A 115,343-nucleotide genomic window follows, 5' to 3' on the forward strand; every position below is an offset into this window, starting at 1 on the left:
GATTTCTTCCAGGATGCCGCCGGCCGCACCGATATCCAGAACGATCGCGTCGTCGTTGAGGTCCGGGCGGCGGAAGCTGACTTCGGCAACGAACGTGGCCCCGTGGAGACCTTGCGCGGGGCCGAAGGCTTCGCGGGGAAGGCTGTGGGCGACCATGAAGTGGCGTCGGACGGTCAGGCTGAACATGTATTAATCCTCCGGGTTGGGGTATGCGACCACATGGCAGAAGCCGCCGGGCTGATCGAATAGTTTGGCGAGAGTGGCGGGCAGGTTCCGGAACTGGCATTCGCTGGTCAGGAACGTGTCGAACAGCGGATCTTTCAACTGGTTCGCCGCTTCCTGCAGGCGCTGTGCGTTGCTTCGCCGGTGCCTTCTTGGGAGGGCGACGGCGCCGACCTGGCTGGAGCGGATGTTGAGCCTGCGGGCGTGGAAGTCCTCACCGAGCGGGAGGGTGACTTCCTTGTCCGCGAACCAGGAGAGTTCGATGACGTCCGAGTCGTCGCCGGCCAGTTGGAGGCTCAGTTTGAGGCCTTCGTTGGACGCGGAGCAGTGGAAGACGATGTCGTTGTCGTCTTTCGCGTTGGCGGGGAGGGCAAAATCGATGCCGAGTGTTTGCGCGAGTTTTTGCTTCTCCGGGTCCGCGTCAACCATTTGCAGGCGACCGAGCGGGTACTTCCGCAGGAGTGTCGCCAGGACGCCGCCCACCAAACCACCACCGACGACGGCGACCCGGTCACCCAGGCGCGGCCCCGCTTCCCAAAGGGCGTTGATGGCGACTTCGACGATGCCTGTGAGAACGGCACGCTTGGCCGGGACATCCTCAGGAATGACGGTGAGGTTGCTGGTGGGCACAACGTAGAGGTCTTGGTGCGGGTGGAGGCTGAATACTGTTTTGCCGATCCATTCCTCCGGGCCTTGCTCTACCGTGCCGACGCTCAGGTAGCCGTACTTCACGGGGCCAGGGAAGTCGCCTTCCTGGTGCGGTGCCTGCATCAGGTCAGCCACCCGTTCCGGGACGCGGCCTTCGTGGACCACGCGCTCGGTGCCCCGGCTTACGCCTGAGTAGAGGGTCCTGACGAGGGCTTCGCCTTCCTGGGGAGCTGCGATCGTTTCGGTGCGCATTTCACCGTCGCCCGTCTTGGTGACCCAATAGGCGTGGGCTTGGAGTCCTGGTTCGTGTTCCTGTTCACGCGAGATAGTCATGATGCTTATGAATCTATCGGTGTGGAGCTGCGGACGGAAGTTGGCGCGTATTCCCGGGCTCGCGTCCGGGCCGTTTTGGGGAACCGGGCCCAACTCCGGTACCCTATTTCAGTTGGTGACGTGTCCGAGCGGCCGAAGGTGCAACACTCGAAATGTTGTTTGGTGTAAAAGCCAACGTGGGTTCAAATCCCACCGTCACCGCCAATGAGAAAGGCCCTGCTTCCCTTTGTTTATGAGGGAGGCGGGGCCTTTTGCTTTGTCACAGCGAACAGGGCTTCCACCATCCGAGTGCGCTCATGTGTGCGACTGAAGCGAACATGACGACGGGTGCCGGCGCTGGAGCGGGAAACCGGACGGCAAAGCCGCCAGGGGCGAATCCAGACGGACCACGTCCCAGACAAGTACCTCCTTCGAGAGATCACGCTCGCCTGATCATCAGTCAAGGACCCAGAAGGACCCCGCGACTCATGGTCACGGGGTCCTTCTGTTGGCTGCCGCACGCGCCTCGCGCGATTGCCGCCGTCAGGTGTGATCACCTCCGGTTCCAAAACCACTTCAATTTTGCTCGGCCGGAAGGATGATCCGGACTGTTGCCTCTGGCCATCGCTTCTTTCCCTATTCTGTGCTGCGGCAGTGAACCCGAAATTATCCCGCCAAGCCGTAGTCTCGCGCTGACGGAATCCCGTTCCCCAAATCCTTCATCACGACGCGCGAGAACCAACCCAGATCGAACTCGAACACGCTGCCTTCCGTGAACGACGACGCAATCTTCTCTTCGTTTTCGAAAGTTACTCCTTGGGACACCGAGATGCTTCCGCAATCAGAAGTCTGCACTAAAACACCGGCAGTAGATGCCGACCCCCTTGAACCGCCTGAACTCGTACGCGGCTCAGCCGAAACCACCTCGCATCGGATACTTTCTACGGCAATCGAGTCCCATACTGGAATGAGGAGAACGAAGATACCCGCGAGGAGTATGAGGACTCCTGCTACCTTCCAGAGCCTCTGAAATTTCCGCCTGGGAGCCTCGCCTTTAGAAGGTCTATTTTTCTTGGACATCGCCCTCCTGTCACACCGATGCATGTAACTGGATGGTGCAAGGTTAGGTGCATCTGGCTGTTCCGAAGATTGCACCGGAACGCATCGATCTGGCGCCGTTCACGCAGTGATGAGTATGCCGTCGCTCGTCAGCGGGGGTCGAAGCGCCGGCCTTCTGCCTTGGAAGGCATAAGCGCCAGAATCAAAACAGCCAGTCCGCCGACCATCGGAACAATCCCAACGAACGCAAGCGGACCCGGAAGATTTGCATCATGCAAACGCCGCCAAAGCAACGACAGCTGCGGCACCACAATGGCCAGCCCCAGAACGACGACGAGAATGAAACCTGCCACCATGAGGCCTCCCGTCGGGGCGTTCACAATACCAGGAGCGGCCTCGTAGAACACTTCTTTCCCGGTGGCTGGATCGAAACCCATGGATTGCACCTTAGGGTTCTGCTGAGCCCAGGCAGTGCTGGCCACGAACCCGATGGTCATCATGAGGTACGGGACCACCATCACCAGAAAAACGAAAAGCTGACTCCACCAGAACTCACTCCGCGAGGCGCGACCAGCGAACTTCGCATACTTGGCAAAGAACCGCTTCACCGACTTACCAAACGACGCTCCATATAGAGGACCAGCCAGCTCGCCCGAACCTGTAACCTCCGCTACGCCTCCGCCTGCAGGATCAACAGTCTTCATATCCATCTGTCTTCATGTCCTTCCCAGAAACTATCAATAGAAACCAACATACAACTATCTTCCAAACGCAAACGTTCTGCGCCCAATAATCTCATCCGTAGAAGACAATTTGAATGAGCAGAACGAATAACCACTGGTCTGAAGTGGAAACCTCACGCATCTTAAGAACTGCCCGGGTGCACCGGTTAGGCACGCCTTGACTCGAGCTATCTCAGCATTGCGTCAGTCGTCAAGACAAGCCTCCCGACCCTCAAAACTGAAGAGCAGCAGCGTGCTACTCATCTAAAATATCCACTCTCACCCAGCACTATCACGGCTAGAAATGCCTGGAAGGAAATACACACCAGAATGGTAGCCGGGCCCGAAATAGAAACCAGCGCACGCGCCTGGCCACGAGTAGGATGGGTCCCCAATAGCCGTTCAGAAATCCAAAACATGAGTATACCCAGTGCGCACAATAGTAGAAGTAGGACTGCGGGAATCGATCCGCCGTGATAGGCCACTTCGGCACTCAACGGAGCATTCATGAAAACGAATGTAGTAATACCAAGGCTCACCAAGATGCCAAATAGACACATGAGGTCCAGGTAACTACTTGTCTTCTTCTCCAATCGAACGTTTCCTTCCATTAGACCTCCCCGCCGACCCTCCTTTTGGCACCTCAAGCCATTTAGGGCCCCCAAACACAAGTACGGTCACCAGCTGCGCGCTAACGCTCTTCTCCGGCAGTCAGTGTCAGTCCAGCCAATAGACCAAGAGGACAGCCCGTCCACAGCGCCCCCCCAGTCAAGCCAATCACAGGGATAAAATTAGAAAGAGCGGCGAAGGCTAAACTGCCTAAGATGATGGTGGCCCCAAACGCTAACGTGGCGGCAAAGTTGGATTTCCAATACGTCACACATCCAACGCCAAGGGCAGTAGCAATAACGACAAGAGCGTTAGCAATCCATACGGAAATACCATACTCTTCAGTCCTATTGACGCACAGAACCAGCATGAGAATTCCCGGTATAACGACGCCGTTCCAGTAATACTTCGTTGCTCACAAACCGGTTGTTCGGCTCACCGCCACCTAGCTCCGGGCTGTTGCCTCGGACTTGTAGTTTTTTCGTATCCGCCTAGGCAGGCATTGAAAAAGCGTTAGCGCACCAGCCGATAGTCTCGCGCTGTGGGTATACCATTCCTGATGTCTTTAGTTACGACTCGTGAAAACCATCCGAGATCAAACTCGTAGCTACTACCAGCCCTGAAGGATGCGGCTACCTCGTCTTGTGAGTCGAAAGTCACCCCCTTTGATATGTAGATTCTCCCGCAGTCAGCTGTCTCAACAAGAACGCCTGCCGTTGTGGCCGATCCTCTGGAACCACCCGAGCTCGACTCCGACTTGGCAGAAACGACTTTGCATTGCAGACTCTCCACAGCAAACGAATCCAACACGGGCATCAGCATATAAAAAACAGTAACGGCGAGAAGTACAATACCCGGCCACTTCCAATACCACTTCAGTTTTGGCCTATCAGCATTCCGTGCCGAGCTGTTACCGTTGGTCTCGCTCATGTCATTTCCTTCTCCGGTCACCAGCCACTAGCCCGTCGTCCACTCAATGGACCGCTAGCGCCATTTGTAAACCCCTGAACCACGCCGTTCCATCGATCCTGATCCGTTGCATCGCCCGGCTGCAACTCCGTGTTGACAAGACCCACGGCAGACCCTCCAAAGCGATTAACCAACTGCTCAGTCCATATTGAGCCCCAGTTCGAGGGAGCACCAGCATGGCCGCCTGTAGATACTGGCCCCGTCCAGTTAGGGAAGCGGGCGGCAACGTCATCTGCCCAAGCCGTTCCGAGCTTACTGAAAATTGCAGAACCTCCCGCAGCAGTCACAAAACCGGTACCCGCCGTTGCGAGGTACCCTCCGATCGTCTGATCTTGTTTATCGTCAAGGGCATAAGTCAGCATATTGCTTCCGGACCCGCCTACACCGGCGGACAATGAGCTCCGGACTGTGGTGCTTCCAAGCACAGTGTTGGTCCTCATCACGAGAGACGACGTTGAGCCCATGGATGTCGCCACACGGGTTGCGTTCGCAGCACGGGCCAGAAGACCGCCCGCGGCACCGCCGAACCCACCGCCGACAGCGCCAATGGCGGCGTCTTGCCACACCTTTCCCATGTCGACTTTTCCGGAAGAAGCCTTCTGCACAATCACTGAAGCTCCGCCCGATGTCAGTGCGCCCGCAGCCGCTCCGACGAGGGCCATTCCAACGGGTCCACCGACTCCGGTGAACATCAGCCCCACCCCCACAGCGATCGCGGCCCCGGCGGCGACGTATTCCCAGTTATCTTTCCACCAGTCTCCTGCTGCGGCGAGGGCGCCGCGGGAGGAGCCGTCGTAGGCTTTCAGGTCCGCGTCGGTCAGGGGTCGCAGGCCGGTGGGGTCGGTGGTGTTGAGGGGGTTGTTCCCGGCGTAGGCGTAGGGGTTCCCGTCCCAACCGGCGCCGAGGACGGGGGCGAGGGGGTCGGTGGAAAGGAATCCCCGGGTGGCCGGGTCATACGCCCTGGCGCCGAGCCATTCCAGTCCGGCGATGCCGATCCCGCCACCGGCGGTCAGGGCGATCCCGGCGGGCAACACACCACCCAACGCGGCACCGTTTGTTGTGGGGCTACCGGGGGTGGGGTTGGTGGGGGTGCCGAGGACGGCCCAGGGGTCGTGTTGGTCGGTGGGGCGGGCGGCACGCCACCCTGGCGCGGTGAAAGCGTCGCCGATGCCGGTGACACCGCCGGGCAGGGACAACACCTGGGTCGTCTCTATACCGGCGAGAGTCGGGACGGGCGCTGCGGTGTCCCACCACAACCGGGTGTCGTCCACGGCTGCGAGTTCACCGAGCGCGTCCACGTGCAACCGGTGCCGGGATACCACTGCCCCGTCACGGTTCTTTTCGAGGGTGCCGGTGAGGTAGCCGGTGGGGCCCCACGCGTATTCGGTCCAGGACCCGTCCGGCCCGATCACCCGGACCCGGCGACCCAACCCGTCATGCACGTACTCAGTGACAGAACCGTCAGGTTCCGTGACGGACTGTAGCTGGCCTGCGGCGTCGTACTCAAACGTGCGGGCCCCGGCGGGGGTGGTTTCGCGGACCAGCCGGCCCCCGGCGTCGTACTCCCACCCCACCACCGAACCCGGCACCGCAGAAGTGGTTCCTGTTTCGGTGGTGGTGGCGGTGGTGAGTTGCCCGGCGGTGTCGTACCCGTACCGGGTGGTGACCCCGCCCCGGGACAGGGCAGTGATCCTTCCGCCGTCCTCACGCCCGATCAGGGTCACATCCGCAGACCCCGAGTCATCGGTGGTGGTGCGGGTGTGCTCGACCAGTGCCCCGTCCCGGTACACCCATTCCTGGGTGTAGTTCCCGGCGGTCGCCGAAACGATGCGCCCGGAGGGGTCGTGGGTGAAGGTGGCGTCCCCTAGCAACGGATTCGAAACCTTCACAACCCTACCGGCGGGGTCGCGGGTGTAGCGGGCGGTCCCGGCACCGGTAGTGAAACCGGTCCGGTTCCCGTCCCCGTCGTACTCCCACGTCAGTGTCTGGTCACCGGTGGACTTTCGGGTGAGGAGGCCGCGGCGGTCGAAGCACAGTTCGTGTTCGACCGCGTACCCGGCCCCGCCGGTGTGGTCGGTGATGACCACCTTGCGGGCGGGAAGGTCTCGTTCGATGGCGGCGATCAGTGTCCCGTCCACCGAGGTGGTCGCTTCCCGTCCGGCCGTGTCATAGGTCCAGGTGGTCGTGTGCCCGTCCGGGTCCGTTTGGGAGATCTGCCGCCCGGCCGGGTCATACCTGGCCGTCGTGACACGGCCGAGCGGGTCCGTGACCGTCTCGACCTGGTCCGTGGCCGTGTACGTGCGGGTGGTCACCCCACCGGTGGGGTCCGTGATCTTCGTGAGGCGGCCGCGGGTGTCGTACTCGAACCGGGTCCTGCCACCCACCCCGTTCGTCGTGGCCACCAGTTCCCCGGCGGTGTTGTAGGTGAAGCGGCGGGTCCCGTACCAGGGATCCTGGGAGAAACTCAACCGCCCGCACTTGTCATACCCGTACCGGGCCGTACCCTCCCCGGGGGTGTGCCTGGCGGCCAACCGGCCGCAGGCGTCGTAGGCGAACGTTTCGACCTCCCCGCCCGGCAATGTCCTCGCCGTGAGCCGCTGGTCCGGGTCGTAAGAGAGCTGCGTGAGGGCCCCGGCCGGGTCAATGCTCTTCCACGGCCGGCCGCAGGAGTCGTACTCGTACCGGGTCACGGCCCCGGTCGGGGAGGTGATCGAGGTGATCTTCCCCGCCGCGTCACGGCCCAGGACCGTCAACCCGCCCTCACCATCAACCAACTCGACCGGGTTCCCCGCCGCGTCATAAGACACCAGCTCCGCGGACCCGTCCACGGACTCAACCCGGGTCGGGCGGCCGTACTCATCAAAACTGAACGCGGTGGTGCTGAAGGCCTCGGTCAGCGACGCGGTCCCGGCCCTCCGGTCCGTGACCGCCCCGGTCCGGACCCCGGTCGGATCGACCACAGCACTCAGGGCACCGACCGTGTCGTACTCCCGCACCCAGTCATGCCCGGCAGGGTCCGTGATCCCGGTGAGCCGGGAAAGGTTGTCATGAGTGAAGCCCCACGACGCCCCGTCCGGCAACACCGCCGCGGTGAGGTTCCCCAGCTCATCAACCACCCGCTCCACGACCCGGCCGAGCGGGTCCGTGGTGCGGGACAGTTCACCGTTGGGGGCATACTCAAACACCGTCCGGCCCCCATCCGGGGCAACCATTGCGGTGATCCGGCCCGCGGTGTCATGCTCGAAAGACCACACCGCCCCATCCGGATCCACCCGCCGCACCAACACCCCCGCAGCGTCATAACTGAACCGGGTCACCGCCCCCGACGGGCTCACCGCGCTGACCGGCCTCCCGGCCCGGTCCCGCACAATCCTCGCGGTGTCCCCTGCGGCGTTCCGGGTCGCGGTCAGGTCCCCGAACCCGTCGTACTCAAACCCAATAGTGACCCCGACCGGGTCCGTCACCCGTTCCAGCAGCCCGTCCCGCCATTCCAGCTCGGTCCGGCCACCCAACGGATCCACCACCACAGAGGGGTCCCGCGAGACTTCATCGGCGTACTCATACGTCACGGTCGCGCCGGACGCGGTGACCAAGGTGGTGATACGGTCCTGCCCGTCCCACCCGTAGCTCAGGTCCGCGCCTTCCGGGGTCACCGTGCGAATCTTCCGTCCGCGGGTGTCGTAACCGTGGACCGTGACCGCCCCGTCACGCTCAGTCAAAGACACCAGATTCGAATGCGCGTCATAGGACATGGACTGGCGCCGGTCCTCCGCGTCCAGCACCCCCACCAGACGGCCCTTGCCATCAGCAACCCAGGAGTTGGACCGGGACCCGTCCTCATCGGAGACCACCGTGACCCGGCCCGGTAAATACGCGAACCTCGTCCGCCGCCCATGCTGTGTGACCTGCAAAACCACCCGGCCGGCCTCGTCATACGTGTTCTCGGCCTCCACCACGCCCGCAGCAGACACCACCGAGGCGATAAGACCCTGGTCGTTCCACCGATACACCCTCGTACCGGTCTCCGTGCCCACACTGGTCAGCCGACCCTCGGCGTCGTACCCGTACTGGACCCGGCGCCCATCCGATGAACGGACCACCCCGACCAGCCCGTCGACGTAGTCGATCTCCACGAACCGGCCCCGCACATGCACCAACCGGCACACCACACCCGACCCACCGCCGTCGACCGCTGCCTCCGCATCCGGCGAAGCCGCTGCTTCGCGGTGGGCGGAGATGGTCCGGCCGGGTCCTGCCCCGGTCCCGAGCCACACCCCGCCGGTCGTGTAAGCCCACCAGGCGCCCTGGTTATCGGCCACGACCAACACCTCAGACACACCCGCAGGGATGGAGGTCAGCTCCGCCAACCACGGTTCCGTGACCGGCTCCCGGGTCAGCCAGTAGTTCTCCCCGACTGCACGGGCCCAGCCCGTACCCTCGCGGGGGAAGTCCACCGCCCGGCCGTCAGCAAGCACCCACCGGCACCGTTCATCGGAGAAGGCCAGGTGCTGGTCCAACACCGACACCCAACCCGGACCAAACACCCCCGGGGTCTCCAGGCCGGAGCCGAGGGAGTTATACATCCGGGTCACCGCCAGGTCAGCTCCCGCCCCAGCGAACCCCAAATCGGTTTCGGGTTCGATGAAGTTCCCCGTGGCCGTGTTCACCGGATCATTCGCATACCCGCTCGAGGGCATTGCCCCGGCCGCGGTGGGCGGGTCAATCACCAGGCCGGTCCGGGTCCCGGACACCCCGGCCGCGGCCAACGCCTCGTTCACCGCCGCGTCCGACAGGGTCGAGACCGCGCCCTCGCTGCCGGCGGCAGCGAACGCGTCCGCGACCACCACCGCCCACGCCGCGTCCGCCTCGTTCAACCGCAAATACTCCCGGAACGCCGTCACCACACCCGCAGCATCAATCCGGCCCCAGGAACACTGCCCCGCGAACGAAGACAACTCTCCCTCCAAGGACCCCGGAACCGAAGAAACACCCTCATCCAGGCCACGCGAACCCGCAGCGAACGAACGCAACGACTCCGGACGCGCCGAGGACACACCGCCCCCGTACCCGCCGCCCGGGCCCGGGGTGTCCCGGGACCCAGAACCCGGGGACTGAGAAGGGAACGACGGCGCGCTGCCGGGCTCCATGTTCGGCCGGGCTTCCTCACCCCAAAGGTTGTCCCAGCTCTCCTCGAACCAGTTCCGGTTGTTATGCCGACGCACCCACTCGTTGTTCTGCCGACGCCGGTCATCCTCGTCCCGCGCCGCCGAAATCATCGTCCCCACATACCCGGCCACCGTCCGCAACGCCGCGGCCAGGGACTCCGCGTCCCGTGACGCCGTGGCCGCATTGGCCGCGAACACCTCCGAAAAATGCCCCCGGAAATCCTCCCCCGCCCCTGTCACCAACGGGCCCCGCGAACCCGAGTGCTCCAAAACCCGCGACGCTGCGGACTCAAAAGCACCCTTCACCGACTCAGCAACCCCATACACAAACCGGCCACCATGACCAGCATCGGAATCAGGCAACAACGGCATCTCAACGAACTCGGTCACAACCACAGCCCCCCACAGAACAAGAACGCGAACACAACCAACAAACCCACCAAAACCACACCACACAGGCACGGCACCAAAACCAGCACCACCACCACACAGCGCAACGGCCGGGCAACCACGCCACGCATCAACGTGGCACGATCACCCGGCCCCCACACCAACGAACTACAAAATCAGGCCCCGCCACCAGCAGAGAAAATATCCTGCGAAATCTTCTGCAACTGACCCCGCAACTGCTCCAACTCCTCCTTGGCCTTATCCAACGCAGCCTTCGTCTCCGGCCACGTCGAACCACGGAACTCAGCAGCCAACGGACCATCCCACACATTCGGATCCGACAACACACGACCCTGCGCATCCAACGCCGAAATCTGATCCGTAAAACCACCAGTAATAATCGACTGCACCTGACCAATAGCAGCCTTGGCCTGCTCAGTAGACAACACACGCGACATAGAACTTCCCTCCCAATAAGAACAATCGCTTCACAACCAGACCCAAAGCCCGGCAACAGACGCCACCAAACTACCAACACCATCCAATAAATCCAACAACCAGACAAACAACCTGTGGAAACGAACAGGGCTGCGTAACCTGCAGTGATGCCCAGGGACACCGATTAGTCCATTCGTCAGCGCAACCCCGTATGATACTCAAGGCACCGTGAACGGAATGAGGGGGACGATCCATGCCCAGGCAGGCTAGTTTTAACCAGTACAACCCGGGGCGTCGCATCCCTCCGGGTCGCGCTCTTGGCATCGCATTGCTTGCCCTCGGAATGATCGCGACGACATCATGCACCCCGACGCCCAAGCCCGAGCCGGTAGAGAACCCCGTCAAGCTCCTGCAGAGCGTCCGCGTAGGCCTGTCCTCGGCCGCCGGAGTGCACACGGTAGAAGGCACCACCATCTCGGTCTCTGCGACGGGGGAATCCTCCGCGGAGAACGCCACTTATGACGCCGCCCAAGTGGTGGGCGAACTGCCGGTCCGTGTGAGCCTGCAATACCGCGCCGGAGAGAAGTCGGGCTCCGACCTCGCCGAGCTCAAGGGCCACACCGGTCCGGTGGAGATCAATCTGACGCTCGAGAACCTCACCGTCAAGCCACAGACCATCCAGTACGACGCCGCAGGCCAGGCCCGTTCCGACACCGCCCTGGTGGGCGCGCCACTGACCGTCGCCGCATCGACGAAACTGCCGGGCCTCCGGGCGGATGACGTCACTCCGGGCTCTGCCGATGGCACCACAGGAACCAACGGTGTCCTGAGCAGCACCGAGGATGGCGCCACCGTCGTCCAATGGGCCACGGTCCTCGCTCCCCCACGCTCCGGTGCCAGCACCACGCTGCGTCTCGCCGCGGACGTGAAAGACTTCCAGGTTCCCGAAATCGATGTGGCCGTGCAGCCGGGCCTGAACACGGACCTCAGTGCCAACGGAGTACTTGCCAGCGCGTTTTCCTCGGGTTCGGGTTCGGAGATGGAACTTCAACGGCGCACCATCTCGGTGGTATCGGACGTCAACACGGTCCTGGCGAAGGCCGGATCCACCATCACCGAGGTCCGTCGCAACCTGCAGGCAACGTCCCAAACCCTCGGAGCCAAGACAGCGGGCGAGCTCCGCGACAACTCACAGGCCCTGGCCGGGACAATGAAGGACCTGAAGCAGCAACTGAAGGTTCTGGGCTCGGACCTTGAGGCATCAACCAACGCCACCCAATCCACCACCATGTCCCAGCTGAAGCTGACGGTCTCTGCCGTGGACGCGATGCTTGGCGACACCTCCGCCACACCCCCGGTAGCCCCCATCACCGGGGACGGTTGCACCGCTGAAGTGGCCAAGGCAGCGCCCGCGGCCACGGTGTACTCCAGCGTCCTCACCATGTCTTCACAACTGGATGCCTACGCGAAGGTCAGCGCAAGTTGCCGGGACACGGTAGCCAGCGCCCTCAAAGCCACCATGGGTCCCGAAAACCCGAGCCAAGCGGAGTGCGCAGCACAGGGTTCCATGACGTGTTCACTCTACGGTTCGGCCGTGACTGTCACCGGTGCTCTTCTGGGCTTGGTGCAGAAGGGCGACGAACTGGTTTCCGGCCTTCAGCCGCAGGTCATTGAAGGCGCGATCAAAGACCAGGCGAGTTCCGCCGTCGCACTTGAAAAGGTGCGCGCCGACCTCGGTGCGATGCTTGACGGCTCCGGGACGTCCCAGGATTACAGCAAGGCACTCGCGGCGCTGGAGGCGGCGATCAAGTCGTCCACTGACTCTGCAACCGCGACCCGTAAAGCTGCCACAGCGGCCCAAAACAGCGTTGATACCCTCAGGCAAAAATTGCTCGCCATCGCCACACGTGCCAAAACGGCCAAGGGCGAACTGGGACAAGGATCGTGGCTGAATGGCTCCATGCTCCAGCAGAACCAAAAACTGGCTGATGAACTCTGCAAGCTGTCTGACAACGGCCTCATCCCCGGCAAGGGCAAGCTCTCTGCCAAGGACGTTGAGCGCCTGCGCTCCTACCTGACTTCGGTTCCCTGCGAACCCACCGATGCAAACGGCAATCCTTCACCCGAGCTGAACACGCCCCCCGGCTTCAAGGAACCCCTTGACGTCCGGCTGGAGGGCCAGTCAGCTGCCTGGGACGAAGTCCTTGCAGCCACCGATACCACCGCTGCTGACCAGGCGATTGGCCAGGCATTCACAGCCCTGGGGACCACTTTCGACGATGCCGATACCAAGCTCGAAGCCGTCAGGTCAGCAGTCAAGACGCTCGACGGCGCCGCAACCGGAAGCGTCAACGGCACCAAAAAGGGACTTGAGTCCCTGGACGCTGCCCTCGCCAAAGCGATCGACTCCTCCGGCTCCGTGACAACGGCGCTTGCGAAGTTGAAAGAGCAGCAGGACATGCTCGGCGACAAAATCAAAGAGTCACTCCGCGACGTTTCGGCTGAAACCGCCGCAGAGGTCTACAAAACCGTGGGCGAACAGGTGCGCCAGGTTGCCGAAATCGGGGACGCCAGCTCCGAGGCCGTCACGACCGCGTTCAACCGGTCCATTTCAGGGCTGAAGACCACCTCGGATGACGTTGTGAAGGATGCCGAGGGAACCGTCAACAAGCAGCGGGACGAGTTGTTGGGACAGAGCGGTGAACTCGCGGCCGCGGTGTCCAAGAGCACCCAGGCCTCCTTGGACAACATCGCCTCCAGCACGGCAGGCTCCACCCGGGACGTTGAAGGCGCCAGCGCCCTTCTGGCCTCCAGCCTCAACAAAGTGATGCTGGATCTTGGCGACCGCTCAGTGAACGGATCAGGTTTGCTCGGCTCCATGGCCACCAGCGCGGCGAAAGCGGACACCGCCGACTTCCAGTTGGCCTTGGCCTCCCAAAACGCAGAAGGCTACGCCAACATCCGTTCACGCGATGTCGCGGGCCTCCTGCTTCGGCAGGCACAGTTCAAAGCCTCTCTCACTGCCATGGACGAACTGCCACCGTTCAAACTCGAGGTTCCCGAAGGTGCGACCTCCCAGACCCTGTACACACTGAAGATCGGTGGCGCGGCATGAGCCCCCGGAACCGTCTCCTCGCCCTGATCGCTGCGGGAGTCGCCGTCGTGGTTGCTGCCGCCGTGGTCCTGACCCTGACGCTGAACCGCCCGGCGGAGGCGCCGCGGCCCGATCCTGTTGCCGCCACGGTTCCCGTGGCGCTGAAGGCTGACGGCCTGCCGTCAGACTTTTCGATCGGCGTCGTCATGACCTTCGGTCAGTCCGGTGAGCCCGGCACCGAATATAACCGCGCAGCACAGGGCGCGGTGGTTGCAGCTCAGCGTTTCGGCCAGAGTGGCGCGAAAGTCGCCCTCCCAACCCAGAATGACCGCGGCACGGAGGACGGCGCCCGCGCCGCCGTCCTCGCGTTGGCGGATCAGGGAGTATCCGGCGTCGTCGTGGCGGGCACAGGTCCGCAGGCCGTTGCGGCTGCAAAAGCGGCCGAGGAGCGGGGTGTCCCGGTGATCCTGCCGTACGCACAGCCGTCCGAACCGGGACAAACAACCTGGACCACCGCGCCGACAGCAGCCTCGGTGGAGGGCGCCCTCCAAAAAGCCCTGAACGGCAAGAACCGGGTGTTGTTGGTCAACGACGGCGGCGCGGTCCCCGCGTCCGTCGCCGTCGCCGACACACTGGCACTTGAGGGCTTCCCCGACGTGGCTGGCCTGGCCCAGGAAGCGGCGATCCGTACAGGCGACCAGCTCCGTCCGCCGTCGAAGGATGCGCCGGCAGGCGCTGAAGGCATCCGGACAGCCAACCCGGCAGACGCCGTCGTGGTGTCAGCGGCAACGCCGCAGCGTTTGGCGAAGCTGGTCCAGGCCCTGCAGTCACGTGATGTGTCAGTGCCGCTGGTGCTTCCCGACGGCGCCACCAGCCCCGCGTTCGCGTCCGTGCTTTCCGAGCTGGACGGCACAGCTTCCGGTCAGCTGATCGGCGTAGCTGCACCGACGGGCGACGCAATCGCCCTCCAGCAGGACGCGCAGGGACGCGGAATGTCCGCTTTCCTTTCCGGCATAAGGTTGGCCACAGGGAATCCGGAGATCAAGAACCTGACGGACGACAACCCGTTCTCTGCAGACGCCTGGGCCGCTGATGCGCGCAGCCATGACGCGATCGTGGCCCTGGTCCGGGCAGGTGCACTGGCCGGGAGCAAGGAACCGTCGAAGGTCGCAGCGTCGCTGAGCACCCTGTCCTTCGGTCCCGGGGAAGGCCTTGCCGGACCGGACCTGGACTTCACGCGATCGCAGGCGCTGGCCGCTGAAGCAACTCCGGTCTACGCCTCTCCCCAGGATCTGGGTCTTCGTCCGGCGGACGAGAAGGCGCCGCGGCTCGTCTGGGTACCGGCACCAGCCAACCCTTAACCAACCACTACAGGAGGAGCTCCCGGTGCGTGTGCTGATCGACCTGGACGATCGTCGATTCGAGTGCGAGGTTGCCCGTGCCGCGCCCGCCACCACGTTGTCCGACCTCGTGGAGGCCGCCGGCGGACCACGGGTTGCTCCTGATGAGCCGGTGTTTGTCAATGAATCAGAGGTGCGTGGTGCGACGCCACTGTCCGAGCTGATTCTGCTGGAAGGCAGTCGGATCTCCCGTGCGCCGTGGCCGGTGCCGCAGCGTGTCCGCGGTTGGACCCTGACGCTGGCCGGCGGTCAGCGGACGGGTGGCATGGTGGACGTTCCACGGAACCGGGACATGCTGATCGGCAGGTCGCCCCAGGCTGACCTCAGTCTCCCCACCGAAAGCGCGTCGTGGGATCACTTCCGGATCCACCGCGAAGAAGATGACGCGCTTCGGGTGCTGGATGGCGGCTCCACCAACGGCACATTGGTCAATGGGGAACCTGTAGGCGAGGACGGAGTCCTTGTCACGCAAACGGCCACCATTACGGCAGGCGGGACGGTCCTGCTCCTCCGCCCGGCGTTGGAAGAGACGCCCGCTCCCGCCCCCGGCAGCCTGCATAACCTGACGCCCGCATCAACGGCCCCGTTCAACAGGCCACCGCGCCCCGGGCGCGCCCCGGCCGGCGATCCGTTGGTTCCCCCGGCCCGCAAGGACGTACCGCCGGCGAATAAATTCAGTTACATCACTGTGCTGGCTCCGTTGGTCATGGCGGTCGCGATGGTCATGATCCTCAGGGACATGCGCTTCGCCATGTTTGCCATGCTTAGCCCGGTGATGGCGGTGGGCATGTGGTTTGAGCAGAAGCGCCGCCACGCCCGCGGCCTCAAGGAAGAGGCAGAGCGCTTCGATGGTGCCCTCAAGGAATTTGAGCAGCAGATCCGCAAAGCCGCAGAAGTGGAAACTGCACGACGCCACCGGATGGTCCCCGATCCTGCAACAGTGGTTCGGCGTCCGGCCCTTCCGGCCACGTCTCTGTGGCAGCGCCGTGCCGACTCGGATGACTTCCTGGCCTTGCATGCAGGTACGGGTGACGTGCCATGGAAGCCGGAAGTTGATCGGGCCGCGGGCTCGCGCCCGGACGAAAAGGTCAAGGAAACACTTTCGGCCGCGAGGCTGCTGGCCGCCCCTGTGCTGGTGGACCTGACCGACGCCGGCGTGGTGGGCATTGTTGGTTCACGGGATGGAGCACTGGCACTGGCCCGCTCCCTGGTGGCCCAGGCCGCGGTGCATGTTGGTCCGGCAGACCTGACGATAGGTGTGTTTTGCGACGCCGGACGGGCCGACGAATGGGAATGGGCCTCCTGGCTCCCGCACACACGCCAAACGGGCAGCAGCACCGGCGAGCGCTGGATGTCAGCGAATCGTGAAACCAGCCTTGCCATGTTGCGGACACTTAAGGATTCCGTGGAGGAACTGCCCACCCCGGCGCTCATGGTGGTACTGGATTCCGATGTGCTGACCGAGGGCAGGGATGCTCCGGCCCGTGCGTTGCTCGGCATGGGCCGCTCCGTTCCCGGCGGCCACGTCAACCCTCAGAAGCGCCCGCCCCGCGTGGCTGGAATCGTCATCGCGACGTCCGAGGAGCAACTGCCTGCCTCCTGCACCACCATCATCAGGGTAGGTGCCGACGCCGCAGCAAGGGTGGACCAGCCCGAGGACCTGACCCGCGTGGAGGACGTCATCCTGGCGGGCCTCGACCAGGAAGAGGCCCTGCGATGCGCTACCCGCCTGGCACATTTTGACGACCCCGAGCTCAGCGTCCCCGGCGCCTCCCTGCCCTCGTTGGTTCGGCTGCCCGGGCTCTTGGGCTACGAACGTCCCGACGCAGCCACGGTGCGCCGTTTATGGCAGGCACCCTCGGGCGTTTCCACACCTATCGGCACCGGGGAAAACGGGCCCCTGACCCTGGACCTCGTCAAAGACGGCCCGCACGGTCTGGTGGGCGGCACCACCGGCTCCGGCAAATCCGAATTCCTGCGCTCCCTTGTAGCCGGTCTCGCCGCCCGCAACGATCCAACCCGATTGAACTTCATCCTGGTCGACTTCAAGGGTGGCGCCGCTTTCAAAGCCTGCGAACGCCTCCCCCACACCATCGGAACCATTTCCAACCTGGATGAGCAACTCGCAGACCGGGCCCTGATCGCCTTGGAAGCGGAGATGGAGCGCCGCCAACGGGTTTTTGCGGAGGCAGGCGAGGGGATCGATAACCTCAGTGCCTACCTGGCGACGAACCCGGCCGAGCCGATGCCCCGCCTGCTGCTGGTAGTCGATGAGTTCGCGATGCTGGCCAAGGAATTCCCGGATGTGCTCACTGCGCTTGTCAGCATTGGCGCAGTGGGCCGCACCTTGGGCGTCCACATGATCCTGGCCACCCAGCGTCCGGCCGGTGTGGTGAGCGATGACATCCTCGCCAACACCAACCTCCGCGTGGCGTTGCGTGTCCAGAGCCGCGATGACTCCAACAACGTCATCGGAGTACCCGCCGCGTCCGCCATTGGCCGGGCACAGATGGGGCGCGCCTTCGTGAAGCTTGGCCAGGACGACATCACGCCCGTCCAGACCGCACTGGTCACCGGACAGGCGCAGCTCGACGGCGGTCCCGCCGTCGACGTCCGGGACATCCGGCAGTTCGGCGTCCCCGCGCCCGCACCGGCACTTGCCCGGTCCGCTGCCGCGGACGAGAACGACCTGGACCTCCTGATCGACGCCGTTGTCGAAGCGAACGCTGAGGCCGGCTACGCCCCTCCCCGCCAGGTCTGGCCGGAGGCATTGGGCGAACGCGTTGAGCTGGAAGGTTTCATGGCGGACACCGCTGCGGCAGAGACTGGAACCGTTGACCTTCCAAGGGTCGGGCAGGTGCAAGGGTCCAGCGTCCTGGTCACCCTTCTGGATGAGCCGGAGCTGCAGCGTCAGTCCGCGGCCGGGTGGGACATGTCCGTTGGGAATTTGATGCTGATGGGCGTTGCCGGCTCCGGTACCAGCACCACCCTCGCGTCCATCGCCCTTGCCCTTGCCAAGGACGCCGATCCGGCAGATCTTGACCTGATGATCCTGGACATGGGATCCGGGGACCTCGAATCACTGAAGCGCCTGCCCCACGCGGTGGCATATGTGGGAACCGGCGCCGGTGCCAAGGAGCAACAAGCGCGCTTCCTGCGGCACCTGAACACTGAATTGGAGAGCCGAAGGGCAGCGCCGGGTACGCATCGCCGGACCGTCGTGCTGATTGACGGCCTGGCATCCCTGCGCGATGAGTTCCAGGACTTTGAAGGGCAGCAGCTCCTGGGCCTGTTGTACCGGGCGTACGCGGACGGGCCGGCCCTCGGGTTGTCCTTTGCTGTGACCACTACCCGTGCCAAGGCCGTTCCCTCTGTCATGAACGAGGTCACCCTGCAGAAGTGGCTGTTCCGGCTCGCCGACAACTACGACTACTCCTCGCTGGGCGTCCGGGCGAAGAACGTTCCCGCGGCGCTCCCCGGACGGTGCGTGGACCCTCGTACGTCCTTGCAAATGCATGTTGCAACGCCCGAAATCGGCCTGGAGGCGGCCGTGGACCGTGTGCGGCAGATCTGGGGGGACGCACCCGCCAAGACCACGGCCATCAGGAGCCTGCCCACCGACGTCACCATGGCCGATCTGGGCGTGAAACCACAACTCGAAACTGAGCCTTGGCACATCCCGGTGGGAATCCGCGAAACGGACCTGGCCCCTGCCTTCCTGGAAATCTACGAGGGTGAGCATGCCCTGATCGCCGGACCGGCCCGTTCGGGAAAATCCACCCTGCTCCTCGCCTTGGCCGATGCTATCCGGGGCGCGGCCACCTCCCGGGGACCCGCGCAGGTCTGGGCTATCTGCGACCGCCGCTCACCGTTGGCCAGTGCTGATCTGGACCGTACAGCCGTGGGGACGGACGAGATTCCGGCGTTGCTGGCTTCCCTGCGGATCGAGCGCGCCCCCGTGTTTTTGTTGATCGACGACGCCGAGCGGTTCGAGGACACCGATCAGTCCATCGCGGGAATCGTGGCCTCCGGACTTCCGGGGCTCTGCATCATTGCTTCAGGTCGTGCCGCCGACCTCCGCGGACTGTACAGCCACTGGACCAAGTCCATCCGCAAGTCCCGGCTGGGCGTGCTTCTCCAGCCGGACGTCAATTACGACGGCGAACTGCTGGGTGCCACTCTTCCGCGAAAGGCGCCCGTAGCATTGAGCGCCGGACGCGGGTACTTAGGGGTGGGCGGGCAGATGTCGCTGATCCAGTCGATAAGCCCGGGCAGCTAGGGAGGGTACAGACATGCAGATGGCACAAACTGGTCAGGCGTTGGGAGCCTCCTACCGATTCGGAGAGCGGGTGGGCTCCGGCGCGGTGGGCGAGGTCTGGACGGTCACCTCCACGGACGGCCGGACCTTGGCAGCGAAGGTCCTGCGTCCCGAGCACGCCGATGACCCCTCCCTGGTGGAGCGGTTCGTCCGCGAGCGATCGGTGTTGCTCGGCCTGCAGGACTCCCACATCGTCACGGTCCGCGACATGGTGGTTGAAGGTGAACGGCTCGCCATCGTCATGGACTACGTCGCCGGCGGCTCGCTGCGCGACGTGGTTAGGGACGCCGGACCGCTGCCTCCCCAAAACGCCGTGAACGTCGCAGCCGAGATCTTCGATGCCCTGGCGTTTGCCCACTCGCGAGGTGTCACGCACCGGGATATCAAGCCTGACAATGTGCTTCTCACGAGGCCGTGGTCCGAGTGTGGGTCCGGGGATGTGCGGGTTTCCGACTTCGGTATATCCGACGTCGTGGGCGAGAAGATCCGTCAATCGACCGGCCTGATCGGCACACCCCAATACATGCCGCCCGAACTCATCAGCCAAGGCCGTTCCGGGCCCCTGGGCGATGTGTACTCCACGGGGGTTCTGCTTTACGAACTCCTCGCCGGCCGGACTCCCTTCGCCGGTCCTGGTACAGACTTCACCGTCGCCTACCGACACGTCTCGTCGCGGCCACCGCGGATTCCGGTGGAGGATGCCCTGTGGGGTGTCCTTGAGCGGTTGTTGGCCAAGGATCCTGACCAGCGCCCCACAGCCCACGAAGCCGCGGCGACCCTCCGGCGCCTGGCGCCCCGCCTTGCCGGAATCAAACCGATCCCCCGTGGGGAGGCACCCGAGGAATTCGACGACGTCGAACGTCACGCCACGGTGGTGCGTGGGGCATTTACCGATGACGATCTTGAAGCCTTGGCAACTGCGCCTCCCTCCAGCCTCGATGCCGCAACCCCGGAACTCGGCCAAGCGGGCAACGCCACGATCGTCCGGCCCATGCCACGCCGGGACGAGGTGCCGTCCACCGCCGTCGAACGGTCCGAAGCCCCTGACGCGACTCCTTTCTGGCGCACCCGCAAAGCGCTGCTTCTTGCAGGCGGTGCAGTCCTGTTGATCGTGGCGATGGTGGCTGGTTTCTTCCTCTTGTCCCCCACAGCCCAGCAGGCAGCACCTGCGGTTCAAGGCCAACAACTCTCCGCTCAGCTGCAGGACCCGGCGCTGCCAACCGGTCTCACCATTTCACGAAGCGCCACGTATGCACCGTCCTCCGGGCAGGTCCGTTTGACGGTGTCCTACTCGGCGCAGAAAGCACCCCTGTCCGGTGAATTCCTTGAGGTCATCCCGGGGCTGGCGGAGGATACCTGCCCGGCTGCCACGTGGGATGGTGCTGCAGTGAGCCGGAACCAAGCCTCCATCAGCGGCGTGGACGTAGAGTGCGGGTGGAAGCTTTCGGGCGTGGAGATCCCCGCAGGTGGATCCATCCAGGCAACCGCCAAGGTACCGGTGGCACCCTCGGACCAAAAGTCACTCGATGCGTGGCTGCGCTCAGGTTCCGAGGCAACCAAAGCCGCGACCCAGGATCCGGCCGTAAAGGGCACGGCTTACCCCGTGCAACGCCTCAAGGGCGTAGAGGTGCGCACGCCTGCCCGGGTTGTGACGCCGAGCCCGTTGAAAATCACCCTGGTTCCCGTATGGGCGGGCGGTGCCGACGAGTTGAACCCGCTCTATGTGAGTCCTTCGTCGGGCAAACCGTCCCAGATGCTCGCAGCAGTGACCGGTGGGGAGAAGGGCCTGCGATTCGCCGACGGCTGCGGCGGCGCGCTGGCCGTAGACAGTTCGGGGCTCACGGTCACAGCCCTGCAGATCACCCCGCAGTGCACCGTGCGGGCCAGTGTTGGGAACTTCACGGAGCTACAGTCAGCGCCGTTCGGCATTACGTCCCGGGAGAACGCCGGGGACTAGCTTGCACGTGAGGGGTTGGCCCTCAAGACTTTTAAGCCAACCAATGCCACGAGATCCAACCCCTCGCTACCATGGGAATGGAGGCAACCATGGCCAAGTCACCGCAACGAACAAGCAAAAGCACCGACTATGAATTCGTCACAGTCTGGCGGGTGGCGGGGACCCGCGAGGAAGTACTGGACGTGCTCGGCAACGCCGCGACGCTCAAACAATGGTGGCCCGCTGTCTACCTCAACGTGACGCCGTTGACTCCGGGTGGACCCGACGGCGTTGGGGCGTCTTACGATCTCCACACCAAGGGCTGGCTCCCCTACACGTTGCGTTGGCGGCTCACTGTTACTGAACCAGTCACAATCGACGGCTTCGCACTCACGGCCGCAGGAGACCTCAATGGCACCGGCCGCTGGACTTTCGAGGCCGACGGACCGGAAGTTGTGATCACCTACGACTGGCGGGTCAGCACGGCCAAGCCCCTTCTTCGCCGGCTCAGTTGGCTCCTCAAACCGGCTTTCTCGGCGAACCATCACTGGGCCATGGCGCGCGGCGAGGAGAGCCTGAAACTGGAGCTCCGCCGTCGGCGTTCCGGTTTGGCCACGGACATACCCGAACCTCCCCAACCCACGTTTGTTCGACGCGCGAGGGGTTAGTTCCCGCGACTTTCAGAGCCCCTAAAGCCGCGAGATCCAACCCTTCGGCACCGTTGTCCACATAGCAACCCATCCGGTTCCAAGGTGGTTCCGAACTCCCGATAGAATCAAGACGCTGACAACGCCGGCGATGAGAGAATATGGAGGGAGGACCCGTGCGCACATCGCAGACCCGGGCGCCCTTCCATGCATTCCGGTCGGGCATCATCTCCTTGGTGATTGTCCTGTTGGCAGCCGGAGCGCACGTCGCAGGTGGCGGAGAACTCCCCACGGCCCCGGTCCTGATCGCGCTTATCGCGCTGACAGCATTGGCCGCCACATTGGCCACGCGGTTCAAACTCAACGTCGTCACCCTGGTCACGCTTTTGGGCGCGGGCCAACTCGCGCTCCACGAGGCCTTCACGGCCCTCGGGCCGATCGTGGCGGCAGCACCAGGAACCAGCCACCACCTCGGCGCGGAAACCCCGCCCCCAGCTTTGGACATTGCATCAGCCCACGTCCATGAACTCAGCGGCACGTTTGGTGTCCTGATGCTGATGGCACACGTTGCTGCCGTCGTAGGCTCCGCGATCCTGCTGGCCAAGGGCGAGGATGCGCTTTGGCAGCTGGCCGCATGGTTGCGGCCACTGCTCGCGCTGCCCACCTTGGTGTTCAGGCCCGACGCCGGAGCGTCGCCGATCGCCGTCGGCGCGCCTGCCATATTCATTCCCCGCCCTTGGCGGAACCTCAGGCAAGACAGCAGACGCGGGCCGCCCGCCGTCGTCGCGCTTTCCTAGTTCCGCCCGGCACCAACGCTGCAAAGCGTGCACAAGCCTTGCATGGTGACGGGCCCCATACCCGTACCCCCGCGCCTTATACAGCGCACCCGAAAGGCAATCCCATGAAGACGTCCTCGCTCCGTCGTACCCTGTCCGCAACCGCCGTAGCCGGCGGAACCGCCGCCCTGATGATGGCTGGCCTCGCGGGAGCATCCGCACACGTTTCCGCCGATCCGAACAAGACCGCTGCCAACTCGTACGCGCTGGTGACGTTCGGCATTCCCCATGGCTGCGACACCTCCCCCACCACCAAGGTAACCATCAACCTGCCCCAGGAATTGACCGACGCCCAGCCCACTGTGAATCCCAACTGGACGGTCGAAAAGGTCAGCGAAACCCTCGCGGAGCCCAAGAAACTGGACGACGGCACCACCATCACCAAGCGCACAAGCCAGATTGTCTACACCGCCAAGACCCCCTTGGACCCACACCTGCGTGACGCCTTGGTTTTGTCAGTGAAGTTGCCGGATGCAGCAGGCAAGACGATCTACTTCCCCACGCTCCAGACCTGTGAGCAGGGGCAGACGGACTGGTCGGAAATCGCCAAAGAGGGCCAGGATGAGCACGAGCTCAAGGCTCCCGCGCCCTCTGTCACCATCACGGCCGCCGATGCCGCAGGAGACCACCACGCGGCACCCGCCGTCTCCACCGAACAAGCATCTGCAGTATCCGATGACGGTTCGCAGGCCCGCAGCTGGGCGGGCCTGATCGCAGGCATTGCCGGACTCGGCCTGGGCGGGGCTGCCTTCTTCCGCAGCCGTTCGGCGAAGCCGGCCGCGGTCAAGGCCGACACCAAGTAGTGCCCCCACGGGTTGGCGTCCGGAATATCACGATCCGGACGCCAATCCGTGCTCTTGGCCGTGGCTGAATTGACTCACGTGACGGCCAAAGCAAGGCTGGTGCCCATGTGGACTCAGCGCATCAAAACCGGACTTGTGACGACGACGGCAGCCGCATCATTGCTGCTCCTTGCGGCCTGTGGGCCCAGCCCCAGCCCCGCGGGATCCAGCAGCGCCCCGCCCACCAGCGCAACACCGTCGGCGTCGGCATCGTCCACGCCCTCCCAAACAGCGACGACGACGCCGTCGCCCTCGGCGACCGCCACATCCGCCGCACCCGCAGCTCCCGCGCTGTGCAAGGCAGCATCGCTCACTGCAACAACCGATGCAACCGGCGGCGGAGCAGCAGGCAGTGTCTACGAAAAACTGATCCTGACAAACTCCGGCGCTACTAACTGCGTCCTGGAGGGTTTTGCCGGTGTTTCCCTGACCGCAGACGCCAGCGGTGATCCGATCGGCGAGCCTGCGGCGCGTGAAACCACCACCCCCGTCACCAGGATTGAGCTGGCTCCGGGCAAGTCTGCGTGGGCAGAAATCCGTTACACACAGGCCGGCAATTACGGCGACTGCACCCGGGTTTCGGCGGCAGGATTCCGTATCTACCCGCCCAACGACACTGCGTCCTTGTTCGTGGCCGAACCGCACGATGCGTGCAGCAACGCTGGTATCAAGCTCCTGACGGTCACCGCATTCCAAGCAGTCTGATCATCTTCCGGCGGCTCCGGCTTATTCTGTCGGAGCCGTGGGGCATGATGGAGGAATGCAGGAGCCGCAGGCGTCGCAGGGCGCCATCAGCCGTTTCAGCCAAGCAACCAGGGAATGGTTCCTAGGCGCCTTTTCCGAGCCCACGCCCGCGCAGGATGGGGCTTGGAATGCGATCTCCTCCGGCTCCCACGCTTTGGTGGTGGCACCTACTGGCTCCGGCAAAACCCTCGCCGCCTTCCTGTGGGCGTTGGACCAGCTGCATGCCAAGCCGACGGATACGCTGCCTGGGCTCGAAACGGTTCCAGCCAACGGCAAAGGCCGCGCCAAGCGCCCCAAAACCAAGACCCGTGTCCTCTACATCTCACCGCTGAAGGCCTTGGGCGTCGACGTCGAGCGCAACCTCCGGGCCCCGTTGATCGGCATCACCCAGACCGCCAAGAGGCTGGGGCTTCCGGCGCCGCTGGTGACTGTCGGGGTCCGCTCCGGTGATACGACGGCGGCAGATCGCCGAACGCTGCTGACCAACCCGCCGGACATCCTGATCACGACTCCGGAATCCCTCTTCCTGATGCTGACGTCCCGGGCCAGGGAAACGCTCAGCGAAGTGGACACCATCATCATTGATGAGGTTCACGCTGTTGCCGGAACCAAGCGCGGTGCGCACTTGGCGGTATCGCTTGAACGGCTGGACGCGCTGCTGCCCAAGCCCGCACAGCGCATTGGCCTCTCTGCGACGGTCCAACCCCGCGAGTTGGTGGCACAGTTCCTTGCGGGTCAGGCGCCCGTGGAGATCGTGGCACCTCCGTCCAAGAAAAACTGGAACCTGACGGTCACAGTGCCTGTAGAGGACATGTCGGACCTGCAGGGTGCGGCAGGGGCGTTCGACTCAGGTCCGGCCTCGGGCCTTCAGCCGCAGGCCTCCATCTGGCCGCATGTGGAGGAACAGATCGTGGATCTGGTCCTGTCCAAACAGTCCACCATTGTCTTTGCCAATTCCCGCAGGCTCTCGGAGCGGCTAACGGCCAGGCTGAACGAAATTTACGCCGAGCGCCAGCTCATGGCAGTGGGAGGCGGAGCGTGGGCGGCACCGGACGACGCCCCCGCGGTGCCGGCATCCACAGCGACTCCCGCCCACATGATGGCGCAAGCAGGCAGCACCACCGGCGCGGACCCCGTCCTGGCCCGCGCACACCACGGCTCGGTATCCAAGGACCAGCGGGCCATGATCGAGGACGACCTCAAATCCGGGAGGCTGCGCTGCGTTGTGGCCACGTCGTCGTTGGAGCTTGGAATCGACATGGGCGCCGTGGACTTGGTCATCCAGGTGGAATCACCGCCCTCGGTGGCCAGCGGCCTCCAGCGTGTCGGCCGCGCCGGGCACCAGGTGGGCGAAATTTCGGAGGGCGTGCTCTTCCCCAAGCACCGCGCGGACCTCCTGCATACCAGCGTCACCGTGGAACGCATGCTCAGTGGCCAGATCGAGCGTTTGAGCATTCCGGCCAACCCCCTCGACATCCTCGCCCAGCAGACAGTTGCGGCCACCGCCCTGGGCAGCATCGACGTGGAGGACTGGTTCAGCACAGTGCGTCGGTCTGCGCCGTTCGCGAGCCTTCCCCGCTCCGCTTTCGAAGCAACGCTGGACCTGTTGGCTGGACGTTATCCCTCCGACGAATTTGCCGAACTCCGGCCGCGCATCATTTGGGACCGTCACGCCGGGACCATTGAGGGTAGGCCTGGCGCCCAGCGCCTTGCCGTTACTTCAGGTGGCACCATCCCGGACCGTGGGCTGTTCGGTGTGTACATCATCGGCACCGAGGTTGAGGGGTCCTCCTCCTCCGGCAGCGCGGACGGAAGTGAGCCCACTGCTTCGGCCCGTGCTGCGAAGGGCGGACGCCGCGTCGGGGAACTCGACGAAGAAATGGTTTATGAATCCCGGGTGGGCGACGTCTTCGCCCTGGGTGCCACCAGTTGGAAGATCGAGGACATCACCCACGATCGCGTACTGGTCTCGCCCGCTTTCGGACAGCCCGGCAAGCTGCCCTTTTGGAAGGGTGACTCGCTGGGCCGCCCCGTGGACCTGGGCCGCGCACTGGGCGCGTTCATCCGTGAACTTTCAGCTGCCGACCAGGCGCCCGCAATGGAACGCTGCCAGGCCAGCGGGCTGGATGCCTTCGCTGCCAGCAACCTCCTGCAGTACTTAAGGGAGCAAAAGGAAGCCACGGAAATCGTCCCCAGCGACCGTACGTTGGTGGTGGAACGCTTCCATGACGAACTTGGAGACTGGCGTGTTGTCCTCCATAGCCCGTTCGGGATGCCCGTTCATGCGCCGTGGGCACTCGCCGTGGGTCAACGCCTGCAGCAGCGGTACGGCCTGGATGGTTCGGCCATGGCAGCGGACGACGGCATTGTGCTGCGCGTCCCCATGATGGAGGACGAACCACCCGGGGCGGACCTGTTCCTGTTCGATCCCGACGAACTCGAGCAGATCGTCACCACCGAAGTGGGCGGCAGTGCCCTGTTCGCTTCCCGGTTCCGGGAATGCGCAGCCCGGGCTCTGCTGTTGCCGCGCCAGAACCCTGCCAAACGGCAACCGCTGTGGCAGCAGCGCCAGCGTTCTGCACAACTGCTGGATGTCGCCAAGAAATACCCTTCCTTCCCTATCGTGCTCGAAGCAGTCCGCGAGTGCCTGCAGGATGTTTACGATCTGCCCGCGCTCAAAGACATTGCGGCATCGGTGGAGCGCCGCGAGCTCAGGATCGTGGAAACGACCACGCAGCAGCCTTCCCCGTTCGCCAAGTCCCTCCTGTTTGGCTACGTGGCCCAGTTCCTTTACGAGGGCGATTCACCGCTCGCCGAACGGCGGGCCGCTGCCCTGGCACTGGACTCCACCCTCCTCAATGAGCTCCTAGGGCGGGTGGAACTCCGTGAACTCCTGGACGCGTCCGTCATTGACCGGACCGAGCTGGAGTTGCAACGGCTTCTGCCTGACAGGCGGGTTCGTGGCATGGAGGGCGTCGCTGATCTGTTGCGCCTGCTTGGCCCCCTCAGTGTCGAGGAAGTGGCGGAACGGCTTCAAGGACAGGAACAGCCCGAACCTTCCCTGCAGGCGGCTCTGGACCAGGCAACGGACCCCGAGGATCCTGACCACATCGAGGAAGCCCCCGCGGCAGCACCACATGGCACTGTTACTGATGCCGGCCATCACCTCGCTGCACTCCAGAAAGCTAATCGCGCGCTCAAGGTGACCATTGGCGGCGTCGAGCGCTTTGCTGCGGTGGAGGACGCTGCCCGGCTGCGTGACGCTATTGGCGTCCCGTTGCCCATGGGTGTACCCCTGGCGTTCATCGAGCCGGTCCACGATCCTCTGGGCGATCTCGTTTCACGGTATGCCCGCACCCACGGACCGTTTACTGCGGCCGAGGCTGCCACACGGCTGGGGCTGGGGGTTGCGGTCGTCAATGGCGCGCTGAAGCGATTGGCCGGCGATGGCCGCGTTGTGGAAGGCGAGTTCCGTCCGCATGCGGTGGCCGAACCGCAGGCCGTCGAAGCAACGGATCCCGAGCTCATGTCCGTCGATGCACCTCCCGCGAGCGAATGGTGTGATGCCGAGGTCCTGCGGAAACTGCGCCGGCGGTCACTGGCTGCGCTGCGCGCCGAAGTGGAACCAGTGGACACGGCCGCTTACGGGCGGTTCCTTCCCGAGTGGCAAAACGTGACCACCCCGGGCAAGTCCCGCAGCCAGGCGTTGCGCGGGCTGGATGGAATCATCACGGCAGTGGACCAGCTGTCCGGCGTGCCCATTCCGGCGTCGGCGTGGGAACCGTTGGTACTCGCGAGCCGGGTGGCGGATTACAAGCCTGCCATGCTGGACGAACTGATGGCCGCCGGGGAGCTCCTCTGGTCCGGAGCCGGGTCCCTGCCCGGTAACGACGGCTGGATCAGCCTCCACGTTGCCGACTCCGCGGAGCTGACCCTCAATCCTTCTCCCGATTTCGAACCGGGGGATGCCCAACAGCGCCTCCTTGAGCACTTCAGCGCGGGCGGCGGCTACTTCTTCCGGCAACTCACGGACGTCGCTGGTGGCATGGATACGGTGCTCAGCGATGACGCCGTGGTGACCGCGCTGTGGGACCTTGTCTGGGCCGGGCGGGTAACTGGAGATACATTCGCCCCCGTCCGTGCCATGATTGCCGGCGGGAAAACAGCCCACCGCCAGGTCGCCAAGGCGCCGAGGGCGCGGGCACCACGCATGAGCAGGCTCGGCCGTTCCCACGGGACGGGACTGCTGGGATCTCCAGGCCTCACCGGGGGCCGCTACGGTTCGGTGACGGGCGGCATTGCGCCCGCGCCGCCTTCCGCGGTCGGCCGCTGGTCCGCGTTGCCTGCGCCGGAGCTGGACCCCACCATCCATGCCCGGGGCACGGCTGAGCTGCTGCTGGACAGGTACGGCGTCGTAACCCGCGGTTCGGTGATGGCTGAGAACATCCTGGGCGGCTTTGGGCTCATGTACAAAGTCCTTGCACGGCTTGAGGAAGCCGGGCGATGCCGCCGAGGCTACTTCATCGAGCATCTGGGGGCTGCCCAGTTCGCGGTCCCCGCCACCGTGGACCGCCTGCGCTCGTTCACAGAAGATGCCCGCATTTCCAAGGCGGAACCGTCCGCGCTGGCACTTGCCGCCACGGATCCAGCCAACCCCTACGGTGCCGCGCTCCCCTGGCCGGCGCTGTCCGTCGACGCCGGGTCCGGCCACCGCCCGGGGCGAAAAGCCGGGGCGCTGGTGGTCATGGTCGACGGCGCGCTGGTCCTTTACGTGGAACGCGGCGGTAAGACGCTGCTCACTTTCAGCCAGGACGAGGGAGTGCTGACGGTTGCCGCCCAGGCGTTGGTGGACGTGGTGCGGCGGGGAGCAGTGGACAAACTCTTCATGGAGAAGGTCAATGGCCACGATCTCCTGGAAACACCCATCGCAGTTGCCCTGGCGGCGGCAGGCGCATACTCAACTCCGAAGGGACTGCGGATCCGTGCCTGAAGGCGATTCCATTTGGCGGGCCGCGTCACGGTTGAACGAAGCTTTGGCCGGGCATGTCATCACGGCGTCGGACTTCCGTGTGCCGCGCTTCGCCACCCTCAACCTGTCGGGTTGGACCATGAAGGAAGTGGTCCCCCGGGGCAAGCACCTGCTCATGCGTCTCGTTGGGCCCGCTGACGAGGCGCCCGGTGCCAGCAGGAAGCCCCGGGAACTGACCATCCATTCCCACCTCAAGATGGAGGGCAACTGGATGATCTACCCACCGGGTGGTCGTTGGACCAAGCCCGGCCACACGGCACGGTGCGTCCTGCGCACGGCCGAGGCTGACGCGGTGGGGTTCTCGCTGGGCATCCTGGAAGTTGTGCCGACGGCGGAGGAAGAAAAGATCGTCGGACACCTCGGCCCGGATCTCCTTGGTCCCGATTGGGACGAAGAAGAAGCACTCCGCAGGCTCCGCGCCGAACCGGAGGTCACAGTAGGTTTTGCTTTGTTGGACCAGAGGAAGCTTGCAGGCATCGGCAACATTTACCGCTGCGAAGCGTGCTTCCTCTCCGGCATCCACCCCGCACTGCCGGTGGGTGAAGTGCCCGACCTCGCCAAAACGGTGAACGACGCCAAACGTCTTTTGGGTGAAAACCTTGGACCTGGCCGCCGGACGACCTTGGGACCGCGCGCCATGCGGCCCGGCTACTGGGTTTACGGCAGGGAACGCCAGCCTTGCAGGCGTTGCGGCACCACGGTTCGACGCGGCCTCCTGGCAGGCCCCGACGGAACAGAGGAACGGGACATCTACTTCTGTCCACGCTGCCAGCCCGCGCCGTAGCCAGCCCGCCGTTGCCAGCCCAGCCCCTGAGACCGCGGCCCGGCCGGACACCGTATCTCCGTGCCGGCCGGGCGCATCGGTAACCGCCGCGACGACGACGCACTACGCGCAAGGCCCCGCCGACTACTCCAGGAAGCTCCCCAGCCGCCCCAGCAATAGTCGCCGGACCCGCGCTGCCTGCGCGCCGCCGTCGGACGTTTTTCTACACCGTCCGCCACCATTTCTGGTTGGCCGAACCGGCGCAATCCCATAATTGCAAGCGTGAACCATTCGTAGCAGACCAGTCCGCGACGTCAACGCATTTGTTGGCCTGTGGGTTCACCAAATCCCCCGCGGAGTTGAGGACGAACTGCTGCGCCGCGCTTCCGTTGCAGGCAGTCAGCTGGATCTGGGCGCCGTTGGCCGTGGAGCCCCACGCCACGTCCATGCACTTGCCCAACGTCCGAACGGTCCCGTTGCCCGCAAAAGTCCATTGTTCTGACGCGGCAGTGTCGCAGTCCCACAACTGGAGTGAGGAACCGTCGATGGCCTGGCGTCCGGCGACGTCGATGCATTTGCCCGCATAACCCTGGATCCGGACACTGGGCGCGGCGGACGGTGGCGCCGAAGCGGGTGCGAGGTCGTAAACGCGGACGTAGTCCACCAGCATGGTTTGCGGGAGCGCCGTCTCCGGATCCGGCGCTCCGGGCCACGTGCCGCCGACGGCGAGGTTGAGCAGAAGGAAGAAATTGTGGTCGAAAGCCCAGGGCCCCGGAACGCTGGCCTTGGTCTTATGTGAGTAGGCAATGCCGTCGATGTACCAGGTGATGGAATCCGGCCCCCAGTCCACGGTGAAGGTGTGGAACGCGTCTCCCAAAGCTTGGCCGTGGGGCAGGGTGTAGCTGGCGTTGACCGAGTTGGCGCCCGAATAGCCTGGACCGTGGATGCTGCCCCAAGTGGTTCCGGGTTCCTTGCCGACGTTTTCCATGACGTCGAGCTCGCCGCTGTTGGGCCAGCCATCCGTGAAGACGTTGTCGCCCAGCATCCAAAACGCGGGCCACATTCCTTGTCCTTTAGGCAGCTTCATCCGTGCTTCAAAGCGTCCTTGGTTGCGGCTGAACTTACCAGCGGTCAATAGCCGGGCCGAGGTGTACTGGCACGGTCCGTAGTGGCAGGTGTAATTGTCCGGGTTTTCGCGGCGAGCAGTGATGGCCATGTTTCCGTTCCCGTCCATGGCGGCGTTGCGGGTGCTGTCCGTGTAGTACTGCAGTTCGCTGTTGCCCCATCCGGACCCTCCCGTGTCGTGGAGCCATTTGCTGTTGTCCGGGGCGGTGCCGGCGGGACCGTTGAACTCGTCGCTCCACACCAGCGCACCAGGGGCCGGCATGCCGGCGGCCGCCAGCGCCGGAGGCTCAGGAGCGATGAGTGTCGCCATGAGCGTAAATCCGACGATGACCATCACCATGGGTGTGAGTCGTCGCTTCATGACAGCAACTCTGACTGCCTTGCCATTCGGCGCGCAAGGCCTTGGTGTGGGGACACGCCAAATGTCACCCCCAGGAAATAATCAACGCGAAAGTACTTATCAATCCCGTAACGGCAACGAAATGCAGCCGGGAGAAAGTGGAAAGAGGAACCATCGGCTTGGCCCAACAAGTCCATGGCTTAGGGAAATTCCGTTCGCAACTGAATTCCTTCCTCTGAGCATCGACGATGCATGCTCCAGGCGCGTCAGCCGTGTCCTCCCAACTTCGCCTTCAGGGCGTAGGGACAGCCTGCCGCGCCTTTGCCTTTTCCCCAGCAGTTACCCGGAGGCTAAACATGGGCATTCACAAGCAGATATTGGTAAGGATCCTTGCGGTCCTCGTGGTTTCCTTTGGATTGATCTACATCAGTTGGCGCTGGTCAGGAACCGTTGCATGGGACGCGTGGTGGATCTCCCTGCCGCTCGTGGCCGCGGAAACGTACAGCCTGGGCGAGTCAACGCTGTACGCCGTCACCATGTGGAATGCACGACGGCGGCCACCGCCCCCGCCTGCCCTGCCGGGCCGGACCGTGGACGTTTTCATCGCCACCTACAACGAGCCGCTTGAGCTTGTCCTCAAGACGGCGATTGCGGCCAGGGACATGGACTACCCGCACGAAACGTGGATCCTGGACGACGGGAACCGCAGCGGGTTTGCGAGCGCAGCCCGGCAGATCGGCGTCGGATACATTACCCGTGGTCCCGAGTGGGACGGTCGGCAGCGGTTCGCCAAGGCAGGCAATGTCAACAACGCATTGTCCATGACCACGGGCGAGTTCGTGGCCATCCTGGACGCGGACCAGGTCCCCGAAGCACGGTTCCTGGACCGGGTCCTGGGCTACTTCGATGCTGAGGAAGTGGCGTTCGTCCAGACGCCGCAACATTTCTGGAATGTTCCGGACCGGGACCCCCTGGGCAGCCAGGCCGAACTGTTCTACGGCCCCATCCAGCAGGGCAAGGACGGTTGGGACGCAGCGTTTTTCTGCGGTTCGAATGCTGTCCTGCGCAGGGAAGCCCTCATGGCCCTGGGCCTGACGCGCTACACCCGGACCGCCACCGAGCACACCTGGAGCGCTTTGCGCAGGGGCCGGTCCCGGCTGCAGGACCTGCACGGGGAACTCGGCCGTCGCCATCCAGCCGCCATGCCGGTGGTGGAGCAGGCCATGGCAGCGGTTACCCGTGCCGAACAGCAGCTTCGCCGCGGCGACGTCTTGGCTGAGATCACGTTCGAGCTCCGGGTTTCCTTCCACGCCGCAGCGTTGGCTGTTCCGGAAGCCATGGAGGACGTCGTGCCGGAACTCGACGCAGTCCTGGAGTCGGTGGATGTTGCCCATACCGACCAGGCGTTGGCCATCCATCCGATGGACACCACCACCATCACGGAGGACATGGCTACGGCCATGCACCTTCACGCCATGGGCTGGGGCAGCGTTTACCACCACGAGGTCCTGGTGCACGGGTTGGCCCCGGAGGATGTGTCCACCATGCTGTCCCAGCGCCACCGCTGGGCAGCCGGGACCATGCAGGTGTTTTTCAACGACAATCCGCTGTTCCTGCGGGGGCTCACCCTGGCCCAGCGCCTCATGTATTTGGGCACCATGACCAGTTACCTGAACGGTTTTGCCGCACTGAGCTACATCGCGGCGCCGGTGGTGTTCCTGGTGGCCGGCACGTACCCGCTCACTGCGAGTCCGGTGGTGTTCTTCTGCCTGTTCCTGCCGTTCTTCCTTTCCTGCCAGCTCCTGTTCCAGGTGGCAGGCAACGGGTCCAAGGGATTGTGGCGCGGCCAGCAGTGGTCGTTCGCGCTCTTTCCAACATGGATCGCGGCGACCTGTTCCGGTGCTGCCGCGGTCTTCCTGGGCAAGCACCTGACGTTCTCCGTGACGGCCAAAAGCAAGCAGGCGGCAGGACGCGGCTTCCAGCACGTCCGGCTTCAACTGGTGGCGATGGCCGTCCTGCTGGTCTCGTCGGGCATCGGCATAGCGCGCGCAGCTACCGGCGAGGCGCCCCTGTACCCCACGCTCATCACCCTCGCTTGGGTGGCATTGGACCTTGCCTTGCTCAGCGTGGTCATCGGCGCCGCCAGGTACCGGGGCCCTGGAGAGGAACAGGTGGATCCCATGCCCACACCCGATGAACTCCCCAGCGTCCTCAATCCGGCGACGCTCACCCCTCCGCCTGCCAGGCGCTGATCCACACATCCCCATAACGCCGTTCCAACCCCCAGCCAGGAGCGACCATCATGTCCACACTTTCCCGTGTTTCAAACACCATGCCCACGTCCCTTTCCTGCATTGACCTGACCGTCACCGGCGCCTTGGACGCAGCAACCGTCCTGGGCATTCGCCAGGAATCCGCAAAGGCCGCAACTGACGGGCCCATCCTGGTCCTGCTGGATGTGGCGGCGGTGACGACCGTCGGCGCTTCCGGCGTCGTTGGCCTCCTGGAGGTGTTGCACCTCCTGCGCGCCCGCGGCGGAGACCTGCGTCTTTTCGGCAGCTCCGCGGCCTTGGAAATTACCCGGCTCCAGGCTCATCTGGGGCAAGTCACCCGCATATATGGAACCCGGGAGGAAGCCGTCGACGGCGGCCTGGGACCAGGGCGCGCACGCCACCTGGCGCCCGGGTTCCGATGGCACAGGCTCTTCCCAAGACGGCGTCGCACCCTGGGGTGGAGCTGACATGGCCCGCGCCACCGCGGTAGCGCCCAGGCCACCACGGCTGAAGCCCACTCCCCCTGCCTTTACCGGCCACCCGGACCGCAAACGCAGGAGAGCCAGCCTGGTTGTTCCCCTGCTGGTGACCTCACTGGTGGCTACCGGCCTGGGTTTCGCTTCCAAGGAGGTGGTCCCCATTGTCCAGGCGTTGTCTCTGTGCAAGGCCGGAGATGCGGCATCGATTATCCCCAAAGATGGCGTTCTACTGGGGGTCAACCTGGATTGGAACACCGAAACCCTTGCCGAGCACCGGGCCAATCTGGGGCATGATCCCGCAGTTGTGGTGCAGTTCTCCGACATTCCCTACGACGACCAAACGTGGGCGCACACCACCAACGCCGTGACGCAGGTCCGGGCGGCGGGTGGGGTGCTGCTCCTGACCTTGGAGCCGCACGGCGGCCTGGCGACGATGAGTGACGAGGTGATCGCCAAGTTGGCCACCGACTTACGCGCCATCAACGATCAGGGGACGCCCGTCGTCGTACGTTTTGCGCATGAGATGAACGGCTCCTGGTATTCGTGGGGCCAGCAGCCCACCCGCTACGTGGAGGTTTTCCGCAAGGTGGCGGCCGCGGTGCACGCGCAGGCGCCGGGCACGTCCATGATGTGGGCGCCAAATTATGGGGGCGGCTATCCGTTTACCGGTGGCCAGTACGCGGCCCGTCCGGGCACCCCGGACTTCGCCGCGCTTGATACTGACCATGACGGCACCCTCACCATGGCCGATGACACGTATGCCCCCTACTATCCGGGGGATGACGCGGTGGACTGGGTGGGAGTCTCGCTGTACCACTGGGGCAACCAGCGCCCGTGGGGAAACAACGACATTGCTGAACCGGGCAAGTTCCTGGCCATGCTCACCGGAACCTACAGCGGCACGGCGGGCGACGACAGTTCCGTGCCGGATTTCTACCAGGTGTACGGCGTGGACCATGACCGGCCCGTGGCTGTCCCGGAGACCGCTGCGATCTTTACCCCTGCGCGCGGCGGGGCATCGGAGTTGGACGTCAAACGTGCTTGGTGGCGCCAGGTCTTCTCCGCCGAAACGCACCAAAAGTATCCGCAGTTGAAGATGATCAATTGGTTCGAGTGGAAGAAGTACGAGATCGAGATTAACGACGACGTCGACTGGCGGAGCGCCGGGTCCCCCACCATCCGCGACGCACTGACCCAGGACCTGCCGGACTGGTTGCGGTACGGCGAGGACGTGCCGGCGTGCCGCTAGGCTGCGGGCGCGGCTTCCGTGGTGGCTGTTTCCCTGCCAGGATCCGAACCCGGCGCCGGGACGGGCTCGGGCACCATGAACCGGGGAAGCAACACTTGGACGATCGGCCCGATGGCTAAGGCGTAGACCACGGTACCCACGCCCACGGACCCGCCCAGCAGGAGGCCTACAGCCAGGACAGTCACTTCGATGCCGGTGCGGACCAGGCGCACCGACCAGCCGGTACGGCGAACCAGCCCGGTCATCAGGCCATCACGGGCACCGGGACCCAATCGTGCACCGATGTAGCAGGCAGAGGCGATGCCGTTCAGGATCACGGCTCCGGCCAGCATGGCAATTTGCCCGCCCAGGTGTGAGACCGCCGGGATGAGCCAGAGCCCCAGATCAGCGAACAGGCCCACCAAAACGGCGTTGGCAACGGTACCAATCCCGGGCATCTGCCGCAGCGGGATCCAGAGGAGGAGGACAATAAAGCTGACCGCGATGACCACCACGCCAATGCTGAAACCGGTCTTGGTGGCCACGCCCTGGTGGAATACATCCCAGGGGTCCAAGCCAAGGCCGGCACGGATGAACACGGCCAGGGAGATGCCGTACATTGCGAGGCCGATCAGGAGTTGAGTGAGTCTTCGGGTCATCATGGAATCCATCGTCGCCGAAAACTGGCCTTGTATTCCATAGCCAGTTTGCAATACTGGTCTTATGTCCGGCTCTTTGAACCCCACCGCACTCGTTCGGCTCCTCGGCTCCTGGAACTCCGGTTCCCTGCCCGCCTACCGCGAGCTGGCCGACGTCGTGCGCTTGCTGGTGATGGACGGGCGCATACCGCTGGACGTAGCGCTGCCCAGCGAGCGGGCCCTGGCCCAGACCCTTGACCTGAGCCGGACCACCGTCACGGCCGCGTACTCCAACCTCCGCGAACAGGGCTTCCTCACCTCGGGCCAGGGCAGCCGGGCCCGGACGTGCATCCCCCACCGGACCGTACCCGTGAGTGCGCCCGGCCTCGCCGTGCCGGATGGCCTCCTGGACCTCGCCTACGCGTCCCTGCCGGCTGCCGGGGAAGTGGTGCATCGGGCGTTCGCGGACGCCTTGACCGAACTGCCCGCCCTCCTGCCCGGCTTTGGGTACGACGCCGTGGGGGTCCGGGCACTCCGCGAAGCCATTGCGGACAAGTACACCGCCGACGGAGTGCCCACCACGCCGGGCCAGATCCTCGTCACTTCCGGCGCCCAGCACGCCCTCAACATCGTGCTTCGCACCCTGGCCGGCAAGCAGGACCGGGTGTTGGTGGAGCACCCCACCTACCCCAACGCCCTGGACGCCATCCGGGCCGCCGGCTGCAAACCGCTTCCCGTCGCATTGCCCTCGGGGACCTCACCAGCCTGGGACATCGACGCCATGGTGTCCACCATGAACCAGCAACGGCCCGCGATGGCGTACCTGGTCCCGGATTTCCACAATCCGACGGGCCGCATCATGTCCGATCTGCAGCGTCGGCGCCTGGTGCGGGCTGCAGCGGCGTCGGGGACAGTCCTGGTGGTGGACGAAACGCTCCGGGGATTAAACCTCGACGGCGTCCGCACCGCGCCGATGTCCGCTTTCGGTCCGGCCGTGGTGTCCATTGGGTCGCTGAGCAAGTCCCATTGGGCGGGCCTCAGGACGGGGTGGATCCGCGCCGACGAGGGCCTGATTTCCCGTTTCGTGGCAACGAGGACCGTCATGGATCTGGGCGGTCCTGTTGTGGAGCAATTGGCGGCGGCCCGGCTGGTGCGGTCCTTCGCCGAGCCCCTGGATGCCAGGTTGGAGGAACTGCGGCACAACCGGGAATCACTCCTCGGGTTGCTGGCTGAACACCTGCCGGCCTGGGAAGTGGAGCAGCCGCGGGGCGGACTCACCGTTTGGTGCCGCCTCCCCAGCCCCTGCAGCACGGCGCTGACGATCCTTGCCCCGGACTTTGGGGTTCGCTTGGCAGCGGGTCCCAGGTTCGGGATGGGCGGAGCCTTTGAACACTTCCTTCGCGTGCCGTACACGTTGCCGCCTGAGCAGCTGGATGTCGCCGTCCTGGCCCTGCGCGGAGCCCAGGACAAGCTGGACTCCTCGCCCCACCTCCGCCGGTCCCTCAAGTCGGAGCGCCCAGCGGCGGCGGCAGTGGCCTAGCCTTCTGTTTGGGCGGCCCCCGCTTGGGCAGCCCCCGCGCCCATGCGCTGCTTGGCTGTGTTGCTGCCGGGGCCTACGGGGATGTGCGAGGTAGCTTTGGCCAGGCCGAACCGTGGCATGCCGTTGTAGACCACTTCAATGCCTGACGCCGGAACCTGGTAGGTCTCATGCCACACCCCCACGTCGCCGCTGCCGGACATTTCCTTCATGAACTTCCGCCACGGAGCAAGGTGCGGAGACTCCCGGTCGGCAGCAAAACGCCGCAGGTGCTCGGGGCTTTCCCAATAGCTGAGCAGCATGGTGGTCCTCCCGAGCCACTGTTCCGTGCTGAGCAAGCCCGCCTCGGGATTCGCGGCCAGGTGCTGCAGCATGGCGGTCATGGCTGACGCCACCCTGGCAACACGGCCCACCTTCCACCACCTGTTGGCGCGCATCCCGATCAGGAACACCGTGACTGTATCGCGCCCTACGTCAGCGGTGAATCGGCCGGGGAAGATTTCCTGTGCCATGTGAATTCCTTCGCTTGGGGAACCCACTGTCAGATTCCTGTTCTCACAACATCGTTTAATAACGTCGTTATGAAACAATGTTATGAAACACTTGAGGGCATGGCAAGACCTATCGTTCATGATCTCCAGGTCCGGCAACGATTATTGGCGGTCACCGCAGAACTCGTGGACCGCCAAGGCCCGGCCCGCGTGACCCTCCGGGACGTCGCCGCCGCAGCAGACACGTCAACCACCGCGATCTACTCGCTCTTCGGCGGAAAAGCCCAACTGCTGACGGCCGCCGTCGACGACGGTTTCCGCACCTTCGGGGAGTCCCAACGCGAAGCCGCCCACGGCGGTCTTTTGGCGCTCGGCAGGGCCTACCGCGTTTGGGCCCTTGAGCACCCGGCCCTTTACCGGCTCATGTTCGGTGGCGCGCTGGCCGCCTATGTGGAGTGCAAGCCGACGCCGGATGTCGCCTCGGATTCGATGCTGCCCCTGGTAGAGGCGGTCGCCGAGGCGCAGGCCGCAGGGAGGCTCCGTGCGGAAGACCCCATAGTGGTAGCGATGGGGATCTGGGGACAGGTCCATGGGCTGGTCAGCCTGGAGCTGGCCCAGATGAACGACCCCGCCACCGACTGGCCCGGAATTTACGAAGCCGCCCTCGCGTCCGTAGCCCGCGCCTGGGCCCCCTAGCCAATCCTTTAGGCGTATACCTTTTCCAGGAAACCGCCCCAAGCCTTGGCCGTCAGTTCGGAATCCCCGGAACCGCTGAAGTCGTGCACAGTCATGCCGACGGGAGCACCAAAGGCGTTCCGGCCGAAGAAGCGATACATGGCATCCGCGGTCCGCAGGCCCAGGAAGTTCTGGTTGGCGAAGTCCACCTCGCCGCTCAACCGGCCAACGCCGTCGACCTCAACATCAAAGCGCGACCCGGCGGCAGCACTTTCCACCCCGAGCGCCTTCTTCAGCTGCACAAAGCCGTCGGGAGCCTGCGAAGTCGCGGGGCCCTGGATGTCCGTGAACACCACCGGCCGCCCGTCGAAGTGCTGGAGGTACTGGCCCAGGGTGTGCAGGTAGAACTCGGTGTGCTTGCTGGCGCCGTCGTACTGCTCATCCCAGTTGTCCGCGAAAATGCCACTGTGGACGTAGTGCAGCTTGGCGCGCCCACCCTCGAGGGGTTCGAGGACGTGCTCCAACTGGTTGAACCAGCCGTCCGGGCCGTCCATCCGCGACACGAGATGCGTGGGGTATTCCTCCACCGTTTTCACGGCGGGCCACTGATCGGTGGGGAACATCCAGGCAGCGGTGTCTGCAGTAACGGCGTTCCACACGCGTTCAGGCGTGCCGGGCAGCTCGGTGTCCGCCACGATTTCGAATTCCCGGTTCTCAGTCATTGCCTTGGTCCTTTTCTGCTGTGTGCCCGGAGGCTGCTTGTTCCGTTGAGGGGGTCTTGAGTGCTGGATGGAGGACAACGACGAGCCGGTGCTTGCGTCCGCCACCCGCCGGGGTGACAGAACCGCCGTCGTGGTATTTATCGACGAGCCGCGTCACCGCCACGCCGAGCTCCTCCGCGAATGCCGCGCGATCGGCGGCCGAGCGGAAAGTAATCTCGCCGTCGATGGCGAAGCTGGCCAGCTTCTTCCTGGCCACGGCAGCGCCGGAGATGAGCTTTCCCATTTCCTGAACGGTGCGCGCGGCAAGCGAGAGCAGCCAGAAGGCCGAGAACCTGTCAGCGAAACGCCGTGGATCCGGCGCCACGGAGGCCAGTGCGGCCGGCGAAATGACGTAGGAGGCGGCGGTGGCGCACAACACGCGCTCGGTGACATTGCCTTTGCGGCGCTCCTCCACCAACTCCACCAACCCGTGCCGCTCGAGGGCTTTGAGGTGGTAGTTGATCTTCTGCCTCGGTAATCCAACCCTGCCGGCAAGCTGCGTGGCCGACGCCGGCTCGGCGAGCTCCTGAAGGATGCGCGTACGGATTGGGTCCAGTGACGCTTCCGCCGCGGCCGGGTCTTCGATCACTTCGATGTCCAACATGCTTCAATTATGTTTACCGACAACTTTTATTGTCAAGAACCTTTTTCTGTTCGGTGTTGTGAGGCCCGCTCTGCGCCCATTCGGGCCACCCAGGCACGCAGAGCGGGCCCCACAACGCGATCCCGGTAGAATTGTCCAGTGATGCAATCCCCCCTCCCCGTGCGCGACGGCGTCAACGCAACCCGCCTGCGCCTCCCGGACGACGGGCCCTGGGAGACTGCAATGGACTACATGATGCATCGCTGGGGACACATCGACCCCCAAGGCATCGAGGACCGATTCGACGCCGGCGAAATCGTGGGCGAAGGCGGCGTCCCCCTCGATCGCAGCACCAGGCTCGAGGACCACACGTTCATCTGGTATTACCGCACGCTCCCCCCGGAGACCCGGATTCCAGTGGAAATCACCATCCTCCACCAGGACGAACACATCCTCGTGGTCGACAAACCGCACTTCCTGCCCACCACCCCGGGCGGTACCTACATCCAGGAATCGGCACTGGTCCGCCTCCGCAACCAGCTGGACCTCCCGGACCTCATCCCCATGCACCGCCTGGACCGCATGACCGCCGGGCTCCTGCTGCTCTCCACCAACCCGGAGACACGGGGAAAGTACCAGGTCCTCTTCGAGAAGCGCCAGGTCCAGAAGGAATACGAGTGCGTGTCTGCCGCGACACCCGCCCCCGGTTTTCCCGCCGTCGAGTTCCCCGCAGTAGTCCGCAACCGCATGACCAAGTCCCGCAGCTACCTCCTCGCCGAAGTCATCGACGGCGAACCAAACGCAGAAACGCGGATCGAAAAAACAAGGACGTTCGACGCCGGCACCCACCAGCGCGCGCTGTACCGGCTGGAACCCCACACCGGGAAGACCCACCAACTGCGCGTGCACATGGCCTCGCTCGGACTCGGAATCGTCAACGACGCCTTCTACCCGGACCTGCTGGACAAAGCCCCGGACGACTACGCGAAGCCACTTCAACTACTGGCCCGCGGCATCACTTTCGTGGACCCCATCAGCAAGAAGCCCGTGGAATACCGAAGCCGGTTGGAGCTCAGCGAAGCCCACGCCTGAACGGGGCACTACTCCCCCGGCGTCAAATGGTCGAACACCAGGTTGGTTTGCGTGTTGGCGATGGCCGGATCCGATGCGAGGTGGACAGCAATGAAGTCCCGCAACTCCGTCGGCGTCCCGCAGGCCACATGCACCAGAAAGTCCTGGTCGCCGGCCAGAAGGAACACACTCTGGACGTTCGGCAGCGACTTGAGCCGCTGCGCGATGGCCAGCATCTTGTTGCGGGCCTGCGGGTTCACCCGGATGGAGATCAGCGCGTAGACCAGCAAGCCCAACGCCTCAAGATCCACGGATGCATGGAAACCCCGGATGACTCCGGCATCCTTGAGCGCCCGGACCCTGCCCAGGCACGTTGAGGGCGCGATCCCCGCCTTGGACGCGAGCACGTTGTTGGGAATCCTGGCGTCGGCCATGAGTTCCCGAAGGATCAGACGGTCTGTGTCATCGAGCCGAACGGGATTCGGAACGGCGCCCGCCGTTCGGTTCACGGTTGAATCCGACACGAAATAGCCCCTGTTCTTTTTGTGATTCTTCAGAATCCTTGGCAGGACATTGGACTGGATTCTATCTTGAATCGATTTGCAGAATCGACGAGGAGGTCGTGATGGGCAGTTTCGACAAGATCCAAGAACGTGAAGGCGGGCTCAAAAAGCAGCTCACCTCACGGCAGATGACCATGATCGCCTTGGGCGGCGCAATCGGCACCGGGTTGTTCCTGGGCAGCAAATTCGCCATAGGCTTGGCCGGCCCCAGCGTCATCATCAGCTACGCCATCGGCGGGCTGATCGCCCTGCTCCTGATGGGCAGCCTGTCAGAGATGACGGTGGCACACCCCACGTCCGGTTCGTTCGGTGCCTTCGCCGAGCATTACGTCAGTCCACTGGCCGGGTTCCTGGTCAAGTACATGTACTGGTCCTGCATCGTGCTGGCTGTGGGGACCGAGGTCACTGCGGTGGGTGAATACATGAAGCTCTGGTTCCCGGACGTCCCGTCCCTGCTGTGGGTGGTCTTCTTCTCTGCCGTACTCATCGGCGTGAACACCATGAACGTGAAGGTGTTCGGCGCCTTGGAATACTGGTTCTCCAGCATCAAGGTCTTCGCGATCATCGCTTTCATAGTGCTCGGCGCATACATTGTCTTCGGGGCCAGAACCAATGGCACCGGCCTGCAGAACTACTCGGCCGACGGCGGATTCTTCCCCAACGGTTTGTCCGGTACCTGGTTCGCCGTGATCGTCTCCATCTTCAGCTACCTCAGCATCGAAATGATCGCCATCGCCGCCGGGGAGGCCAAGGATCCCGCCACAGCAGTGAAGAAGGCCTTCCGCACCACTATCGTCCGGCTCCTGCTGTTCTACATCGTTACCCTGGCACTGATCCTGGCCATCGCGCCGGTCAGCCAGATCCTGTCGGGCGGCAGCCCCTTCGTGACCGTGATGCAGAACCTTGGCGTCCCTTTCGCTGACAGCTTGCTCACGTTTGTGGTGATCATCGCTGCGCTTTCAGCCATGAACAGCCAGCTCTACATCTCCACCCGGATGATCTTCAGCCTCTCCCGCAGCGGCGACGCACCCGCCATCTTCGGCAGGCTGCGCGGTAACGGTGCCCCAGTGAATGCCCTGATCCTCTCAACCACTGGTATTGCGATCGCCACCGTGGTCTACGCCATGTTCCCCGAGACTGCCTTCACGTTCATGATGGCGATCTCCATGTTCGGCGCAATGTTCACCTGGTTCATGATCTTCGTGACCCACTGGTTCTTCCGCAGGAGCATGAAACGCACGGGCACAACACTCTCCTACAAGACACGCTTCTACCCGGCGGGAACCATCCTGGGCGCGGTCCTCATGTTCGCCATAGCCGTCAGCACCTTGGGAACAGAAGCATTCAACATGACCCTGATCTTTGGCATCCCGTCCCTGGCCCTTGTGACGGTTCTGTACTTCATGGTGCAGCGACGCAAACGTCAGGTCCAGGGACCAGGCGAGGCTTCAAATGCGGCCCGGAAGACCGCCGTCGTCTCTTCTGAGAACAGCACGAATTCCACCAACTCCAGCGGGCTGCCTGACGCGGCACCCGCTGACGGCGACGACCAGAAGGACCTGACGGCGTCGAACGCGACTTCGGCGACCTGACGGGCATCCCAACCATAAATTCCGGCGCTGATCGCAGGAAAGGCAACCGACCGGGCACCCAGTCCCGTCGCCACCTTCAGGCTTTCGCTGAAGCACGATGCGAGCAGCGCCGGATCCGTCTGCCCGGCATGCCGGTTGGGCCCCACAGTGTGGACCACCCAACGGGCCGGAAGGCGGAAACCCGGAGTTGCGACAGCCGCGCCCACAGGCAAACCATCGGGCAATTCCGAACGCCTAAGCCTCCGGCACGCCTCAAGAAGTTCCGGCCCGGCAGCCCCGTGGATGGCACCGTCCACTCCCCCTCCACCAAACAGGGACGAGTTGGCGGCGTTGACGATAACGTCCACGGGGCGCGTCGTGATGTCGCCATGCAGGATGTCGATTCGCATGGCGCCAGTCTCGCCCAGAGCGGCAGCGGCAGCAAGTGCGGTACCTTGTGGCCATGGACATCACCGCCCCTGAGACGTGGGGATCCGCGATCTACCTGTGGATCGTACCCATCGTGGTGGGCGACGCCATTTTTCCACCGATCCCGTCCGAAATGGTGGTCATTACCGGCGGGGCGCTCGCGGCCGACGGCCACACCAACGTTTGGCTGATCCTGCTTCTGGCCGCCTTCGCGTCATGGCTGGGCGACATGGCGGTGTATTTGCTGTTCAAGCGGCGCATCAGCCACGTTCTCGACCGTTGGTCATGGGGCCGCCACGTCCACCGCGGAATTCACGCAGCGATCGCCAAAGCGGGCCGCTCGTCCACATACGGCGCAATCATCGGCGGGCGATTCGTCCCGGGCGGTCGGCTCGCGACTTCCGCTGCATCGGGCATCGCCAACGTGTCCGTCCGCGGGTTCAGCCTCTGTGCCGCGATGGGCGCCATGCTCTGGGCCGTCTGGCAGGTGGGCCTGGGCTACTTCACCGGTTCCACCACCAAGCTGCCGTTCTGGGCTAGCTCGTTGATCGGCGTCGGCGTTGGGTTGGTCATCGGAGTGGTGGTGGGGCTGATCGTCACCCGTCGCCGCGGCAACCGTTCCCCCGTCGAGGAACCGTTCGACGGCGATCCGGTCGACGGTGAAACTCCCCAACCCGAGTAGCGCTCGCCTGTTAGATCGGCGACCAGCGCCCGCGGCTACGGCGCAACACGTACAGGCTTCCGGTCAGGGCAACGCGTTCGACGGCGTCACGCATCATGGCAGCCGACGTCCGGGCTTCGTCGTTCTCGCCTGCGTAATCGCGGTCGCCAACGGTAAAGCGGAGGCTGAGTTGGGGCACGCCGCCCACAATGTCCAGCTGGTTCGATTCCACGTGGTGGCGGGTTTCCAGGGCCTCGACTGCCGCAGCCATGACGGACTCGGGCGCATTTCCCGGTTTGAGGCCTGTAATCTTCAGCTTGGTCTGGAACGAAGGCATCCCATAACCCTAACGCTCTCCCACATCCCACCCCCTTGAACGGATCCCTCCTGCAGCGGGTGCAGGAGGGATCCGTTGAATCGGTAGGGATGTGGAAGAGGGTCTGCTAGCCGGTGTTGCGGAGTCCGGCAGCCACACCATTGACAGTAATGAGCATGGCCCGCTGGAGCCGCTCGTCAATCTCGGCGCCGGACACCGACTCTTCACGCACACGGCGCAGGAGTTCCACCTGGAGGTAGCTGATGGGATCCAGGTACTGATCACGGATTTCCAGTGACCGCTTCAGCGTCGGCTGGGCATCCAGCAGCTCGGTCTCGCCGGTGAGCCTTTCAATTTCAGCCACCGTGAGCTCGTATTCATCACGGATCATGTGGAATAACCGGTGCAATTCGGTGGGGACCAGCAATGAAACGTAGTGGCCCGCGATTTCCATGTCCGTCTTGGCCAACGTCATTTCCACGTTGGAGATCACCGAGCGGAAGAAGTGCCAACGGTCCATCATCTCCACGAGCTGATCCGTGTTCCCGGCCTCGCGGGCAGCCTTCAGGCCTGATCCGACCCCGAACCAACCCGGGACGATCTGGCGCGACTGGGTCCATCCGAAAACCCACGGGATGGCACGAAGTCCACCGAGGCCGGCACCGGAATCCGGGCGCTTGGAGGGACGCGATCCAATGTTCAACGACCCCAGCTGCTCCACCGGGGTGGAGGCCAGGAAATACGCCGGCAGTTGGGGGTCGTCGATCAACGTGCGGTACCGCGCGAAGGCGGCGTCGGAAATGGTTTCCATGACGTTCCCGTAACGCTCGCGTTCGTCCTCTGACGTACGCGGAGTCCGGTGCAGGGCCGAACCCTGCATCACAGCAGCCAGTGACAACTCAAGGTTTTCCCGGGCAAGTTCGGGCAGGGAGTACTTGTCCGAAATGACCTCGCCCTGCTCCGTGAACTTGATTTCGCCTTCGAGCACTCCATTCGGCTGGGCCATGATGGCGTCGTACGTCGGTCCGCCACCGCGGCCAACGGAACCACCACGGCCGTGGAAAAGACGCACCCGGACGCCGTGCTTCGCCGCAACATCCCGCAGTTTGCGTTGGGTCTTGTGGATTTCCCATTGGCTGGTCATCACGCCGGATTCCTTGTTGGAATCGGAGTAGCCCAGCATGATCTCCTGGATGTCGCCACGGAGTCGGACGAGTTCACGGTAGGAGGGATCGGAGAGGAGCTGATCCACGATCTCGGCAGATGCCCGGAGCTCCTCAACGGTCTCCAGGAGGGGAGCGAAACCGATCTTGGCATGGGGTTTGCTGCCAAAAAGATCGATCAACCCGGCTTCGCGGGCAAGGACCGCCGCCGCCAGCACGTCATCGGCGCCACGGGTCATGGAGATGATGTACGTCTCCACCACATCAGGACCATAGGTGTGGAGGGCCTGTCGGATGCTCCGGAAGACATCGTAGGTTCCATCGGCGGTACCTTCGAGCTTGATGGGGTGGCCGGACAACGGACGGCGCGAAGCAAGTTCGGCGCCAAGGAAGGCAAAACGCTCCTCCCGGGTCAACTCTCCGTAAGGCTTCGCGGCACCCAGCCTGTCCACAAGCTGCCCGACAGCATCATGGTGGTAGTCGGCGTGTTCGCGGATATCCAAGGTGGCAAGGTGCAGGCCGAACGCGGCAAGAGCCCGCCGAACGCGGGCCAAGGCACCATCAGCCACCAAGGCTGCTGAATGGTTGCGCAGCGAACTCTCCAGCAGGCCGAACTCTGCCAGCAGTTCAGGCGTCGTCGCGTAGTCGCGGCCGGGCTCGTGGTGCGTCGAGGCAGCAATACGACGTCCGGTGTTGATGAGTTTGGCCTTGATACAGGTGAGCTTGAGCCTGTATGGCTCCTGCGCGTTCAATTCCAGGATGCGCTTGTCCAGTCCCGGAAGATTCTTCAAGTCCACGTCGATGGAATCCAGCAACTCCTGGTCCGCACCAAACAGGGCGGTGGAGTTCGAGAGGACCGAGATCAGTTCGTCGATCAACACGATGCCGATACGAACTGCGTTCTGGTTCTGTAGCTGCAGGATTTCCCGGGTGACAGCGGCGGTCACATTGGGATTGCCGTCCCTGTCCCCACCGATCCAGGAACCAAAGCGGATGGGCGCCGACTTCGTCGGCAGTGTCACGCCGTGCTCGGCCAGGAGCTCCGAGAGATCCGTCAGCATTTCCGGCATGGCATCGGTCAGGATGCTGTTCAGGTAGTAGATAGCGTTCCGGGCCTCGTCCACCGGGGTGGGGCGCACCTGTCGAAGCTCGTCCGTTTGCCACATCTGGTCGATGATCTCTGCCAGTTGGCGGTCCTGGCGTTGGCGGGAAGAGGTCCCCTCCCGGGTCGGTTCCGCGAGGACATCCGAGAGCTTACGGACTTTGTCCAGCACGGAACGCCGCGACGCTTCAGTCGGGTGGGCCGTGAAGATAGGCCTTACATCGAGTTCATTGATTACATCCTGCAGGACCTGAGGGCCGGCCTGGCCGGCGATCTCGGAAACGGCCTTGGCGAGCCAGCCGTCCTTCTCCTGCCGGGTTCGGAGACCCCGGACACGATGGACCTGCTCGGCCGCGTTGCTGAGGTGGAAGTAGAAGGCAAAGGCGCGGACAAGGTCGGTGGCCTGCTCAAGTGGCAGGGAGGCGAGCAGTTCACGGACCTGGACAACGACGTCGTGCGCGCTCCACGGACCGGTGGCATCAGCGCCGCCGCGGGCGGCTTCCTTGGATTCCTTGGTCAACAGGCGCACCTGCTCCACGAGCTGGAGCAGTTCGGGACCGTGTTGCCGGACCAAGGACTCGCCCAGCAGGGTGGAAACCCGGCGAACGTCGGCCCGCAGTTCAGCGGCGAGATCAGTGTCTAGATGGGCAGTGTGAACCATAGATACATACCTTCGGGATCTATTGAGGCCCGTACACTGCGCTGGATACTGTGAGCCGGATTACTGGTGTTTCCTAGGGATCTTACCCGCACCAAACTTCCCTGACGGAATGTGTCTCAGATTATGGTTTTACATGCGGCTACGTCCGGACGTCCCCCAAAGAAACGGCCTCAGTAGCTGTAGGAAAACTGGTTAGGGGCGATTCCGGTCCCACTGAGCGAGTACGTCAGGACATGGTCTGCCCATCCCCGCTTGGAGACGGCCTGAAGATCAAATTGGAGCCGATCGCGCCGTATTGACTGAGTGGAGCAAGTAACGACGCTCCTGCTCTCCAGGGCGCACGTCCACCCTTCCGGCGCACGGACCGTACCTGCCTCTATCCAGGCATTCTGCCCCACGGAAAAGACTGCCTTTCCGCTGCCCAAGGGGTCGGACCCGGAAGCCTCGAAGTCGACATGCAACGCTGTGCTATTGGGCCCACGGTCCCTGCTGCGGTCCGCGGACCCTTTGACCTTCACGGGCGGTGCGTCGGAAGGAACCGGCGCGGGTGAAGGCGCAGGCGTGACAACCGGTGGGGGTACCGGAACGACGGGCTCCGTGGGCTCTTGCGTAGGTTCCGGTGAGGCTGCCGGCTCGGGTGCAACGGGAGCCGGCGCCGGCGGTGCTGCAACAACGGCCGGCGGGATGGCGGCTGCCGGGGAACTTGGAGCCGATGCCGCGGGGGTGGTCACGAGGGGTTGCGCTTCCGATGGAAGGCCCCTGGTTTCAACGGCCCGCTGCTCCATGTAGGCGTCCGGGGTCAGGTGGTCGACAATGCCCACCGCGCCCAGGACGAGTCCCACCCCGGCCGCTGCGATAACGGCCATCACAGCCGGCTGGGCAAGTGTAGGGACGGCGAGAGCCGCTTTTGCCGGCAGCATGCCACCCAAAACTCCCAGTCCGGCCCCCTTTCCGGCCCACATCGCCAGGGGAACTCCGGTCACCAAGGGCAGGAGAACGGCCCTCATGCTCCCTTGGACGTCCTTCAGTTCTGCCAAGGCAGCGGTGCATTTGGCGCAACCACGCAAGTGCTCCCGGACCTTCCTTTCGGCCGCGGTGGAAAGTCCACCCCGGACGTAACTGCCGAGTTTGGAGGCAAACTCTGCACACCTGCTGTCAGGCTCTTCGGCTATATGGAACTGGAGGTAGTGCCGCCTCAGTCCCTCACGCGCACGCAGGGCGAGCGCGGAAACAGCATTGGGAGACAGCCCGAGGATTGGCGCGACAGCTGCCGGTTTCATTCGTTCCACGTCCAAATACCAGAGCACAGCCTGCCAACGCTCCGGAAGGGCGCGGAAGGCTTTGGACACTGTGTGGGATTCGAAAGCACTGATGGCGGAGTCGGCGTCACCCATCGTCTGGTCCAGAACGGCGTCGTCTCCGCTGGGGAGGACCTTGCCGTTCTTCCGATTCCGCTGGTGGGACAGCCGCGTCACAGTGGAAAGGAGATATGCCCGAAAGAAGGTATCCGGTCCCTTCCCCGCCACCAAGCTCTGCAGGACCGATTGGAAGGCCTCCGCCACGACATCCTCGACATCGCTCGGGTTGTCCACGTTGCGCTTGGCAACGGTCGATGCGATGGAAATATGCCGCTCGTACAAAGCGTCAAACGCAGCCATGTCTCCACTGCGAACCAATTCGATCAGGTGACCGTCGCTATCGATCCCATCCTGCGAAATACTGTCCATGCTTGTCTTGGCGGCCACTTACTGCCCCCTGACAATGTCATAAATCGTGCCCATATTTAAGAAGTGCTGGCACCGTCCGACTCATGACGCAATTTGTCCAAAGTCTTTAGCTTAAGAGAATCGGCTATCGCTTCGTCATGAACGACCGTCCCGCCGCACTATCCGGTTATGACATCGTTTCGGACAAAATCATTCGCAGAATGCGCGTTTTCGCGCCACCTTTTGCTGCGTAGATGGCAGACGACCAGTTACCGTACAGGTTGGCGCTTCCACGCAGACTGGTTCCTGCCCGAAGTCCGAACAGTTGTCAGATGCCTCGCCACAAGCTCCATCGTCCCGGCACCGGCAGCCAAGTCGTTGGGTGCGGCGCGCGCCATGAACGGTGTCGGCATCGGCGAGACCATGACCGATTTCCGCGCCCTTTTTGAAGCTGCGGAACAATCCCTCGACGTCGACGCGCTTCAGTCATTGGCGGAAGGGTGGGCCGAGGTCGCGGAGCTGGCCCCGGCCCTCTCGTGCACGGATGTCTACACCGGCTTGGCCACTCAGGCGCACTTCCAGCGCCGTCTGCATGAGGTATCAACCTTCGGAGACGAGAGCTCGCGGCAGAACGCCGTCGCAAGAATTTTGCTGCCCGGACCCAGCCAAAGCCGGACACATTGCTGGACCCTCCTGGCCAGGCTGGGTGAAGCCGTCAAAGGGCAGCTCCGTGGAACAGGGGCTGTGGCCATGTACCAGGACTGCGCCGTCCATGTGCTTTTTCCACTCAGCGAGGGCAACTTATCCAGGCTGGCCGAATGCAAAACGGCGATTGAAGCCCTGGAAGACGGCGCCCTGAGCCCAGCACGCATCAAGTTGTACCCGTTGTCCTCAGCGCTGGCAGCAACCGCATCCACACCAATGACCCCTTATAAGTCGTCAGACAAACACGGCATGCCGGGCACCGGACCGAAGGCGTCACGAACCACCTGACACCAACACTCATTGTCTGACGGAACATTTTCACCACGGATTTAAGGACCATCCAGCACATGAATAACCAGCTCCATCTAAGAACCGTGTCGATGGTGGCCGCTTTGCTGGCCATCGCCACGGCTGTCCTGGGACTGGGATTGACGGCGTTGCCAGCCAACGCCGCAACCCTGCCGGACGCGCACATCAACCTCACAACCGAATCAGTCGTGTCCAGCCAATGGGACCAGGTGGACCTGAGCTGTGAGTGGTCCGTCCCGGACCACTCACAGCCCGGCGATACCTTCAGTGTCCAACTGCCTTCCCAGCTCCGTTGGTTTGGCAAGGCCTCTTTTGACCTGAATAACGCAAACGGGGACACCGTGGCCACGGCGGTCGCAAATGATGCCGGATTGGTGGTCTTCACACTCAGCGATTTTGTAAAAGCCCATCCCCTCAACGTGGGCGGAACCTGTTCGTTCAGCACGCAGTATGCCTTGGTACCCACGGGTGGCGAAACGAAAGAACTGACGTTCACTGTTGGATCCAGCGTCGTCCGGGTGCCGGTAGCCGTTAAACCGTGCCAGAAAGACTGTGATCCGCAAGCGCCTACAGCCGCAGGCAAATCCATGAGCTGGGTCGATCCAGCCCAAACTGAACTCAGGTCTGTTTTCACCATGCCTGCCATGGCTGCCGACAGCAATGATGTTGTTGTCACCGATACCCCCGCGGCTGGAATGGATATCGACTGCGCCCGGGTCACGCCCCGCACCGGTCAAGTGGTGGGAAGCAACGGCTCCATCGTGGAACCCTACGATGACGACCAGTACCCGGCAGCCATCGACTGCACCCCCGGAAAAGTCACGGTTACGTGGAACGGACTTCCCAAGGGCGAGCACGTTGAGCTCTTCGTTGTGACCCGGGTGACCGATCCGTCCCTGGCTGTCTACGAGAACACGGGCACAGTGACCATTGCCGGCACGGAAAGCCCGGTGGTCGCGCAGCTTCGGCGGACAGAGGCCAGCGGCACGGGTGACGGAACTGCGGTACCTACGCCTACTCCCACCGCTACAACGGCAACACCCACCCCCAGCGCAACGCCGACACCGAGCGCCACGCCGACGGCCACGCCGAGCGCGACCCCCACACCGACAACGGCAACACCGAGCGCCACGCCCACACCCACGGCGACAACGGCTACGCCTCGCGCAACACCCACGGTGACTACGGAACCCGTTGTCACTACGTCCAGTCCAGTACTCGTAGTGCCAACGGAGCAGCCATCGAAGACCGCCGCGAGTGATGGTTCGGAGCAGCTGGCCAGCACGGGCGCCCAAGGATCGGCGTTCGTCTTCGTCGCCGCAGCCTTGCTGGCCGTGGGATCCTTGCTGGCCTTCGCCAGTGCCCGGGGGAAGGGGCGGCGGACCAACTAATCGACGGTTCGCAATGCCCTTCGGGGCGAGACCACGTCGGTGGGCCGGCACAGGGTGCGGCCCGCCGGCGTGGTCCTTTATTCGCGGCTCGCGCTGGCATGGGTTGGGGGCCAGCGCGAGCCGTTCCAGTGGCGGTCCATTCCGGGAATGCCAACGCTCAGCGCATAGTTGATGGAAGTGCAACCGATGCGAATCCAGCCGAGGAGAACAATGAGCTCGCCCACCACCGCCACCGATGCCCAACTTGCCCGTTGGGAGCGGTTTCGTTCGGGCCGAAATGCGGCGCTGGCAACAGACCATGGCTGGCTGACGCTGACGTCATTCCAATGGCTCCAGCCAGAGCCGTCCGAACTCGAACTGGTGCCAGGTCTTTGGTCCACGGACGGCACCACCGCATTCCTTACGGCGAGCACGGCCGACGGCCTCACGTTTGTCGAAACCGGTGATCCTGTTGATGGCACTGTCAGCGCGGTATTGCAGGATGAAGAATCACTGATGTGGGTTCAATGGGGCGGGGTGGATGGCCGCCAGGTGGTGGTGGAACTTGCCATGCGTGCGGACAAATACGCGATCCGAACACGGGACAACAGTTCGCCGGTGCTGACGGAGTTCAGGGGTGTTCCTACTTTCAGCTACAACCCGGATTGGGTTATTGAGGGCAGGTTCGAGGCCTACCCGGAGCCCGTGGATGTGCCCATCGGCACTGCCAACCCGTTGGTCGACGGTGTCCACCGCTCCGTGGGCGAGGTGGTCTTCCGGGTGCCGGGCGTCCCCCACGAGATCCGCCTTCATGCCGAGGAAGAGAAGCTTGGCGCCCTGAACGTGACCTTCCATGATGAGACCAACGGGGACTCCACGGATGAGTGGCGGAAAGTTTTCATTCCGCGTCCCCGCCCGGACGGGTCGGTTGTCATCGATTTCAACCGCACCATCAACTACCCCAGCGCCTTTTCGCCCTATGGCACTTGCCCCATGCCCGTCCGCGGTAATTCGATCGATGTCCGCGTGGAGGCAGGCGAAAAACTTCCCCAGGAATGAACACGCAGCAGCAATGACCAGGTGTGGCGCCTAGGCGATAGCGGATACCCCCGTCACAGCACGGCCCACAATGAGGGAGTTGATTTCGTAGGATCCCTCGTAGGTGTAGATGGCTTCGGCATCCGCGAAGATCTTTGCCATCCGATAGTCAGTGACGATGCCGTTCCCGCCCAGGATGGACCGCCCCAGGGCCACCGTTTCGCGCATTCGGGCACTGCAGTAGGCCTTCGCGAGTGCTACCTGGGCCATGTCCGCGCCTCCGTGGCGAATTCCGTGCGCATCCGTGGAGATGCCCTCCTGCAGCTGGGCTATGCGGACCATCATTCCCATGCTGGCCACCGCGTTGCCGAGCATGTCCACCAGGTGCTGCTGGATGAGCTGGAACTTGGCCAGGGGCTTGCCGAACTGGAGGCGTTCGACGGCGTACTGCCGGGCGACGTCGAACGCCGCCAGTTGCTGGCCTACTGCCTGCCAGGCGACCATGATGCGGGAGCCACGGAGCAAGTGGTTGGTGTCCGCGAAACTGCTGATCCCGGCAAACCTGTCCGCCTCCGCCACGTGGACGTCCCGGAGCACGATGTCCGCGTTCTGGACTGTTCGCAGGGCGATCTTGTTTTCGATGCGACTGCGGGTGATACCCGGCAATGAGGCATCCACAATGAAGGCGAGCACAGAGCCGTCGGCTTCGTCTTTGGCCCACACCAGCATGTAATCGCAGAACGTCCCGTTCCCGATCCAGCGCTTGGCGCCGTTGATCACCCAGTAGGTGCCGCCGTCGGACTCTGGACGCTGGACTTTCCGCGCAGTTGTCTGCATGCCGCCGGCGACGTCGGAGCCGTGGTCCGGTTCGGTGAGGGCGAAGGCGCCTGTGGTCCGGAGGTTGGACGCATCGTCAAGGTAGCGGTCTTGTTGTGCGTCGCTGCCGAAGTCGTACAGCGATTCGACGAACAGATCGTGGTGGACCATGAAGAAGGTCGCGATGGACGTGTCCACCCGTGTCATCTCGGCGATCACCAGGCCCGCGAAGAGGTGCGTGTAGCCGCGCTGCGCGGGTGCGCTCAGGCGTAGTGCAGCGAGTTTGGGCAGGATCTGTTCCGGGAATTCGGCTTTTTCCCACCATTGCCCAGCGTAGGGCGCTATTTCGGACTCGAGGAAGGCCCGCAGTTCGTTGAGTTTCCGCTGTTCCTGGACGCTCAACAGCGATTCGAAGTCGAAAAAGTCGGCGGTGGGCAGGTCGGCTACGGATGCTGGGAGGCTGCCCGCGGAGGCCGTAGGGGCAGCACTGTAGTCGCCCATCACTTGAGTCCCATGCGGATGGCGCCGTCCAACCGGATGGTTTCGCCGTTGAGCATCGCATTCTCCACGATGTGGGCGGCCAGGTTGGCGTATTCTGCTGCGCGGCCCAGGCGGGCCGGGTGCGGAACCTGCTGTCCCAGGGAGTCCTGCGCCGACTGGGGCAGTCCGGCCATCATGGGTGTTTCAAAAATGCCGGGCGCGATGGTCGCTACCCTGATCAGGGAGCGGGCGAACTCGCGGGCCAGTGGCAAGGTCATGGCTGCTACGGCGCCTTTGGAGGCTGCGTAGGCCGGCTGTCCGATCTGGCCTTCGAAGGCGGCAACGGAGGCGGTGTTGATGATGACCCCGCGTTCCGGTCCTCCGAGTTCGGTGGAAACTGGCTCGGTTTCCACCATGGCTGCGGCTGCCAGCCGGATCACGTTGAAGGTGCCGATCAGGTTGATCTGGATGACTTTGTTGAAGGTCTCCAGGGGCAGCACGCCATCGCGGCCGAGGACTTTCCCGGGCGTGGCTATGCCCGCGCAATTGACGACGATGCGCAGTGGTCCCAGGGACATCGCAGCATCGACGGCGGCTTGAACCTGGGATTCGTTGGTGACGTCAGCGGGAGCGAAGACGGCCCTGGCCCCCGCTCCACCGGCATTGAGTTGTGCCGCATAGTCCTCGCCGGCCGACTGTGGCAGGTCCACCAGCACTACCGACGCTCCGGCGTCGAACAAGCGCTTCGCGCTGGCGGCCCCCAACCCTGATGCGCCGCCGGTGACCAGCGCGACCGTGCCCTTGATGTCCATCCATCCTCCTTGATGCAGAACCTGAATCCGTTAATGCATGTTAACTGGAATTGTGATCCAGCGCACCTTGGGCCGTCCCGCTAGGCTGGTGGCATGCCAACGCACGAGACCCCGGACAGCCCTGCTGCTTCCACCGCGGACGCAACGGAGTGGGCTGCGCGCGCAGACCAGGCGGCACGATCGGTCACCCACGGTTTCGGCCGCCGGCTGTTCTTCCTGCCCGGCACCCACATCGCGGCGGTAAGCCTTCCCACTGCCGGCCTGAAGCGCAGCCTGAAGAGCCGCCTGGGGCCATGGCATTACTGGTGGCAGGCACATTACGTCGACTGCCTGGTGGATGCCGGTCGCCGCGAGTTGGCCACCAAGGTGAAGTTCGACGGCGCGTCACGCCCGAGCGCTGGAAGGTTGGCTTCGCGGCTGGTCACCACCATCCGCTTGAGGAACCTGCTGCGTTTCGAGAACCACTACTACGACGACATGGCGTGGCTGGCACTTGCCACCCTCCGACTCGACAAGCTCGCGGAAGAGTCAGCAAATTCGGGGCGGCGCCGCAACGCCGTAGTCCGCAAGCGGCTCACCCCGCAGTTCGATTCCGCATCAACCGACGACTTTGGGGGCGGCACCTTCTGGAGCACCAAACGGGACTTCAAGAACACCCCTGCCACGGCGCCGGTTGCCCTTTACTACTCCCGGACCGGCCACCGCAGCAAAGCCCAAGCCCTGGTGGACTGGCTCGACGGCAAACTGCTCCATCCCGAACGCGGCATCTTCCTGGATGGCCTGCGGGCTGCGAACGGCGGGATTCAGATCGATGACGCCGTGTACACCTACAACCAGGGCCCGGTGCTGGGCGCTTTGCTGGAGCTCGGTGGCGAGCACAACCTCGGCAGGGCCACCGCATTGGTGGCCGCTGTTGCCCGCGAGCTGACCCTGCCGGGCACCAACGTGGTCCGCGGCGACGGAACCGGCGACGGCGGCTTGTTCACCGGCATCCTGCTGCGTTATCTCGCCCTGGCTGCCCGCGATGAACGGCTGCCGGAACCTACCAGGACGGCCGCGGCCTCCCTGGTCCGGGATACGGCAGAGGCATTCTGGACGGGCCGAACCGAGGGGCGGGAACACTCTCCATCCCCTCTGTTCTCCTTCGATCCCCTGCGTCCGGCGGGTGAAACATATCCCCCAGGTACCGCCGTCGAGCTTTCCACGCAGCTGCAGGCGTGGATGGCTTTTGAGGCCGCCGCCACGCTTCCCCAACAATTACGGCACGCAATACTTCCGTAATTATGGTGACCCCTGTCACATTTACCGCTCTGGATGGTGTTAAGAAGGGTTGGCTAACCTACCCTTTTTAGAGCAGGAACCCCAACCTTCCTGCCAGCACGGGCCAAACCCCACTCCATTGACTCCGTGTCGTGTTCCCAGAAAGAAGCCCTCATGAACTTTCCCAAGAAAGCCCTGGCGGGAATCGCGCTCCTCGCGTCGGCCGCACTTGGCCTCAGCGCCTGCGGCTCCAACGCCAGCACAGCTCCGAACTCCTCCGAACCAGCCGCTGCTGGCGACGGGATCACGGTCTACAACGCCCAGCACGAAAGCCTCACCAAGGAATGGATTGACGCTTTCACCAAGGAAACCGGCATCAAGGTCACCGTCCGCCAGGGCGACGACACCGAAATGTCCAACCAGATTGTCCAGGAAGGCGCAGCCTCACCGGCCGACGTGTTCCTCACCGAAAACTCCCCTGCAATGGCGCAGGTTGAGAACGCGGGCCTGTTCGCCGACGTAGACAAGGCCACCCTGGACCAGGTTCCCGCAGAATTCCGCCCCTCCACGGGCAAGTGGACAGGCATCGCCGCCCGTTCCACCGTGCTGGTGTACGACAAGAACAAGATCAGCGAAGACAAGCTGCCCAAGTCCATGCTGGACCTGGCCAAGCCTGAGTGGAAGGGCAAGTGGGCCGCATCGCCTTCCGGTGCCGATTTCCAGGCGATCGTCTCCGCCCTGCTGGAACTCAAGGGCGAAGCCGCCACTGAGGAATGGCTGAAGGGCATGAAGGAGAACTTCAAGGCTTACAAGGGCAACAGCACCGCCATGAAGGCCGTCAACGCCGGCGAAGTGGATGCTGCGCTGATCTACCACTACTACTACTACGGTGACCAGGCCAAGACCGGCGAGAACTCCAAGAATGTCACGCCGTTCTACTTCAAGAACCAGGACCCGGGCGCGTTCGTTTCCGTGTCCGGCGGCGGCGTCCTCAAGTCCTCCAAGAAGGCCGCCGACGCACAGGCGTTCCTGAAGTTCATCACCGGCAAGAAGGGCCAGGAAATCCTCAAGGATGGCACGTCCTTCGAGTACGCCGTTGCCTCGCAGGTTGATTCCAACGCCAAGCTGGTTCCCATCAAGGAACTGCAGGCTCCGACCGTGGACCCGGCCAAGCTGAACTCCACCAAGGTCACCGACCTGATGACCAAGGCAGGACTCCTCTAGTTCTGTGACCACTGATCTATCGGCTCCCGACGTTCCACGTTCCCAGGGAAGCACGACGACGGCGGGCAGGGGCAAGCGCCCCCGCCCGCCTTTCGGCGTTTCAACAGTGTCCCTGTTGGCCGTGCTCATCGCCCTGTTTTCCCTGATTCCGCTGGGCTATGTGGTGTACATGACGGCCACCACCGGATGGGAGACGGCGGTCAGCCTCATCGTGCGTCCGAGGGTGGGTGAGCTGCTGCTGAACACTGTCCTGCTGACGGTGTTCACGGTGCCGCTGTGCTTGGTGCTTGGGGTGGGCGGGGCCTGGTTGGTGGAACGGACCCAGCTGCGCGGACACCGTTGGTGGGCGGTTGCATTGGCGGCACCCCTGGCCATTCCGGCGTTCGTGAACAGCTACTCCTGGGTGTCCGCTGTTCCGTCGATGGGGGGCCTCGGGTCCGGTGTCCTGATTGCCACGCTCTCCTATTTCCCGTTGGTCTACATCCCCGCAGCAGCCACCTTGGGCCGCTTGGATCCGGCCATTGAACAGTCTGCAGCCTCGTTGGGGCTGGGCTCGTGGGCAGTCTTTTTCCGGGTGGTGCTGCCGCAACTGCGTATCGCCATGACCGGCGGCGCTTTGCTGGTTTCCTTGCATTTGCTGGCTGAATACGGCGCCTTCGCCATGATCCGCTTCGACACCTTTACCACCGCGATCATGGTCCAGTTCCAGTCGACGTTCAACGGAACTGCGGGAAACATGTTGGCCAGCGTCCTCGTCTTCCTTTGCCTGATCCTGTTGCTGGCCGAAGTCAGGAGCCGCGGCACCGCCCGTTACGCGCGCATCGGATCCGGTGCACAAGCGAAGGCCACCAGGTTGCCCCTTGGCGTTTTCCAGGTCCCCGCGCAGCTGGCACTCCTGGCCCTGACAGCCTTGGCCTTCGGACTGCCCCTGTGGTTCGTGCTGAAGTGGCTGTTTGCCGGCGGCACGGAGGTGTGGGCAGCTGAGGAGTTCATGCCGGCACTGGTCCAGACCCTCCTGTACGGGGCGGCGGGCGCTGTGGTCACCACTGTGGTGGCGTTCCCCATGGCGTACCTCGCGGTGAGGCGACCCAGCTGGTTCAGCAAGATGTTGGAACTCTCCAACTACGTCACCAGTTCGCTCCCCGGCATCGTGGTGGGGCTGGCCTTCGTTACCGTCAGCATTCGGGTGGTCCCCGGTGTTTACCAGACGGCCGGTGTGCTGATCGCAGCCTATGTCCTGCTCTTCCTTCCGCGGGCGTTGGTCAACATCCGCTCTGGTCTGGCCCAGGCGCCCAAGGAACTCGACGAGGCCGCCCAATCACTGGGCAAGGCCCCATTGACGTCCTTCTTCCGGGTCACGTTGCGGCTGACAGCTCCGGCCGCGGCAGGTGGTGCGGCGCTGGTATTCCTTGCCATCGTCAACGAACTCACGGCCACGCTGCTGCTCTCACCGAACGGCACCCGGACACTGGCCACGGAGTTCTGGAGCAAGAGCAGCGAGATCGACTACGCAGGCGCCGCTCCTTACGCCCTCCTGATGATCCTGCTCTCGGCCCCCATGACGTACTTGCTTTTCCAACAGTCCAAGAAAGTAGCCGGACAGTGACCGAACAATCCCCTTCCAGGCTTCCTGCACCCCGGGTAGCACCGTCCGTGGCCCCCACCACGAACGCCCACCTGGACATCGCCGAAGTGACCAAGAACTTTGGTTCCCAGGCTGTCCTGAAGGGCGTCAACTTGTCGGTGGCCAAGGGCGGCACCACCGCTATCGTGGGGCCGTCAGGGTCGGGCAAGACCACCCTGCTGCGCCTGATAGCCGGTTTCGAACATCCCGATACCGGGACCATCAGCCTCAACGGCTCACCAGTGGCGGGCCAGGGCCTCTGGGTGCCGGCGCACAAGCGGCAGGTGGGCTACGTGGCCCAGGACGGAGCTCTTTTTCCGCATCTGACGGTGGGGCAGAACGTGGCCTTCGGACTGGATGCGGGAAAGCTCGACGGCGGCCGCCGCGGCGTGCGCGCCCGTGTCCAGGAGCTGCTGGAGATGGTGTCCCTTGACGCGTCCATGGCCAAGCGGCGTCCGCATCAGCTGTCCGGCGGGCAGCAACAACGCGTCGCCCTCGCCCGTGCGCTGGCGCGGGAACCTGAGCTGATGCTGCTGGACGAGCCGTTCTCAGCCCTGGACGCCGGCCTGCGCGTCGCCACCCGCAGGGCCGTGGCCAAGGTGCTCAATGCTGCGGGAGTAACCACCATCCTGGTGACCCACGACCAAGCGGAGGCGTTGTCCTTCGCCGACCAGGTAGCCATCATGCGGGGCGGGAAACTGGCCCAGATCGGAAACCCGTTCGTCGTCTACACCCGCCCGGCTGACCGCGCCACCGCCGAGTTCCTGGGCGACGCCGTCATCCTGGATGCATGGATGGAAGGCTCGTTGGCGACCTGTTCGCTGGGCGGGATCCCCGTCCGGCGGCCACCGGCCCAAGGCAAAGTCCAGCTCATGCTGCGGCCGGAGCAGATCCGGATCGCGTCCGACGGCCCGATCCGCGGCGTGGTGGTGGACACGGACTATTTCGGCCCGGAGACCACTGTCCGTATCAAACTCGGCGAGTACAGGGCACCGGACGGCAGCGCTTCGGGCAACAGCTACCGCTACCCTGGGGGCGGCGAAGTCATTACCATCCGGCACTGGAACGCCTCCATCACCAAGCCGGGCACGGAACTGTGCCTGCGCGTGGTTGGCGAGGGCGTGGCTTTCCCCTTCGAATCCTGACCGCTCCGGAAGTTAAGAGGGCCGTTTCTTTTGCGGGTACGGCGCCTCGTGGCGGGCCAGCATCTCCACGAAACCGGCGATCTTCCGCTCCCGCGTGTCCGCCCTTTTGACCAGGTTGGTGCGGTGGATGAGGGCGAACCGGTTCTGCGATGTCAGGACGTCAAACATGGCCTGCGCCTCCGGCACGGCTGCGATCGCCGCCGCCAAATCAGCGGGCACCACCGAATCGGCAGGGCCCGCGTACGCTGCCTCCCAACGGCCGTCCGCCTTTGCGGCCTCGACGGCGGAACGGCCGGCGTCGGTCATCTTGCCTTCCGATTCGAGCCGGGCAATGTGCCCCACGTTCCGCGCGGACCAGATGCTGCGGCGACCCCGGGGCGTCATACGCTGGAAGTAGCTTTCGGCGTCGCGGCTCCTGGACTGGCCATCGATCCAGCCAAAGCACAAGGCTTCGTCCAGCGCAGCGTCGTAGTCCAGTTCGGTGACGTTGCCACCCTTCTTATGCAGAATCAGCCACACGCCGGCGCTTTCCCCGGCATGGTCGGCCAGCCACGCACGCCACTCGTCGGCGTCCTTGACCAGTAGTTCTTCCAATTCAATGGGCATGGCCCCAGCATAGGCTTGGAGAAGGATCCCGAAACCCACCAGGAGACCCCATGTTGCGAGCCCGCCCCATCCACTACACCTCCCGCCCGAAAGACTGGACCACCATCCTGGAAGCGCTGGGTTTGGTGAAGACGGTCGACGACGACGAGTGGCAGGAGTTCGACGCCGGTTCGGGTCGCCTGGCGCTGGGGCATGTGGAGCACGGCCACCCCTTGGATGGCTCCACGCTCTTCAGCGTCGAAGTGGGGGACGTGGACGAGTTCGTACGCCGTACCGAGGAAGCCGGCACCCAGGCCGAGGTTCACGAAACCCCGGAAGCCACCACCGCACGCATTAGCGCAGACGACGGTTTCGAGTTCTTCGCATTCCCCGCGACACGGGCGGCCGATGGCAGTTGGGCGACGTCCCCCGACGCCGACCCCGCCCTGGCCGTGGTGGCCACCTGGGTTAGCCCCTTGGTGGAAATGTCCGCCAACGTACTCCGCGGCATCGGGGCAAAGCCCCGGAGCGCGGATGACGAATCAGCGACCTTCAACACCAAGAACGGCGGCATACTCCAGGTCATTCACGGTGCTGACGCTGGCAACGGGGTACTCGCTTTTAAGTACGACGCCGGGCTTGACCCGTTGCTTGCACAGCTCACCCAGGCGGGGGTTGAGGCCCGGATCAGCGAAGGCATCCTGTACGTCGCCAACCCCGATGCCGCTGGCGGGGCGGCACCGGCGTCGATAGTGGTGGAACGGGTGCCCGCCTGAAGGGAACGGGCACCCGCATGGGGCTTACTGTGCGTACCGGAGGCTGGTCAGCAGTGCCTTGAGCTTGCCGTACTGCCCTGACTGCATCCAGGCCTCCGCGGCCTCCTGCGTCATGTTCGGGTCGATATTCACCTGGGCGGTGGCAGCGCCGTTGCCCATGATCAGGAAGCTTGCAGCAGAGGTGCTGTCGGGACCTTCGGTCATCAGCATTTCCGGGACGATGCCCACGAAGAACCTGGTTTCCGCGGTGTCGAAGGGATAAACGTCCCGGAAAACCGCAAAGTAGGATGCCCCGTCCCGATCGTCAAAAGAGGTGAGCTTCTGCGAGTCCAGAATGGTGCGGTTGACGGGCCCGGCCACCACTCCCCCGACACCTCCGCTGGTTATGTCCACCACGTTGTGCCCGTTTTCATCGAAGATGTGGGCAATGGCGAAGTGGTCGTCGTAAGGGTAGTCGTCCCCGGGCGCAACAACCGGAACTTCGGCTTGCATTCCCCAACCGGACGGTACCTCGAAGGAGATGTGCCCGTCCGGGAAGGTGTAAGTCCCGATTTCCGGGTAGTTGGGAGATACATGCGGCGTTGAGGGCTCAAGAGGGATAATCGGGGTCACCACAGGTTCCGGGGCCGGAACCGTCACCGCGGGTGCGGGCTTAACGGTTTCCGTGGGCGCCGGGGCGGGTGCTTCTGCCACAGGCTGGGTAACAAGAGGAACCTCCACGGGCGCTGGAACCACCAGCGGGGCAGGCTCGACGACTGGGATGGGGGCTACGGGATCGGGGTCCGCCACCGGGGCATCGACCTCGGCCACCGGCGCAGCGAGCACTTCCTGCGGGGACGCGAGCACTTCCTGCGAGGAAGCGGCAGGACGCTCCGTTGGCGTGCCGCCCGGCTCGGGCGACGACGGCGTGCAGGCAGTAAGCGTCAACGCCAAAGCCAGCGATACAAGGGTGGCGTACTTGGCGTGTCCGGTTCGTCGGTAGTTCATTTCTGGGTTCCTTCCCCCACGGAGTCATGAGCAGATTTGCTTGCTCGAACATGTTGTTTCCGGGTCTGGTCTGCCGGTTACACAGCGGGCAAACAATTTTTCGAAAACGGCAATGCGCAGCGATTCGGCCCGGCAAATGCAGGAGTCAATCCCCCGTCCCCGAATACAGCCGAGAGCGTAACGGCCCCGTGCCCGGCAGGGCCTCCACGGAAGTTCCACCGGTGATGGGGTAGAACTTAACCATGAGCGTACGTACACCCGACCCGTATCCAGGCTGGCTTTCAGATGAAGACCTCTTCGAAGCCCGCGGCCGACTCCCCATGGTTTACGTGGAGGCCGTTCCGGTCAGGTTGGATCCGCTCGGGTATGTGAACGAAGTCGGCACGCTCCTGCAGGGCGACGCCGATGGCAACATGGTCCGGTACCTCGTTTCGGGCCGCGTCCTCTACCGCGAGACCATCCGGGCAGCCCTCCTGCGGCACATGGAAAAGGACCTCGGTCCCCTGGCATTCCCGCAACTCCCCATCAGCCCTGTCCCCTTCACCGTGGCCGAATACTTCCCCGCACCCTCGCAAACGGGATTCACGGACGACCGCCAGCATGCTGTGTCCCTGGCCTACGTCATACCGGTGACCGGCGAATGCGAACCGCGCCAGGACGCACTGGAGCTGACGTGGATGACGCCCCAAGAGGTGCTGAGCGAGAACGTCCAGCAGGAATTCGACGGCGGCCGGGGCAACCTCGTGCGGCAGGCACTGGCTTTCTCGGGCATCGTCCTCTAGCGGGTCCCGGCCCCTGTGCCGGCCGGTCTTTGTAGACTGGACGGCGGACCCCAAGAGAACCAAAGGACTTCCGATGACTCACAGCCCAGCCACACAGCAGTACAAAGAAAAGCAGGCTGGGGACCTGCAGCCCGGAGATTTTGTGTTCCCGCCCGGCGACGGTCCGGCCGCCGAAATCCGCGCCGTCGAGGTGAAGAACGACGATTACGGCGTGCCCGCGCTGCTGCTGGTGACAACGGTCGACGGCGGCACCATCAGTGTCGCTGTCGGGTCCAGTGTCCCCGTGGGTGACGGAGTTCCTGCCGGCCCTGGTGCTGAAGCGTCAGTCGACGCGCCGGACCAAGCCGAACCGGACTCCAGCACCCCCGCAGAACCCGACACCGAAGCGCCCGCTGGGCCCGCCGTCGTCGTTCCTCCCCGCCCTGAAACCCCGCCCACGTACACCGGGCCCAGCGCCGAAGAACTCGCACTGATCCCCGAACCGGACGGCACTCCCGAAGCGGTGGTGCGGGCCGCGGCCGCCCAGCACAAGGGCAAGAACGGTGTCCAGGTGCTGGCCGAACGGCTGGCGAAGGGCATCAACACCAAGTCTGGAAGCTGCCTCCGGGACCTGAGCGACCTCGCCTTCGATCTGTGCATCGTGCTCCGCGATCCGGACCATGCGCTTGCGGTCGCGGACCTGCTGAACGTCCTGCCTTTCGACGGGAACCTGGACCGGTGGGCTTCGATCGAACGTGCCCTGGCGCTGTCCAGTTTCATCTGCCGCGAGGCCGGCCAGTCCGAACGGGCAGCCGTCTACGAAAAACTGCTCCGTGCGCCCGAATCCCAGGAGGAAGACCCCTTCAAGGCCCGGATCAATGCCAGGGTCCGCCAGCGTTCGCTCAACGAACCCAACCTCTACGACAAGGAAATCTTCCGCGCGATCGACAACGGCAACCACGAGGCCGAGCGCGAATGGCGTTTCCTGCGCTTGGAAGCCCTCATGTTCCTGCGTGCCCACGGCGGTTCCAAGACCATCGGCGAGGACGAACTGGCCCGGCGGATCGGCAACGAACTGGAATCGGTGCGGGCCTAACAGGTTCCGGGGCCTGTTATGCCGGGGCGAACGGCGGTAGATTCGGGGCCATGACGAACAATCTGAGCGTTGTGGTTAATGCCGATGCGCAGCAGGTTTGGACCATGCTGCGTGAACCGTCGTTGGTCGCCCAATGGCACGGCTGGGAGGCCGACGACCTTAATGATGAAATCAAACAGATCTACTTCAATACCGATGTCGTTGAAGGGCCCGATCACACCAGCCTGACCGTCAACGGCGGCGACATCTTTGAACTCCACCCTGTCTCGGGCGGCACGGAAGTGCGGATCACCAGGGTTGCCCTGGACCACGATTCGGAGTGGGCTGACTGGGACGAAGACATCACCCAAGGCTGGCTCACCTTCCTGCACCAATTGAGGTTCGCCCTTGAGCGCCATCCGCACGGGCACCGACGGACACATTTTGTCTCCCTCCCCGGCAAAGGCGGTCCGGCGATCGAGAAGTTGGGACTAGGGGATCTGCCGCCCGTTGGGGAGGAATACTCGCTCACCCTCGCTACCGGTGAGAAGATCTCCGGCAAAGTCTGGTTCAAGAGCCGGCACCAGGTTGGCCTCACCGTCCACAGCTACGCCGAACACGGGGACGGGCTGCTGATCGTCGCCGAGCAGTTGCCAATCCCGGAGAAAAGGCCCGACGGCGGGTCCATGGTGATTGCCTCCACCTACGATTTGGGGGCCCATACGTTGGCGGACATCCGGTCCTCATGGGACAACTGGAAGGCGGAGAACTACGGGTCGTAAGGCTTCCTCCGCTGGGTACCGCTGGTTACCGCCGGTAAAGCTGGCACACTAGGTAGGTGCCAGCTTCCGTTCCCGTTACCGCGTCAGTTTCCTCCCCGGCTACTTCCCTGCCTGACCTGCCGGGGTTGTCCGCCCGAAAATCCGAGTTCTCGTTCACGGTGGGCACCCGCCTGACTGAAACATGCTCGCCGTCGGACGCCCAAGTGGACGCCAACGGCGGCGCTTTCCTTGGCCGGACAGGAACCATCACCACGCCGCACGGAATCATCCAGACGCCCGCGTTCATCGCCGTCGGAACCAAAGCGACCGTCAAGGCCGTGCTGCCGGAGTCGATCGCCGGGTTTGGCGCGCAGGCGGTCCTGGCCAACGCCTACCACCTGTACCTGCAGCCCGGGCCCGAAATCCTCGATGCCGCCGGCGGGCTGGGTGCGTTCATGAACTGGTCAGGGCCCACCTTCACCGACTCCGGAGGGTTCCAGGTGATGAGCCTGGGCTCGGGGTTCAAGAAGGTCATCGACATGAAGAACGTCGATTCGTCCGGCCCTGATGACGCCGTAGCACCGGGCAAGGAACGGCTGGCGCACATCGACGATGACGGCGTCTGGTTCAAATCGCACCTGAACGGTGACCGGCACCGCTTCTCCCCCGAGATCTCCATGCAGGTCCAACACAAGATCGGCGCGGACATCATGTTCGCCTTCGACGAGCTCACGACGCTGCAGAATTCCCGGGCCTACCAGGAGGAGTCCCTGGAGCGCACCCGTTTGTGGGCGCTGCGGTGCCTCGAGGAACACGCCTCGTTGACTTCTTCCCGCGTGGGCAAACCGTACCAGGCCTTGTTCGGGGTGATTCAGGGAGCCCAATACGAGGACCTGCGCCGCAAAGCCTGCCAGGATCTCGGTGCCATGCCCTTTGACGGATACGGGATCGGCGGAGCGTTGGAGAAGGAAAACCTGGGCACCATTGTCCGCTGGTGCAACGAGGAACTGCCCGAGGACAAGCCCCGGCACCTGCTCGGCATCTCCGAACCGGACGATATCTTCACCGCCATCGAGAACGGAGCCGACACGTTCGACTGTGTCTCCCCCACGCGCGTTGCCAGGAACTCAGCGTTCTACACACCCTTTGGCCGGTTCAACTTGTCGGGGGCTAAATACAAAGCCGATTTCGGGCCCTTGCAGGACGGCTGCGACTGCTACACGTGCCAGAACTACTCGCGGGCGTACATCCACCACCTGTTCAAGGCCAAGGAGATGCTCTCCGCAACCCTGATCTCCATCCACAACGAGCGCTTCGTGGTGAAGATGGTGGACGATGCCCGTTTGGCCATCGAATCCGGAGACTTCTTTGAGTTCAAGGCGGAGACGCTGGGCCGGTACTACTCCTAGGCCCTGGTTCCAGGCCCTGGTCCTAGGCTGCGACTGCGCCGTAGCTGGGCTCGCGCTTCTTGATCCAGCCGACAACCAGCACCGTGATCGGAACGAACAGGAACTCGACGGCGGTCTTGTACACGAAGCCCACCAGGACGTAGTTGACGAACGAGCCAGCGTCCGAGATCCCGATGACGGATGCCGCGATGCTGCAGAAGATCAGGGTGTCCACGAATTCCCCCACCACGGAAGAACCCATGAGGCGTGCCCATAGGGACTTCTCGCCCGTGCGCTGCTTCATCTTCACCAGGATCCAGGAGTTGATGGTCTGTCCTGCCAGGAAGGCGAGCAGGGAGGCAAGGACGATCTGCGGAACCGGACCCAGGGCGCCCTCGATGGCGGCCTGCTTGGCGGTTCCGTAGTCATCGTTGAAACCGGGCAGGATGATGATCACCCAGTAGCAAAGAGAGGCGAACACACTCAGGGCAAACGAGGTGACGATGGCTTTGCGGGCCACTTTGAATCCGTAGACCTCGCTCATGACGTCGCCCAGGATGTAGGCCAACGGGAAGAGGAAGAACCCTCCATCAGTGATGATCGGCCCGAGCTCCACACCCTTGGAAGCGCCGATGTTGGACAGGATCAGCACCACGGCCATGACGGCCAACATGATGCCGAAGTACGGGGAACCGATCGAGGCGAAGCGGGGTGCAGGCTTGCTCAGCGTGCTGGAGCCGGAGGGCGAGGGCATGGGTCATCCATTTCGTAGTGGTTCGCGCAGGCCGCCGCATGCTGGCTGCCCCGCTGTATTAGCACTGTGGTGGTGGGGCATCTGGCCCGGCACCGGTTCCATTGTCCCACCGCCGATCCTCTCTCACATCCCACCCCCTTCCCACCAACCCTCACTCGCACCCCACCCCCTTCCGGTCAACCCTCACTCACACCCCACCCCCTTCCCGCCAACCCTCACTCACACCCCACCCCCTTCCCACCAACCCTCACTCACACCCCACCCCCGGCGCCACAACCGGGAGGGCTGTGAGAGAGCGTCCGCCCCTACCGGGAGGAACGTGAGAGAGCGTCGATAGGTGAGCAGCCGCCGTCGGACTGCCGTCCCCACACCAAGCCACGCAGCCCGATTCCTAAGGAAGTGTTAGGAAATGCCCCGCGGGCTATGGCTGTGCCGTGCATCACCCATAGTTTGGAATACGTCCTCTTCACCTTGGAGGACCTTTCTTAGTCGACGAAGAGCCATGCGCAAGGACGCCATGAGCACGAGCTTCATGGACAGAACGAACTCAGGCAAGACACGGCCGCCGCAAAACGCTGCCGTCCAGGAAGGTTCATTGATGAGCACCCAGCAAGCTGCACCTCTGAGCGAAGCCGCTCAGACACGCAAAGCCGTGAGCAATATCCTCAAGGGCTCCGCGGGCAACCTCGTGGAGTGGTTCGACCTCTACGTCTATACGGTTTTCGCGGCATATTTTCAGTCGCACTTCTTTAATTCCTCGGACGACCTTCAGGCTGGCCTTGAGGCGATGGCGGTCTTTTCGACGTCGTTCCTTATGCGTCCGATCGGAAGTTGGTTCTTCGGCCGCTACGCAGACCGCAAGGGCCGCAAGGCCGCGCTGACGCTCAGTGTGACCATGATGTCGGCCGGGTCCTTCGCGATCGCGATCCTGCCGACACAGGATGTGATCGGACTCTGGGCCCTGATCTTGCTGGTGTTTATCCGCGTCGTGCAGGGCTTCTCAGTCGGCGGTGAATACGGCACCAGCGCCACGTACATGTCCGAGGCCGCAACGGCAAGGCGCCGCGGCTTCTTCTCCAGCTTCCAGTACGTCACGCTGATCGGCGGCCAGATGCTGGCACTTTTGGTGCTCGTGATTCTGCAGAACACCATGAGCAAGGAAGACCTGACGGCGTGGGGATGGCGTATCCCGTTCGCCGTAGGTGGCGTGGCTGCGCTGGTTGTTCTCTGGCTCCGCCGTTCGATGGAGGAGACCCTCTCTTCCGATCAGCTCCGTGCCGCACATGTGAAAGTGGAGGGCGAGGCCCAGCCTGGCACTATGAAGCTCCTGCTCACTAAGCACTGGAAGCCGCTGCTCATCTGCATCGGCATCACCCTCGGCGGTACGGTTGCGTTCTATACGTACACCAACTTCATCCTGAAGTTCATGAACGATACGTCCGGCATCGCCAAGACTGATACCTCCGTGATCAACTTCTGGGCGCTGTTCATCTTCATGCTGCTGCAGCCTGTCTACGGCCTGATTTCGGACAAGGTGGGCCGCAAGCCGCTGCTGATCTGGTTCGGCGTGACCGGTGTCCTGTTCACCTGGCCGCTGCTCTCCACTCTTTCCGGCACCAAGGACCCGTTCATCGCATTCCTGTTGATGCTTGGCGGCCTGCTCATGGTTGGCGGCTACACGTCCATCAACGCACTGGTGAAGGCCGAACTGTTCCCGGCCTCGATCCGCGCTTTGGGAGTAGGACTCGGTTACGCAATCGCCAACTCACTGTTCGGCGGTACCGTCCCACTGATCGGTGCTGCGTTGCAGAAATCCAACCAGGTGGATCTGTTCTTCACGTACGTCACGGCTGCGATTTTCATCTCGCTTCTGGTGTACATCTTCGCGCTGAAGAACAAGACGTCCACGCACTTGGATGCGGAGCAAGGCCACGCGTTCGTGGCGAAGGGCGCTGCGACGGCAACAACAAAGGACGACGACGGCACGAAGGATCGCGTCGACGCCTGACCTTCCTGCCTTGTTAGGCCCGCTCTGCGCACTTTGGGTACTCCGAAGGGCGCAGAGCGGGCCTCACAACGTTAAGCTCTAGTAGCGAACCAGCCGACAGCGAACCAGCCCCAATCCAAAGGACCATGACAGTGCACGTGCTCATCGTCGAGGATGACGACGCCATGGCGTCGGCCTTGAGCGCGGCCGTCGCTTCGGCTGGACATACACACACCCGCGTGGCCCGCGGCGAGGATGCGCTGCTGGCCCACCGGGAGCACCAGGTGATCCTGCTGGACCTTGGCCTTCCGGATTTGGATGGCTTGGATGTGCTGCGCAAGCTGCGCCAAGTGAGCGCAGTTCCGATCCTCATCCTGACGGCCAGGGATGACGAGCGGAGCGTGGTCCTGGGTCTCAGGTCCGGAGCAGACGACTACCTGGTCAAGCCCGTGAAGCTCGTGGAACTGCTGGCCAGGATCGAAGCCGTCACCCGGCGCACCAACCGCGGCGGCCAGGAAGCTCCGCACGCAATCGTCCTCGGCGAACTCGAGGTCGACCTCGACCGCCGTCTGGCCGCCGTCGGCCAACGGAAACTCGCCCTGACGGCAACCGAGTTCGACCTCCTCAGCCTCCTGGTCAGGAACGCGGGTTCGGTGGTGACGCGCGAGCAGATCCTTGACGCACTCTGGGGCGACGCGTTCGTGACGCATTCCAGGTCCTTGGACGTGCACCTCACAGGCCTGCGGTCCAAGCTGCAGCTGCCCGGGTTCATCATCAACGTCCGGGGCGTTGGCTACCGGGTAGAGCAGCCGTGAAAGTCCGTGTTCTCAGCATCCTGAGCTTGCTGGTGGTGATCATCGTGGTGACGGTCTCCAGCGTGATCCTGACCTCGGCCAGCCGGGAGCTCACCCAGGAACTGCAGATCAACCGCGTCGCCGCCCTCAACCGCTTCGCGCAACTGGCCAGCGACGCCGCCCAAGACAAAGACACCAGTCAGTTGCAGCGCGAAATGGACCGCTACTCCGAGCTTTACGGCGAGGGAATCCTGATCCGCACACAGGAGGGAACCGTCCGTTCCGGCGGACTCAGCGAAGAGCGGCCCGACGTCCAGGATGCACTGAACCGGGCGAGCCTCAACCTCAGCGACACCACTCTGAACCCCATCAGTGCTTTCGGGACCGGCAACGACATCATTTCCAGGTCGTTCGGCACGGCCAGCCAAGTCCTCGGCGAGGCTGTTGTGGAAGTCAACCTCGATGCCGCCCGGCAAAAGCTGCGGGAGCGATGGCTGGTGGTCGGATTCGCGGCGCTGGCGTTGGCGGCTTTGCTCCTGCTCGCCGCAGCGCGAATCACCGGGTGGGTCCTGCGCCCGGTCAACCGGCTCAGCAGGGCAGTTCACGAGCTCGAAACCACGGGTAAAACAAGCCAACTTCCCGACGCCGGACCGCCCGAACTGCGCGAACTCAGCCGCTCCTTCACCGCCATGGCGGACACCGTCACGGCGAGCATGGAGTCCCAGCGCCGGCTGATCGCTGACACATCGCATCAACTTAGAAACCCTGTTGGGGCGCTTCGGCTGCGGATCGATTTGCTGCAGCTGGAACTCAAAGGGCAACCAGAAAAGGCTGCGGCAGCCGGCGTCGTGGCGGAACTTGAGCGGGTTGAGGAAATGCTCGACGGCGTGCTGAAGCTGGCGACGGCGGAACACCGCGCCTTCGAGGGGTCTACCCGCCCCGACCAAGCCGCAGAGCACCAGCGGCAAGCCGTCATCGACCCCCTCCCCATCCTGCAGGGCGAAGTAGAACGGGCCGTACCTGCCGCTCAACGGGCGGGATCCCGGCTGACGCTAGAGGGCCCCGCACACGAAAACCAGATCAACTGCGACCCCGACGAACTTGCGCACATGGTGGGAGAACTCATTGCCAACGCGATCAAGTACGCCCCCGGAGCTACCATCACCGTGGCCACGCAGCAGACGGCAGGCGGGACCGCCGTTGTAATTTCCGACGACGGTCCCGGCCTCCCAGCCGAGCAGCGTGCCGCTTCCACCACCAGGTTCTGGCGGGCCCCGCAGCACAGCAAAATCCCTGGCAACGGTTTGGGCATGACCATCGTGGATCGGCTGGCCCAAGCAAACGGCGGCCGGCTCGTCATTGAGCCGCGCGAGCCTCATGGGCTGACGGCACGGCTCGAGTTTGCGAAACCGGAGGACGCGCAGGATGCCTGAGTCGAAGGTGATGCCCCGGCGGTCTGCACTTAGGGCCGTGCTGGCCGTGGGTGTGGCTGGTCTTTTCCTTCCCGCAACAGCAGCTTGCACCCCGGGCGAACGCCCGCGGAAACTTACGGTGGCCGGTGGCGAACCTGGCGGCTTCTACCTGGAATTCGCCACGTTGCTCGCAGCCTTGCTGCAGAGAGAAGGCGTAGCCGAAACGGCCGAACCTTTGGTTACCGGCGGAAGCTTGGAGAACATCAGGCGGGTGGTGGACGGCGAGGCGACGTTCGCCGTCGCGCTTGCAGATGCGGCAGCCCAGCAGTCAAGCCCCGGCGATCGGCCGGCCCAGCCTGCAGACCTCGTGGCTCTCGGCAAGGTCTACCAGAACTACGTCCACTGCATCGTACGGAAGGACAGTGGCATCCGGAACTTTGCCGACCTCGCGGGCAAGACCGCGGGCGTGGGCGAAGTGGGGTCGGGGACATCCCTCACTGCTCCCAGGATCATCGAGGCCTCCAGCCTGTCATCCGCAAAAACCAGTCCCGCGCTTACCCAAGTGAACCTGGGGCTGAACCAAGGGCTCGCGGCGCTGCAGAACCGGACCATCGACGCTCTGTTCTGGTCCGGAGGCGTCCCCACTGCAGCCATCGCGTCCACTGCCAAGGACGTTGGCCTCCGCTTGGTGGACCTATCGGACCTCATCAACGCAACGCGCTCGCAGTTTGGACCGTTCTACGACCGCGTCCTCATTCCCGCCAACAGTTACGGTGATGCGCCCGCTGTGTGGACGGTCGGCGTCGCCAACCTCCTCCTCTGCCGCAGGGACCTTGCCGACCACGTTGTTCGTCAGACCGTGGAACTGCTGGTGGAACAAGCCCAGGATTTGGTTCCGAAGTCGAGCACCGGTGTGCAATTCCTCAGCCCGGAAACCCTGATCAACACCGCAGGCGTGCCCTTGCACCCTGCCGCGGAGGCGGCGTACCGGACGCTGCACGGCTAGACCGTTTAGGAGCGGGACCGGAGCAACTGCCAAAATGGAAACCATGACTTCAGCCGTTGCCCCTGCCATTGCCCTGACCATCGCCGGTTCCGAAGCGACCGGTGGCGCCGGCGCGCAAGCGGACCTCAAGACCTTCCAGGAACTCGGAGTGTTCGGCATCGCGAACCTCACGTGCATCGTTTCCTTCAACCCGCAGGACAACTGGAACCACCGCTTTGTGCCGGTGGACCAGCAGGTCATCGCGGATCAACTTGAAGCCACGACGGCGGCCTATGGTGCCGCTTCCGGCGCGCCTTCCGTTTTGGACACCGTGAAGATCGGCATGCTCGGCAGCCCGGCGACCATCAGCACGGTGGAAAAGGCGCTGACGGACGGCGCTTTCGCGAATGTGGTTTTGGATCCTGTTTTGATCTGCAAAGGCCAGGAGCCGGGCCACGCCCTGGACACCGACCAGGCGCTGAAGGCCCAGATCCTGCCGCTGGCTACTTTCGTCACGCCGAACCACTTCGAAGCCGAGTCCTTGTCCGGGCTCACGATTACCGATGAAGAGTCCCTCAAGGCCGCTGCGATCCGCATCCACGAGATCAGCGGCGCAGCAGTCCTCGCCAAAGGCGGGGTGCGGCTGGAAGGCCCGGACGCCGTCGACGTCTATTACGACGGCGAGACGCTGGAAGTCCTGCGCGCTCCGAAGGTTGGCGATGTTGCTGTCTCAGGTGCGGGCTGCTCGTTGGCCGCGGCCGTGACTGCCGAGCTGGCAAAGGGTGCCACACCGCTGGAAGCCGCACGCACTGCCAAGGCCTTCGTCACCGAAGGTATCAAGAACCGAGTATCCTCGGGCGCTCCTTTTGATGCCCTTTGGCAGGGTGGCGCACTGTCCTAGCATTCGTACGAAAGCAGCCGCCGCGGAGTGTTCCGAGGCGGCTGCTTTTGTTTGCGTGAGCTTTAGCGTGAGACCTTGCCCATGAGCGAGGCGATGGGACGCAGGAACAGTGGGCGGGCCAGGAACCATGCCGCCGCCGTGAAGACGATGGAAGCCGCGAAGATCCCGAAGCCCCACCAGCTGTAATCGTTGTTGGACGCGTACATGTGGTTCAGGTTGTTCAGCGCGCCAGTGGCCAGCACCAGGGTTACGTGGACGATCACGAAGGCCACGAAGTAGATCATCACCGGGAAGTGGATCTTGCGGGCCAGCTCAATCGGGTAGAACTTGTTGATCGCAGCTTTCTTGGGCCATGCGCCTGACATCCGGATGCCTGTGATGATGGCGAGCGGCGCCGCAATGAACACCGTGACGAAGTAGGTCAGGAGCTGGAGGCTGTTGTAGTTGTTCCAGCCATTTTCAACGGGCCAGTTCAGCGAGGCGTACTGCAGGCCGGCGGAGACGGCGTTCGGGAAAACGTCCCAGTTGGTGGGGACGATCCGCAACCATTGGCCGGTGGCGAAGAGCAACACGATGAAAATAATGCCGTTCAAGACCCAGAGCGCATCCAGCGTCAGGTGGAACCAGAGGTCCAGGCTGATCTTGGTAGGCGGGTTCTTGGTTTTGATGAAGCCCTTGTTGTTCCTGGTCCAGTTGGCTGCCGGCCGCGTGGTGGTGCGCACCTGCCACCCCGAACGGATGATCAGGACAATGAAGAACATGTTCAGGAAGTGCGTCCAGTTAAGCCAGGCAGGGAATCCAGTAGGAGTACCTTCAGGGATCGCTGAATGCCCGGGGTAGTCCGTCAGGAATTGCTGGACCGGCTGAAGGGTCCGGAGCCACTGTGCCACCAGAACCAAGATCAGTGCCACCACCAAAGCTCCTGCGGTGACGGCGACGGGTTTGAACCACCTGTTCGACGTGATCCCGGACGACTTGCTTGAAACGGACATCAGGCCGCGTTCCTCTCTGGCTTGTTTGGCTGCGACCAGTTGGCGCTATATAGCGATTCAACCAGTTGCAGCCCGACGGTGAAAACGGCACCCGGGTTTCGGGGCGTCCGACGTCAAAAATCGCAGCATTCGGATACATGCCGCAACGTGTATTTCTAGAACAGACTTCCAGAATTATTTCCCGTGTTTTAGGGCCAGTCAAGGCTGGCTGCTGGCTATGTAGATTCTTTCGGCGATAGGATTCCAAAAAAAAGCTGCTCGACACTCCGGTGTCCGTTCTGCCCGGAAGGAGCCCTGTATGGTTCGCAAGACGTCCGACGTTGCCAGTAACGCGGGCTCGTGGCAATGGACCCGCACGGCGGCCACCCAGCGCAACTTGTTGGATGCGGCGGCCGGGGTCTTCATCGAACACGGCTTCACCGACGCTGGCATTACTGACATCGTGGCCCGCGCCGGATCAAGTGTGGGCAGCCTGTACCACCACTTCGGCGGAAAGACCGAGCTATTCCTCGCCCTCTGGAACGACTACCAGAACGAACACGAAAGACTCGTCGCAGCCGCCGTAGCGAAAGCAAGGAAGGCCGGCGAGGACGATCCCCTGACACTGTTCAACGTGGGCAGCCGCAGCTACTTCGACTACACGTGGAAGCACCGGGAACTGGAACGTGTGTTCATCGAGGGCGACACTCCCCCGGGCTTCGAAGTGCTCCGGCGGGAACGTGGACGGGAATGGGTCCGGCAGAACTCGGTGCTCCTCGGCACCAGCGATGACACGCTCGGCAGGCTGACCGTTGCAGTGATCACGGACATCATCACGGTGTCCGGACAGGAAGTTGCCCTGAGCGTCACCAAGCGTGAGGCCGACGCCGTGGTTGAAGCTGCGGCGGTGCTGGTCCAGCGACTGGTCGGATAGCTCGCTTCAGATGTTGATCTTCGCTGGTTTTTGTCGCCCTATAGTGACTCGACTCAGCGGATCTCCAGTGACGGGCGTTGGCTCAATCACTAACTTTCGGCGTCACCACCGTTCTCGACATGGTCAGCGAACCAGCACTAATAGCAGCCTCCAAGGAGCAGGCCGATTCGCGGCCAAACGTTGCCGATCTCCCTTCCCGGAGATCGGCGCCACCACACCAGGCGGACACCGACACTGATGTACGCTCCAGTCCCGACGCTTGGTTTCGCCGATAAGGCAGAAAGTTTCACTGCTGAACGCTTGGCCGAGTGCACGGGCTACCTGAAGGTATTTCATGCAAACCATAAAGGTATTGGTTGCTGCGGCTCGCGGCCGGTGACTTCTTGTCGTCACTCGGGCTCCCAAGTCACATCGGCGGAGAGACAATACCGGCCTTCGTAGACTGCAAGGCTTGTGGCAATGGGTGTAGATGAAGAGCGGGTGAAGGACGATTTTTTGCGGCGGACAAGCAGGTGATCATGAGGATGAGCTGCTGCGGGTCGATGTGAAGGGCGTCAGCAGCACAACCACCAGTTATGCTAGTCGTTGGATTTATTGTTCTGGTTTGGGGCAGGCATGGGAATTGCTTTTGATGACGGCGCAGCCGATGCGCTGATCAGTGCTGCGAACGCCGCCGACGAGGTTCTGCGTGCCGAGGGTGGCTTCCTGTACGGAGCCGTGGAGCAGGCAGTGCAGGACTTCAACGGCGGCTACGGGCGCTTATTCAAGGACGCCTGCGGCATCAGGTCCGATGATCGCGGCAAGCTGGCAGGTGTCCTCGCGGTTCTGGCCGAGGACGTCGGCGAGGCCAAGAACAGGGCACAGCAAGAGAAAGCCCGGCAAAAGAACATGGACGCCTGGCAGCAACGCGACAATATCCGCAAACAGCAACTGCTCTCCGGGAACATCGCCGAAGCATCCGCCACAGCCGCCACCATGATCCTTGACCCGATGCCCGAGAGCACGCCGGTCCCGGCACCGACTGTTTCAGCTGCTTTCTCCGCGCGGGACCGGCCCCGGTTCGCTGGCGGACCAGGAACCGGAACCACCTCGGCTGACCCCGGAAAGCTGCGCGCCTTCGCGTCAGTGTCCCGGACGGCCACGAACACCCTGAACTCAACTTCAGCAGCGTCAAAAACGCCTGGAGCAGCTTCACAGCATCGTGTTCCTGGGTGAGAATCGAGACTGAATCGTTTGTTGCCGGCTTTGAGCAGCTGCTCGCCGCCAACGCAGCAGACGCCGATTGGATGGAGCAGGTCGCCACCGCATTCGAAACAGCCGGCAGTGGCGCTATAGCGGACAGCATGCTCAACGGCCTCTTCATCCAGTACGCAGCACCAATCCAGGTGGGCTTGAACGACATCGGAACCATGAGTGCCGGGCAACTGAAAGTTTGGCTCGGTAATGGTGGCACCGCCCGGCTTCGAGAACTCCTGACCCAATCAGGACTGGACCCCGTAGCAACAGCTATGTGGTGGTCTGGCCTCGGCCACACGGTCGAGCCTGCCACCGGGAAAGTCATCGTCAGTGAGGAACAGCACCTTCTGATCGATGCACTTCCGGACGTTATCGGTAACCTGAACGGTGTCACCGCGACCGCCAGGGACCTTGCTAACCGCAAAAAGTTGCTGCAAATGTACGACTACTGGACTAAGTACCGCGAAGAGCACGGCGGAGAAATTGATGAAGGCTCCCAGGAAGGCATGGTCAACAAAGTCTGGGAATCGCTCTACGACAACGACGGCAAAGAAAAAGTCGGCGATACTGATGACAAATCATCGATCTTTCAACTGGTGAGCTTCGTTCCGCTTGACCGGGGGCGAGGATCGGACACTGGGTATGGCGCATCTATTTCCGTGGGAGACCTCGACGCCGCCAAGCACCTCACCTACCAGCTCCCCGGGCTGGACACCACCGTCCGCAAGGACATGGCAGCGAAGGCCCTGCAAGCAGCTGACCAGCGTCTTGATCAACGTAGGTTCGCTTCACGTAATGGGATTGATCCTGACCGAATCGCTGTTGTTGCCTGGATTGGTGTTGAGCCGGCCCAGGGTATGGGTGTGTTCAGCAATGACCAGGCAAAGGTCGTGGGTCCTGCTCTTCGCAACGACGTGAAAGGGCTCAATGCCGTTCATCAGATCCTTGACAACACGGCCATGACAACAGCCGTTGGGCACTCCATGGGTTCCCTCGGGGCCATGGAAGCAGCCAAAACCGAGCTGCCGATCGATAACCTCGTTCTCGTCGGGGACGTTGGAGCCCCTGACAACGTGACCTCCGTGAACGATCTCCACCTGAACCCCGGCGGCACCGTATACCGGGGAACCTACGACTGGGACCACATAGCCGAGGTCGGGCATGGGCTCGGCTGGCAGCGTAAAAGTACCGAAGACCCCGGATTCGGTGCCGTCACCTTCGGCACAGACGGCACCACCGCGCCCGATGGCACCGTTGAGAACCCCACCAAAACCCACGACGGACAGACCGGCGGCAAAGACGGCGTCTATGGATACTTTGATCGCGGAACCGAGTCAAGCAGCAATCAAGCCAAGATCGCCTTGGGCCTGAGTGACCAACTTACGAATGTGAAACGATGACCACCATGTCTCCGCGAAGATTTCTCATCCAAGGCCTTGCCGTTGCCATCCTCGCTGCCCTCACTGGGTGTGGAACAACGCCCAGCACCAACCCACCTACCAACACCGCGGAGCAGACCATGGAACCAGAACAAGCCCGCACGGAATACCTCGACATCTTCACACAAATTCAAGCTCTCGCCCCCGGCAACTGGACGCAAATTACACCAGATAAACCCGGCATGGCATGCCCCCTGCCGGACGGGACGGAGGGCACTCGGTTCAATTACGACAGTACGCAGGGCGCGATCTCAGAAGATCAGGCTAAAGCCATACATAAGTCGGTAAAGGAAGTCTTTGAAAGCAACGGCCTGAGCGTTGTACAAACACAGCCTTCGGGGGCGAACCGAGACCAGACGACCACTGGTTTTGGGGATGGCAAGTTCTCCATGCAGCTTGGAACGAGCAGCTTCGGAACCACCCTCGGCGGCAACACTCGATGCGCGCAGGATCCCGAGGGCAAATTCCGGTAGCAAGCAGTGACCAGCGGTCGACCTTGGCACGGTAGTCGATGGCAATAGCCGCGGAGCAGTCTCTATTCTTCAACGAGTAAGATTCGGGAGTGAGTTTCAGTGCACTCAAATACTTCGCCGACTGCGTCCAGGCATCTGATGATCCGCAGCCCATCATCAAGGCAGAAGAGCAGAACGGCGACTATGAATCCGGGGTCGTACTGTTCGGGAAAGAGCGGTGGCGGATCCGCACGGCTCGGATCACACCGACGAAACCGGGCGCCTTTGTGGCGGTCTGGAAGCGCGGCGAAGGCGGATCGACCAGGCCATTTACGGCTGGCGAGTTGATGTCGGGACTGATGGTTTTCGTAGAAGACCGGGACCGGTTCGGGGTCTTCCGTTTCACTCCCTCGCACCTGATCTCGCTTGGCTATGTCACTTCCGAACTCCATCCAGGCAAGCGCGGCTTCCGCGTCTATCCCGCATGGTGCTCCGACCTGAATCCGCAAGCGTTACGCACCCAGCGCGCTCAAGCCGCCGCGTTCGCGGAGCTTCCTTCACGCAGCGTGCCGCGGACCGAAACCGGGCGCACAGACTAGCTGGTCCCCGCCCGTCGAATCTAACGTGCGCGTAAGACCCCGCCGTTCCGGGGATCGCAAGCCGGAACGTGAGAGAGCGTCCACGCCAAACCGACGGAACGTGAGCGAGCGTCCACCCCAAACCTACGGAACGTGAGCGAGCGTCCACCCCAAACCGACGGGACGTGAGCGAGCGTCCACCCCAAGCGGGCGGAACGTGAGAGAGCGTCCACCCCAAGCGGGCGGAACGTGAGAGAGCGTCACCGTTCGGAGTGCGCTGCCAGGAAGGAGTAGACCTCGGTCTCGTCAACGCCGGGGAACGCTCCGGGAGGCATGGCCGCGAGCAGGTGGGAGTGTGCACGGGCGGAGGGCCACGCGTTGCCGGCCCACTCGTTCGCCAACGAGGCCGGCGGCCGTTTGCAGCAGTTCGGGTCCGGGCAGTTGGACGTTGCACGGGCGGTGGTCTCCCGGCCCCGGAACCACTTGACGTGCTGGTACGGGACCCCGATGCTCAATGAAAACTCGCCGGCCGCGGACCGTTCAGTCCGTGCAGTGCACCAGTAAGTGCCCGATGGAGTGTCCGTGTACTGGCTGTAGGCACTGAACTTGTCCGGCACGTCGAACACCGCCCGGGAGGTCCATGCCTTGCACGACGGCTGCCCTTCGATGGCCCCCGTGTGGTCCTGCGGGAAGTTCACGCCGTCGTTTTCGTACGCCTTGTAGATGATGCCGGACTGGTGGGTCTTCTGGAAATGCGTGGTGATGCCCAGGTGTTGGGTGGCCAGGTTGGTGAAGCGGTGGGCGGCCGTTTCGTAGGACACGGCGAAGGCATCGCGGATGTCTTCCACGGCGATTTCCTTTGCGGCTTTGGCCTTCTGCAGGAACTCCACGGTGGCATGCTCCGGCAGCAGGAGCGCAGCGGCGAAATAGTTGGTAGCCACCCGCTGAGCCAGGAAATCGCCGTAGTTCCGCGGAGTTTCATGGCCCAGGACGTAGTGGCCCAAGGCCTGCAGCAAAACAGACCTGGGATCGTGGTCCTGCCGCTGGTTCTGCGTGAGATAAATTCTGCGGTTCTTCAAATCCGTCACCGAACGGGTGGAATGCGGCAAATCCCCTACGTGGTGCAGCGTGAAACCGAGGTTCTCGGCGATGTCGGCAATGACGTGCTGGCTCAGCGGACCGGTGGTGTAACCAACCCCTTTGAGGACCTTCTGCGCTTCGGCCTCATACTCAGGGAAATAGTTGCCGCGCTCGCGCATCATGGCACGCAACTCGCCATTTGCGCGGCGAGCTTCCTCCGGCGTCGCGGCTTGCTCATTGAGCTTGCGTTCAAGCTCCTGAAGCAGCCCCACCTGGGACTCCAGGACTTCCAGTGGAAGCCGCGAACTGATGCGGATTTTGGGCAGGTTGAGCGACTCGTACAGGGGTCCGCGCTGATACCTTTCGAGCTCGATTTCGAGGGCGGCTCGGCGGTTGGGCGGCTCGGCCCCGAGCAGCTGATCGATGCTGACGTTGAGTGCGGCGGCCAGCTGCTGCAGCAGCCCCAGTTTGGGCTCGCGCTTGCCGTTCTCGATGAGGCTCAACTGGCTTGGAGCGGTCCCGACGGCGGCACTCAAGCCGTCCAGCGTCAGCCCGGCCTGCTTGCGCAGGTGCCGCACGCGGCGGCCAAGGCTGATGACGTCCAGTTCCGGGGACGCAGGGGACGACGACGGCGATACTACTTCGCGATTCCAGCTCACAGGCGACATTTCTTGAGAATACGCGAAAAAGTGCATTTCTTTCCATACTTTTCCTCTAGAAAGCCTCTTGAAAGTGCAGAAAAGTAGGTCCTACGAAAAAGAAATACAGACCCCGGGCTACCCGGCCGATGCTGCAACGAAGCAGCAGCGGCCGGGCCGGGCACCACCTAGGAGACAGACAATGACCGCTTCATTTGAACCAGCAGAGCAGAGTGCAGAGCAGCAGGCCGCAGCGCTGGAACTTGAATGGTCCGCCAACCCGCGTTGGGAAGGCGTCACCCGTGATTACTCGGCCACCGACGTCGTCCGCCTCCGTGGCCGCGTCTCCGAAGAGCACACCCTGGCCCGCCGCGGCTCGGAAAAGCTCTGGAAGCAGCTCACCGAGGAAGCTCCCACCGGCGGATACACCAACGCTTTGGGTGCACTGACGGGCAACCAGGCTGTGCAGCAAGTCAAGGCCGGCCTCCGGGCCATCTACCTCTCCGGTTGGCAGGTGGCCGCGGACGCCAACCTCTCCGGCCAGACCTACCCGGACCAGTCGCTCTACCCGGCAAACTCGGTGCCGCAGGTTGTCCGCCGCATCAACAACGCCCTGCTCCGCGCAGACCAGATCGAATACGCCGAGGGCGTCAAGACCGTCGAGGACTGGCTCGTCCCGATCGTCGCCGACGCCGAAGCCGGCTTCGGTGGCCCGCTCAACGCCTACGAACTCATGAAGTCCATGATCACGGCCGGCGCCTCGGGCGTTCACTGGGAAGACCAGCTGGCATCGGAGAAGAAGTGTGGCCACCTCGGCGGCAAGGTCCTGATCCCCACCCAGCAGCACATCCGAACCCTCAACGCAGCCCGGCTGGCAGCCGACGTCGCCGGTACCCCAACCGTTGTCATTGCCCGCACCGACGCCGAGGCAGCAACGCTGATCACCTCAGACGTTGACGAGCGCGACCAGGAATTCATCACGGGCGAACGCACCGCCGAGGGCTTCTACAAGGTCCGCAACGGCATCGAACCCTGCATCGCCCGCGCCAAGGCCTACGCCCCGTACTCCGACCTCATCTGGATGGAGACGGGCACCCCGGACCTGGAGCTGGCACGCAAGTTCGCCGAGTCGGTCAAGGCCGAGTTCCCGGACCAGATGCTCTCCTACAACTGCTCCCCGTCCTTCAACTGGCGCAAGCACCTGGACGACACCACCATCGCCAAGTTCCAGCGCGAACTTGGTGCCATGGGCTTCACGTTCCAGTTCATCACCCTGGCCGGCTTCCACGCCCTGAACTACTCGATGTTCGACCTCGCCCACGGCTACGCCCGTGAAGGCATGAGCGCCTACGTCGAACTCCAGGAAAAGGAATTCGCCTCTGAATCCCGCGGCTACACCGCCACCAAGCACCAGCGCGAAGTCGGCACCGGCTACTTCGACGACATCGCCACAGCGCTCAACCCGAACGCATCCACTTTGGCCTTGGTGGGATCCACCGAAGAGGGCCAGTTCCACTAACCACACCCCCGACGGCGGTTGTCACCTCCGGCCTCCGCTGCGGTAATGCTCGGCCTGCTATTCCCCACGTCCCGGTTTCGACCTCGCTGAGCGAGGACGGACCGGGACGCAGGGCCCCTTTTACGCAGGCTGCCGCATCACCGCACCTCCGGCCCCAACCCACCCAGGCAAGTGCCGCCGTCGAACATTTGCTTCTCATAGGAGAGATTGAAATGAACAGCTTCACCGACAACTTCACTATTAATGGCATTACGTTGACCGCGCAGCCCATTTGCCGGCAGAACGAGGTTTTGACGCCGGATGCGCTTGAGTTCGTCGGCAAGCTGCACCGGGCTACGGCTGATCGTCGCCAGGAGCTGATGCAGGCGCGGCACGCACGGCGTAACCAGATCTCGAGTGGCCAGGATCCGCGTTTCCTGCCGGAGACCGAGGGCATCCGCAATGACCCGTCGTGGCGGGTGGCTCCCCCTGCTCCGGGCTTGGAGGACCGCCGCGTGGAGATCACCGGTCCGGTGGATAAGAAGATGACCATCAACGCCCTGAACTCGGGGGCAAAGGTGTGGCTGGCGGACATGGAAGACTCGTCGACGCCGACGTGGCGCAACGTCATCCAGGGCCAGCTGAACCTGACCGACGCGCTGGAACGCCGGATCGATTTCACGTCCCCCGAGGGCAAGGAATACAAGCTCAAGTCTGCCGAGGACCTGCCCACCATTGTGGTCCGTCCCCGCGGCTGGCACCTGCCGGAGAAGCACATGCTGATCGACGGCAAGCCGATTGCCGGCGGGATCGTTGACTTCGGCCTGTACTTCTTCCACAACGCCCGCCGACTGCTCGCCCAGGGTAAAGGCCCGTACTTCTACCTGCCGAAGATCGAGAACCACCTCGAAGCCCGGCTCTGGAACGACATCTTTGTGCTGGCGCAGGACCTCCTCGGCATCCCGCGGGGCACCATCCGCGCCACGGTGCTGATCGAGACCATCACGGCCGCGTTCGAAATGGAGGAGATCCTGTACGAACTGCGCGACCACGCGAGCGGTTTGAACGCCGGCCGGTGGGACTACATTTTCTCGCTGATCAAGAACTTCCGTACCCGCGGGCCGCGCTTCGTGCTCCCGGACCGCGGCCAGGTCACCATGACCCAGCCGTTCATGCGGGCCTACACCGAGCAACTGGTCCGCGCTTGCCACCGGCGAGGTGCCATGGCAATTGGGGGCATGGCAGCCGCTGTCCCTAACCGCAAGGACGAGGCAGCCAACCAGGCATCGTTTGAAAAGGTTCGTGCCGACAAGACCCGCGAGGCCAACGACGGTTTCGACGGATCCTGGGTGGCCCACCCTGACCTGGTGCCGGTGTGCCGAGAAGTGTTCGACTCAGTTCTCGGAGACCGCCCGAACCAGCTGGGCAAGTCCCGTGAGGACGTCACCCCCGATGACCGGGCCTTGATCGACATCGCCAGCACCGAGGGCACCATCACCGAGGGCGGAGTTCGCCTGAACATCGAGGTCGGCATCCGCTACATCGAATCCTGGCTGCGGGGTAACGGGGCAGTGGCCATTCACAACCTCATGGAGGACGCCGCCACCGCGGAGATCTCCCGGTCCCAGCTCTGGCAGTGGATCCACTCCCACGCGATCGTCGAGAACGGCGACATCATCACCCGCGAATGGGTGGAGGATCTGCTGGACGAGGAATTCGCCCGCCTGGAACGCTTCGACGGAGACCGCTTCGCTGACGCCCGCGCCATCTTCGAAGAAGTCACGCTCGCCGAAGAATTCCCCACCTTCCTGACCATCCCCGCCTACGCCCGATTCCTCACCGAGGCCAAGGAAGAGGCCACGGAAGAGGAGCTCGTCGCCGCCTAGGGAGGCACCACAAGCCCCGCGACACACGCCGCGGACACCACGCCCCGACGCTGGGCTGCCTGCACTCTTCGCAACAAGTGACCCCGATGGTCGGGGAGGCAGCCCAGCAACGGGGCTTCTCCATGTCCGGAGCGCACCCCACTTCGACGACTCGCTGCACGCAAGACGCTTCCTACCGTCTAATCCGCAGCAACCCATCGAAACGGGCACGCCAGAGCTAGCGTTGCCGGGCCACCCAGCGCACGGACAAGGTGGTGCATATGCAGAACGCGAGCACGGAGCCGAGGATCACGAAAAGCGGGACGGTCCAGCCGCCGGAAACACTGTGCACGAAACCAACGATGGTGGGCGCCAATGCCGCGAAGCAGTAGCCAACACCCTGCACGACGGCGGACATCTTCCCGGCGGCTGCCTGGGAGTGCGCGAACTTGATGATGGCAATGAAGATCACCGTGATGCCGCCGCCTTGGGCAACGCCCCCTAGCGAGGACCACATCCACCACCACGAAGGAGCCAGCAACAGGCCGACGGGAACGGTCAGCCACAACGCACTCAACGTGACCGCCACCGTCGTCGTACTGGCGAAGCGGGCCATGAGTGGCACGCCCAGTCCGCCAACAATCGCGAAGATCTGGAAGAGCGAGGAGCCGGCACCGGCTTCGGCTGTGCCCATGGCGAGCTCATCAGCGAGGAAACTGGGCAGCCACGCGGTGACACCGTAATAAGAGAAAGCTTGGCCCGCGAAGCCGAGTGTCAAGCCCACGGTCAGCCAGCGCACACCCGCTACGCGGCCCGCATCGGAAGCAACCGGCAAAGGAACAGCGGCAGGAACCAAAGCCCGCCGTGCACCAACTGTGGGCACCCAGAACAGGATCGCGGCCAGCGCCAGCAGTGCGCTGGCGGCAAGGGCCAGCCGCCAACCCACCAATTCCGCCAGAGGTGCTGTGGCTACGGAGGTCAGGAACGAGCCCACATTCAAAGCAGCCGTGTAGACCCCCATGGCGGTGTCCTGGCGGCGCGGTGCGAAGTCGCGCCGGATGATGAGCGGCACCGCGATATTGCCGATGGTGATGGCCAAACCAATGATGACCGTTCCGGCCATGACCAGGGCACCGCCGCCGCTGGAGCGGATCACTACACCGGCCAACACCCCAACCAGGGTGAGCATCACGGCGAATTCAGCTCCGAGGCGGCGTCCAGCCAACGAGGCCAAAGGGGACGCCAGGGAGAAGCAGAGCACGGGAATGCCGGTCAGCAGCCCGAGTTCCACCGGCGAGAATCCGAGGTCCCGCCGCAGGGAATCCACCACTGGCGCCACGGCAACGAAAGGCCCGCGCATGTTCAGGGCAATGAGCCCAATGCACGCGAGGATCAGCCAGGCGCGTGGGACTTTGGAGAGGAATTGACTCATTGGACGGACCGGGAGGGGGAGAAAATAGGCATCACTTTCATTGCTATCACGCCGCTACCCGGCGAACGGCACCCATCGGGGGCTCAGCCTGCAGCTTGCAGCGTGGCTTCGATCACGGCCGGCGAAAGAACATGTTGTGTGACCATTTGGCTGGCGCCCAAGATGGCAGCGCGGTCCCCGGCCATGGAGATACCAATGCGCAGGTGGGTGGTGGCCAGTGGCAGGGACCGCCGGTAGACCACTTCGCGGATGCCGGCGACGAGGTGCTCGCCAGCCTCCCCTACGCTGCCGCCGATGATGATCATGGACGGATTGAGCAGGTTGACCACGGTGGCCAATACGTCGCCGACGTCGCGGCCGGCCTGACGCAGCGCCTGGATGGCCTGCAGGTTTCCCTCGCCCACGAGCCGCAAAACGTCCCCGCCGGTGGCGGCTTCGAGGCCCTGTGCCTTGAGTTGGCGGGCGACGGCGGGACCAGAGGCCAGCGCTTCGAGGCAGCCGTAGTTGCCGCATCGGCAGAGGACGTCATCGCCGCGGGGAACGCGGACGTGTCCAAGGTCGCCGGCAGTGCCGTTGGCGCCGCGTTGCAACTCACCGCTGCTGATGATCCCTGCACCGATGCCAGTAGCGACCTTGATGAACAGGAAGTTGTCGTGGTCGGGCCAGAATGCGGTCCGTTCACCGAGGGCCATGATGTTGACGTCGTTGTCCACCAAAACCGGAACGGGCAGCAATCGCTGAACGTAAGTGACGACGTCGAATCCGTCCCAACCGGGCATGATGGGCGGCTTCACGGGCCGCCCGGTGGCATGCTCAACCGGCCCTGGCAGTCCGATGCCCATTCCGGCGAGGTCCCCGGGCTCCCGCCCTGCCTCCGCGAGGAGCTCACGCCCCGCGGAAACCAAACGGCCCAGGACCACTTCGGGGCCGTCGGCGACTTCCTGGCCAAGCCGCCGCTCAGCGAGGATGCTGCCGCTGAGATCGGTGACGGCAACAATCACATGGGTTGCGCCGACGTCGACCGCCAGGACCACGCGCGCAGCCGGGTTGAAAGCGAAGCGCGACGGCGGCCTGCCGCCGCTGGAGCTGGCCTCCCCTGCCGGACCGACCAGACCCGAACTAATCAGGGCATCGATGCGGGAAGCGACCGTTGAACGGGCGAGCCCAGTGGTGACGGCAAGTTCGGCACGGGTGCGGGCCTGGCCGTCGCGGAGAAGTTGGAACAGGTCGCCAGCGCGCGAAAGGTTGCCGGCCTCCACCACGGAGGCATTTCCGGCGTCGTGTCCGCTGGCTGAAGTCATGCCTTTAGTGAAACACGATTGCTTATGCGTGTCATGCAGCAGAAGTATGTCGGCCTTATTTCAACTTTTGCTTGACGCTCGGCAAAAGTCCCCCTAGGTTGTGATGAGCAGCACATCAAGGCGATCGATACTCACCATCTCCCGCATCGATTCACCTCCAGAAGTCCGCTTACGAAGAGGTAACTGAACTTGTCCAGCCACACAGACGCCACCCGCCATTTGGGTGTTGGCATCCTCGGCGCCGGCCCGGTCACCCAGGCCATCCATTTGCCGTCCCTAGCCCGGCTCGGCGACATCCTCACCGTCCGGCACATCATGGACGTCGACCCCTCCGTCGCCGAATCCGTCGCCGCCCGCGTCGGTGCAACCCACGGCACCAGCGTCGAAGCCCTCCTCAGCGATCCCGCCGTCGAGATTGTTGCTATCTGCAGCCCCCACCAGTTCCATGCCGAACAAGTCATCGCCGCCTGCCATGCCGGCAAGAAGGCCGTCCTTTGCGAGAAGCCTTTTGCCATGAACGCCGGAGAAGCCGCACGAATCTCGGCAGTCAGCGCCGAAACGGGCGTGCCGATCATCGTCGGTGCCATGCATACCTTCGATCCGGGCTGGCTCGCCGCCCAGGACAACTGGGGCGACCTCCCGGAGACCACGCACACTATCCGCTCCTCGATCGTCCTCCCACCCAACGCCCGGTTCGAGGACTTCGCCACCGAGATCATCACCCGCCCCGCCAACGGCACGCCCGATTACTCGGACCCTGAGGTCATCAAAGGCGCACTCCGCGGCGGCATCATGGGCCTGGCCATCCACGACCTCCCGCTGATCCGCCGGTTCACCCCGGATTTCAAGGACATCGAGGTACTGCAGGCACGTCACGTCCGCCCCTTCGGCTACGTCATCTCGCTCCGCACCCCCACCCGGACCATCGAACTCCGCGCGGCCATGAACAACACATGGAAGCCGGAATGGAGCTTCGAAGCCATCTCCGACGACACTGCCCTGCACATCGACTTCACACCGTCATACGTGCAGGCCGGTTCAGCCACCGCCACCCTGACGGAGGGCACCACGACCACGGTGCTCGGTCCCTTCGACCACAACGGTTACGAAGGTGAGTGGCGCGAACTCGCGGCCCTGGCCACGGGAGCGAAGCAGCCGCCCACCGCGCAAAGCCTGATTGACGACCTGACCTTCGCGTTGGACATCGCCGACGCCACGGTAGCCACCCTTGAGACGCAAGCCGTTGCCGAAGGAATCCGCGCATGAGCCACACGTACACAGTCAATGCCGCGCCCGGGGCCCAAGTAGCCGGTGCCGTGGGGTTGGTGGTCGCGTCCCTGCCCGAATCGTTCAGTCCGGCCGCTGAAGCAAAAGCCCACGTGCACGTCATTTCCGGCCAGCCCAGATGGACCACCGAGGCAGCCACCGCCATTGACGGCGGGGCTCGCGGCATTGTGGTGGTCAACCCTGCACCGGAAAACACCGACTCGCTCGCGGCAGCCGCCGAACGCAGCAACACCGCAGTGGTCCTCGACCAGCGCTGGGCATCCAACCCAGCAATGCCGGCAGCCGAGGATGCAGTCCGCTCCCTCGCCGGACGTGCCGCGATGCTCGACACCGTCGCAACCGCCCCGGCCGGCACCAACTCCGGTGAGCTGCTGGCGGACCATCTTGCCGGCGTCGTACGCGTTACCGGTCCGCTGGACGGCCTCCGCGTCCTCCACCGCGGACCACGGGGCTACACGGCGACGGCGGTGCTCGCCAACGGCGCGCCGGTGGCGCTGCAAGGCATCCTGTCCGACGCCCGGCCTTCGTCCCTGCAGCTCAGCATGCTGGTTGACGACGGCGGCGTCGACCTCACGCTGCCCGAACCGTCTGCGGCGTGGCCGGCCAGGGTCAAGGTCACCGGTCCGCACGGCGAACTGCTTCTGCCCACCCTGTACGAGTCCGCCCACCGCGCCACGTGGCGCCGGCTGAAGGAACACCTCGACGCAGGCACCGTCCCCTCAGATCTGCGCCACTTCGCGGAACTGACCGAATCCGTTTCCACCCTCACCTGAATCACCGCAACACAAAGCAGTACCAGCCATTCAGTATCCGTTTGCCCTACTCAAAGTTGAGCTGGACCGGCGTATCGACGCGGACTCCGCGTTGCCGGTCCCGAAAGGAATCACTATGAATGTTCAGTCCACAGCCAACAAAGCATTCTCCCGCCGCGGCTTCCTCGGCCTGACCGCCGCCGCGGCCTCAGTGCCGCTTCTCGCCGCCTGCGGAGGTGGCTCAGCCAGCCAGGGCGGCGGTGGCGGCGGCGCCGGTGGCACTATCAAGTTCTGGGATATGCCGTGGGCAACACCGGCCTACAACGATTCCGCCAAGAAGATCGCTGAGGGCTTCTCCGGCGCCAACAACGCCAAGGCCAACTACCAGATCATCCAGTGGAACAACTTCTACCAGACGTTCTCCTCGGCCATCGCGTCCAAAACCGGTCCGGCTGTTTCCACCGGTGGCGGCTTCCAGGCATTCCAGTTTGATCAGCAGGGTCAGATCGCCTACGCAGACAAAGTCATCGAGAAGATGAAGGCCAACGGCCAGTTCGACGACTTCCTTCCGGGAGTGCTGGATCCGTTCAAGTCGGACAAGGGCTACGTCGCAGTACCTTGGCAGCTGGACATGCGCGTGTTCTGGTACCGCAAGTCGCTGTTCGAGAAAGCCGGGGTTTCCCTGCCCACCGATTGGCCTTCACTGCTCGAAGCGGGCAAGGCACTGAAGAAGGTTGGTGCGTTCGGTTTCGCCACAGGCGCCGGTTCGGGCAACAACTACGGCAACCACTCCATGATCATGATGATGGTCAACAACGGCGGCGGCGTCTGGAACAAGAACGGCGAACTGGACCTCCTCAACGACCGCAACGTCGAAGCCATGGAATTCGTCCTGGAACTCGTCTCCAACGGCATCATCGATCCTGCCGCGGTCAGCTACACCACGGACAACATGTCGGCACAGTGGAAGGACGGCAAGGCAGGATTCGGCCTCTTCCAGGTCAACGTTCCCCAGCGCGTGGGCGACACCTCCGGCGACCTGCTGGTGGCCGACCCCATCACCGGCCCGCACGGCGACAAAGCCACCATCGTGTTCCCGAACAACATCATGATGTACAAGAACACCCCCTCCCAGGAGGCCTCCGAAGAGTTCCTTGTCTACTACATGGGCCAGCTCAAGGAACTGTGGAAGCAGAAGCTCATGTCCGCGCTTCCGGTCTTCAAGTCGATCACCGAAACGCCCGAGTTCGCCAATGACCCCAACAACGTCAAGATCGTCAAGGACTGGCAGCCCATCGCCAAGACGTTCGCTTCCCAGGGCAGCACCCTCAACGCCAACCTGGCAGCCCTCGACGGCGGCCAGGCCCTCAACCAGTTCAGCCAGTCCATCCTGACCGGCCAGGCAAAGGACGCCAAGAGCGCCCTGCAGACGTTCCAGTCCGGCCTCGAATCCGTCCTGAAGAAGTAGGACGGGTCCAGCCATGACATCCACCACCGCACCTTCGGGCTTGTCCCGGGCCCGCCGGGGGCTCGCCCCCGGCGGGCCGGGGGCCTCCCCCGGTAAGCGCAAGAGCAAACTGAGTGCGCAAACCACCAGGACCTTCTTCTGGCTCCTGCTGCCTTCCGTGGTCCTGCTGGTCCTGATCCACGGCTATCCGTTGATCCACGCCGCGGTCCAGGCCACCCACGACGGCGACCTGCTCCAGACCGGAAATTTCGTTGGCGGGGAAAACTTTGCCCACGTCCTTTCCTCCCCGGCCTTCTGGAAGGCTGCACAGTTCACCCTGTGGTTCACGATTGTTGGCGTGTTCGGCTCCTGGCTTGTTGGCCTGGGACTGGCCCTGCTGCTGCGGACCAAAATTCCCGCAGGCAATACCTTCAAGGTCCTCTTGCTCCTGCCGTGGGTGGTGCCGATCGTGGTGTCTTCCACCGCGTGGAACTGGCTGGTTGCCACACCTGACAGCCTGATCCCCTCGATCTTCCGGGGCCTTGGCCTGGGAACGCCGCTCTTCCTGGCGGATCCGACCCTGGCGTCCATCACCGTCATGGTGTTCAAGGTCTGGGTTTCCTTCCCCTTCATGATGATGATGATCTCCGCGGCCTTGGCCTCGGTGGACACCACCGTCTATGAAGCGGCCAGCATGGATGGTGCCAGCCGTTGGCAGCAGTTCACCCAGATCACCCTGCCGCTGATCGCCCGCTCCACGTACATCTCGTGGATCCTCATGACGATCTTTTGCGTCAACGACTTCCCCACCATCTACCTCCTCACCGGCGGCGGCCCGGTCAGTGCCACCACCTCGCTGGTGGTCCTGGCTTACCGAACGGTTTTCCAGGACTTCGCTACCGGCCCCGGTGTTGCCATCGCCTTCCTCATGACCATGACCCTGGTGGTCATCTCCGTCATCCTGTACCGCCAGATCCGAAAGTCGAGCGTCGAATAATGAGCGCTGTACTCCACGCCCACCCCGAAACCGGCCCGGCCCTCGGCATCAGCGAATCAGGCAAAACCCGCCGGGTCCTCTCCGAAGCCGGCATGCGCGGACGCTGGTGGCGTTTTGTCCTGATCCTGGCCATCACTGTGATCGTCCTGGTACCCATCATGGTCACCGTGGTCCTCGCCTTCACGCCAGGGCCCAACAGCACCGCTACCGGGTTCACCTTCGAAAACCTTGCCAATGTCTTCAACGGAACACTGGCCGCGACATGGCTGCAGAACAGCCTGGTCACCACACTCTCCACCGTTGTGGTCTCCGTTGCCGTGGCAGCGCCGGCGGGCTACGTCCTGTCCCGCGGCCGGTCCAAGGCAGTCTCCGGTTACTCCCTGCTCCTGTTCGTGATGCAGTCCCTGCCGATCATCACCTCAGTGGTTCCGCTGTTCATCCTCTTCGCAGGGATGGGACTGGTGGACAACCTGCTGGGCATCACCATCATCTACGTCGGTTCCACCATGACCGTCGCCACGTGGATGATGGCCGCGTACTTCGATTCGATCCCCATCAGCCTCGAAGAAGCATCCTGGATCGATGGCTGCTCGGTGTTTGGTTCCTTCACCAAGGTGGTGCTGCGTAACTCCTTGCCCGGCATCCTTTCCACGGCGATCTTTGCTTTCCTGCTCGCTTGGAACGACTACCTCGTGGCTATCGTCTTCCTCCGCTCCAATGAGATCTTCACCCTCCCCATGGGTGTCCAATCCTTCTTCCAGCAGAACGCCACAGACTGGACCTCCGTGATGGCGCTGGCCGTCGTCATGATGCTTCCCCCGATCATCGTCTTCGCCACGTTGAACAAGTACTTCAGCGTTGGCGGAATCGGTGGCTCCCTCGCCGGGCGCTAACTAGACTGGCGCCAACGCCTGAATTCCCTGCACAAACCACTCCCGCAAAGGAAAACAATGTCGTACTCACTCCAGCTGTACACCCTCCGCAATGCCATCCAGGAGGACCTGCCTGGAACCATCAAGAAGGTCGCCGAGATCGGTTTCACGCAGGTTGAACCGTACAACTTCGTGGCCACCGCAGCCGAGCTCGGGGCTGCGCTGAAGGAAAACGGCCTGACCGCTCCTTCAGGACACGCACCGCTCCTGTCGGCCGACCAGGACGAAATCTTCGCCGCCGCCAAGGAACTGGGCATCACCACCGTGATCGACCCGTTCCTCCCGGCTGAGCACTGGCAGGACGCGGAAACCATCCAGGGTACGGCGGCCAAGCTCAACGCCGCGGCCAAGAAGGGTGCTGAGTACGGCATTCGCGTGGGCTACCACAACCACGCGTGGGAACTGGAGTCCACCATCGAGGGCAAGACCGCGCTGGAGTACTTCGAGGGCCTCTTGGATCCTGAACTCGTTCTCGAGGTAGACACCTACTGGGTTGCCGTGGGCGGCCAGGACCCCGTGGAACTGCTGGCCCGGCTCGGTGACCGCGTGAAGCTGATCCACATCAAGGACGGCCCGGGCAACACCGACACCAAGGCCCAGCAGCCCGCGGGCCAGGGCACCATCCCCGTGCTGGATGTCATTGCGGCGGCGAAGTCCTTGGAGGTTGGCGTCGTTGAATTTGACGACTACTCAGGCGACATCTTCGAAGGAATCACGGAAAGCCTCGCATTCCTCAACGCAGAATCGGCAGGTGCCAAGGCATGAGCTTCACACCTTCCACCCGTAAAGGCACTGTAGGCGTAGCCGTCATTGGTGCAGGCAACATCAGCAAGCAGTACCTGGACAACCTCACCACCTTCCCGGACGTCAAGGTCCTGGTCATCGCCGACCTCTTCGAAGAGGCGGCCAAGGCGCGCGCCGAGGAATACGGGATCCCCGAATGGGGTGCCCCGGAGCTGGCGCTGAACCATCCCGACGTCGAAATCATAGTGAACCTGACCATCCCTGCAGCTCACGTCGAGGTGGCGACGGCGGCGGTCAACGCCGGCAAGCACGTCTGGACCGAGAAGCCCTTCTCCCTGGACCGCGAGTCCGGTCTTGGCCTGCTCAAGGCAGCCGACGCCGCGGGCATCCGCCTGGGCACCGCACCGGACACGTTCCTTGGTGCGGGCCTGCAGACCGCGCGAAGGATCATCGAGCGCGGTGACATCGGTACCCCGTTGACCGGCATGACCACGTTCCAGACCCCCGGACCGGAATCCTGGCACCCGAACCCTGCGTTCCTGTTCCAGCACGGCGCCGGACCCTTGTTCGACATGGGCCCGTACTACCTGACCGCACTGATCCAGACCTTCGGATCGATCCGCAAGGTGGCCGCCGTCGGCTCCTCCGCGAAGGCGACCCGCGTGATCGGTTCCGGTCCCAAGGCCGGCGAGGAATTCGCCGTCGAGGTCCCCACGCACGTTTCGGCAATGGCTCAGTTCGAGGGCGGCCAGTCCTCGCACAGTGTGTTCTCGTTCGAGTCGCCGCGCCAACGCATGGGCTTCGTGGAAATCACCGGTTCTGAGGCGACGCTCTCGCTGCCGGACCCGAACTATTTCGACGGCGACCTGAAGCTCTGGCGACCCGGCGCGGAAGAACCCGAAATCATCTCCGCGACAGGTCCCGCCAACGGCCGTGGGCTGGGCGTGCTGGACATGGCCCGGGCCCTCCGCGCCGGCACCCCGCACCGGGCTACCGGTGACCTCGCCTACCACGTGCTGGACAGCATGGTCTCAATCGCAGAGTCCGTCGAATCCGGCACCTTCGTCGATGTCACCAGCAACGCCCCCACCTCGGCTGCCCTGCCCGAGGACTGGGCGCCGGAAACCGCAACCCTCTAAACCCCAGCGAAACCAGCGAGGAAACGAACCATGAGCACGCCCACACACTCGTCCCTGCCTTCCGACCGCCCACTGGGGGTTGCGGCCATCGGCTACGCCTTCATGGGGAAGGCCCACTCGAATGCGTGGCGGAACGTGGCCAGTTTCTTCGACGTCCCGGCCTTCGAGCAGAAGGTCCTCGTGGGCCGGGACGCAGCCCAGGTGGCCGAAGCCGCTGCCAAGTATGGTTGGGCCGAATCCGCCACTGACTGGCGTTCGGTCGTTGATCGGGACGACATCGACATCATCGATATCTGCGCCCCGGGCTGGATGCACGCCGAGATCGCCATCGCAGCCCTCGAAGCCGGCAAGCATGTCCTCGTGGAAAAGCCGCTCGCCAACACCCTGGGCGAGGCTGAACTCATGACCGCCGCCGCTGAGAAGGCCCGCAAACGCGGGGTTCAGTCCATGATCGGCTTCAACTACCGCCGCGTCCCCGCCCTTGCCTTGGCCCGCGAACTCATCGCCGAAGGCCGCCTCGGCACCGTCCGCCACGTCCGCGCCGCCTACCTCCAAGACTGGCTCTCCGACGCAGAGTCTCCCATGACCTGGCGGCTCCGCAAGGAAACCGCCGGATCCGGCGCCCTGGGCGACATCGCCTCCCACGCCATCGACCAGGTCCTCTACCTCCTGGGCGACGCCGTCACCGAAGTCTCCGGGCGCCTGCACACTTTTGTCGACCAGCGTCCTGGCCCCAACGGCCCGGAACAAGTAACGGTCGACGACGCCGCCTGGGCCACCCTGACCCTCGCCTCCGGAGCAATCGCCTCGGTGGAAGTCAGCCGGGTGGCGACGGGCCAGAAGAACTCCCTCAAACTTGAAATCTACGGCGACAAAGGCACCATCCTGTTCGATCTGGAGGCCCTGAACGAACTGGGTTTCCTGGATGGGACCGTGCCGGTCCGGGAACAAGGATTCCGTCGGATCCTGGTCAACGAGCCCGAGCACCCCTACCTGGAAGCCTGGTGGCCGCAGGGCCACATCATCGGCTGGGAACACACCTTCACGCACCAAATCCGCGACTTCCTTCTCGCCATTCGCGACGGAAGCCAGCCGTCGCCGTCGTTCGAAGAAGGACTCAACGTCCAACACATACTGGCCGCGATCGAAGAGTCGGCGGCCGCCAAAAGTTCACTGATCCAGCTCAATGCAACCCCTATTGAAGGAGCCTGACATGCCCCGCCCGTACACCCTGTTCACCGGCCAGTGGGCCGACCTCCCCTTCGAGGAAGTCGCTCGCCTTGCCTCGGGCTGGGGCTACGACGGCTTGGAAATCGCCGTCTCCGGAGACCACCTGGACGCCTGGCGCTGGGACGAACCCGGCTACGTCGAGTCCAAGCTGGCTGTGCTGGAAAAGTACAACCTGAAGGTCTGGGCCATCTCCAACCACCTCAAAGGCCAGGCAGTCTGCGATGACCCGATCGACTTCCGCCACGAAGCCATCGTCGGTTCCAAGGTGTGGGGCGACGGCGATCCCGAAGGCGTCCGGCAACGCGCCGCAGAAGAAATGAAGCACACCGCCCGCCTGGCGAAGGCGCTCGGCGTAAACACCGTGGTGGGTTTCACCGGCTCCTCCATCTGGCAGTACGTCGCCATGTTCCCGCCAGTCCCCGAGAAGGTCATCGACGCCGGCTACCAGGACTTCGCCGACCGGTGGAACCCCATCCTGGACGTCTTTGACGAATGTGGTGTCCGCTTCGCCCACGAAGTCCACCCGAGTGAGATCGCCTACGACTACTGGACCACGGTGCGCACCCTCGAAGCGATCGGTCACCGGCCAGCTTTCGGCCTGAACTGGGACCCGTCCCACTTCATGTGGCAGGGCATCGACCCTGTGTCGTTCATCTGGGACTTCAAGGACCGGATCTACCACGTGGACTGCAAGGACACCAAGCTCCGCCCCACCGGCCGGAACACCGTCATGGGCTCGCACCTGCCCTGGGGCGACCCCCGCCGCGGCTGGGACTTCGTCTCCGCCGGACGCGGCGACGTGCCCTGGGAATCCTCCTTCCGCGCCCTGACCGCCATCGGTTACAACGGACCCATCAGCATCGAATGGGAAGACGCCGGCATGGACCGACTCCACGGTGCCCCCGAAGCCCTCGCCGCGCTGAAGAAGTTCGATTTCCCGGCGTCGCAGACCTCGTTCGACGCCGCCTTCAGCAGCAAGGACTAGCCCGTGGACGACGCGACCCGAACCCTCCAACCCGACCAGCGTTGCGAGGTGTGGGTCGCGTCGGTATCCGGCGCATCCCAGCTGCTGTACAGCACCGATCGCATCCTGCTGGAGGCGCCCAACTGGACTTTGGATGGTACGGCGCTGGTCCTCAACGGGGACGGCAAGTTGTGGACCCTGGACGTTTCAGGTGGCGAACCCGTAGAAGTTCCGCTGACCGGCGTCCCGGACCTGAACAACGATCACGTGCTCGCGCCCGATGGCTCCGGCATCTACCTTTCAGCCAACGACGGCCACATTTACGGGGCATCACTGGGCGGCGGTCCTACCCAGCGGATCACGGACGAGGACGGCACTTTCCACTTCCTCCACGGCGTCAGTCCCGACGGCAGGGAGTTGGCCTACGTGGGTATCGAGGCGGGCGACTTTACCCAGCCCGGTCGACTCATGACCATAGCGTCCGACGGCGGCACTGCCGCCCGGGTGGATGTTGGGCCCGGCCACTGCGACGGGCCGGAATACTCGCCGGATGGCCAGTGGATTTACCTCAATACCGAGTCCTTCACTTCTGCTCCCGGCCACGCGCAACTGGCCCGCATCCGACGGGACGGGAGCGGTTTCGAGCGGCTCCTGACGTCAGACTCCGTCGACTGGTTCCCGCATCTCTCCCCCGACGTCCGCTTCGCGACGTACATCCGGTTCCCCAGCGGAACCGAAGGCCATCCCGCCGACTTGCCGGTCGCCGTCGTCCTTGTATCCACCGAAGACTGGACGGTTCCCCTCCAAACGTGGCCACTTTTTGGCGGCCAAGGTACCCTCAACGTCAACAGCTGGTCGCCGGATTCGACGCGCTTTGCGTTTGTGGCGTACCCGCTCACCGACCCATCAAAGGACTAAGCCCGTGACCTTCAGCAATGGCACTTCCGACGGCACCATCCGCTGGGGAATTCTCGGCACCGGCTTCATCGCGGGCCTGCAAACCAAGGATCTGAAGGAAAACGGCTTCACGGTTCAGGCTGTCGGATCGCGGTCGATGGAATCGTCCAAGGCTTTCGCCGCAGAGCACGGCGTCACCACAGCGCACGGCAGCTACGAGGACCTCGTGGCCGATCCCTTGGTCGACGTGGTTTACATAGCCACGCCACACCCCATGCACCACGCGAATGCTTTGTTGGCCCTGAACGCGGGCAAGCACGTGTTGGTGGAGAAGTCCTTCACCATGAACGCGCGCGAGGCTCAGGACATTGTTGATTTGGCCGGCTCGACAGGGCTCGTGGCGCTCGAGGCCATGTGGACGAGGTTCCTCCCACACATGATCCGTGTGCGCGAGGTCATCGCTGCGGGCACCATCGGCGAGGTCCGGAAGGTGGTGGCCAGCCACAACCAAAGCCTGCCCAAGGATCCCGCGCACCGGCTGAATGATCCTGCGCTGGGCGGCGGCGCCCTGCTGGACCTCGGCATCTACCCCATCTCTTTCGCTTTCGACATCCTGGGTACGCCTGCCGCGATCCGGGCGAGCGCTTCGATGACGCCCACCGGCGTGGACCGGCAGACGGCAGCAATTTTTGATTACGACGGCGGTGCGCAGGCTTTGGTGGACTGCGAACTGGACGCTGCGAGCGCCAACCGGGCCATGGTGATCGGCACCGAGGGTTGGATCGACATCGAGCACACCTGGTACAACCCTGTTCCCTTTACCGTCTTCAAAGCCGACGGGGAAGTGCTGGAACGCTACGACCAGCCCGTGAACAGCAGGGGCATGCAGTACCAGGCAGCGGAACTGGAACGCCTGGTCCGGGAGGGTTCCACTTCCGGAACGACTCTTCCCCAGTCTGAGACCGTGGCCATCATGGCTGCCATGGACGAGATCCGCCGGCAGATCGGCCTGAGCTACACCGCTGATGCCGCATGAGCGACTCACCCCGCCTCGTGGAACTCCGCCAGCAGGAGGAAGAACTGGTCTTCGCAGCCTTCGACAACCATGATGCCTGGCGGCTGGGCTCGCTGATCGCCAACCACGCGATCTCCGCCGGGTTTGGTGTGGCAATCGATATTCGCCGCCACAACATCGTGCTCTTCCGCTGCGTCCTTCCCGGTGCTACCTCAGACCAGGAAGAATGGATCCGCCGGAAGGCTGCATCCGTGCTGCGGTTTGAGCACAGCACGGCCTTGCTGGGGGAACAGTTCGCTGAGCGCAACCCGCTGGGCGGTGGTTGGCTGGCTCCCGAGGACTACACCTTGGCAGGGGGATCCTTCCCCATCCGGGTTCGTGGGGTTGGCGTCATTGGGGCGATCACGGTCTCCGGGTTGTCATCCGATGACGACCACCAGCTGGTGGTCGACGGGATCCGGAACTACTTGAAGACGGTGGGGGTTTAGCGCGTCACCGGCCCTTCAACACGTATCGCCGTTCAGGACGTCCGACGCCGTACTTGAGTCGGACGTCCAGGGCACCTTCGTCGTGGAGGTACTCAAGGTAGCGGCGGGCGCTCACACGGGAGGTTCCCAGCTGTTCGGCAACCTCGGCGGCGGACAGGTCTCCGGGCGCGGACTTGAGCGCGGATTCGACCAGTTCGAGGGTCTCCACGCTGCAGCCCTTGGGCAGTGACCGCTCCGAGACGCTGACACCGAATACCCGATTGACGTCGGCTTGTTCAGCCTGGTCCTTGGAAGAATCCAGTCCCTGGTAGGCGCTGAGGTAGTGTTCCAGCCTTTCCTGCAGGTCAGCTTGGGAGAACGGCTTGATCAGGTAATGCACTATCCCGCCACGCAGGGCTTTGCGGACTGTCTCCACTTCCCGGGCGGCACTGATAACCAGCACGTCCAGGTCAGGGGCCACGTCCCGGAGCTGGTGCATCAGGTCCAGGCCGCTGATGTCCGGAAGGTGGATGTCCAGCAACACAAGGTCGGGTTGAAGGCGTTCGGTTTCGATCACGGCACGGGCTCCGGTGTGGGCCACTCCCACCACTTCAAAGTGGGGTGTCCTCTGGATGAACCCGGCGTGCACTTTAGCCACCATGAAGTCGTCGTCGACGATCAGGACCTTGATCACGGCTGCGCTGCCTCTTTCTTTGCGTGTGAATCCTGCTTTGTGAACCGGGCGGTGAATACGGCACCCGCGTCGTTGGCCACGGTCAGGTCCCCTCCGCTGCGCCGGCAAATCACCCGCGAGAGCGCCAGCCCAAAGCCCCGGGCGTCTCCGGGGCCCGGGTCCTTGGTGGAGAAGCCTTGCCGGAAAATCTCTTCTGCGGAATCCGAGGGTACGCCGGGGCCGTTGTCCCGCACGGTGACGGTGACGCCGTCCACCGAGTCGGCCACCAGGATGGTGACCGCTGCCCCCGCAAGCCCGGTGACGGCGTCGAACGCGTTATCCACCAGGTTCCCCACCACGGTGGTGACGTCCCGGGAGAGTTCCTCGGGCACCGGCGAAAGAGTGGACCCGGGGTCCAACTGCACGTCCACGCCACGTTCCGACGCCAGGCTGGCCTTGGCGATAAGCAGGGCGGCGAGCGCGGGGTCTTCGATCCGGCTGGTGATGTCGTCGTTGAGCCGGGTGCGTTCCACGGTAGCGCCGTTGACGAACTGCACCACGGAATCATATTCGCCGATCTGGATCAGGCCGGAGATGACGTGGAGTTGGTTGGCGAACTCGTGCGCTTGCGCCCGCAACGTGTTGGTGACTGTGCGGGTGGCGCCCAGTTCGCTCTCCAAGGAGGACAGTTCTGTCCGGTCCCTCAGGGTTGTCACTGAACCGATGTCGCGCCCATGCGAGTGGAGGGCCACGCGGTTCATCACCACCAGCCGTTCACCTACCAGCACCAACTGGTCCGGGTCTGCTTGGTCGCGCGTCAGGACTGTCTTCAGCGCGGGGTCCACGTGGAGGGACCGGAGTTTCTTGCCGACGCAGTCCGCTGGAAGCCCAAGGAGTTGCCGGGCGCTTTGGTTGGCCACGGTGATCCGTTCGTGGGGATCCAGTGCAACCACGCCTTCTTTCAACCCCTGCAACATGGCTTCGCGGTTCTCCACCAGACCTGTGATTTCCCGGGGTTCCATGCCCAGTGTCTGGCGTTTTACGCGGCGGGACAACAGGAGCGAGCCGGCAACGCCCAGGATGCTTGCAACGCCCAGGTAGGTGAGCAGGTTGGGCACGGCGTCGCCCAGGCGTTCCAGTGTGGAGGGATAGTTGCGGCTGATGGAGGCGATGCCGATCATGGTTCCGGAATCGTCAATGACCGGCACGTGGGCGGAGAGGACTTCGCTGTTGTTGGCGTTGAGTACACCGGTCCAGGCACGGCCCTCCATGACCCTGCTTTCACCCAAGGGAAGCTTGCGGCCTATCAGTCCGGGGTCGGAGGCAGTGATGACGGTGCCGTCCAGTTTGGCCAAGGCAACGTGCGCTGATCCGGAAACCGTGCGGACGGACTCGGCAACTGCCGGAAGGGCTGAACCGCCACGTGGTTCTGCCAAGGGCAGGAGTGCCCGTACGGTGGGGTTGTTGCCCAGGGCTTCGGCGGCGGACAACGCCCTGCGCCCCTCGGTCCGTTCGAAAGCTTCGGCGGATTGGGCCAGGGAAATTGCCACAACAGCTACCAGGACGGCCAACACAATGAGCAACTGCAGTACCAGGTATTGCCCTGCAAGGGACATGCCTCTGCGTCGAGTCACGGTGCGGTTCCTTAGGTGGTGCCGGTGATCGGAGCTGGCTGGGGGTGCTCCGCGTGGCGTACGGGAACTATACCCCAGAGCCTTCCGGGACCTTTGCGGTCCGTGAACGCAATGAACTTAAAGATCACTGCGAACACAAGAGTGATGGCCGTCACGCCCCCGCCTAGCATCAGTTCCCGGGGCTCAACGTTGACCGCCCTGGACAGAATTCATAACTGAGAAGAGGAACACCATGCGCCAGATCCGCGCATTGCGAGTCGCCGCCGTTGCCGCCGGCCTCGCCCTGATGGCCACAGGTTGCGGTGCCACAGGCAAGAGCTCCACCGGTTCGGAAACCTCCGGCGCAGCAGCCGGACCCATCACCGGGCTCCAGATCATGGTGCCTAACACTCCCGGCGGCGGCTATGACACCACGGCCCGCGCAGCGGCCAAGGTCCTTGATGACGAGAAAATCGCCAACAACACCGAGGTCTTTAACCTCGCCGGTGCCGGCGGCACTGTCGGCCTGGCCCGGGTGGTCAATGAGAAGGGCAATGGCGATCTCGCCATGTTGATGGGCCTGGGCGTCGTTGGTGCCAGCTACACCAACAAGTCGCAGTCAAAGCTGACGGACACTACGCCCCTGGCAAAGCTGATTGAAGAGCCGGGCGCCATCATGGTCAGCAAGGACTCCCCCTACAAGACCATCGACGACCTTGTGAAAGCCTGGAAGGCTGATCCCGGATCCATCTCAGTGGGCGGAGGCTCCTCCCCCGGCGGACCTGACCACCTGCTGCCGATGCAGTTGGCCGGTGCCGTTGGCATCGACGCCACCAAGGTCAACTTTGTTTCCTACGACGGCGGTGGCGACCTCCTGCCCGCCATCCTGGGCAACAAGCTCGGCTTTGCCGCTTCCGGCGCCGGTGAGTACCTGGAGCAGATCAAGTCCGGCGAAGTCCGTGTGCTCGCCACCAGCGGTGAAAAGCGGCTCGACGGCGTGGACGCACCCACGCTGAAGGAATCCAACATTGACCTGGTGTTCAGCAACTGGCGTGGCGTGGTGGCCCCTCCAGGCATCAGCGACGCCGACAAGCAGTCCCTGATCGCCGCACTGGAGAAAATGCACGCTTCCGAGGGCTGGAAGCAAGCGCTGAAGACCCACAGCTGGACGGACGCTTTTGTCACCGGCGATCAGTTCAAGACCTTCCTGACCGACCAGGACAAGCGGGTGGCGGACGTCCTCACCAAGCTTGGTCTGGCGTGAGCTCTGCAGTAACAGGCTTGAAAGGCCGCGCCGAGCTGGGGGTAGCCCTCCTGCTCGGCGTGGTTGGCGTCCTTGTTTTCCTCGACGCCAACGGGCTGGTAACCCCGTACTCCAAGTCAGACCCCGTTGGCCCCAAAACGGTCCCGTTCATCGTTGCCGGAATTCTCCTGATTTGCGCCGTGATGCTGGCCATCAACGTTCTCCGTGGCGGTAAAGGCGAAGCCGAAGAAGGCGAGGATGTGGACCTGACCCATCCTGCGGACTGGAAGACCATCCTTCCGTTGGCGGGTGCATTCCTCCTGAACATCCTGCTGATCGACTGGGCCGGCTGGGTCATCTCCGGCACCGTCCTGTTCTGGGGCAGCGTCCTTGCCCTGGGCAGCCGCCGGTACATCCGCGACGGAATCATCTCCGTGGCGCTCTCCCTGCTCACCTTCTACGGCTTCTACCTCGGCCTGGGCATTGCTTTGCCGGCCGGGCTCCTGGAAGGAATCCTCTGATGGACGTCTGGTCCTCTTTGATGGACGGTTTTTCCACCGCCCTGACTCCCATGAACCTGATGTACGCCATGATCGGCGTCATCCTGGGCACCGCTGTTGGTGTCCTCCCCGGGCTGGGCCCGGCCATGACCGTGGCACTGCTCCTCCCCGTTACTTATGCCCTTGAACCCACCAGCGCGTTCATCATGTTCGCCGGTATCTACTACGGCGGCATGTACGGCGGCTCCACCACCTCCATCCTGTTGAACACACCGGGTGAATCCTCATCCGTGGTCACAGCCATTGAAGGCAACAAGATGGCAAAAGCGGGACGCGCCGCCCAAGCGCTTGCGACGGCGGCCATCGGCTCGTTCGTTGCCGGAACCATTGGCACCACCCTCCTTGCCGTCTGCGCGCCGATCGTTGTGAAGTTCGCCGTCAGCCTGGGCTCGCCCAGCTACTTCGCAATCATGATGCTGGCTCTCCTGGCCGTCACCGCGGTCCTGGGCAAGTCACGTCTCCGCGGCTTTGCCTCCCTGGGCCTGGGCCTGGCCATCGGCCTGGTTGGTTTGGACTCCGTGACCGGTCAAAGCCGCCTCACGTTCGGCATTCCGCTGTTGTCCGACGGACTGGACATTGTGGTGGTGGCCGTGGCCATCTTCGCCGTAGGCGAGGCACTGTGGGTAGCGGCCCATTTGCGCCGCACTCCGCTGCACATCATTCCGGTGGGCCGTCCGTGGATGGGCAAGAAGGACTGGCAGCGCTCCTGGAAGCCGTGGCTCCGCGGCACAGTGTTCGGTTTCCCGTTCGGCGCCCTACCTGCGGGTGGCGCCGAAATCCCCACGTTCCTCTCCTATGTCACGGAAAAGCGCCTCAGCAAGCACCCCGAAGAATTCGGACACGGTGCCATTGAGGGCGTGGCCGGGCCGGAAGCTGCCAACAACGCAGCGGCGGCGGGCACGCTCACCCCCATGCTGGCCCTCGGTTTGCCCACCAACGCAACGGCCGCCGTGATGCTCGCAGCATTTACGTCCTACGGCATCCAGCCTGGTCCGCAGCTCTTCTCCAGCCAAGGACCGTTGGTCTGGGCGTTGATTGCCAGCCTCTTCATTGGCAACCTCCTGCTCCTGCTGATCAACCTTCCGCTGGCACCCCTGTGGGCCAAGCTCCTGCAGCTCCCCCGCCCGTACCTGTACGCAGGCATCCTGTTCTTCGCCACTTTGGGCGCCTACTCGGTGAACCTGCAGGCGTTCGACCTGGTGATCCTGCTGGTCCTCGGCGCACTCGGCTTCATGATGCGGCGGTTCGGGCTCCCCGTCCTGCCGCTCATCCTGGGCGTCATCCTCGGCCCTCGCCTGGAAGGCCAGCTCCGCAAGACCCTGCAGCTCAGTGCCGGCGACCCTGCCGGGCTCTTCAGTGAGCCGATCGCCGTCGGAATTTATGTGATCATCGGCATCATCCTGGCGTGGCCGCTGGTGCTCAAGGTCATCCGGCGCAGCCGTCCGGCAAAGGCCATGCCCATTGGCTACGACGACGCTGAACCCAGCGCGGACCACGCCGTTGCGTCCGTGCCGCCGTCAACCACCACGGAAGCCACCATCCCAACCCATCGGAAACAGGAGAAACCATGACCATCGTGGTGGGATACGTCCCCACACCCGAAGGCGAAGCGGCGCTGACCCAGGCCATCGCCGAGGCCAAGAAGAGCAATGACACTCTGTTGGTGATCAACTCCTCCAAGGGCGACGCCTTGGTGGACAACCGTTACGCCCAGGAGCCGAACATCCAGAGCATCGAGGAACGGCTTGCTTCGCAGGGCGTGCAGCACGTCATCAAGCAGCCCATCCGCGGCCACGATGCAGCAGCCGAAGTACTGGACGCAGCTGATGAGCATGACGCCGGGCTGATCGTGATCGGCCTCCGCCGCCGCAGCCCGGTGGGCAAGCTCATCATGGGCAGCGTCTCCCAGCGGATCCTGCTGGAGGCTGACTGCCCCGTGCTGGCGGTCAAGGCGGACTAAGGTTCGGAAAGCACGACGGCGGCTGGTCACCAAGGTGGCCAGCCGCCGTCGTGCTTTATGCGTTGAGCGTCAGGGTGTGGGCCGGATGGCCGTGTCCTGGCTGTATGACGTGATGGTGGCTGCGGCTCCGCTGTCGAGTACCTTCGAATGGGTAGTCGATCCGTCAAGAACCACGTGCTGGGTGGCAACATTGCTGACCACGTGGTTGGTGGCTATGACGTTGCCGTCCCCTCCTGCGATCAGGATGATGGTCGGCTGGGCACCGGCAGGGACAACCTTGTTCGGCGGGACGTCGTAAGCGAAAAGGTTGTTTGAGATGAGGTTGTTGTCTCCCAGCGTATGGATGACGCCGTAGAGGTCATCGAGTCCGTTGGTGCGGTCGATGAAGGGCGGAAACCCTTCCGCGCCCCGGCGGAAGTGGTTGGAGGTGATGAGGTTTTCTTTGCATCCATTCAGAAGGCGCATTATGCCCGGATAGAAGCCCTGGAACCTGTTTGATGTCACACTGCAACGGTTGCAGCCTGTGAACTCAAGGAGACTGCGTCCTCTGGGGAAGAAGTTGTTTCCTGTGACCAGGAGGCCTTCGTGGTTTTCGGCCAGAAGAGTCACGCCCTCGGGGCCGGCACCCATCAGGTTGTCGCTGACAATCGTTGCCTGACCGGCTCCGGTCAGTTCCACGCAGTTCCCGCATTCGGCGATCATGTTGTCGTGGATCCGCAGGGCGTCGGCGCCCCGGACTACCAGAGCGTGCTCGAGATAGACGAACCCCATCCCCGTGATGTGGATGGAGTCGTTGTCGGATGCGACGTCAATGCCGGTCTTCCCATTTTTGTAGCTGTTCGCGTCCGGGGTGAAAGAAACCCCATCAAGGCAGAAATCCCTGAACACGATCCCGGACAGGCGGGGGCTTCCGTTCCTGCGCACGAGAAATGCCTGGGGCGCCGAAGGTGGCGTCAGGACGCGGATGTGACTGCCGCCCGGCTGCAGGTTTACCCAGCCCGTGGTGTCGACGTTGTCCTTGATGCTTCGGGAGAAGAAGCCATGACCAAAACCTGCGATGGTGAGGTAGTCCACGTCCACCACCACTTGGGTGAGAAGGTCATAGTCCCCCGGAGGAATGATGACCACGGCTCCCGGCCTGGTCTCCGGCGTCGCCTGGCGCTTTTTTATGTCAGCGATGATGTCATTGATGACGGCACCGATATCCGACTCCGCCGTGATCTTGGGCTTTCCTTTGATCTTCCAAGCCGTGACGTCATAGGCGTTCGGCGAGCTGAAGGGACCCCCTTTACTCTCCTCCGCGGCCTCTGCGTTTGGGGATGTTCCAAGGCTCAAGGCCGCAGCCAGCGCGCCCACAGCCCCTGCCCCCACGAGCATTCGGCGGCCCGGGTCGGTCATTTCAAGCTTCCCGCCAGTTCCCACTGCATCTCCTGTCAGTCCTCGTCCATAGCCCGGCGCCTCGGCGTGGCAGTCAGGCACGGGCGTGCCAAATCGTTTATCCAAGGGGGGTTGGGAGAAACACTAAGAGCAGTTGTGAGGGCTGTCAACGCCAAAATCCGGGCCAGTATTTTGGCACGATCCGCTCCGGACCTCCCGCCGATGTGACCCTTGACACCAGAAATATTAGAGGCCTAAACTCTTGCCAAGTCGTTTTGGCAAAACGATTTGTCACCCAAATGAACCTCAGCACCGTTTTTGCCACTCCGTTCAAGAGAAAGTGAGTCGACAGCGATGTCCACTCGAAACACCATCTCCAAGCTCGTCACCCTCGGCGGGCTGTGCACCGCCGTCGCACTCGTTGCCACCGGTTGTGGCGCCGGAGGCCCGGCGCCCTCGTCCGGCGGATCCGGAGGATCCAGTTCCATCAACGTTTTGGTCGAAGCCGGAGGCCACGCCGAACTCACGGGCGTCGCCGAACAGTGCAAGAAGGACGCCGGCGTCGACGTGAACTTCGTCGAACTCCCCTACGACGGAATGTTCAACCGCCTTTCCAGCGAGTTCTCCTCCGGCAACGTGTCCTTCGACGTCGCAGCCCTGGACTCGGTCTGGCTGCCCAGCTTCAAGGACGCCGTCCAACCCATCGACGAGCTCTTTACCGACGACGCCAAGAAGGACATCTTCCCCGCGCTCGTCAAGGAAGCAAACGTAAATGGCCACTTCATCGGCATGCCGGCCTGGACCAACGCCGAGATCATCCTGTACCGCAAGGATCTGTTTGAGGACGCCAAGAACAAGGCCGATTTCCAGGCCAAGTACGGTTACGAGCTCGCTGCGCCCAAGACCTGGAAGCAGTACCAGGACATTTCGGAGTTCTTCACCAAGGACGGCATGTACGGCACGGACGTCAAGGGCGCAGTTGAAACCGAATGGCTGGCCCACGTCCTCCAGGCCGGCTCCCCCATGGTCCTGGACAAGGACAACAAGGTGGTCATCGACAACGCCGCCCACAAGGAAGCCCTGGACTTCTACGTGAGCTTGGCCAAGGACGCCCCGAGCGGTGCAGCACAGGTTGACTGGGCGGCAGCACAGAACCTGTTCAACCAAGGCAAGACCGCCATGACCCGATTCTGGGCCCACGCCTACCGCCAGATTCCCGCCGATGCTCCCGTGGCAGGAAAGGTGGGAGCCGCAGCAATGATTGGCGGCAGCGCCGGCGTCGCAGGCGTTCCGGGACCGTGGTACCTCTCCGTTCCCAAGGCAACCAAGAACACTGACGCTGCCAAGAAGTTCGTCAAGTGCGCCTACGACTACAACGACAAGGGAATCGAATCCAAGCTCGGTTTGGCATCGCGGATCAGCGCCTTCCAGAAGTACCAGGACCAGCCCGGATACGAGAGCTTCAAGCCACTCATCGAGACCCTCAACGGCCAGGCAACGGCCACCCGCCCCGCTACCGCCAAGTGGCAGCAGATCGTTGATACCGTCCTGATCCCGTTGCTGCAGAAGGCCGTGGCCGGTGGCGACACCTCCGCCCTCCTGGCCGATGCCAAGAAGCAGATCCAGGACCTCCTGAAGTAAAGACTCCGCGGCCGGCACCATCAGCACTCAAATGACAGTGCCGGCCGCGGTCCCAACCAGCAGAAAAGAAAACCGTGCGTATCTCCGATCGCCGCTTTGCCCTCTATCTGATGACGCCCGCGGCACTGTTCCTGGCCGTATTCGTGGCCTACCCGCTCTTCCGCCTGGTGGCGGACAGCTTCTTCAAGATCTCCCCCATCGCCGGCGGCCCCCGCGATTTTGTGGGGTTCCAAAACTACGTCACCGCATTCACCTCCGAGGCCTTCACCAGCGCCGGATGGCGGACCTTGGGCTACACCGTGGTGGTAGTAGCACTGGAGTTCACCCTCGGCCTCGGCATGGCGTTGCTCTTCACTGCCCTGGGCAAGAAGTCCCAGATCTGGCGGACAGTGTTCCTCTACCCCCTGATGATCGCCCCGATCGTTGCGGGCCTCCTGTGGAAGTTCCTGATGATCGATAACTTCGGCCTCATCGGAACGCTCCTCCATCAGGCAGGCATCCTGTCGGACCCCAACCAGATCGGGTGGTTGTCCGACCCCAACATTGTGTTGTTCTCGGTGGCCATCCCAGATATCTGGCTCACGACCTCCTTTATGTGCCTGGTGCTCTTCGCCGGCCTCCAGAACATTCCCGGCGACCTGCTCGAGGCCGCCCGCCTGGATGGCGCCCGGGCTCCGGCGCTCCTGTTCCGGATCATCCTTCCGCTGCTGCGCCCCGTGATCGCTGTTGCCTTGGTGGTCCGCGGAATCGACGCTGCGAGGGCCTTTGACACCATCCTCATCCAGACCAACGGCGGACCACAGTCGGCATCGGAAACGATGAGCCTGCTGATCTACCGCACCATGATCCGCTTCGGCGACCCCGGGCTCGCCAGCGCCATGGGCACTATCTACCTCCTCGCCATGCTTGCCATTGCCTTCGTCGCAGTGGCAACCATCTGGCGGCCAGGAAAGGACAACTGATGAGCAACGCGAGCGTAGCCACCATAGCCAGCCCGCCGCCGTCGGGCCTTAGCGAACCACAAGTGCTCCGGCGTCGCGGGGTCAACCGTGAAGGGCTCGAAGCCGGCCGGCGCAGCACGCGGACCATCCTGTGGATCCTGCTGGCGGTAGCAATGGTGCTGTACGGTTTCCCGTTCCTGTACCTGCTGTTCACGTCGTTCAAGACGCCGATCGACACCATCGCCGTCCCGCCCACCATCCTGCCCCGCGAGTGGACGCTGGAGAACTACACCAGCGCACTGGGCCGCAGCGGCGTGGTGGCGTCCTTCATCAACAGCATCCAAACAGCGGTCATCAGCACGCTGTTGTCACTGGTCCTGGCAGTGCCGGCCGCCTACGGCATCACCCGGTACAAGACCCCCAGCGGCCGGGTGTTCATCATGGCCGCACTGGTGACCCGCATGGTCCCGCCGGTGGCCATCGGCATTCCGCTGGCGTCCATGATGTCCTCCGCAGGGCTGGCCGACACCCCCATAGCCCTGTCCATTGCGCACACCACCATCTCGCTGCCCCTCTCGATCTGGCTGATGTCCAGCTTCTTCGAGTCAGTCCCCCGGGACCTTGAAGAAGCCGCAACCGTGGACGGATGCAGCAGGCTTGGTGCCCTGTGGCGGGTGGTCATCCCCGTGGTGTCCGGCGGTATCGCCGTCACAGCGATCTTCGCCTTCCTGGCTTCCTGGAACGAATTCCTGTTCGCACTCCTGATGACAGCGATCCGCTCCCAGACAACGCCAGTGGTGATCGCGAACTTCCAAACGCAGTTCGGCCTGGACTGGGGTTCCATGACGGCCCTCGCCGCGGTGTACTCGATCCCGGTCATCCTGCTGACGCTCCTGCTGCAGCGCAAGATCGTGGCGGGCATGACGCTGGGTGCGGTCAAGGGCTAGCGCCACCATCAACGAGTAGCCTACTGATAGCCCCTTCGGGGGCGTCACCAACCATAAGGACGTGGGAGTCAATGAGCAGCAAGAACATCGGTATCAAGGACGTAGCCGTCGCCGCCGGCGTGTCCGTCACCACCGTGTCCCACGTCCTCAACGAGGTTTCCTATGCCCGGATCAGCCCCGAAACGCGGGACAAAGTCAGGATGGCCGCCGAAGAACTCGGTTACGGCCCCAACCGCCTGGCCCAGGCCCTCCGTACGCAAAGGACCGGCATGCTGGGGCTGGTCAGCGAGGAAATCGCCACCACGCCCCACGCGGGCAGGATCATCCTTGGCGCTGATGAGGCCGCCAAAGCCCGGGGGTACAACCTCATGATCATCAACACCCCGGGTTCGGCCAGCCTCGAATCAAGGCAAGCCGACGTGCAGGCCCTCCTGGAGCGCCGTGTGGACGGGATCCTTTACGCCACCATGTACCACCGCAACGTGGAACTTCCGGAGAACCTGGCCAGCGTCCCATCGGTCCTGGTGGACTCCGTTGCCATTGGCGGGAACATCACCGCAGTGGTACCGGACGAGGATGGCGGCGCCCGCGCCGCTGTCGGTGCCCTCCTCGACGCCGGCCACACCCGGGTGGGCTTCATCAACAACACCGATGATGTGCCGGCAACCCGTCAGCGGCTGCAGGCCTTCCGGGCCATGCTCAACGAAGCAGGGCTCGACGGCGATGCGGCACCTGTCGAGTCCGAGGCCTCCGAAGTGCAGGGCGGCTATGAGGCGGCGAAACGCATTCTCTCGCGGACGGAGAGGCCTACGGCACTGTTCTGCTACAACGACCGCATGGCCATGGGTGCCTACCGGGCGGCCGCCGAACTGGGACTCAGCATTCCCCGCGACATTTCCGTAGTGGGCTTTGACGACCAGGAACTGATCGCCGCCAACCTCCACCCCGGCCTCACCACAGTCGCCCTCCCCCACTACGAGATGGGGGCCTGGGCTACGGAACACCTTATTGACGCCATTGAGGGCAAGGAAGACCTGTCCTTAATGGCACTCCACCCCACCATCCTGGGCTGTCCGTTGGTGACCCGCGATTCCGTCGCAGCTCCCCGCTAACACCCAGCCAGCCACTTCAACGTCCCAAAAGGAACGCACCACATGTCCAGTAGCCTTGATGCCGCACGCCCGGAAACAGCCCCGGACGTAACCCCCCGGTTCCGCCCTGCCATCCACTTCACGGCAAGCGACACGTGGCTGAATGATCCCAACGGCCTGGTGTTCCACGACGGTTTGTACCACCTCTTCTTCCAGAACAACCCTTACGGAAACGTCTGGGGCAACATGTCCTGGGGCCATGCCACGTCCCCCGACCTCATCCATTGGACTGAGCACCCGGTCGCTATTGCCGGCGACGAGGTTGAGGACATCTTCTCCGGAAGCGTCGTTGTGGACCACGGCAACACGTCCGGTTTTGGAACGGTCGGCTCCCCAGCCTTGGTGGCTGTCTACACCAGCGCCTTCAAGGCCGCCTCCCCGTACGGCGGCACGCAGGCCCAGTCCCTCGCCTACAGCACCGATGGCGGAATGACGTGGCTCAAATACGATGAAAACCCTGTCCTCACCAGGAATTCAGCGCACTTCCGGGATCCCAAAGTCTTCCGCTACGAGGGCGCAGAAGGGTCCTTCTGGGTGATGGTCGCAGTTGAAGCGCAGCACCAGAAAGTGGTCCTGTACCGTTCCCGGGACCTCAGATCGTGGGACTTCCTCAGCGACTTTGGCCCGGCCAACGCGGACGCCGGTGAATGGGAATGCCCCGATCTGTTCCCGTTGGCGGTGGACGGCGATCCGGACAACACCAAATGGGTGCTGATCGTCAACGTCAACCCGGGTGCCGTGGCCGGCGGTTCGGGCGGCCAGTACTTCGTGGGGGACTTCGACGGCGTCCGTTTCGTCCCGGACGCGGGCTCGCTCGCCGCTCCCGCCGGGTTGTCGTCCTTCCCCGACGCGGATGCGGCTCAGGCGGCGCTGCAGCAATGCCTCTGGCTGGACTGGGGCCGCGACTGCTACGCCTCCGTGTCCTTCAGCAACGTCCCTGGCAACCGGCGCATCATCATCGGCTGGATGAACAACTGGGACTACGCCAACCAATTGCCCACGGCGCCCTGGCGGTCCTCGATGACCTTGGCGCGGGAACTCCGGCTCAGTTCAGTAAACGGCTCCCTCCAACTGATCCAGCAACCGGTCCTTCCCGAACAGCGGGTGGAGGAAAACCCGGTGCCCGGTCCCGCGCCGTTCAATCTGGACGGCACTGCCCTTAGGCTGGCCGACGCCGTTCCCGGTACCGCACAGGTCATCGAAGCCGAGATTGTTCCGGGAAGCGCCGAACGCGTTGAGTTCAGCCTGCTTGGCAGCACCGACGGGAGCCAGCGCACGGTGCTGGGCTACAGCACACGCAGTGGGCGGCTCACCCTGGACCGCAGGCAGTCGGGAGATACGCAGTTCCACGGGAAGTTCGCATCGGTGGAATCGGCCCCGGCCGCTTTGGAGGACGGCATTCTTAAACTGCTGATCGTCGTGGATCAATGCTCCGTGGAAGTCTTCGCACAGGACGGCAAAGTGGTCCTGACAGATCTCGTTTTTCCCGAAGCCAACAGCCTCCAAAACTGGTTGTCAGCTGAGGGTGGCACTGCAACCGTCCGCAAGCTCGCCGTCTCATCAATCGCCTAAGGAAAAGCCTGGAATGCAAGAAGCAAAACCTGCCCTCCCTGGAACAGACCCCGACGTTGTAGTTGTTGGCGAAGCCCTGGTGGATATTGTCGTCGCCCCCGGCGGTACTGTGGAGCACCCCGGAGGATCCCCGGCAAACGTCGCCTACGGACTTGGCCGGCTGGGCGTCCGCACCGCCTTGATGACGTCCATCGGAGACGACCACCACGGTGCCGCCATCCAGCGGCACCTGGCCAGTGCCGGCGTCGAACTCCTGGCTGGTCCCGGGAAACGGGACCGAACCGCTACGGCAACCGCCACCCTGGCATCCGACGGTTCAGCCCACTACGACTTCGATATCACCTGGGACCTGCCCTCCACCGCACCGATGACCCTTCCCAAGGTTCTTCACACCGGATCGATCGCCACCTTCCTTGCACCCGGAGCGGCGGCAGTCCGGACACTCCTGGAGCAGTCGTACCGGCGCTGCCTGGTGACCTACGACCCCAACATCCGGCCTGCGCTGCTGGGCAGCCAGGCCGAAGCGAAGGGAATCTTTGAGGACCTCATCCCCTTCACTGAGGTGGTCAAACTCAGCGATGAGGACGCCCAATGGCTCTATCCCGGGTTGGCGCTGGAAGACATTGCGCAACGCATCCTCCACCTGGGGGCCGGCCTTGCCGTGGTCACCAAGGGTTCAGATGGATCGCTGCTCTCAACCCCGGGAGCGCAGGTTCTGGTTCCGTCCGTAAGGTCTGTAGTGGTGGACACCATTGGTGCCGGCGACTCGTACATGGCCGCCCTGATCTACGGGCTCCTGGCAAGGGAAGCCGAAGGGCTGGGGCCCGGTGCCCTGGAGGCGTTGGGGCGCTTGGCCACCAAGGCCGCGGCCATCACGGTGCGGCGCGCGGGCGCCAATCCGCCGACGTCGGACGAGCTGTTGGCCGAACTGCCCGACCACCAACCCGCCATCTGACCACCTCCCCCACTCCAAGAGGATCCACACCATGTCCAGCAGCAACTACTACGACGTGACCAGCTGGCACGTCGGCAATCCCTCCGAAGATGTCGGAGAGGTCATCAACAGCATCATCGCCGACATCAAGGAGCGCCAGAACGCCTCAAACGTGAACGACGGCGGCAAGCCGGGAGCCGTGATTTACCTCCCGCCCGGCGACTACCGCCTGCGGACACAGGTTTTGATTGACATCAGCTTCCTCAGGATCCAGGGCTCGGGACACGGTTTTACGTCCTCAAGCATCCGGTTCAACGTTCCCGAAGACGAATGGCCGGATCTCCACGAGCTGTGGCCCGGGGGAAGCCGCGTCCTGGTTGACCTCCCCGTCGGTGACAGCGCCGACCCGGCGAGTGGAGCCGCGTTCCTTGTCGAGCGGGCGGGCAGCCCCCGGATCAGCTCAGTGGAGTTCGCCAACTTCTGCATCGACGGACTGCACTTCACCCCGGACGGCTCGAACCTGCCCGCGGAAAACACCTACGTGAACGGCAAGACCGGCATCCATGTGGCCAGCGCCAACGATTCCTTCCGGGTCAACGAAATGGGCTTCATCTACCTTGAACACGCGCTGACCATCCACAACGCGGACGCCCTCTCTATCCACAACAACTTCATTGCCGAGTGTGGAAGCTGCATCGAACTCCGCGGCTGGGGTCAGGCCTCCAAGATCACGGATAACCTGATCGGGGCAGGCTTCAAAGGCCACTCGATCTACGCCGAGAACCATGGTGGCCTGCTGGTCACTGCCAACAACGTCTTCCCCCGCGGGGCGAGCAGCGTCCGGTTCAGCGGCGTCACCCGCTCGAGCGTCACCAACAACCGCCTGCATTCCTTCTACCCGGGCATGGTGGTCCTTGAAGGCAACAGCTCTGAGAACCTCGTAGCCACCAACCACTTCCTGCGAGACCATGAGCCGTGGACACCGTTCCTGGGAATCGGCAACGGGCTGGACGACCTGCACGGGATCCTCACCGTCAGCGGCAGCAACAACTCCGTGATCGGCAACCATTTCTCGCAGATCATCGACTCGGCGAGCATCCGTCCGGAAGGCGCGACGCCGGTCATCGTCCGGCTGCGCGAGGGCGCCGGAAACTTCGTGTCCAACAACCATGTAGTGGCCATGAACGTCCACTCCTCAACAAGCGATGATTGCTTCGAAGCCCAAGTGGATGCCCTCTTGGCCACTGATGACGTAGAGGACCTGGCCGTGACCGCCGTCCAGGTGGATCCCGCTTCAGCGCGCAACACCATCCTCGATTCCGGCAGTGATGCGCAGGTAGTCGCGGACAGGGGCACCAACGCCGTCAGGGCCACCCCTACTTTGTGATCCGGAGTTTTTCGCCCAGCTGATGCCCTTAAGATTCGTTCTTAGGGGCATCAGCTGCCCAAGGGACTCCGAGGGGGAAACACATGACCGAGACCATCCGCACGGCAACCGCACACGACGCCGGGAAACTGGCTGAGCTGGCAGCCATCACCTTTCCGCTGGCCTGCCCGCCCGGCGCTTCACCGGCGGACATTCAGGCCCACCTTGAGAAGACGCTGAGCGAGTCCAACTTCCAGGAATACCTGGCCGATCCGAAGATCACCATCCTGGTGCTCGACGACGACGGCCAGCTCAACGGTTACACCCTCCTGGTTGCCAAGCCGGCCAGCGATCCCGACGTCGCCTCCGTGCTCTCGTTGCTGCCGTCCACGGAGCTGAGCAAGTGCTATGTCCACCCGGACTACCACGGCCACGGAGCTGCATCCAGGCTGATGCAGGCATCCCTGGCCCACGCCGCGGACAAGGGCGCGGCGGGTGTCTGGCTCGGCGTGAACAGCGAGAACGCCAAAGCCATCCGTTTCTATGAGAAGAGCGGTTTCCAGAAAGTGGGCACCAAGTCCTTCAAACTGGGTAACACCGTAGAG

95 protein-coding genes, 1 tRNA gene and 1 pseudogene (2 of these 97 cut by a window edge) are annotated in these 115,343 nt (G+C 63.5%); 67 read left to right on the forward strand and 30 right to left on the reverse strand.

Annotated elements, in window-relative coordinates; genetic code table 11:
• Positions 1–186, reverse strand: the 5' portion of a protein-coding gene (locus NEK97_RS13635; RefSeq protein ID WP_211711465.1) for a 6-carboxytetrahydropterin synthase. Its footprint begins 213 nt before the window's first position; 186 of the gene's 399 nt are visible here — the first part of the coding sequence; it begins with the start codon at positions 184–186; its stop codon lies off the left edge, out of view.
• A gap of 3 nt (positions 187–189) precedes the next feature.
• Positions 190–1,203, reverse strand: coding sequence for a zinc-binding alcohol dehydrogenase (locus NEK97_RS13640; protein ID WP_257370411.1), 1,014 nt, complete (start codon positions 1,201–1,203; stop codon positions 190–192).
• 114 nt (positions 1,204–1,317) lie between these two features.
• Between NEK97_RS13640 and NEK97_RS13645 the strand changes: the two genes are divergently transcribed.
• A tRNA-Ser gene (locus NEK97_RS13645) sits at positions 1,318–1,407 on the forward strand.
• Between the two features lie 441 nt (positions 1,408–1,848).
• Here the strand turns inward: NEK97_RS13645 and NEK97_RS13650 are convergent.
• From NEK97_RS13650 to NEK97_RS13670, 5 genes are all read right to left on the reverse strand, one after another.
• Positions 1,849–2,037 (reverse strand): hypothetical protein, encoded by a 189-nt coding sequence (locus NEK97_RS13650; protein ID WP_257370412.1) that lies wholly within the window; start codon positions 2,035–2,037, stop codon positions 1,849–1,851.
• A gap of 353 nt (positions 2,038–2,390) precedes the next feature.
• The gene (locus NEK97_RS13655; protein WP_257370413.1) at positions 2,391–2,945 is read right to left on the reverse strand and encodes a DUF805 domain-containing protein; all 555 of its coding nucleotides are present in this window, start codon (positions 2,943–2,945) and stop codon (positions 2,391–2,393) included.
• Between the two features lie 1,140 nt (positions 2,946–4,085).
• A complete protein-coding gene (locus tag NEK97_RS13660; RefSeq protein WP_257370414.1) occupies positions 4,086–4,502 on the reverse strand; it encodes a hypothetical protein in 417 nt (138 codons plus the stop codon).
• 17 nt (positions 4,503–4,519) lie between these two features.
• Positions 4,520–10,096, reverse strand: a complete 5,577-nt coding sequence (locus tag NEK97_RS13665; protein WP_257370415.1) for a DUF6531 domain-containing protein — start codon at positions 10,094–10,096, stop codon at positions 4,520–4,522.
• A gap of 176 nt (positions 10,097–10,272) precedes the next feature.
• Complete coding sequence (locus NEK97_RS13670) at positions 10,273–10,554, reverse strand: hypothetical protein (RefSeq protein ID WP_026547649.1); 282 nt, start codon at positions 10,552–10,554, stop codon at positions 10,273–10,275.
• A gap of 233 nt (positions 10,555–10,787) precedes the next feature.
• On the opposite strand from NEK97_RS13670, the gene NEK97_RS13675 reads away from it, so the two are divergent.
• The 10 genes from NEK97_RS13675 (at position 10,788) to NEK97_RS13720 (ending at position 30,164) form a co-directional block, all read left to right on the forward strand.
• The gene (locus tag NEK97_RS13675) at positions 10,788–13,649 is read left to right on the forward strand and encodes a hypothetical protein (RefSeq protein WP_257370416.1); all 2,862 of its coding nucleotides are present in this window, start codon (positions 10,788–10,790) and stop codon (positions 13,647–13,649) included.
• Positions 13,646–14,989, forward strand: coding sequence for a hypothetical protein (locus tag NEK97_RS13680; RefSeq protein WP_257370417.1), 1,344 nt, complete (start codon positions 13,646–13,648; stop codon positions 14,987–14,989). The genes NEK97_RS13675 and NEK97_RS13680 overlap by 4 nt, the downstream gene beginning before the upstream one ends.
• 25 nt (positions 14,990–15,014) lie before the next feature.
• Positions 15,015–19,307 carry an FtsK/SpoIIIE domain-containing protein gene (locus tag NEK97_RS13685; RefSeq protein ID WP_257370418.1) on the forward strand — a complete coding sequence of 1,431 codons (4,293 nt, stop codon included), beginning with the start codon at positions 15,015–15,017 and terminating at the stop codon, positions 19,305–19,307.
• Between the two features lie 19 nt (positions 19,308–19,326).
• A complete protein-coding gene (locus tag NEK97_RS13690) occupies positions 19,327–21,303 on the forward strand; it encodes a serine/threonine-protein kinase (protein ID WP_257370419.1) in 1,977 nt (658 codons plus the stop codon).
• Between the two features lie 89 nt (positions 21,304–21,392).
• Positions 21,393–21,950, forward strand: a complete 558-nt coding sequence (locus tag NEK97_RS13695; protein WP_257370420.1) for an SRPBCC family protein — start codon at positions 21,393–21,395, stop codon at positions 21,948–21,950.
• Between the two features lie 155 nt (positions 21,951–22,105).
• Positions 22,106–22,726: a hypothetical protein gene (locus NEK97_RS13700; RefSeq protein ID WP_257370421.1), complete on the forward strand. Its 621-nt coding sequence runs from the start codon at positions 22,106–22,108 to the stop codon at positions 22,724–22,726.
• A gap of 104 nt (positions 22,727–22,830) precedes the next feature.
• Complete coding sequence (locus tag NEK97_RS13705; RefSeq protein ID WP_257370422.1) at positions 22,831–23,568, forward strand: YcnI family protein; 738 nt, start codon at positions 22,831–22,833, stop codon at positions 23,566–23,568.
• A gap of 105 nt (positions 23,569–23,673) precedes the next feature.
• Complete coding sequence (locus tag NEK97_RS13710; RefSeq protein WP_257370531.1) at positions 23,674–24,312, forward strand: DUF4232 domain-containing protein; 639 nt, start codon at positions 23,674–23,676, stop codon at positions 24,310–24,312.
• Positions 24,313–24,367: 55 nt separating this feature from the next.
• Complete coding sequence (locus NEK97_RS13715) at positions 24,368–29,341, forward strand: DEAD/DEAH box helicase (protein WP_257370423.1); 4,974 nt, start codon at positions 24,368–24,370, stop codon at positions 29,339–29,341.
• Positions 29,334–30,164, forward strand: a complete 831-nt coding sequence (locus tag NEK97_RS13720) for a DNA-formamidopyrimidine glycosylase family protein (RefSeq protein ID WP_257370424.1) — start codon at positions 29,334–29,336, stop codon at positions 30,162–30,164. Before NEK97_RS13715 ends, NEK97_RS13720 begins: the two co-directional genes overlap by 8 nt.
• Before the next feature lie 202 nt (positions 30,165–30,366).
• Here the strand turns inward: NEK97_RS13720 and NEK97_RS13725 are convergent, their stop codons facing one another.
• On the reverse strand, positions 30,367–31,629 hold the full coding sequence (locus tag NEK97_RS13725) for a ricin-type beta-trefoil lectin domain protein (RefSeq protein WP_257370425.1): 1,263 nt from the start codon (positions 31,627–31,629) through the stop codon (positions 30,367–30,369).
• A 335-nt stretch (positions 31,630–31,964) separates the two neighbouring features.
• On the opposite strand from NEK97_RS13725, the gene NEK97_RS13730 reads away from it, so the two are divergent.
• The 3 genes from NEK97_RS13730 to NEK97_RS13740 are packed head-to-tail and all read left to right on the forward strand — an operon-like array spanning position 31,965 to position 35,609.
• Positions 31,965–33,860, forward strand: a complete 1,896-nt coding sequence (locus tag NEK97_RS13730) for a glycosyltransferase family 2 protein (RefSeq protein WP_257370426.1) — start codon at positions 31,965–31,967, stop codon at positions 33,858–33,860.
• A gap of 50 nt (positions 33,861–33,910) precedes the next feature.
• Positions 33,911–34,348, forward strand: a complete 438-nt coding sequence (locus NEK97_RS13735; RefSeq protein WP_257370427.1) for an STAS domain-containing protein — start codon at positions 33,911–33,913, stop codon at positions 34,346–34,348.
• Position 34,349: 1 nt separating this feature from the next.
• Complete coding sequence (locus NEK97_RS13740) at positions 34,350–35,609, forward strand: glycoside hydrolase family 26 protein (RefSeq protein WP_257370428.1); 1,260 nt, start codon at positions 34,350–34,352, stop codon at positions 35,607–35,609.
• Here NEK97_RS13740 and NEK97_RS13745 read toward each other — a convergent pair.
• Positions 35,606–36,250 (reverse strand): YitT family protein, encoded by a 645-nt coding sequence (locus NEK97_RS13745; protein ID WP_257370429.1) that lies wholly within the window; start codon positions 36,248–36,250, stop codon positions 35,606–35,608. The two genes, NEK97_RS13740 and NEK97_RS13745, sit on opposite strands and share 4 nt — an antisense overlap.
• Positions 36,251–36,311: 61 nt before the next feature.
• Between NEK97_RS13745 and NEK97_RS13750 the strand changes: the two genes are divergently transcribed.
• Entirely contained in the window at positions 36,312–37,766 is a 1,455-nt protein-coding gene (locus NEK97_RS13750; RefSeq protein WP_257370430.1) for a PLP-dependent aminotransferase family protein, read from the forward strand.
• Here the strand turns inward: NEK97_RS13750 and NEK97_RS13755 are convergent.
• Positions 37,763–38,275: a DUF4188 domain-containing protein gene (locus tag NEK97_RS13755; RefSeq protein WP_257370431.1), complete on the reverse strand. Its 513-nt coding sequence runs from the start codon at positions 38,273–38,275 to the stop codon at positions 37,763–37,765. The genes NEK97_RS13750 and NEK97_RS13755 overlap by 4 nt on opposite strands.
• Positions 38,276–38,374: 99 nt before the next feature.
• Between NEK97_RS13755 and NEK97_RS13760 the strand changes: the two genes are divergently transcribed.
• Positions 38,375–38,950, forward strand: a complete 576-nt coding sequence (locus NEK97_RS13760; RefSeq protein ID WP_257370432.1) for a TetR-like C-terminal domain-containing protein — start codon at positions 38,375–38,377, stop codon at positions 38,948–38,950.
• Between the two features lie 8 nt (positions 38,951–38,958).
• Here NEK97_RS13760 and NEK97_RS13765 read toward each other — a convergent pair whose 3' ends face one another.
• Together NEK97_RS13765 and NEK97_RS13770 are read right to left on the reverse strand one after the other, a co-directional pair.
• Positions 38,959–39,651 carry an SRPBCC domain-containing protein gene (locus NEK97_RS13765; protein ID WP_257370433.1) on the reverse strand — a complete coding sequence of 231 codons (693 nt, stop codon included), beginning with the start codon at positions 39,649–39,651 and terminating at the stop codon, positions 38,959–38,961.
• Positions 39,644–40,294: a helix-turn-helix domain-containing protein gene (locus NEK97_RS13770; protein ID WP_257370434.1), complete on the reverse strand. Its 651-nt coding sequence runs from the start codon at positions 40,292–40,294 to the stop codon at positions 39,644–39,646. Before NEK97_RS13770 ends, NEK97_RS13765 begins: the two co-directional genes overlap by 8 nt.
• A gap of 141 nt (positions 40,295–40,435) precedes the next feature.
• On the opposite strand from NEK97_RS13770, the gene NEK97_RS13775 reads away from it, so the two are divergent.
• On the forward strand, positions 40,436–41,365 hold the full coding sequence (locus tag NEK97_RS13775; RefSeq protein ID WP_257370532.1) for an RluA family pseudouridine synthase: 930 nt from the start codon (positions 40,436–40,438) through the stop codon (positions 41,363–41,365).
• 8 nt (positions 41,366–41,373) lie between these two features.
• Here NEK97_RS13775 and NEK97_RS13780 read toward each other — a convergent pair whose 3' ends face one another.
• Positions 41,374–41,868 carry an Lrp/AsnC family transcriptional regulator gene (locus NEK97_RS13780; protein ID WP_235519928.1) on the reverse strand — a complete coding sequence of 165 codons (495 nt, stop codon included), beginning with the start codon at positions 41,866–41,868 and terminating at the stop codon, positions 41,374–41,376.
• A 173-nt stretch (positions 41,869–42,041) separates the two neighbouring features.
• Between NEK97_RS13780 and NEK97_RS13785 the strand changes: the two are divergent.
• Positions 42,042–43,244 (forward strand): annotated as a pseudogene (locus NEK97_RS13785) (amino acid permease); the annotation flags it as partial.
• Between the two features lie 86 nt (positions 43,245–43,330).
• Here NEK97_RS13785 and NEK97_RS13790 read toward each other — a convergent pair.
• Complete coding sequence (locus NEK97_RS13790; RefSeq protein ID WP_257370435.1) at positions 43,331–43,888, reverse strand: O-acetyl-ADP-ribose deacetylase; 558 nt, start codon at positions 43,886–43,888, stop codon at positions 43,331–43,333.
• A gap of 53 nt (positions 43,889–43,941) precedes the next feature.
• On the opposite strand from NEK97_RS13790, the gene NEK97_RS13795 reads away from it, so the two are divergent.
• The gene (locus NEK97_RS13795) at positions 43,942–44,589 is read left to right on the forward strand and encodes a DedA family protein (RefSeq protein ID WP_235519926.1); all 648 of its coding nucleotides are present in this window, start codon (positions 43,942–43,944) and stop codon (positions 44,587–44,589) included.
• 10 nt (positions 44,590–44,599) lie between these two features.
• Here NEK97_RS13795 and NEK97_RS13800 read toward each other — a convergent pair whose 3' ends face one another.
• From NEK97_RS13800 to NEK97_RS13810, 3 genes are all read right to left on the reverse strand, one after another.
• On the reverse strand, positions 44,600–44,905 hold the full coding sequence (locus NEK97_RS13800) for a hypothetical protein (RefSeq protein WP_211714153.1): 306 nt from the start codon (positions 44,903–44,905) through the stop codon (positions 44,600–44,602).
• 106 nt (positions 44,906–45,011) lie between these two features.
• Positions 45,012–47,810: a phosphoenolpyruvate carboxylase gene (gene ppc / locus NEK97_RS13805; RefSeq protein WP_257370436.1), complete on the reverse strand. Its 2,799-nt coding sequence runs from the start codon at positions 47,808–47,810 to the stop codon at positions 45,012–45,014.
• Positions 47,811–47,980: 170 nt separating this feature from the next.
• The gene (locus NEK97_RS13810; RefSeq protein ID WP_257370437.1) at positions 47,981–49,555 is read right to left on the reverse strand and encodes a sigma-70 family RNA polymerase sigma factor; all 1,575 of its coding nucleotides are present in this window, start codon (positions 49,553–49,555) and stop codon (positions 47,981–47,983) included.
• A 357-nt stretch (positions 49,556–49,912) separates the two neighbouring features.
• Between NEK97_RS13810 and NEK97_RS13815 the strand changes: the two genes are divergently transcribed.
• The 3 genes from NEK97_RS13815 to NEK97_RS13825 all read left to right on the forward strand — a co-directional run bounded on the left by NEK97_RS13815 (position 49,913) and on the right by NEK97_RS13825 (position 52,959).
• Complete coding sequence (locus NEK97_RS13815) at positions 49,913–50,509, forward strand: hypothetical protein (protein WP_257370438.1); 597 nt, start codon at positions 49,913–49,915, stop codon at positions 50,507–50,509.
• A 59-nt stretch (positions 50,510–50,568) separates the two neighbouring features.
• On the forward strand, positions 50,569–51,921 hold the full coding sequence (locus NEK97_RS13820; RefSeq protein ID WP_257370439.1) for an Ig-like domain-containing protein: 1,353 nt from the start codon (positions 50,569–50,571) through the stop codon (positions 51,919–51,921).
• Positions 51,922–52,131: 210 nt separating this feature from the next.
• Complete coding sequence (locus tag NEK97_RS13825) at positions 52,132–52,959, forward strand: DUF1684 domain-containing protein (protein ID WP_257370440.1); 828 nt, start codon at positions 52,132–52,134, stop codon at positions 52,957–52,959.
• Between the two features lie 30 nt (positions 52,960–52,989).
• On the opposite strand, the gene NEK97_RS13830 is transcribed toward NEK97_RS13825, so the two are convergent.
• Entirely contained in the window at positions 52,990–54,255 is a 1,266-nt protein-coding gene (locus NEK97_RS13830) for an acyl-CoA dehydrogenase family protein (RefSeq protein WP_257370441.1), read from the reverse strand.
• Positions 54,255–55,046, reverse strand: a complete 792-nt coding sequence (locus NEK97_RS13835; RefSeq protein WP_257370442.1) for an SDR family NAD(P)-dependent oxidoreductase — start codon at positions 55,044–55,046, stop codon at positions 54,255–54,257. Before NEK97_RS13835 ends, NEK97_RS13830 begins: the two co-directional genes overlap by 1 nt.
• A 93-nt stretch (positions 55,047–55,139) precedes the next feature.
• Between NEK97_RS13835 and NEK97_RS13840 the strand changes: the two genes are divergently transcribed.
• The 4 genes from NEK97_RS13840 to NEK97_RS13855 all read left to right on the forward strand — a co-directional run bounded on the left by NEK97_RS13840 (position 55,140) and on the right by NEK97_RS13855 (position 60,299).
• Positions 55,140–56,327 carry a glycoside hydrolase family 76 protein gene (locus NEK97_RS13840; RefSeq protein ID WP_257370443.1) on the forward strand — a complete coding sequence of 396 codons (1,188 nt, stop codon included), beginning with the start codon at positions 55,140–55,142 and terminating at the stop codon, positions 56,325–56,327.
• Between the two features lie 153 nt (positions 56,328–56,480).
• Complete coding sequence (locus tag NEK97_RS13845) at positions 56,481–57,530, forward strand: iron ABC transporter substrate-binding protein (protein WP_235519915.1); 1,050 nt, start codon at positions 56,481–56,483, stop codon at positions 57,528–57,530.
• 4 nt (positions 57,531–57,534) lie between these two features.
• Positions 57,535–59,136: an iron ABC transporter permease gene (locus NEK97_RS13850; RefSeq protein ID WP_257370444.1), complete on the forward strand. Its 1,602-nt coding sequence runs from the start codon at positions 57,535–57,537 to the stop codon at positions 59,134–59,136.
• Positions 59,133–60,299: an ABC transporter ATP-binding protein gene (locus NEK97_RS13855; protein WP_257370445.1), complete on the forward strand. Its 1,167-nt coding sequence runs from the start codon at positions 59,133–59,135 to the stop codon at positions 60,297–60,299. Before NEK97_RS13850 ends, NEK97_RS13855 begins: the two co-directional genes overlap by 4 nt.
• Before the next feature lie 12 nt (positions 60,300–60,311).
• Here NEK97_RS13855 and NEK97_RS13860 read toward each other — a convergent pair whose 3' ends face one another.
• Positions 60,312–60,905, reverse strand: a complete 594-nt coding sequence (locus NEK97_RS13860; RefSeq protein WP_257370446.1) for a YdeI family protein — start codon at positions 60,903–60,905, stop codon at positions 60,312–60,314.
• Between the two features lie 50 nt (positions 60,906–60,955).
• Here NEK97_RS13860 and NEK97_RS13865 point away from each other — a divergent pair, with 50 nt between their 5' ends.
• Positions 60,956–61,660, forward strand: coding sequence for a hypothetical protein (locus tag NEK97_RS13865; RefSeq protein WP_257370447.1), 705 nt, complete (start codon positions 60,956–60,958; stop codon positions 61,658–61,660).
• Positions 61,661–61,684: 24 nt separating this feature from the next.
• Here NEK97_RS13865 and NEK97_RS13870 read toward each other — a convergent pair whose 3' ends face one another.
• Entirely contained in the window at positions 61,685–62,647 is a 963-nt protein-coding gene (locus NEK97_RS13870) for a hypothetical protein (protein WP_257370448.1), read from the reverse strand.
• 242 nt (positions 62,648–62,889) lie between these two features.
• Here NEK97_RS13870 and NEK97_RS13875 point away from each other — a divergent pair, with 242 nt between their 5' ends.
• The 4 genes from NEK97_RS13875 (at position 62,890) to tgt (ending at position 66,653) form a co-directional block, all read left to right on the forward strand.
• Entirely contained in the window at positions 62,890–63,429 is a 540-nt protein-coding gene (locus NEK97_RS13875; RefSeq protein ID WP_024819523.1) for an NUDIX hydrolase family protein, read from the forward strand.
• Between the two features lie 73 nt (positions 63,430–63,502).
• Positions 63,503–64,504, forward strand: a complete 1,002-nt coding sequence (locus NEK97_RS13880) for a DUF6707 family protein (protein ID WP_257370449.1) — start codon at positions 63,503–63,505, stop codon at positions 64,502–64,504.
• Between the two features lie 50 nt (positions 64,505–64,554).
• Entirely contained in the window at positions 64,555–65,265 is a 711-nt protein-coding gene (locus NEK97_RS13885) for an SRPBCC domain-containing protein (RefSeq protein ID WP_257370450.1), read from the forward strand.
• 116 nt (positions 65,266–65,381) lie between these two features.
• On the forward strand, positions 65,382–66,653 hold the full coding sequence (gene tgt, locus NEK97_RS13890; RefSeq protein ID WP_257370533.1) for a tRNA guanosine(34) transglycosylase Tgt: 1,272 nt from the start codon (positions 65,382–65,384) through the stop codon (positions 66,651–66,653).
• A 22-nt stretch (positions 66,654–66,675) separates the two neighbouring features.
• Here the strand turns inward: tgt and NEK97_RS13895 are convergent, their stop codons facing one another.
• A complete protein-coding gene (locus NEK97_RS13895; RefSeq protein WP_235519902.1) occupies positions 66,676–67,386 on the reverse strand; it encodes a queuosine precursor transporter in 711 nt (236 codons plus the stop codon).
• A 598-nt stretch (positions 67,387–67,984) separates the two neighbouring features.
• Between NEK97_RS13895 and NEK97_RS13900 the strand changes: the two genes are divergently transcribed.
• The 5 genes from NEK97_RS13900 (at position 67,985) to NEK97_RS13920 (ending at position 73,465) form a co-directional block, all read left to right on the forward strand.
• Positions 67,985–69,394, forward strand: a complete 1,410-nt coding sequence (locus NEK97_RS13900) for an MFS transporter (RefSeq protein WP_257370451.1) — start codon at positions 67,985–67,987, stop codon at positions 69,392–69,394.
• 131 nt (positions 69,395–69,525) lie between these two features.
• Positions 69,526–70,188, forward strand: coding sequence for a response regulator transcription factor (locus tag NEK97_RS13905; RefSeq protein ID WP_257370534.1), 663 nt, complete (start codon positions 69,526–69,528; stop codon positions 70,186–70,188).
• Positions 70,185–71,600: a HAMP domain-containing sensor histidine kinase gene (locus NEK97_RS13910; protein ID WP_257370452.1), complete on the forward strand. Its 1,416-nt coding sequence runs from the start codon at positions 70,185–70,187 to the stop codon at positions 71,598–71,600. The genes NEK97_RS13905 and NEK97_RS13910 overlap by 4 nt, the downstream gene beginning before the upstream one ends.
• Positions 71,593–72,585: a TAXI family TRAP transporter solute-binding subunit gene (locus NEK97_RS13915; protein WP_257370453.1), complete on the forward strand. Its 993-nt coding sequence runs from the start codon at positions 71,593–71,595 to the stop codon at positions 72,583–72,585. The genes NEK97_RS13910 and NEK97_RS13915 overlap by 8 nt, the downstream gene beginning before the upstream one ends.
• A 43-nt stretch (positions 72,586–72,628) precedes the next feature.
• Positions 72,629–73,465, forward strand: coding sequence for a hydroxymethylpyrimidine/phosphomethylpyrimidine kinase (locus tag NEK97_RS13920; RefSeq protein ID WP_374111535.1), 837 nt, complete (start codon positions 72,629–72,631; stop codon positions 73,463–73,465).
• Positions 73,466–73,527: 62 nt separating this feature from the next.
• Here NEK97_RS13920 and NEK97_RS13925 read toward each other — a convergent pair whose 3' ends face one another.
• Positions 73,528–74,457, reverse strand: a complete 930-nt coding sequence (locus NEK97_RS13925; protein WP_257370455.1) for a cytochrome b/b6 domain-containing protein — start codon at positions 74,455–74,457, stop codon at positions 73,528–73,530.
• 298 nt (positions 74,458–74,755) lie between these two features.
• On the opposite strand from NEK97_RS13925, the gene NEK97_RS13930 reads away from it, so the two are divergent.
• From NEK97_RS13930 to NEK97_RS13950, 5 genes are all read left to right on the forward strand, one after another.
• On the forward strand, positions 74,756–75,370 hold the full coding sequence (locus NEK97_RS13930) for a TetR/AcrR family transcriptional regulator (protein ID WP_257370456.1): 615 nt from the start codon (positions 74,756–74,758) through the stop codon (positions 75,368–75,370).
• Positions 75,371–75,985: 615 nt separating this feature from the next.
• On the forward strand, positions 75,986–76,585 hold the full coding sequence (locus NEK97_RS13935; protein WP_257370457.1) for a hypothetical protein: 600 nt from the start codon (positions 75,986–75,988) through the stop codon (positions 76,583–76,585).
• A complete protein-coding gene (locus tag NEK97_RS19905; RefSeq protein WP_257370458.1) occupies positions 76,582–78,006 on the forward strand; it encodes an alpha/beta hydrolase family protein in 1,425 nt (474 codons plus the stop codon). The genes NEK97_RS13935 and NEK97_RS19905 overlap by 4 nt, the downstream gene beginning before the upstream one ends.
• Entirely contained in the window at positions 78,003–78,518 is a 516-nt protein-coding gene (locus NEK97_RS13945; protein WP_257370459.1) for a hypothetical protein, read from the forward strand. Before NEK97_RS19905 ends, NEK97_RS13945 begins: the two co-directional genes overlap by 4 nt.
• Positions 78,519–78,607: 89 nt before the next feature.
• The gene (locus NEK97_RS13950) at positions 78,608–79,096 is read left to right on the forward strand and encodes a MepB family protein (protein ID WP_257370460.1); all 489 of its coding nucleotides are present in this window, start codon (positions 78,608–78,610) and stop codon (positions 79,094–79,096) included.
• A 239-nt stretch (positions 79,097–79,335) separates the two neighbouring features.
• On the opposite strand, the gene NEK97_RS13955 is transcribed toward NEK97_RS13950, so the two are convergent.
• Positions 79,336–80,850, reverse strand: coding sequence for an XRE family transcriptional regulator (locus NEK97_RS13955; protein ID WP_257370461.1), 1,515 nt, complete (start codon positions 80,848–80,850; stop codon positions 79,336–79,338).
• Positions 80,851–80,995: 145 nt separating this feature from the next.
• Here NEK97_RS13955 and aceA point away from each other — a divergent pair, with 145 nt between their 5' ends.
• Positions 80,996–82,312: an isocitrate lyase gene (gene aceA, locus NEK97_RS13960; RefSeq protein WP_110504936.1), complete on the forward strand. Its 1,317-nt coding sequence runs from the start codon at positions 80,996–80,998 to the stop codon at positions 82,310–82,312.
• A 212-nt stretch (positions 82,313–82,524) separates the two neighbouring features.
• Positions 82,525–84,177 (forward strand): malate synthase A, encoded by a 1,653-nt coding sequence (gene aceB, locus NEK97_RS13965; protein ID WP_257370462.1) that lies wholly within the window; start codon positions 82,525–82,527, stop codon positions 84,175–84,177.
• Between the two features lie 217 nt (positions 84,178–84,394).
• Here the strand turns inward: aceB and NEK97_RS13970 are convergent, their stop codons facing one another.
• Positions 84,395–85,588 carry a CynX/NimT family MFS transporter gene (locus NEK97_RS13970; RefSeq protein WP_257370463.1) on the reverse strand — a complete coding sequence of 398 codons (1,194 nt, stop codon included), beginning with the start codon at positions 85,586–85,588 and terminating at the stop codon, positions 84,395–84,397.
• A gap of 83 nt (positions 85,589–85,671) precedes the next feature.
• Positions 85,672–86,889 carry an ROK family transcriptional regulator gene (locus NEK97_RS13975; RefSeq protein ID WP_257370464.1) on the reverse strand — a complete coding sequence of 406 codons (1,218 nt, stop codon included), beginning with the start codon at positions 86,887–86,889 and terminating at the stop codon, positions 85,672–85,674.
• A gap of 189 nt (positions 86,890–87,078) precedes the next feature.
• On the opposite strand from NEK97_RS13975, the gene NEK97_RS13980 reads away from it, so the two are divergent.
• The 12 genes from NEK97_RS13980 (at position 87,079) to NEK97_RS14035 (ending at position 98,781) form a co-directional block, all read left to right on the forward strand.
• A complete protein-coding gene (locus tag NEK97_RS13980) occupies positions 87,079–88,155 on the forward strand; it encodes a Gfo/Idh/MocA family protein (protein WP_257370465.1) in 1,077 nt (358 codons plus the stop codon).
• Positions 88,152–88,949: a hypothetical protein gene (locus tag NEK97_RS13985; RefSeq protein ID WP_257370466.1), complete on the forward strand. Its 798-nt coding sequence runs from the start codon at positions 88,152–88,154 to the stop codon at positions 88,947–88,949. The genes NEK97_RS13980 and NEK97_RS13985 overlap by 4 nt, the downstream gene beginning before the upstream one ends.
• Before the next feature lie 115 nt (positions 88,950–89,064).
• Positions 89,065–90,396: an ABC transporter substrate-binding protein gene (locus NEK97_RS13990; RefSeq protein WP_257370467.1), complete on the forward strand. Its 1,332-nt coding sequence runs from the start codon at positions 89,065–89,067 to the stop codon at positions 90,394–90,396.
• Between the two features lie 13 nt (positions 90,397–90,409).
• Positions 90,410–91,372: a carbohydrate ABC transporter permease gene (locus tag NEK97_RS13995; RefSeq protein ID WP_257370468.1), complete on the forward strand. Its 963-nt coding sequence runs from the start codon at positions 90,410–90,412 to the stop codon at positions 91,370–91,372.
• Positions 91,372–92,265 (forward strand): carbohydrate ABC transporter permease, encoded by an 894-nt coding sequence (locus NEK97_RS14000; RefSeq protein ID WP_257370469.1) that lies wholly within the window; start codon positions 91,372–91,374, stop codon positions 92,263–92,265. The genes NEK97_RS13995 and NEK97_RS14000 overlap by 1 nt, the downstream gene beginning before the upstream one ends.
• 57 nt (positions 92,266–92,322) lie before the next feature.
• Positions 92,323–93,069: a sugar phosphate isomerase/epimerase gene (locus tag NEK97_RS14005; RefSeq protein WP_235519868.1), complete on the forward strand. Its 747-nt coding sequence runs from the start codon at positions 92,323–92,325 to the stop codon at positions 93,067–93,069.
• On the forward strand, positions 93,066–94,187 hold the full coding sequence (locus NEK97_RS14010) for a Gfo/Idh/MocA family protein (RefSeq protein ID WP_257370470.1): 1,122 nt from the start codon (positions 93,066–93,068) through the stop codon (positions 94,185–94,187). The genes NEK97_RS14005 and NEK97_RS14010 overlap by 4 nt, the downstream gene beginning before the upstream one ends.
• A 30-nt stretch (positions 94,188–94,217) precedes the next feature.
• Positions 94,218–95,399 carry a Gfo/Idh/MocA family protein gene (locus NEK97_RS14015; protein WP_257370471.1) on the forward strand — a complete coding sequence of 394 codons (1,182 nt, stop codon included), beginning with the start codon at positions 94,218–94,220 and terminating at the stop codon, positions 95,397–95,399.
• Between the two features lies 1 nt (position 95,400).
• On the forward strand, positions 95,401–96,402 hold the full coding sequence (locus tag NEK97_RS14020) for a sugar phosphate isomerase/epimerase (protein ID WP_257370472.1): 1,002 nt from the start codon (positions 95,401–95,403) through the stop codon (positions 96,400–96,402).
• A gap of 3 nt (positions 96,403–96,405) precedes the next feature.
• Positions 96,406–97,299: a biopolymer transporter Tol gene (locus NEK97_RS14025; RefSeq protein WP_257370473.1), complete on the forward strand. Its 894-nt coding sequence runs from the start codon at positions 96,406–96,408 to the stop codon at positions 97,297–97,299.
• A 4-nt stretch (positions 97,300–97,303) separates the two neighbouring features.
• Complete coding sequence (locus NEK97_RS14030; RefSeq protein WP_257370474.1) at positions 97,304–98,314, forward strand: Gfo/Idh/MocA family protein; 1,011 nt, start codon at positions 97,304–97,306, stop codon at positions 98,312–98,314.
• Complete coding sequence (locus tag NEK97_RS14035; protein ID WP_257370475.1) at positions 98,311–98,781, forward strand: heme-degrading domain-containing protein; 471 nt, start codon at positions 98,311–98,313, stop codon at positions 98,779–98,781. Before NEK97_RS14030 ends, NEK97_RS14035 begins: the two co-directional genes overlap by 4 nt.
• Positions 98,782–98,785: 4 nt before the next feature.
• Here the strand turns inward: NEK97_RS14035 and NEK97_RS14040 are convergent, their stop codons facing one another.
• Genes NEK97_RS14040 through NEK97_RS14050 form a run of 3 tightly spaced genes read right to left on the reverse strand, consistent with a single transcriptional unit; the run spans position 98,786 to position 101,222 of the window.
• Positions 98,786–99,454 (reverse strand): response regulator, encoded by a 669-nt coding sequence (locus NEK97_RS14040; protein WP_257370476.1) that lies wholly within the window; start codon positions 99,452–99,454, stop codon positions 98,786–98,788.
• Entirely contained in the window at positions 99,451–101,049 is a 1,599-nt protein-coding gene (locus NEK97_RS14045) for a sensor histidine kinase (protein WP_257370535.1), read from the reverse strand. Before NEK97_RS14045 ends, NEK97_RS14040 begins: the two co-directional genes overlap by 4 nt.
• A gap of 29 nt (positions 101,050–101,078) precedes the next feature.
• Positions 101,079–101,222, reverse strand: coding sequence for a hypothetical protein (locus NEK97_RS14050; protein WP_257370477.1), 144 nt, complete (start codon positions 101,220–101,222; stop codon positions 101,079–101,081).
• Between the two features lie 77 nt (positions 101,223–101,299).
• Between NEK97_RS14050 and NEK97_RS14055 the strand changes: the two genes are divergently transcribed.
• The 4 genes from NEK97_RS14055 to NEK97_RS14070 are packed head-to-tail and all read left to right on the forward strand — an operon-like array spanning position 101,300 to position 104,809.
• Positions 101,300–102,310: a tripartite tricarboxylate transporter substrate binding protein gene (locus tag NEK97_RS14055; protein ID WP_235519821.1), complete on the forward strand. Its 1,011-nt coding sequence runs from the start codon at positions 101,300–101,302 to the stop codon at positions 102,308–102,310.
• Complete coding sequence (locus NEK97_RS14060) at positions 102,307–102,810, forward strand: tripartite tricarboxylate transporter TctB family protein (protein WP_211713922.1); 504 nt, start codon at positions 102,307–102,309, stop codon at positions 102,808–102,810. Before NEK97_RS14055 ends, NEK97_RS14060 begins: the two co-directional genes overlap by 4 nt.
• The gene (locus tag NEK97_RS14065) at positions 102,810–104,420 is read left to right on the forward strand and encodes a tripartite tricarboxylate transporter permease (protein WP_257370479.1); all 1,611 of its coding nucleotides are present in this window, start codon (positions 102,810–102,812) and stop codon (positions 104,418–104,420) included. Before NEK97_RS14060 ends, NEK97_RS14065 begins: the two co-directional genes overlap by 1 nt.
• Positions 104,417–104,809 (forward strand): universal stress protein, encoded by a 393-nt coding sequence (locus tag NEK97_RS14070; protein ID WP_257370480.1) that lies wholly within the window; start codon positions 104,417–104,419, stop codon positions 104,807–104,809. The genes NEK97_RS14065 and NEK97_RS14070 overlap by 4 nt, the downstream gene beginning before the upstream one ends.
• 69 nt (positions 104,810–104,878) lie before the next feature.
• Here NEK97_RS14070 and NEK97_RS14075 read toward each other — a convergent pair whose 3' ends face one another.
• Positions 104,879–106,207 (reverse strand): NosD domain-containing protein, encoded by a 1,329-nt coding sequence (locus NEK97_RS14075; protein ID WP_257370536.1) that lies wholly within the window; start codon positions 106,205–106,207, stop codon positions 104,879–104,881.
• Between the two features lie 333 nt (positions 106,208–106,540).
• On the opposite strand from NEK97_RS14075, the gene NEK97_RS14080 reads away from it, so the two are divergent.
• The 8 genes from NEK97_RS14080 to NEK97_RS14115 all read left to right on the forward strand — a co-directional run.
• Complete coding sequence (locus NEK97_RS14080; RefSeq protein ID WP_257370481.1) at positions 106,541–107,827, forward strand: ABC transporter substrate-binding protein; 1,287 nt, start codon at positions 106,541–106,543, stop codon at positions 107,825–107,827.
• A gap of 74 nt (positions 107,828–107,901) precedes the next feature.
• Positions 107,902–108,789, forward strand: coding sequence for a carbohydrate ABC transporter permease (locus NEK97_RS14085; protein WP_257370482.1), 888 nt, complete (start codon positions 107,902–107,904; stop codon positions 108,787–108,789).
• On the forward strand, positions 108,789–109,715 hold the full coding sequence (locus tag NEK97_RS14090) for a carbohydrate ABC transporter permease (RefSeq protein WP_257370483.1): 927 nt from the start codon (positions 108,789–108,791) through the stop codon (positions 109,713–109,715). Before NEK97_RS14085 ends, NEK97_RS14090 begins: the two co-directional genes overlap by 1 nt.
• 71 nt (positions 109,716–109,786) lie before the next feature.
• Entirely contained in the window at positions 109,787–110,827 is a 1,041-nt protein-coding gene (locus NEK97_RS14095) for a LacI family DNA-binding transcriptional regulator (protein ID WP_257370484.1), read from the forward strand.
• A gap of 42 nt (positions 110,828–110,869) precedes the next feature.
• Positions 110,870–112,438: a glycoside hydrolase family 32 protein gene (locus tag NEK97_RS14100; RefSeq protein WP_257370485.1), complete on the forward strand. Its 1,569-nt coding sequence runs from the start codon at positions 110,870–110,872 to the stop codon at positions 112,436–112,438.
• A gap of 13 nt (positions 112,439–112,451) precedes the next feature.
• Entirely contained in the window at positions 112,452–113,393 is a 942-nt protein-coding gene (locus NEK97_RS14105) for a carbohydrate kinase (RefSeq protein WP_257370486.1), read from the forward strand.
• Positions 113,394–113,424: 31 nt separating this feature from the next.
• On the forward strand, positions 113,425–114,759 hold the full coding sequence (locus NEK97_RS14110; RefSeq protein ID WP_257370487.1) for a NosD domain-containing protein: 1,335 nt from the start codon (positions 113,425–113,427) through the stop codon (positions 114,757–114,759).
• 83 nt (positions 114,760–114,842) lie between these two features.
• Positions 114,843–115,343 carry the 5' portion of a GNAT family N-acetyltransferase gene (locus NEK97_RS14115; RefSeq protein ID WP_257370488.1) on the forward strand. Its footprint extends 30 nt past the window's final position, so the window shows 501 of its 531 coding nt (coding positions 1–501); the start codon lies at positions 114,843–114,845; the stop codon falls past the right edge of the window.

It is taken from the genome of Paenarthrobacter sp. UW852 (assembly GCF_024608385.1).
In the GTDB taxonomy this organism is placed as follows: domain Bacteria; phylum Actinomycetota; class Actinomycetes; order Actinomycetales; family Micrococcaceae; genus Arthrobacter.

Excerpts from the sequence above, each read along its gene's own strand:
- NEK97_RS13640 (WP_257370411.1), bottom strand. The coding sequence starts at position 1,203 with ATGACTATCTCGCGTGAACAGGAACACGAACCAGGACTCCAAGCCCAC.
- NEK97_RS13655 (WP_257370413.1), bottom strand. The coding sequence starts at position 2,945 with ATGAAGACTGTTGATCCTGCAGGCGGAGGCGTAGCGGAGGTTACAGGT.
- NEK97_RS13660 (WP_257370414.1), bottom strand. The coding sequence starts at position 4,502 with ATGAGCGAGACCAACGGTAACAGCTCGGCACGGAATGCTGATAGGCCA.
- NEK97_RS13670 (WP_026547649.1), bottom strand. The coding sequence starts at position 10,554 with ATGTCGCGTGTGTTGTCTACTGAGCAGGCCAAGGCTGCTATTGGTCAG.
- NEK97_RS13675 (WP_257370416.1), top strand. The coding sequence starts at position 10,788 with ATGCCCAGGCAGGCTAGTTTTAACCAGTACAACCCGGGGCGTCGCATC.
- NEK97_RS13680 (WP_257370417.1), top strand. The coding sequence starts at position 13,646 with ATGAGCCCCCGGAACCGTCTCCTCGCCCTGATCGCTGCGGGAGTCGCC.
- NEK97_RS13690 (WP_257370419.1), top strand. The coding sequence starts at position 19,327 with ATGGCACAAACTGGTCAGGCGTTGGGAGCCTCCTACCGATTCGGAGAG.
- NEK97_RS13695 (WP_257370420.1), top strand. The coding sequence starts at position 21,393 with ATGGCCAAGTCACCGCAACGAACAAGCAAAAGCACCGACTATGAATTC.
- NEK97_RS13705 (WP_257370422.1), top strand. The coding sequence starts at position 22,831 with ATGAAGACGTCCTCGCTCCGTCGTACCCTGTCCGCAACCGCCGTAGCC.
- NEK97_RS13710 (WP_257370531.1), top strand. The coding sequence starts at position 23,674 with ATGTGGACTCAGCGCATCAAAACCGGACTTGTGACGACGACGGCAGCC.
- NEK97_RS13715 (WP_257370423.1), top strand. The coding sequence starts at position 24,368 with ATGCAGGAGCCGCAGGCGTCGCAGGGCGCCATCAGCCGTTTCAGCCAA.
- NEK97_RS13725 (WP_257370425.1), bottom strand. The coding sequence starts at position 31,629 with ATGAAGCGACGACTCACACCCATGGTGATGGTCATCGTCGGATTTACG.
- NEK97_RS13730 (WP_257370426.1), top strand. The coding sequence starts at position 31,965 with ATGGGCATTCACAAGCAGATATTGGTAAGGATCCTTGCGGTCCTCGTG.
- NEK97_RS13735 (WP_257370427.1), top strand. The coding sequence starts at position 33,911 with ATGTCCACACTTTCCCGTGTTTCAAACACCATGCCCACGTCCCTTTCC.
- NEK97_RS13740 (WP_257370428.1), top strand. The coding sequence starts at position 34,350 with ATGGCCCGCGCCACCGCGGTAGCGCCCAGGCCACCACGGCTGAAGCCC.
- NEK97_RS13745 (WP_257370429.1), bottom strand. The coding sequence starts at position 36,250 with ATGATGACCCGAAGACTCACTCAACTCCTGATCGGCCTCGCAATGTAC.
- NEK97_RS13750 (WP_257370430.1), top strand. The coding sequence starts at position 36,312 with ATGTCCGGCTCTTTGAACCCCACCGCACTCGTTCGGCTCCTCGGCTCC.
- NEK97_RS13755 (WP_257370431.1), bottom strand. The coding sequence starts at position 38,275 with ATGGCACAGGAAATCTTCCCCGGCCGATTCACCGCTGACGTAGGGCGC.
- NEK97_RS13760 (WP_257370432.1), top strand. The coding sequence starts at position 38,375 with ATGGCAAGACCTATCGTTCATGATCTCCAGGTCCGGCAACGATTATTG.
- NEK97_RS13765 (WP_257370433.1), bottom strand. The coding sequence starts at position 39,651 with ATGACTGAGAACCGGGAATTCGAAATCGTGGCGGACACCGAGCTGCCC.
- NEK97_RS13770 (WP_257370434.1), bottom strand. The coding sequence starts at position 40,294 with ATGTTGGACATCGAAGTGATCGAAGACCCGGCCGCGGCGGAAGCGTCA.
- NEK97_RS13775 (WP_257370532.1), top strand. The coding sequence starts at position 40,436 with ATGCAATCCCCCCTCCCCGTGCGCGACGGCGTCAACGCAACCCGCCTG.
- NEK97_RS13790 (WP_257370435.1), bottom strand. The coding sequence starts at position 43,888 with ATGCGAATCGACATCCTGCATGGCGACATCACGACGCGCCCCGTGGAC.
- NEK97_RS13795 (WP_235519926.1), top strand. The coding sequence starts at position 43,942 with ATGGACATCACCGCCCCTGAGACGTGGGGATCCGCGATCTACCTGTGG.
- NEK97_RS13800 (WP_211714153.1), bottom strand. The coding sequence starts at position 44,905 with ATGCCTTCGTTCCAGACCAAGCTGAAGATTACAGGCCTCAAACCGGGA.
- ppc (WP_257370436.1), bottom strand. The coding sequence starts at position 47,810 with ATGGTTCACACTGCCCATCTAGACACTGATCTCGCCGCTGAACTGCGG.
- NEK97_RS13815 (WP_257370438.1), top strand. The coding sequence starts at position 49,913 with ATGAACGGTGTCGGCATCGGCGAGACCATGACCGATTTCCGCGCCCTT.
- NEK97_RS13820 (WP_257370439.1), top strand. The coding sequence starts at position 50,569 with ATGAATAACCAGCTCCATCTAAGAACCGTGTCGATGGTGGCCGCTTTG.
- NEK97_RS13825 (WP_257370440.1), top strand. The coding sequence starts at position 52,132 with ATGAGCTCGCCCACCACCGCCACCGATGCCCAACTTGCCCGTTGGGAG.
- NEK97_RS13830 (WP_257370441.1), bottom strand. The coding sequence starts at position 54,255 with ATGGGCGACTACAGTGCTGCCCCTACGGCCTCCGCGGGCAGCCTCCCA.
- NEK97_RS13835 (WP_257370442.1), bottom strand. The coding sequence starts at position 55,046 with ATGGACATCAAGGGCACGGTCGCGCTGGTCACCGGCGGCGCATCAGGG.
- NEK97_RS13840 (WP_257370443.1), top strand. The coding sequence starts at position 55,140 with ATGCCAACGCACGAGACCCCGGACAGCCCTGCTGCTTCCACCGCGGAC.
- NEK97_RS13845 (WP_235519915.1), top strand. The coding sequence starts at position 56,481 with ATGAACTTTCCCAAGAAAGCCCTGGCGGGAATCGCGCTCCTCGCGTCG.
- NEK97_RS13860 (WP_257370446.1), bottom strand. The coding sequence starts at position 60,905 with ATGCCCATTGAATTGGAAGAACTACTGGTCAAGGACGCCGACGAGTGG.
- NEK97_RS13865 (WP_257370447.1), top strand. The coding sequence starts at position 60,956 with ATGTTGCGAGCCCGCCCCATCCACTACACCTCCCGCCCGAAAGACTGG.
- NEK97_RS13870 (WP_257370448.1), bottom strand. The coding sequence starts at position 62,647 with ATGAACTACCGACGAACCGGACACGCCAAGTACGCCACCCTTGTATCG.
- NEK97_RS13875 (WP_024819523.1), top strand. The coding sequence starts at position 62,890 with ATGAGCGTACGTACACCCGACCCGTATCCAGGCTGGCTTTCAGATGAA.
- NEK97_RS13880 (WP_257370449.1), top strand. The coding sequence starts at position 63,503 with ATGACTCACAGCCCAGCCACACAGCAGTACAAAGAAAAGCAGGCTGGG.
- NEK97_RS13885 (WP_257370450.1), top strand. The coding sequence starts at position 64,555 with ATGACGAACAATCTGAGCGTTGTGGTTAATGCCGATGCGCAGCAGGTT.
- NEK97_RS13895 (WP_235519902.1), bottom strand. The coding sequence starts at position 67,386 with ATGCCCTCGCCCTCCGGCTCCAGCACGCTGAGCAAGCCTGCACCCCGC.
- NEK97_RS13900 (WP_257370451.1), top strand. The coding sequence starts at position 67,985 with ATGAGCACCCAGCAAGCTGCACCTCTGAGCGAAGCCGCTCAGACACGC.
- NEK97_RS13915 (WP_257370453.1), top strand. The coding sequence starts at position 71,593 with ATGCCTGAGTCGAAGGTGATGCCCCGGCGGTCTGCACTTAGGGCCGTG.
- NEK97_RS13920 (WP_374111535.1), top strand. The coding sequence starts at position 72,629 with ATGACTTCAGCCGTTGCCCCTGCCATTGCCCTGACCATCGCCGGTTCC.
- NEK97_RS13925 (WP_257370455.1), bottom strand. The coding sequence starts at position 74,457 with ATGTCCGTTTCAAGCAAGTCGTCCGGGATCACGTCGAACAGGTGGTTC.
- NEK97_RS13930 (WP_257370456.1), top strand. The coding sequence starts at position 74,756 with ATGGTTCGCAAGACGTCCGACGTTGCCAGTAACGCGGGCTCGTGGCAA.
- NEK97_RS13935 (WP_257370457.1), top strand. The coding sequence starts at position 75,986 with ATGGGAATTGCTTTTGATGACGGCGCAGCCGATGCGCTGATCAGTGCT.
- NEK97_RS13945 (WP_257370459.1), top strand. The coding sequence starts at position 78,003 with ATGACCACCATGTCTCCGCGAAGATTTCTCATCCAAGGCCTTGCCGTT.
- NEK97_RS13955 (WP_257370461.1), bottom strand. The coding sequence starts at position 80,850 with ATGCACTTTTTCGCGTATTCTCAAGAAATGTCGCCTGTGAGCTGGAAT.
- aceA (WP_110504936.1), top strand. The coding sequence starts at position 80,996 with ATGACCGCTTCATTTGAACCAGCAGAGCAGAGTGCAGAGCAGCAGGCC.
- aceB (WP_257370462.1), top strand. The coding sequence starts at position 82,525 with ATGAACAGCTTCACCGACAACTTCACTATTAATGGCATTACGTTGACC.
- NEK97_RS13970 (WP_257370463.1), bottom strand. The coding sequence starts at position 85,588 with ATGAGTCAATTCCTCTCCAAAGTCCCACGCGCCTGGCTGATCCTCGCG.
- NEK97_RS13975 (WP_257370464.1), bottom strand. The coding sequence starts at position 86,889 with ATGACTTCAGCCAGCGGACACGACGCCGGAAATGCCTCCGTGGTGGAG.
- NEK97_RS13985 (WP_257370466.1), top strand. The coding sequence starts at position 88,152 with ATGAGCCACACGTACACAGTCAATGCCGCGCCCGGGGCCCAAGTAGCC.
- NEK97_RS13990 (WP_257370467.1), top strand. The coding sequence starts at position 89,065 with ATGAATGTTCAGTCCACAGCCAACAAAGCATTCTCCCGCCGCGGCTTC.
- NEK97_RS13995 (WP_257370468.1), top strand. The coding sequence starts at position 90,410 with ATGACATCCACCACCGCACCTTCGGGCTTGTCCCGGGCCCGCCGGGGG.
- NEK97_RS14000 (WP_257370469.1), top strand. The coding sequence starts at position 91,372 with ATGAGCGCTGTACTCCACGCCCACCCCGAAACCGGCCCGGCCCTCGGC.
- NEK97_RS14005 (WP_235519868.1), top strand. The coding sequence starts at position 92,323 with ATGTCGTACTCACTCCAGCTGTACACCCTCCGCAATGCCATCCAGGAG.
- NEK97_RS14010 (WP_257370470.1), top strand. The coding sequence starts at position 93,066 with ATGAGCTTCACACCTTCCACCCGTAAAGGCACTGTAGGCGTAGCCGTC.
- NEK97_RS14015 (WP_257370471.1), top strand. The coding sequence starts at position 94,218 with ATGAGCACGCCCACACACTCGTCCCTGCCTTCCGACCGCCCACTGGGG.
- NEK97_RS14020 (WP_257370472.1), top strand. The coding sequence starts at position 95,401 with ATGCCCCGCCCGTACACCCTGTTCACCGGCCAGTGGGCCGACCTCCCC.
- NEK97_RS14035 (WP_257370475.1), top strand. The coding sequence starts at position 98,311 with ATGAGCGACTCACCCCGCCTCGTGGAACTCCGCCAGCAGGAGGAAGAA.
- NEK97_RS14045 (WP_257370535.1), bottom strand. The coding sequence starts at position 101,049 with ATGTCCCTTGCAGGGCAATACCTGGTACTGCAGTTGCTCATTGTGTTG.
- NEK97_RS14055 (WP_235519821.1), top strand. The coding sequence starts at position 101,300 with ATGCGCCAGATCCGCGCATTGCGAGTCGCCGCCGTTGCCGCCGGCCTC.
- NEK97_RS14065 (WP_257370479.1), top strand. The coding sequence starts at position 102,810 with ATGGACGTCTGGTCCTCTTTGATGGACGGTTTTTCCACCGCCCTGACT.
- NEK97_RS14070 (WP_257370480.1), top strand. The coding sequence starts at position 104,417 with ATGACCATCGTGGTGGGATACGTCCCCACACCCGAAGGCGAAGCGGCG.
- NEK97_RS14075 (WP_257370536.1), bottom strand. The coding sequence starts at position 106,207 with ATGACCGACCCGGGCCGCCGAATGCTCGTGGGGGCAGGGGCTGTGGGC.
- NEK97_RS14080 (WP_257370481.1), top strand. The coding sequence starts at position 106,541 with ATGTCCACTCGAAACACCATCTCCAAGCTCGTCACCCTCGGCGGGCTG.
- NEK97_RS14090 (WP_257370483.1), top strand. The coding sequence starts at position 108,789 with ATGAGCAACGCGAGCGTAGCCACCATAGCCAGCCCGCCGCCGTCGGGC.
- NEK97_RS14095 (WP_257370484.1), top strand. The coding sequence starts at position 109,787 with ATGAGCAGCAAGAACATCGGTATCAAGGACGTAGCCGTCGCCGCCGGC.
- NEK97_RS14100 (WP_257370485.1), top strand. The coding sequence starts at position 110,870 with ATGTCCAGTAGCCTTGATGCCGCACGCCCGGAAACAGCCCCGGACGTA.
- NEK97_RS14105 (WP_257370486.1), top strand. The coding sequence starts at position 112,452 with ATGCAAGAAGCAAAACCTGCCCTCCCTGGAACAGACCCCGACGTTGTA.
- NEK97_RS14110 (WP_257370487.1), top strand. The coding sequence starts at position 113,425 with ATGTCCAGCAGCAACTACTACGACGTGACCAGCTGGCACGTCGGCAAT.